96 protein-coding genes (1 of these 96 only partly in view) are annotated in these 115,343 nt (G+C 64.7%); 58 read left to right on the top strand and 38 right to left on the bottom strand.

Going from position 1 to position 115,343, the window contains the following annotated elements; genetic code table 11:
* Both HG800_RS16190 and HG800_RS16185 read left to right on the top strand, forming a co-directional pair.
* Position 1, top strand: partial view of a hypothetical protein gene (locus HG800_RS16190; RefSeq protein WP_169977666.1) — a 1-nt sliver only. It extends 365 nt beyond the left edge of the window; a 1-nt sliver of its 366-nt coding sequence is all that appears in the window; its start codon lies off the left edge, out of view; only part of the stop codon is in view: it crosses the left edge, with 1 base visible at position 1.
* A 36-nt stretch (positions 2 to 37) separates the two neighbouring features.
* A complete protein-coding gene (locus HG800_RS16185; RefSeq protein WP_206352303.1) occupies positions 38 to 655 on the top strand; it encodes a macro domain-containing protein in 618 nt (205 codons plus the stop codon).
* A gap of 130 nt (positions 656 to 785) precedes the next feature.
* Here the strand turns inward: HG800_RS16185 and HG800_RS16180 are convergent, their stop codons facing one another.
* Positions 786 to 2,900 carry a hypothetical protein gene (locus HG800_RS16180; protein WP_169977665.1) on the bottom strand — a complete coding sequence of 705 codons (2,115 nt, stop codon included), beginning with the start codon at positions 2,898 to 2,900 and terminating at the stop codon, positions 786 to 788.
* Between the two features lie 491 nt (positions 2,901 to 3,391).
* Here HG800_RS16180 and HG800_RS16175 point away from each other — a divergent pair, with 491 nt between their 5' ends.
* From HG800_RS16175 to HG800_RS16150, 6 genes are all read left to right on the top strand, one after another.
* Positions 3,392 to 3,673: a hypothetical protein gene (locus HG800_RS16175; RefSeq protein ID WP_169977664.1), complete on the top strand. Its 282-nt coding sequence runs from the start codon at positions 3,392 to 3,394 to the stop codon at positions 3,671 to 3,673.
* Positions 3,674 to 3,907: 234 nt separating this feature from the next.
* Entirely contained in the window at positions 3,908 to 4,249 is a 342-nt protein-coding gene (locus HG800_RS16170) for a helix-turn-helix domain-containing protein (RefSeq protein ID WP_169977663.1), read from the top strand.
* A gap of 200 nt (positions 4,250 to 4,449) precedes the next feature.
* On the top strand, positions 4,450 to 5,571 hold the full coding sequence (gene dnaN, locus HG800_RS16165) for a DNA polymerase III subunit beta (protein WP_169977662.1): 1,122 nt from the start codon (positions 4,450 to 4,452) through the stop codon (positions 5,569 to 5,571).
* Between the two features lie 80 nt (positions 5,572 to 5,651).
* Positions 5,652 to 5,993 carry a DUF721 domain-containing protein gene (locus tag HG800_RS16160; protein ID WP_169977661.1) on the top strand — a complete coding sequence of 114 codons (342 nt, stop codon included), beginning with the start codon at positions 5,652 to 5,654 and terminating at the stop codon, positions 5,991 to 5,993.
* Between the two features lie 114 nt (positions 5,994 to 6,107).
* Positions 6,108 to 8,732 (top strand): DNA topoisomerase (ATP-hydrolyzing) subunit B, encoded by a 2,625-nt coding sequence (gene gyrB / locus HG800_RS16155; RefSeq protein ID WP_169977660.1) that lies wholly within the window; start codon positions 6,108 to 6,110, stop codon positions 8,730 to 8,732.
* A gap of 95 nt (positions 8,733 to 8,827) precedes the next feature.
* The gene (locus tag HG800_RS16150; RefSeq protein ID WP_169977659.1) at positions 8,828 to 9,064 is read left to right on the top strand and encodes a hypothetical protein; all 237 of its coding nucleotides are present in this window, start codon (positions 8,828 to 8,830) and stop codon (positions 9,062 to 9,064) included.
* 31 nt (positions 9,065 to 9,095) lie between these two features.
* On the opposite strand, the gene HG800_RS16145 is transcribed toward HG800_RS16150, so the two are convergent.
* The 5 genes from HG800_RS16145 to HG800_RS16125 form a co-directional block, all read right to left on the bottom strand.
* Positions 9,096 to 10,046 carry an ADP-ribosylglycohydrolase family protein gene (locus HG800_RS16145; RefSeq protein WP_169977658.1) on the bottom strand — a complete coding sequence of 317 codons (951 nt, stop codon included), beginning with the start codon at positions 10,044 to 10,046 and terminating at the stop codon, positions 9,096 to 9,098.
* A 231-nt stretch (positions 10,047 to 10,277) separates the two neighbouring features.
* Positions 10,278 to 11,090 (bottom strand): XDD4 family exosortase-dependent surface protein, encoded by an 813-nt coding sequence (locus HG800_RS16140; protein WP_169977657.1) that lies wholly within the window; start codon positions 11,088 to 11,090, stop codon positions 10,278 to 10,280.
* Between the two features lie 497 nt (positions 11,091 to 11,587).
* The gene (locus HG800_RS16135; RefSeq protein WP_169977771.1) at positions 11,588 to 12,445 is read right to left on the bottom strand and encodes a Cys-Gln thioester bond-forming surface protein; all 858 of its coding nucleotides are present in this window, start codon (positions 12,443 to 12,445) and stop codon (positions 11,588 to 11,590) included.
* A gap of 145 nt (positions 12,446 to 12,590) precedes the next feature.
* Positions 12,591 to 12,842, bottom strand: a complete 252-nt coding sequence (locus HG800_RS16130) for a hypothetical protein (protein WP_169977656.1) — start codon at positions 12,840 to 12,842, stop codon at positions 12,591 to 12,593.
* A 48-nt stretch (positions 12,843 to 12,890) separates the two neighbouring features.
* Positions 12,891 to 13,358 carry a nucleoside deaminase gene (locus HG800_RS16125; protein ID WP_169977655.1) on the bottom strand — a complete coding sequence of 156 codons (468 nt, stop codon included), beginning with the start codon at positions 13,356 to 13,358 and terminating at the stop codon, positions 12,891 to 12,893.
* 799 nt (positions 13,359 to 14,157) lie between these two features.
* Between HG800_RS16125 and HG800_RS16120 the strand changes: the two genes are divergently transcribed.
* Positions 14,158 to 14,343, top strand: a complete 186-nt coding sequence (locus tag HG800_RS16120; protein ID WP_169977654.1) for a DUF1328 domain-containing protein — start codon at positions 14,158 to 14,160, stop codon at positions 14,341 to 14,343.
* A gap of 244 nt (positions 14,344 to 14,587) precedes the next feature.
* Here the strand turns inward: HG800_RS16120 and HG800_RS16115 are convergent, their stop codons facing one another.
* Positions 14,588 to 14,938, bottom strand: coding sequence for a DUF427 domain-containing protein (locus HG800_RS16115; protein WP_169977653.1), 351 nt, complete (start codon positions 14,936 to 14,938; stop codon positions 14,588 to 14,590).
* Between the two features lie 260 nt (positions 14,939 to 15,198).
* On the opposite strand from HG800_RS16115, the gene HG800_RS16110 reads away from it, so the two are divergent.
* Entirely contained in the window at positions 15,199 to 16,608 is a 1,410-nt protein-coding gene (locus HG800_RS16110) for a di-heme oxidoredictase family protein (protein WP_169977652.1), read from the top strand.
* A 69-nt stretch (positions 16,609 to 16,677) separates the two neighbouring features.
* Here HG800_RS16110 and HG800_RS16105 read toward each other — a convergent pair whose 3' ends face one another.
* Positions 16,678 to 16,908, bottom strand: coding sequence for a DUF5808 domain-containing protein (locus HG800_RS16105; protein ID WP_206352302.1), 231 nt, complete (start codon positions 16,906 to 16,908; stop codon positions 16,678 to 16,680).
* Between the two features lie 223 nt (positions 16,909 to 17,131).
* On the opposite strand from HG800_RS16105, the gene asnB reads away from it, so the two are divergent.
* Positions 17,132 to 18,619 carry an asparagine synthase (glutamine-hydrolyzing) gene (gene asnB, locus HG800_RS16100; protein ID WP_169977650.1) on the top strand — a complete coding sequence of 496 codons (1,488 nt, stop codon included), beginning with the start codon at positions 17,132 to 17,134 and terminating at the stop codon, positions 18,617 to 18,619.
* A 295-nt stretch (positions 18,620 to 18,914) separates the two neighbouring features.
* On the opposite strand, the gene aqpZ is transcribed toward asnB, so the two are convergent.
* The 3 genes from aqpZ to HG800_RS16085 all read right to left on the bottom strand — a co-directional run bounded on the left by aqpZ (position 18,915) and on the right by HG800_RS16085 (position 21,531).
* Positions 18,915 to 19,604: an aquaporin Z gene (aqpZ, locus tag HG800_RS16095; RefSeq protein WP_169977649.1), complete on the bottom strand. Its 690-nt coding sequence runs from the start codon at positions 19,602 to 19,604 to the stop codon at positions 18,915 to 18,917.
* A gap of 414 nt (positions 19,605 to 20,018) precedes the next feature.
* Entirely contained in the window at positions 20,019 to 20,537 is a 519-nt protein-coding gene (locus tag HG800_RS16090; protein ID WP_169977648.1) for a hypothetical protein, read from the bottom strand.
* 193 nt (positions 20,538 to 20,730) lie between these two features.
* The gene (locus tag HG800_RS16085; protein ID WP_169977647.1) at positions 20,731 to 21,531 is read right to left on the bottom strand and encodes a carbonic anhydrase family protein; all 801 of its coding nucleotides are present in this window, start codon (positions 21,529 to 21,531) and stop codon (positions 20,731 to 20,733) included.
* Between the two features lie 403 nt (positions 21,532 to 21,934).
* Here HG800_RS16085 and HG800_RS28450 point away from each other — a divergent pair, with 403 nt between their 5' ends.
* Entirely contained in the window at positions 21,935 to 22,051 is a 117-nt protein-coding gene (locus tag HG800_RS28450; protein WP_390622637.1) for a hypothetical protein, read from the top strand.
* The gene (locus tag HG800_RS16075; protein WP_206352299.1) at positions 22,014 to 22,301 is read left to right on the top strand and encodes a hypothetical protein; all 288 of its coding nucleotides are present in this window, start codon (positions 22,014 to 22,016) and stop codon (positions 22,299 to 22,301) included. Before HG800_RS28450 ends, HG800_RS16075 begins: the two co-directional genes overlap by 38 nt.
* 166 nt (positions 22,302 to 22,467) lie before the next feature.
* Here HG800_RS16075 and HG800_RS16070 read toward each other — a convergent pair whose 3' ends face one another.
* From HG800_RS16070 to HG800_RS16060, 3 genes are all read right to left on the bottom strand, one after another.
* Positions 22,468 to 23,562 carry a ParA family protein gene (locus HG800_RS16070; RefSeq protein WP_169977646.1) on the bottom strand — a complete coding sequence of 365 codons (1,095 nt, stop codon included), beginning with the start codon at positions 23,560 to 23,562 and terminating at the stop codon, positions 22,468 to 22,470.
* Between the two features lie 454 nt (positions 23,563 to 24,016).
* The gene (locus tag HG800_RS16065) at positions 24,017 to 25,342 is read right to left on the bottom strand and encodes a DUF1552 domain-containing protein (protein ID WP_169977645.1); all 1,326 of its coding nucleotides are present in this window, start codon (positions 25,340 to 25,342) and stop codon (positions 24,017 to 24,019) included.
* 238 nt (positions 25,343 to 25,580) lie between these two features.
* A complete protein-coding gene (locus HG800_RS16060; RefSeq protein WP_169977644.1) occupies positions 25,581 to 27,956 on the bottom strand; it encodes a DUF1592 domain-containing protein in 2,376 nt (791 codons plus the stop codon).
* 507 nt (positions 27,957 to 28,463) lie between these two features.
* Here HG800_RS16060 and HG800_RS16055 point away from each other — a divergent pair.
* A complete protein-coding gene (locus HG800_RS16055) occupies positions 28,464 to 30,014 on the top strand; it encodes a BCCT family transporter (protein ID WP_169977643.1) in 1,551 nt (516 codons plus the stop codon).
* Positions 30,011 to 31,918: a glycine betaine ABC transporter substrate-binding protein gene (locus HG800_RS16050; RefSeq protein WP_169977642.1), complete on the top strand. Its 1,908-nt coding sequence runs from the start codon at positions 30,011 to 30,013 to the stop codon at positions 31,916 to 31,918. The genes HG800_RS16055 and HG800_RS16050 overlap by 4 nt, the downstream gene beginning before the upstream one ends.
* 222 nt (positions 31,919 to 32,140) lie before the next feature.
* Here the strand turns inward: HG800_RS16050 and HG800_RS16045 are convergent, their stop codons facing one another.
* Positions 32,141 to 33,091: a transporter gene (locus tag HG800_RS16045; protein WP_169977641.1), complete on the bottom strand. Its 951-nt coding sequence runs from the start codon at positions 33,089 to 33,091 to the stop codon at positions 32,141 to 32,143.
* Positions 33,092 to 33,659: 568 nt separating this feature from the next.
* Here HG800_RS16045 and HG800_RS16040 point away from each other — a divergent pair.
* Positions 33,660 to 35,234 (top strand): arylsulfatase, encoded by a 1,575-nt coding sequence (locus HG800_RS16040; RefSeq protein ID WP_390622638.1) that lies wholly within the window; start codon positions 33,660 to 33,662, stop codon positions 35,232 to 35,234.
* Positions 35,235 to 35,576: 342 nt separating this feature from the next.
* Here HG800_RS16040 and HG800_RS16035 read toward each other — a convergent pair whose 3' ends face one another.
* Positions 35,577 to 36,116, bottom strand: a complete 540-nt coding sequence (locus tag HG800_RS16035; RefSeq protein WP_169977639.1) for a CHAP domain-containing protein — start codon at positions 36,114 to 36,116, stop codon at positions 35,577 to 35,579.
* A gap of 99 nt (positions 36,117 to 36,215) precedes the next feature.
* Positions 36,216 to 37,793, bottom strand: coding sequence for a mechanosensitive ion channel family protein (locus HG800_RS16030; protein WP_169977638.1), 1,578 nt, complete (start codon positions 37,791 to 37,793; stop codon positions 36,216 to 36,218).
* Between the two features lie 216 nt (positions 37,794 to 38,009).
* Here HG800_RS16030 and HG800_RS16025 point away from each other — a divergent pair, with 216 nt between their 5' ends.
* From HG800_RS16025 to HG800_RS16005, 5 genes are all read left to right on the top strand, one after another.
* A complete protein-coding gene (locus tag HG800_RS16025; RefSeq protein WP_169977637.1) occupies positions 38,010 to 40,220 on the top strand; it encodes a BatA domain-containing protein in 2,211 nt (736 codons plus the stop codon).
* Positions 40,221 to 40,386: 166 nt separating this feature from the next.
* Positions 40,387 to 41,196 (top strand): ThuA domain-containing protein, encoded by an 810-nt coding sequence (locus tag HG800_RS16020; protein ID WP_169977636.1) that lies wholly within the window; start codon positions 40,387 to 40,389, stop codon positions 41,194 to 41,196.
* 138 nt (positions 41,197 to 41,334) lie between these two features.
* Positions 41,335 to 42,447: a hypothetical protein gene (locus HG800_RS16015; RefSeq protein ID WP_169977635.1), complete on the top strand. Its 1,113-nt coding sequence runs from the start codon at positions 41,335 to 41,337 to the stop codon at positions 42,445 to 42,447.
* Between the two features lie 367 nt (positions 42,448 to 42,814).
* Entirely contained in the window at positions 42,815 to 44,059 is a 1,245-nt protein-coding gene (locus HG800_RS16010) for a Gfo/Idh/MocA family protein (RefSeq protein ID WP_206352298.1), read from the top strand.
* Positions 44,060 to 44,184: 125 nt separating this feature from the next.
* The gene (locus HG800_RS16005) at positions 44,185 to 45,303 is read left to right on the top strand and encodes a redoxin domain-containing protein (protein WP_169977633.1); all 1,119 of its coding nucleotides are present in this window, start codon (positions 44,185 to 44,187) and stop codon (positions 45,301 to 45,303) included.
* Here HG800_RS16005 and HG800_RS16000 read toward each other — a convergent pair.
* From HG800_RS16000 to HG800_RS15975, 6 genes are all read right to left on the bottom strand, one after another.
* Positions 45,297 to 46,028, bottom strand: a complete 732-nt coding sequence (locus tag HG800_RS16000; RefSeq protein ID WP_169977632.1) for a DUF4058 family protein — start codon at positions 46,026 to 46,028, stop codon at positions 45,297 to 45,299. The genes HG800_RS16005 and HG800_RS16000 overlap by 7 nt on opposite strands.
* Positions 46,029 to 46,087: 59 nt before the next feature.
* Positions 46,088 to 46,228, bottom strand: a complete 141-nt coding sequence (locus HG800_RS15995; RefSeq protein WP_169977631.1) for a hypothetical protein — start codon at positions 46,226 to 46,228, stop codon at positions 46,088 to 46,090.
* Positions 46,229 to 46,235: 7 nt separating this feature from the next.
* Entirely contained in the window at positions 46,236 to 47,660 is a 1,425-nt protein-coding gene (locus HG800_RS15990) for a DUF1501 domain-containing protein (RefSeq protein WP_169977630.1), read from the bottom strand.
* Between the two features lie 146 nt (positions 47,661 to 47,806).
* Positions 47,807 to 48,271 (bottom strand): YkvA family protein, encoded by a 465-nt coding sequence (locus HG800_RS15985; RefSeq protein WP_169977629.1) that lies wholly within the window; start codon positions 48,269 to 48,271, stop codon positions 47,807 to 47,809.
* Between the two features lie 100 nt (positions 48,272 to 48,371).
* Positions 48,372 to 48,824: an SdpI family protein gene (locus HG800_RS15980; RefSeq protein WP_169977628.1), complete on the bottom strand. Its 453-nt coding sequence runs from the start codon at positions 48,822 to 48,824 to the stop codon at positions 48,372 to 48,374.
* A gap of 108 nt (positions 48,825 to 48,932) precedes the next feature.
* Complete coding sequence (locus tag HG800_RS15975; protein WP_235963723.1) at positions 48,933 to 49,847, bottom strand: aldo/keto reductase; 915 nt, start codon at positions 49,845 to 49,847, stop codon at positions 48,933 to 48,935.
* 347 nt (positions 49,848 to 50,194) lie between these two features.
* Here HG800_RS15975 and HG800_RS15970 point away from each other — a divergent pair, with 347 nt between their 5' ends.
* The 5 genes from HG800_RS15970 (at position 50,195) to HG800_RS15950 (ending at position 56,793) form a co-directional block, all read left to right on the top strand.
* Positions 50,195 to 50,791: a riboflavin synthase gene (locus HG800_RS15970; protein WP_169977627.1), complete on the top strand. Its 597-nt coding sequence runs from the start codon at positions 50,195 to 50,197 to the stop codon at positions 50,789 to 50,791.
* Entirely contained in the window at positions 50,788 to 51,456 is a 669-nt protein-coding gene (locus HG800_RS28445) for a GxxExxY protein (protein WP_390622636.1), read from the top strand. Before HG800_RS15970 ends, HG800_RS28445 begins: the two co-directional genes overlap by 4 nt.
* The gene (gene rsmA, locus HG800_RS15960; protein WP_182830377.1) at positions 51,363 to 52,400 is read left to right on the top strand and encodes a 16S rRNA (adenine(1518)-N(6)/adenine(1519)-N(6))-dimethyltransferase RsmA; all 1,038 of its coding nucleotides are present in this window, start codon (positions 51,363 to 51,365) and stop codon (positions 52,398 to 52,400) included. Before HG800_RS28445 ends, rsmA begins: the two co-directional genes overlap by 94 nt.
* A 117-nt stretch (positions 52,401 to 52,517) precedes the next feature.
* On the top strand, positions 52,518 to 55,013 hold the full coding sequence (locus tag HG800_RS15955; RefSeq protein WP_169977625.1) for a VWA domain-containing protein: 2,496 nt from the start codon (positions 52,518 to 52,520) through the stop codon (positions 55,011 to 55,013).
* Between the two features lie 424 nt (positions 55,014 to 55,437).
* The gene (locus HG800_RS15950; protein WP_169977624.1) at positions 55,438 to 56,793 is read left to right on the top strand and encodes a hypothetical protein; all 1,356 of its coding nucleotides are present in this window, start codon (positions 55,438 to 55,440) and stop codon (positions 56,791 to 56,793) included.
* Positions 56,794 to 58,057: 1,264 nt separating this feature from the next.
* On the opposite strand, the gene HG800_RS15945 is transcribed toward HG800_RS15950, so the two are convergent.
* Positions 58,058 to 58,969: a ThuA domain-containing protein gene (locus HG800_RS15945; RefSeq protein WP_169977623.1), complete on the bottom strand. Its 912-nt coding sequence runs from the start codon at positions 58,967 to 58,969 to the stop codon at positions 58,058 to 58,060.
* 204 nt (positions 58,970 to 59,173) lie between these two features.
* On the opposite strand from HG800_RS15945, the gene HG800_RS15940 reads away from it, so the two are divergent.
* The 3 genes from HG800_RS15940 to HG800_RS15930 all read left to right on the top strand — a co-directional run bounded on the left by HG800_RS15940 (position 59,174) and on the right by HG800_RS15930 (position 62,178).
* On the top strand, positions 59,174 to 60,130 hold the full coding sequence (locus HG800_RS15940) for a methyltransferase domain-containing protein (RefSeq protein WP_169977622.1): 957 nt from the start codon (positions 59,174 to 59,176) through the stop codon (positions 60,128 to 60,130).
* Between the two features lie 321 nt (positions 60,131 to 60,451).
* Positions 60,452 to 61,468: a DUF1559 domain-containing protein gene (locus HG800_RS15935; protein WP_169977621.1), complete on the top strand. Its 1,017-nt coding sequence runs from the start codon at positions 60,452 to 60,454 to the stop codon at positions 61,466 to 61,468.
* Positions 61,469 to 61,575: 107 nt separating this feature from the next.
* On the top strand, positions 61,576 to 62,178 hold the full coding sequence (locus tag HG800_RS15930; RefSeq protein ID WP_206352297.1) for an inorganic diphosphatase: 603 nt from the start codon (positions 61,576 to 61,578) through the stop codon (positions 62,176 to 62,178).
* A 27-nt stretch (positions 62,179 to 62,205) separates the two neighbouring features.
* On the opposite strand, the gene HG800_RS15925 is transcribed toward HG800_RS15930, so the two are convergent.
* Together HG800_RS15925 and HG800_RS15920 are read right to left on the bottom strand one after the other, a co-directional pair.
* Complete coding sequence (locus HG800_RS15925) at positions 62,206 to 63,126, bottom strand: SMP-30/gluconolactonase/LRE family protein (RefSeq protein WP_169977619.1); 921 nt, start codon at positions 63,124 to 63,126, stop codon at positions 62,206 to 62,208.
* 259 nt (positions 63,127 to 63,385) lie between these two features.
* The gene (locus HG800_RS15920) at positions 63,386 to 64,849 is read right to left on the bottom strand and encodes a sulfatase family protein (RefSeq protein WP_169977618.1); all 1,464 of its coding nucleotides are present in this window, start codon (positions 64,847 to 64,849) and stop codon (positions 63,386 to 63,388) included.
* Between the two features lie 539 nt (positions 64,850 to 65,388).
* On the opposite strand from HG800_RS15920, the gene HG800_RS15915 reads away from it, so the two are divergent.
* From HG800_RS15915 to HG800_RS15905, 3 genes are all read left to right on the top strand, one after another.
* Entirely contained in the window at positions 65,389 to 66,726 is a 1,338-nt protein-coding gene (locus HG800_RS15915; RefSeq protein ID WP_169977617.1) for a D-Ala-D-Ala carboxypeptidase family metallohydrolase, read from the top strand.
* 25 nt (positions 66,727 to 66,751) lie between these two features.
* Positions 66,752 to 67,303, top strand: a complete 552-nt coding sequence (locus tag HG800_RS15910) for a PEP-CTERM sorting domain-containing protein (protein WP_169977616.1) — start codon at positions 66,752 to 66,754, stop codon at positions 67,301 to 67,303.
* 161 nt (positions 67,304 to 67,464) lie between these two features.
* Positions 67,465 to 67,680 carry a hypothetical protein gene (locus HG800_RS15905; protein ID WP_169977615.1) on the top strand — a complete coding sequence of 72 codons (216 nt, stop codon included), beginning with the start codon at positions 67,465 to 67,467 and terminating at the stop codon, positions 67,678 to 67,680.
* A gap of 94 nt (positions 67,681 to 67,774) precedes the next feature.
* Here HG800_RS15905 and HG800_RS15900 read toward each other — a convergent pair whose 3' ends face one another.
* Positions 67,775 to 68,299, bottom strand: a complete 525-nt coding sequence (locus HG800_RS15900; protein WP_169977614.1) for a hypothetical protein — start codon at positions 68,297 to 68,299, stop codon at positions 67,775 to 67,777.
* Between the two features lie 298 nt (positions 68,300 to 68,597).
* Between HG800_RS15900 and HG800_RS15895 the strand changes: the two genes are divergently transcribed.
* Positions 68,598 to 69,869: a YegS/Rv2252/BmrU family lipid kinase gene (locus HG800_RS15895; protein ID WP_169977613.1), complete on the top strand. Its 1,272-nt coding sequence runs from the start codon at positions 68,598 to 68,600 to the stop codon at positions 69,867 to 69,869.
* A gap of 129 nt (positions 69,870 to 69,998) precedes the next feature.
* On the top strand, positions 69,999 to 70,592 hold the full coding sequence (locus HG800_RS15890; protein WP_169977612.1) for a hypothetical protein: 594 nt from the start codon (positions 69,999 to 70,001) through the stop codon (positions 70,590 to 70,592).
* A gap of 56 nt (positions 70,593 to 70,648) precedes the next feature.
* Here the strand turns inward: HG800_RS15890 and ppk2 are convergent, their stop codons facing one another.
* The 3 genes from ppk2 to HG800_RS15875 all read right to left on the bottom strand — a co-directional run bounded on the left by ppk2 (position 70,649) and on the right by HG800_RS15875 (position 73,913).
* Complete coding sequence (ppk2, locus tag HG800_RS15885; protein ID WP_206352296.1) at positions 70,649 to 71,479, bottom strand: polyphosphate kinase 2; 831 nt, start codon at positions 71,477 to 71,479, stop codon at positions 70,649 to 70,651.
* Positions 71,480 to 71,693: 214 nt separating this feature from the next.
* Positions 71,694 to 73,439 carry a CARDB domain-containing protein gene (locus HG800_RS15880; RefSeq protein ID WP_169977610.1) on the bottom strand — a complete coding sequence of 582 codons (1,746 nt, stop codon included), beginning with the start codon at positions 73,437 to 73,439 and terminating at the stop codon, positions 71,694 to 71,696.
* 201 nt (positions 73,440 to 73,640) lie between these two features.
* A complete protein-coding gene (locus HG800_RS15875; protein ID WP_169977609.1) occupies positions 73,641 to 73,913 on the bottom strand; it encodes a hypothetical protein in 273 nt (90 codons plus the stop codon).
* A gap of 354 nt (positions 73,914 to 74,267) precedes the next feature.
* On the opposite strand from HG800_RS15875, the gene thiD reads away from it, so the two are divergent.
* The 6 genes from thiD to HG800_RS15845 all read left to right on the top strand — a co-directional run bounded on the left by thiD (position 74,268) and on the right by HG800_RS15845 (position 80,314).
* Positions 74,268 to 75,284: a bifunctional hydroxymethylpyrimidine kinase/phosphomethylpyrimidine kinase gene (gene thiD, locus HG800_RS15870; RefSeq protein WP_206352295.1), complete on the top strand. Its 1,017-nt coding sequence runs from the start codon at positions 74,268 to 74,270 to the stop codon at positions 75,282 to 75,284.
* 145 nt (positions 75,285 to 75,429) lie between these two features.
* A complete protein-coding gene (locus HG800_RS15865; RefSeq protein WP_169977608.1) occupies positions 75,430 to 76,362 on the top strand; it encodes a hypothetical protein in 933 nt (310 codons plus the stop codon).
* A gap of 400 nt (positions 76,363 to 76,762) precedes the next feature.
* On the top strand, positions 76,763 to 77,665 hold the full coding sequence (locus HG800_RS15860; protein WP_169977607.1) for a DUF1559 domain-containing protein: 903 nt from the start codon (positions 76,763 to 76,765) through the stop codon (positions 77,663 to 77,665).
* A gap of 141 nt (positions 77,666 to 77,806) precedes the next feature.
* The gene (locus tag HG800_RS15855; RefSeq protein ID WP_169977606.1) at positions 77,807 to 78,532 is read left to right on the top strand and encodes an SGNH/GDSL hydrolase family protein; all 726 of its coding nucleotides are present in this window, start codon (positions 77,807 to 77,809) and stop codon (positions 78,530 to 78,532) included.
* Between the two features lie 102 nt (positions 78,533 to 78,634).
* A complete protein-coding gene (locus tag HG800_RS15850; protein ID WP_169977605.1) occupies positions 78,635 to 79,348 on the top strand; it encodes an O-methyltransferase in 714 nt (237 codons plus the stop codon).
* A gap of 264 nt (positions 79,349 to 79,612) precedes the next feature.
* Positions 79,613 to 80,314 (top strand): DUF6655 family protein, encoded by a 702-nt coding sequence (locus HG800_RS15845; RefSeq protein ID WP_169977604.1) that lies wholly within the window; start codon positions 79,613 to 79,615, stop codon positions 80,312 to 80,314.
* A gap of 65 nt (positions 80,315 to 80,379) precedes the next feature.
* Here the strand turns inward: HG800_RS15845 and HG800_RS15840 are convergent, their stop codons facing one another.
* On the bottom strand, positions 80,380 to 81,711 hold the full coding sequence (locus tag HG800_RS15840; RefSeq protein ID WP_206352294.1) for a hypothetical protein: 1,332 nt from the start codon (positions 81,709 to 81,711) through the stop codon (positions 80,380 to 80,382).
* Between the two features lie 283 nt (positions 81,712 to 81,994).
* On the opposite strand from HG800_RS15840, the gene HG800_RS15835 reads away from it, so the two are divergent.
* Positions 81,995 to 82,789, top strand: coding sequence for a serine aminopeptidase domain-containing protein (locus HG800_RS15835; protein ID WP_169977603.1), 795 nt, complete (start codon positions 81,995 to 81,997; stop codon positions 82,787 to 82,789).
* Between the two features lie 16 nt (positions 82,790 to 82,805).
* On the opposite strand, the gene HG800_RS15830 is transcribed toward HG800_RS15835, so the two are convergent.
* Together HG800_RS15830 and HG800_RS15825 are read right to left on the bottom strand one after the other, a co-directional pair.
* Positions 82,806 to 83,387 (bottom strand): hypothetical protein, encoded by a 582-nt coding sequence (locus HG800_RS15830; protein ID WP_169977602.1) that lies wholly within the window; start codon positions 83,385 to 83,387, stop codon positions 82,806 to 82,808.
* 368 nt (positions 83,388 to 83,755) lie between these two features.
* A complete protein-coding gene (locus tag HG800_RS15825; RefSeq protein WP_169977601.1) occupies positions 83,756 to 85,033 on the bottom strand; it encodes a hypothetical protein in 1,278 nt (425 codons plus the stop codon).
* A 538-nt stretch (positions 85,034 to 85,571) separates the two neighbouring features.
* Between HG800_RS15825 and HG800_RS15820 the strand changes: the two genes are divergently transcribed.
* The 10 genes from HG800_RS15820 to HG800_RS15775 all read left to right on the top strand — a co-directional run bounded on the left by HG800_RS15820 (position 85,572) and on the right by HG800_RS15775 (position 96,127).
* Positions 85,572 to 86,609: a hypothetical protein gene (locus HG800_RS15820; RefSeq protein ID WP_169977600.1), complete on the top strand. Its 1,038-nt coding sequence runs from the start codon at positions 85,572 to 85,574 to the stop codon at positions 86,607 to 86,609.
* 327 nt (positions 86,610 to 86,936) lie between these two features.
* Complete coding sequence (locus HG800_RS15815; protein WP_169977599.1) at positions 86,937 to 87,512, top strand: hypothetical protein; 576 nt, start codon at positions 86,937 to 86,939, stop codon at positions 87,510 to 87,512.
* A 286-nt stretch (positions 87,513 to 87,798) separates the two neighbouring features.
* Positions 87,799 to 88,302 carry a hypothetical protein gene (locus tag HG800_RS15810; RefSeq protein WP_169977598.1) on the top strand — a complete coding sequence of 168 codons (504 nt, stop codon included), beginning with the start codon at positions 87,799 to 87,801 and terminating at the stop codon, positions 88,300 to 88,302.
* Between the two features lie 351 nt (positions 88,303 to 88,653).
* Entirely contained in the window at positions 88,654 to 89,250 is a 597-nt protein-coding gene (locus tag HG800_RS15805; protein ID WP_169977597.1) for a hypothetical protein, read from the top strand.
* Between the two features lie 334 nt (positions 89,251 to 89,584).
* A complete protein-coding gene (locus tag HG800_RS15800; protein ID WP_169977596.1) occupies positions 89,585 to 90,382 on the top strand; it encodes a PEP-CTERM sorting domain-containing protein in 798 nt (265 codons plus the stop codon).
* A gap of 246 nt (positions 90,383 to 90,628) precedes the next feature.
* Positions 90,629 to 91,300 (top strand): hypothetical protein, encoded by a 672-nt coding sequence (locus HG800_RS15795; protein ID WP_169977595.1) that lies wholly within the window; start codon positions 90,629 to 90,631, stop codon positions 91,298 to 91,300.
* Between the two features lie 826 nt (positions 91,301 to 92,126).
* A complete protein-coding gene (locus HG800_RS15790; RefSeq protein WP_169977594.1) occupies positions 92,127 to 93,353 on the top strand; it encodes a DUF1565 domain-containing protein in 1,227 nt (408 codons plus the stop codon).
* Between the two features lie 614 nt (positions 93,354 to 93,967).
* Entirely contained in the window at positions 93,968 to 94,312 is a 345-nt protein-coding gene (locus HG800_RS15785; RefSeq protein ID WP_169977593.1) for a hypothetical protein, read from the top strand.
* A gap of 501 nt (positions 94,313 to 94,813) precedes the next feature.
* A complete protein-coding gene (locus HG800_RS15780; protein WP_169977592.1) occupies positions 94,814 to 95,293 on the top strand; it encodes a hypothetical protein in 480 nt (159 codons plus the stop codon).
* 240 nt (positions 95,294 to 95,533) lie between these two features.
* Entirely contained in the window at positions 95,534 to 96,127 is a 594-nt protein-coding gene (locus tag HG800_RS15775; RefSeq protein WP_169977591.1) for a hypothetical protein, read from the top strand.
* 301 nt (positions 96,128 to 96,428) lie between these two features.
* Here the strand turns inward: HG800_RS15775 and HG800_RS15770 are convergent, their stop codons facing one another.
* Complete coding sequence (locus HG800_RS15770) at positions 96,429 to 97,445, bottom strand: hypothetical protein (RefSeq protein ID WP_169977590.1); 1,017 nt, start codon at positions 97,443 to 97,445, stop codon at positions 96,429 to 96,431.
* A gap of 600 nt (positions 97,446 to 98,045) precedes the next feature.
* Between HG800_RS15770 and HG800_RS15765 the strand changes: the two genes are divergently transcribed.
* The 6 genes from HG800_RS15765 to HG800_RS15740 all read left to right on the top strand — a co-directional run bounded on the left by HG800_RS15765 (position 98,046) and on the right by HG800_RS15740 (position 106,215).
* Positions 98,046 to 98,396: a DUF2200 domain-containing protein gene (locus tag HG800_RS15765; RefSeq protein WP_169977589.1), complete on the top strand. Its 351-nt coding sequence runs from the start codon at positions 98,046 to 98,048 to the stop codon at positions 98,394 to 98,396.
* 101 nt (positions 98,397 to 98,497) lie between these two features.
* Complete coding sequence (locus HG800_RS15760; RefSeq protein ID WP_169977588.1) at positions 98,498 to 99,409, top strand: metallophosphoesterase family protein; 912 nt, start codon at positions 98,498 to 98,500, stop codon at positions 99,407 to 99,409.
* Positions 99,410 to 100,258: 849 nt separating this feature from the next.
* Positions 100,259 to 101,554 (top strand): phosphopyruvate hydratase, encoded by a 1,296-nt coding sequence (gene eno / locus HG800_RS15755; RefSeq protein ID WP_169977767.1) that lies wholly within the window; start codon positions 100,259 to 100,261, stop codon positions 101,552 to 101,554.
* Between the two features lie 121 nt (positions 101,555 to 101,675).
* Positions 101,676 to 102,290 (top strand): Uma2 family endonuclease, encoded by a 615-nt coding sequence (locus HG800_RS15750; protein ID WP_169977587.1) that lies wholly within the window; start codon positions 101,676 to 101,678, stop codon positions 102,288 to 102,290.
* A 270-nt stretch (positions 102,291 to 102,560) separates the two neighbouring features.
* Positions 102,561 to 104,273, top strand: a complete 1,713-nt coding sequence (locus HG800_RS15745; RefSeq protein ID WP_169977586.1) for a glycosyltransferase family 2 protein — start codon at positions 102,561 to 102,563, stop codon at positions 104,271 to 104,273.
* Between the two features lie 232 nt (positions 104,274 to 104,505).
* On the top strand, positions 104,506 to 106,215 hold the full coding sequence (locus tag HG800_RS15740; RefSeq protein WP_169977585.1) for a protein kinase domain-containing protein: 1,710 nt from the start codon (positions 104,506 to 104,508) through the stop codon (positions 106,213 to 106,215).
* Between the two features lie 17 nt (positions 106,216 to 106,232).
* Here the strand turns inward: HG800_RS15740 and HG800_RS15735 are convergent, their stop codons facing one another.
* The 3 genes from HG800_RS15735 to HG800_RS15725 are packed head-to-tail and all read right to left on the bottom strand — an operon-like array spanning position 106,233 to position 108,276.
* The gene (locus tag HG800_RS15735; protein WP_169977584.1) at positions 106,233 to 107,309 is read right to left on the bottom strand and encodes a prenyltransferase/squalene oxidase repeat-containing protein; all 1,077 of its coding nucleotides are present in this window, start codon (positions 107,307 to 107,309) and stop codon (positions 106,233 to 106,235) included.
* A complete protein-coding gene (locus HG800_RS15730) occupies positions 107,306 to 107,710 on the bottom strand; it encodes a DUF6768 family protein (protein ID WP_169977583.1) in 405 nt (134 codons plus the stop codon). Before HG800_RS15730 ends, HG800_RS15735 begins: the two co-directional genes overlap by 4 nt.
* Positions 107,707 to 108,276 (bottom strand): RNA polymerase sigma factor, encoded by a 570-nt coding sequence (locus HG800_RS15725; RefSeq protein ID WP_169977582.1) that lies wholly within the window; start codon positions 108,274 to 108,276, stop codon positions 107,707 to 107,709. Before HG800_RS15725 ends, HG800_RS15730 begins: the two co-directional genes overlap by 4 nt.
* 430 nt (positions 108,277 to 108,706) lie before the next feature.
* Here HG800_RS15725 and HG800_RS15720 point away from each other — a divergent pair, with 430 nt between their 5' ends.
* A complete protein-coding gene (locus HG800_RS15720) occupies positions 108,707 to 112,444 on the top strand; it encodes a protein kinase domain-containing protein (protein WP_182830376.1) in 3,738 nt (1,245 codons plus the stop codon).
* An 18-nt stretch (positions 112,445 to 112,462) separates the two neighbouring features.
* On the opposite strand, the gene HG800_RS15715 is transcribed toward HG800_RS15720, so the two are convergent.
* Positions 112,463 to 115,234, bottom strand: coding sequence for a DUF4175 family protein (locus tag HG800_RS15715; protein WP_169977580.1), 2,772 nt, complete (start codon positions 115,232 to 115,234; stop codon positions 112,463 to 112,465).
* Positions 115,235 to 115,343 lie beyond the last annotated feature (109 nt).

The following is a 115,343-nucleotide window of genomic DNA, read 5'->3' as shown; positions in this document are numbered from 1 at the left end:
AGGCGCCGCGCCGGTCGATCACAAAGGAGGTCCCCCTGTGTCGCTTCGAGAACTCTGGCTGGTCCATCCGGACGAGGCGATGTGCGAGGCGTTTCGAGCGCGCTTCGAGGGGTTGCCCGGCGTGCGGATCATTGCGGGACGGTTCGAAGATCTGGGGCCGCACGATGCTTTTGTGACGGCGGGCAACGCCTTCGGGATCATGACCGCGGGGATCGACGCGGCGGTCGTCCGACGGCTCGGCGAAGGGCTGATGCTCCGGGTCCAGCAACGGATTTTGGACGAATACCACGGCGAGCAGCCGGTCGGCACCGCATTCGTCGAGCCGACCGGATCGCCCGAGATCCCGTTCCTCGTACACGCCCCGACCATGCGGGTGCCGGGCAGCATCGAGGGGACCGACAAGGTCTACTGCGCCTCCTGGGCGGCCTTGCTGGCGATCCAGGCCCACAACCGATCGGGCGGTCCACCGATCGAGGTCGCCGCCTTCCCCGCCCTGGGGACTGGCTTCGGCGGCGTCTCGTTCTCCGAGGCGGCCCGGCAGATGGCCGCCGCCTATCGGCATCTTCTCGATCCGCCGCACCGGCTCGACTGGGAATTCGTGGCCGATCGGCAGCGCTCGATCTGTTACGACGGCCGACGCCAGGTGGCCCGCTAGAGCGGTTTCCGCTTGAGCGTACATGCTCGCCGGGACATGGGAGACAGGCACCTCGAAGACTCGGAGCCAGTCCCCATGTTCCTGACCCTCCACTGGCAACTGGAAACCGCTCTGATCCTGCCGGATCGCGTTAGAACCGAAGCGTCAGGACCGCGTCCGGCCCCGGCTGGCCGTCTCGGTTGCCGTCCAGGGGGTTGCCGGCCAGGTCGGTCAGGGCGTTGGGACCGAGGCCGGGAATCACCAGCCGCCAGCCGGGAGCCGGCATGATCCCCGATCGGAGCTGCAAGCGAAGCCGCAACCGGCTCACGTCGAAGGTGGCCGAGGTGAACGGAGAGGCGACCGGAACGAAGTCGGCCCCCTGGGGGCGGAGCAAGACGTATCGCGAGACGTCTCGCGCGCCGACCAGATCAATCCCCTCATCGAAGTCGACCGAGAGGATCAGGTTGCCGATCCCGGTCGAGGCGATCCGGGCGTCGAGGACCTGCGGCGGCCTTGAGTCGGGAGGCAAGGGGGGGAGGACGACCCGGTAGCCGTAGGCATCGACCAGAAGTTGCAGGTTCAAGGCCGTCGGGTACGCTCGGGTGCCGACGAAGGCATCGGCCGTGAGCAAGTCGTAGGCGTGCTCAATCGGGTCGAGGTGGTCCACCGCGGTGTTGAAGACGGCCCGGACGCCGGTCGGCCCTTGATAGAGCATCCTTCCGCCAGGCATCGGGGACAGTCCGGCCGCCAGTCGGTTGCTGAAGTCGATGCCAAAGCCCAGCGCATGGCCGATCTCGTGCACGACCGTCGAGAGCAGGTCGAATTGATCGGAAGGGCCGCCGACCAGGAACGTCGACGTGGCGGCCCTCGCGAATTCAAGGTCGTCGGCCGGGGTCGGATCGACGTACCAGCCCCGGCCGCCGCCGTCGGCGTCGAGCTGGATCGTCGCCTCGAACGGCCCGCTCGCGTCGAATCGGACGGTGGCCAGGCCGAGGGTGTCTCCCATGTCGAGCGTTGAGAAGGCCCCGCCCTGGAAGGTGATCCGCATCGTGTTGTCGGGCCGTTGGATGTCGAGGATCAAGGCTTCCCAGATCGCGATGGCGCGGTCGATCACCTGACGCTCGGCGGCCGAGAATCGATCGGTCGCCGTTCCCCGGTTCACCCAGTCGATCTGGAACGGCGGTCGGCCGGGGCCGGGGCCGGGGGGAGGGCTGATCGGCTTCAGGGGCATCGCCGGAGGGGGGATCGGGATGCTCTGTGCCGTGCCCAGCACGACTCCAAACGCCCCCGAGCCACTCGACGGCAAGACCGCGAACCGGCTAAACCCCTCGACCGGGCTGAACCCATAGACGGCGATGTCGGTGATGCCGTCCCCCTCCGCATCCAGTGGCACCGGCTGATCGTCGAACCCGCCGAAGGGGACGGATCGGCCCGAGGTCCCCTCTGACGGCAGGATCGCGAACCGCCGGAATCCCTCGACCGGGCTGAACCCGGCCACCGCCAGATCGGCCCGACCGTCGCCCGAGTAGTCGCCGATGGCCGGCAGGTCGTCGAGCCCGCCGAACGGTCGCACGATCAATCCCGTCGGATGCTCGGCGCTCGGGCCGCCGGACAGCACGATCTGAAACCGGCTGTAGCCGTCGTTGCCGCTCGGGCCGTACACGCCGAGGTCGTCACGGCCGTCGCCGTCGAAGTCACCGACGACCGGGACGTCGCCCGCCGATCCGATCGGCCGCATGATCACGCCGTTCGGGTGTCGGTCGCTCGGCCCACCGGAGAGCAGGACGGCGAAGCGGTAGTTTCCGTCGTTGGGGCTGAAGCCGAAGACGGCGAAGTCGGTGATGCCGTCGCCGTCGAAATCCCCCGCAACCGGCCGATCCGCCGCCCCTCCAAACCCCTGGAGAAACGCCGATCCGCCGCCCGAGGGCAAGATCGCGAACCGGCTGAACCCATCAACCGGGCTGAATCCGAACACCCCCAGATCGGCCCGGCCATCGCCGTTGTAGTCTCCTACCACTGGTCGATCCGCCGCCCCACCGAACGGCTGCTGCAGCCACGGTCCGCTGGATTGCTCGACCGTGAACGTCCCGTATCCCTGGCTCGGGCTGAACGTGTAGACGGCAAAGTCCGATCGCCCGTCGCCGTCCACATCCGCCGGCACCATTGCCGACAACAGCACCCGGTCGTCCAGCCCCTCAACGCCCAACCGGGCTTCCCCCGTCCGTTTCCGGAGCTTCCGAGTCCGTCGTGCAGGGGGAAACATCATCAAGCACCCATCTCCGGAGAAGCTCCCTCAAGTTTCAACCATTCTTCCCCTCCGTCAACCTCCCCCGCAACCCCTGTTGCCGAATCGCCTCCTTCAATCCACACAACCGTCCCGACCCTCGGCTGTCCAGGGTACACCATCGGATTCTGGCACCGGAGACGGGGGGAGGGGACCTCGCGCAGAGTCGCAGAGCAAAGAGTGAGCAGGGCGTTGGACAAAGACCTCATTTCTCCTCTGCGACTCTGCGCGAGGGTTCTTCTCCAGGTTTCCAGAAACCCCTGGCGCGCCCAATCTCCCAGCCCGCCTTGAGGCCGGTTGAGTTTTTTGATATTCTTCCATTACTTGAGAACCGCACCCTTGATCGAGAAGGATCGCCGCGGCATCGCGGGTCGGATCAACAGGTCGCGGGATGACGGATCCTCAAGAGAAGGGAAGCCAGGCTGCGCGGAAGCGGCCGGGCAAGGACCCGAAGTCCAGGGCGGGGCTTCTCCATGAAATTAATTATTTCTTCCTTTAATTATAAAGGAAAGACAGGCTTTCGTCGTGAAAACGACGCTGCCTCGAACATTATTGTTACCGGGCAGCCTGATTCTTCAACCGACCTGCCCGAATTCAGTTTCCCAATTAGCCAAAACCAGACGCTCGAAGTTGCTCAAGTATTCGGGATAGCATACATTAATGCGACCCAGGAGGCTGGAGCGTCAGACATGACGTTCGATCACTTCGCGAACTTCTTGGAAGCCGCAATCAAACGGCAACCTCGGGTCGGCTAATCCGATCACCAATAGCCCGCATTCGGGGGTGGCTGGGGTCGTGTCGACCCCAGTCACTGGAAGGATCGCCATCCGGGCCGACTGGGGTCGACACGACCCCAGCTACCCCTTCTGATTTGCCTGCGACAGACCTCAAGGAATCTTCATCGATCTCCCTCGGCGAGTGCATTGAGGTGCTGCACGGCTTCAACCTAATCAAACATCGCTACGCCGAGACAACCTCGCTGTCCCGCCATGAGCACGAAGCATCATCCCCGTGAGATCGCCTTCGAGGAAGGCTCCGGCAACGTCTTTGCCGACCTCGGCTTCGACAACGCCGAGGAACGGTTCGCCCACGCGAGGCTCGGGGCCTGTGTCACGCAAATCCTGACCGAATCGGGACGGTCGCCGTCCGAGATCGGCTCGCTTCTTCAGCTTGCCCCGAGCGAGGTCGAGCACCTGCTCGACGGCCATTTCAGCCGGTTCTCGACCGACGCCTTGCTCGCCTTCCTCAAACGGCTCGACCGCAAGGTCACGATCCGGATCACGCCGCACCACCCCGGAGAGCCGTACCACGACATCGCCCTTGGCCCTTGACCGGCCGTCAGCCCGCCTTGAGGCCGGTTAAGTTGTTTGGTATCATCGAGTTCTTCGGAATACTGCCTCCTGGGCCAAGCGAACGCGTCGCGGCGGCGAGGGTCGCATCGACGGGTCGGGGGGTGATAGATTCCAGAAGGGAAGCCGGGTCGCGCGGAAGCGGCCGGGCAAGGACCCGAAGTCCAGGGCGGGGCGTCTCCATGAAATTGCTGTGCGACCGCGAGCAGTTGCTCGCCGCGTTCGGGGCCGTCGGCGGCGTGGTGCCGGCCCGGAGTCCCAAGCCGATCCTTCAGAACCTCAAGCTCGACGCCTCGCCGAACCAGGGGTCAACCCTGATGGCGACCGACCTGGAAGTCGGCATCCGCTTGAAGGTTCTGGGCGTGAAGGTCGATCAGCCCGGCTCGGTGATCCTTCCCCTGCAGAAGATGGGGCAGATTCTCCGCGCCAGTACCGGAGACGACGAGCTGGCCCTTGAGGTCGAGGGGGAAACCCTGGTCGTCCGCGGCCACCGCTCCGAGTTCAAGCTCCCGGCCGAGGACCCGAGCCTCTTTCCCGACCCGCCCGACTTCCACGCCGAGACCGGCTACCGGATCTCCCCGGCCGATCTCCGACGCGCCATCCGACGCACCAGCTTCGCCACCGACCCCGACAGCACCCGATACGCCCTGGCCGGCGTCTTGATGGAGCCGGGGCCGGAGTCGATCACGATGGTCGGCACCGACGGCCGCCGGATGGCCCGCCAGATCATCCCCTGCGAGCCGGAAGGCAACGCCGAACCCCCGAACCAGGCCCCGGTCGTCCCGGTCAAGGCCCTTCGCCTCATTGAGCGCAACCTCGACGACGACGAGCCCGCCCGGATCGCCGTGCAGGACGGCACGGCCGTGCTCGTCCGGACCGGCCGCGCCGTCATCTACAGCCGACTCGTCGAGGGCCGCTTCCCGAACTACAAGGCCGTCATGCCCAGCAGCTACGAGTGCCGGATTCCGTTCACCGAGGTCGACCCCTTGCTCTCGGCCGTCGAGCAGGCGGCGATCGTCACCAGCAAGGAAAGCCGCGGCGTCGACTTCCAGTTCGGCGACGGCCTGCTCAAACTCGCCAGCCAGACGGCCGACATCGGCGAGTCGCATGTCGAGCTGCCGATTACCTACGACGGCAAGGACGTGGCCATCACCTTCGACGCCACCTACCTGATCGAAGCCCTCAAGACCCTCGACCCCTCGCAGCCGATCGCCGCCGAGCTGATCGACCACAAAAGCGCTGCCGTGTTCAAGACCGAAGACCAGTATACTTATGTTGTCATGCCCTTGAACCGCGACCGCTAACGATCGGTGCTGCGGGGCCAAGGACGAGGCGGGCGGAGCGTGCCCCATCCGCTTGCCAAATGCGGGTTTGAGACGTTACAATGAAAAAGCGTACACATCGAGGCAGCCCCGAGGGAGGTGGAGGTCCGACCCCCCTTTCCGAGACGCTCGGCTCGCTGTTCGCGGCCCGAGGATACGCCCGGACCCGGGCCCTGAGCGAGCTGGAGGCCGCCTGGGAATCGGCAGTCGGACCGGACCTCGTCGCCCGGACCCGCCTCGGCAGCGTCCGCCACGGGGTCCTGAGCGTCACGGTCGCCCACCCGACGCTCCTGGAGGAACTCGCCGCGTTCCGCAAACCGTCCATCCTCGCCACCTTGCGGCGCGAGGCTCCCGGGACCCCGGTCCTCGACATCCGCTTCCGGGTCGGTCCCGTCGAATCGTGACCGCGCTCGTTCGCCCGGCGATCGACGACGCGTTCGAACCGGACCGAACCGCACCGACCTGAACCCCGCCTTGCCTGTTGCTTGCTTGCTTTTCCGCCTTTTTGAGGTTTGGTGATGGCCCTCAACTCCGACGGCTCGATCGAGACTCCCGAGGCCCCGACCACTCCCCCGGGGCCGGACGGCGACGGCTCCCAGGCGCTCGGCTACACCGAGGAGAATATCCGGGTCCTCGAAGGGATCGAGGCCATCCGCAAGCGCCCCGGCATGTACATTGGTGACACCACCACCCGGGGGCTCCACCACCTGATCTACGAGGTCGTCGATAACTCGATCGACGAGGCGATGGCCGGCCACTGTCGCGCCATCGACGTGACGATCCACGCCGACGGCTCGGCCTCGATCGCCGACGATGGCCGAGGCATCCCGGTCAAGGACCACCCGAACTACCCCGGCGTCAGCACCCTCGAAATCGTCCTGACGAAGCCCCACGCCGGCGGCAAGTTCGACCACGCCACCTACAAGGTCTCCGGCGGTTTGCACGGCGTCGGCATCACCGTCGTCAACGCCTTGAGCGAACACCTTGAAGCCGAGGTCCACCGCGACGGCAAGGTCTGGCGGCACGAGTACAATCGGGGCGAGGCCCAGGGGCCGATTCGGGCGACCGGCGCCACCAAGCGCACCGGGACCCGCATCCAGTTCCTGCCCGATGCCGAGATCTTCCCCGACATCGAGTTCGACTACGACACCCTCGAAAAACGCTTCCGAGAACTCTCGTTCCTCAACCCCGGCGTCCGCATTCGCCTGACCGACGAACGGGGCGACGAGCCGAAGCAGGACGAGTTCTACAGCGAGGGCGGCCTGGCCGAGTTCGTCTCGCACCTCAACCGCGCTCAGAACCCCTTGCACGAGCCGGCCGTTTTGACCGGCCGCGACGACGAGCGCGCCGTCGAGGTCGAGGTCGCCCTGCAGTACAACGACAGCTTCTCCGAAACCGTCGTCACCTACTGCAACAACATCCACACGATCGAGGGCGGCACCCACCTGACCGGCTTCCGCGCCGCCTTGACCCGGACGATGAACGCGTACCTGAAGGCCAACGCCCCCGCCAGCCAGAAAGGGCGCAAGGACCTGACCATCTCCGGCGACGACTTCCGCGAAGGCCTGACTGCCGTCGTCTCGGTCCGCGTGCCCGACCCCCAGTTCGAGGGGCAGACGAAGACGAAGCTCGGCAACGGCGAGGTCGAGGGGATCGTCGCCAAGGCCGTCAACGACTCCCTGGCCGCCTACCTCGAACAGAACCCGAGCGCCGCCAAGAAGCTCGTCGCCAAGGCCGTCCTTGCCGCCGAGGCCCGCGAGGCCACTCGCAAGGCCCGAGAACTGGTCCGCAACCGCAAAGGGGTGCTCACCGGCGGCGGTCTGCCCGGCAAGCTGATGGACTGCACCAGCCACGACCGGGATCACTCCGAGCTGTTCCTCGTCGAGGGCGACAGTGCCGGCGGCACGGCTGAAGGGGGCCGCGACCGCCAGTTTCAGGCCATCCTGCCGCTTCGGGGCAAGATCCTCAACGTCGAGCGTGCGAGGCTCGACAAGGTCCTCGGCAACGAGGAGGTCCGCAACATCATCACCGCCGTCGGCGGCGGCATCGGCGAGGAAGAGGCCACCGACAAGCGCCGCTACGGCAAGATCGTGATGATGTCCGACGCCGACGTGGACGGCTCGCACATCCGCACCCTCCTGATGACCTTCTTCTACCGCCAGATGCCCCGCCTGGTGGCCGAGGGGCACCTGTACGTCGCACAACCGCCCTTGTATTTGATCACCTCTCGAAAAGAACGGCGCTACGTGCAGACCGAGGCCGAGATGCACGCCATTCTCATGGGCAACGGCCTGCACGACGCCACCCTCCGCCGCGTCGGTCCCGGCTCAGACACTGCCCCCCTGACCGCCGACGGCGACAAGCTCCGCGCCCTGGTCGAGATTGCCGCCGGTCTGGATAACGCCCTGCGCGCCTTCGGCCGCCGCAACCTCCCCATCGGCGAGTTCCTGGGCCGCGCCCACCCCGAAACCGGCCTGCTCCCCTTGTTCCTCGTCCGGCAGCTCGAAGCCGATGACATCTACCTCTCCTCGGCCGAGGAGCTGGAACGCTTCACCCGAGAGCACGCCCCCGAGTCGCTCGACACCGCCCCTGTCGTCGACACCGATCTTCCCTCCGCCGTTGCGGACGACGACGCGGCCGAAGCTCCCGAAGCGTCGCCCGAGGCTGAGGCCGACGCCGGCAGCACCCCGTCCTCCGTCGATCAGGTCCCGTTCCGGATCATCGAGCTGAGCGAGGTCCGCTCGCTCAATAAGTGGCTCGCCCGGCTCCGCGACGAGTTCGCGCTGGGGACCGACGTCCTCCTTCCCGTCGAGGTCACCGGCGACGAGCCCCCCCCGCGCTTCATCCTCGACCGCGAAGGGGACGAGCACCCCTTGCTCGACCTCCGGGAACTTGTTCCCACCGTTCGAAAGCTCGGCGAGCGCGGCCTGAAGATCACCCGCTTCAAGGGGCTCGGCGAGATGGACGCCGAACAGCTCTGGGAGACGACCATGGACCCGAGCCGCCGCACCTTGCTTCAGGTCCGCCTCGACGACGCCGCCGCCGCCAACGACCTGTTCACCACCCTCATGGGAGACGACGTCGAGCCCCGCCGCGAGTTCATTGAGAAGCACGCGCTTGAGGTCAAGAACCTCGACGTTTGACGCGGACCCGTTTGCACCGGCCCGTCCGGTTCGATGACGCACCGGGCCGCACCTGCGCGGCTCTGGTGCCTCGGCTCCTCGGAGGTTGCACCACTGTGACGCGGCGTCTGCTGGCCGTCGGACTGCTCGTTGCCGTGGCGGGCTTTGCCTACGATCTCATCTTCGCGGGAATTCCGTACCCGGATCCGACCCCGGAGATGGCGGCCCGATACCGCTTTCATTCCCGGATTGCCTCGGCACTCGAACTGTCCGGTGCGGCGGTCTTCCTGGTCGGTGTGCTGTTTCTCTCGGTCATTGCGTTGCGAGTAGCCTGGCGGAGGACATTCTCCTGAACGCTTCCCTTGGGCAATCTGAGACGCTCACTCACCCTTCCCAGCGCTTCCTTAACCGCTCCAGGAGCGGCTCGTACAGCTCCTTCCCCCGCAGCGCCTGCCGCCAACGATCGGGAATCGCCCCGATCCCGTCCCTCAAGCCCGCCAGCCCTCCGGCCACGCAGGCCGTCGTATCGGTATCATGGCCAAGCGCGATGGCGGATTTGACCACGCCTTCATACGAAGGTTCGTCCATCGCCAGACGGCTCGACCGCAGGCAATCGACCACGTAGCCGGTCCCCTTGCCCGAGGGGGGCTCGTCGGGCCGGATGGCCCCTTCGAGTTCGAGCATCAGGAGCGACTCGTAATCGCAGAGGGTCCGCATGGTCCGCACCGCCTCGCGCCAGGGGTCGGCCGCGCCGTCGAGGATCCGCCGCGCCCAGAGGCAATACAGCGCACAGCATGCCTGTGATTTCATGTGACCATGCGTCACTTTCGACTGCTCGCACGCCAGGTCGATCAGCTCCACATCCGTCCCTTGATGCCAGAGCGCCAGCGGCAAGACGCGCATCAACGAGCCGTTGCCGTTGTCCCGCTCGCCATGCGGCCCGGCCATCGCCGCCGGAATCCCCTCGCGAAGGTTCTGCAGGGCCCGGCTCGTGGTGATGCCGATGTCGAACACCATGCCACCCACGGCCATGAAGCCATGCTCATACCAATCGAGCAGCTTGCGCCCCAGATCCTCCAGATCCAGGTGCCCGCAGTCGAGCAACGACGCCAGGAGACAGAGCGCCTGCGCCCCGTCGTCCGACCACGTCCCCGGCGGCACCCCCGCATGAGCCCTCCGAAAGCCTTCGGGCGGCTCCATCTCGATCGCCTCGATCGGTGGCAACTCCCCCGGCGCGTGGAACTCGTACGGCACCCCGAGCGCATCGCCCACCAGAAGGCCGATCAGCCCCCCTTCCAACCGATCACGCAGGCCCGGCGGCGTTCTGGTTTCCATGGCAACCCTACTTCGATCAAGCCGTGGTTTCTCGCGACACCCTCGCGAGCTCGTCGAACCACCCTATCACTTTAGGTCGGTCGTTTGCGTTCTTCGCTTGTGTTCCGATCATCGCCAAACAACGCAGACCCGCTCGCGAGGAAAACGACAATGCCCCACCACCAGCAAGCCGGCAGTGAGGCATCGAGGAGTGTCGGTCGCGTTCGGAAGCGAGCGGTCAGGGTTGGCCCATCAGACGGTGGTGGCCGTCGATCGGCGGCGCCGGATCACCTGAGCCGCACCGATCGTCGCCACGCAGCCGAGAGCCATTGCCAGGGTCGAGGGCTCGGGAACCGCGTTCACGCCTTCGGACCCCTCCTCGTCGTCGTCGTCAGGCGGCTGAAGGATTCCAAAAAAGCTCGGATCAGAAAGAGAGGTCCCGTACTGGAATTTCACGCTCTGAATGTGGGAGAGACTGAACCCACTCCCCACCGTGATCGTGAACGTCAGGGTATCCCTGACCAGCGGAGTTTCATTGACGGCCTTGTTGCCGTTGCCTGAGTTGTACCCGGCGTTGATCACGCCGAAGTTGAAGCCTCCCTTGCCTTCTCCGGTATTGACGATATCGCCGTTGAAGATTCCGAACCCGGCGGTTCCGAGGCCGTCGGACGGCTTGAGCTGCCAGCCCCCGAGCGTCCCGGTGAAGTCCTTCTTTGAGCCGTCGACCGCGAGGTTCGGGTTGGCCGGCCCGGAATAGTTCACCAGTTCCGAGGCATACGCCGTCAGCAGGTTAAAGGGATTCGGCGTCGGGTTGATGTCGACCATCAGCGCCGTCAGCACACTGCTCGGCACCGTCTGAGAGGTGCCGTAGGTCTGAGACGACGTGTTTTTCAGAACAATTGAGAGCGTCGAGCCGCTCAGTGTGAACTCGGCCGAGGCGGCGAGTTCATGATTCGCCGAGACATTCGTGCCCGAGCCCACATACAGGCCCGCCTGACACCGCTCGGAGGCTATTGTGAGCATCACCAGGGCACCCCACAGGGCACCTCGTCCGCGCAAAACCATCGAAGAGACTCCCCAAACGGAGACGTCACCGTGCGTCATTGCAATCGTCGCCGTCGTGGCGATCTTGCGCTCGTTCCTATTCACTCGAAGCGTCTGAGAAGCGCCGGACAACGCAAGCCCTCGCGTCAGTCCGACAACTCCGATCAAAAGGTCACCCTACTCAGGCTCAGCCACCCTCGAACCCGGAGAGTTCTTGCAAGGGTGCATTGGCTGTGCCCATCATTTTCGAGTTCGGCCCCGACCGATTCAAGAGCACCCGCTCCAAACGTTCGCGAGATGTTGCCAGGACACACCATTCCCGTCTCGTCTTCGCAACATCACATCCGTCGCACAGAACAGAACCAGCCCGGCCCGATCGCTTTCGTGGAGATCTCGGACCAGGCTTGCTGGATTTGCGAAGTGAACCACGTCCAGGAATGAAAGCCGCGTTCACTTCGGAACACTGATTGAGCGATGGGGGGGATCGCCTTCCGGAACCGTGGTCGGCCTTCGGAGACTTACGCCGTTGCCTTGCGCGCCCTCAGGCGCTTCCGTCCCATCATCCCCAGGCCAATCAGCCCGCCAAAGGCGGCCATCGCCAGGGTCGAGGGCTCGGGAACGACCCCGAATCCGCCTTCGGGAGGCAGGAAGATCATATCCTGGTTCGCTTGAGTTTGTGCACCACCCACGATGGGGGGATAATTGATGAAACCGGCGGCCGTCGTCTGGCCATTGCGCTTCGCGACAATCGCGTTGGCAAGCGCGATCGCCCGATTTGCTCCAGCGTTGGTTCCCCCGGTGAAGGTCAGGTTGGATTCACCATACGCGGCCAGCCAGATCGCAACCTGGATGGCGGCTTGAGCCTGAGCAGCATTCAGGTTGCTGATCCCGGTGATGCTGGAAAACTCCGTCTTCAACTCGGCCACTGTTTTGTCACCGTACGTCGAGAGCACCCAGCCGGCTGCTCCGATGTTTCGGGCTGCACCTTCGGCATCGACGGTCGAGGGCCCACCCGTCGTGCTGGTGACCGAGACCTCCGCCACTTCCTTCAGATTGCCGACGTTGTTGGTCGCCAGGTCAATGCAATAGGTGTCGAAGGTCGAGGTGGCCACGTTCGGGTTGCTCGGGTCCTGGAAAAAGCTTGTGGTGAACAAGCCCGCCCGGACGTTTCCCGTGCCAAAGGAAATGCTGCCGTTATTATACGTTCCATTCACCGTAACGCTATTCCCGCCATAGGTCGATTGGGCGAGAACCATTTGCCCCGCCTGCGCCGACTGCGCCGCGAGCGACGCCGCGACCAGGGCTGCCAGGCCAAGGAGGCCAAGGCCTCGGGATGGCCCCCGGGCTTTGGGCGCGGGGATGAAGGTGCGGATCATGACAATTCAGGTCTCCGTAAATCGCCTCGCGTCAGAGAGAGTCAAACAGGGAGGCCACCCAGAAACAATCCGCTCGGGCTCGCCCCCGATTGCCCTCGCAGACGGAGATCAGAACATCACCGGCCACCGCAAGGTGACCGGCAGATCAGGCACCGGCCTCGATGATGAAGAGGTGAGCCACGCAATCGCTCACGAGCCCTGCACCCACTCCTCCTTCGGAGCCGCACACCACGGCCACCACGGCCGAGCTTCTGGATTCTGGGCATGTTTTCTCGATCAAATCAAGACTCCATTCACCATCGAATGAAGCGAGCACCGCACGCACGCATATCCAGGCCGAAATCGCCTCGAAACTGGCTAGAATGAGCCGAACTTCTTCGCCGATACGTTTCGACAAATCATCGTGACCGGCTCGATCTGAAGTGCGCGAGCAACACACGTCGGCTCAGTATGCCCGACCGTGGGCGGCCTTCCAGGTGTCGAACAGGGCGCGGCACTCGTCGCGAAGGGGGCCGGGCTCGACAAGAAGGGGGCTGCCTCCCTGGCGGGCGAGCGAGGCGGCCGGCACGCCCAGCTCGGAAAATCCGGCGGCATCGGCATCGGCGATCGAGGCGCCAAAGATCACCCGATCGACGCGGGCCCAGTGCGAGGCGGCCAGGCACATCGGGCACGGCTCGCAGGTCGTGTACAGGGTCGTCCCCCCCAGGTCGATCCGAGCGAGGCTTCGGCAGGCGAGACGGATGGCGTTGACCTCGGCATGGGCCGTCGGGTCGGTGTCTTGCCAGACCGTATTGTGTGCCTCGGCCACGATCCGACCGTCCTGCACGATCACCGAGCCGAAGGGAGATTGCCCGCTCGCAATCCCCTTGCGGCAGATCTCCACCGCCCGGCGCATGAACGCCTCGTGATCCATCGTCCTCATTCCCTTCTGGCGTCCGCCAGACGCCCCAGGTTCGCTCCTCGCGGGCCAACCCCGCTTGATGCCCGGACCTCGATCGAGGATCACCATACCGGATGCCGCCCTCATCGGTCCAGGAGACCGACACGGTGTTCATCTCTCCGGGATGGCCAAGAGGCAGTCATTCGGATCTCCGTCCTGCCGCCCATCTCGCCGGCCTCTTGCTCCTTCGTCGACTTTACGCGTCACGCCAATATCTTTCGCTACCCTCCGTCTCTTTTCGTTCTGAGAACGTAAAGAAGAGATCCAAGATCTTCTTCTTCTCCGGAGAGTCGGGTTCTCCATGTTCACCGCCACGGTCTCATGACGAGAACCTCTTGGCTCAGAAGAGGTTGCGGCTTCGGTTATAGCGTCCTTGCCAGGGGAAAACCCGTCAACGAACCTGTCGCGCTTTCCGGCATGAGCCGGGGTTTCCGCGTGTTGCCCCAGGCTGCCCCAATTCCCTGTGTTCACCCCTTGAGCGCAATCTTCAGGGGCGCGACGCGCCATCAACGGGTTTTCCCCTGCCCGGTGTTGACGGCCGGACGGCACATGCGATCACTATGCCTCAGAAGGCCCCGGGCCAATCGCTCGGGAGCTTGGCATTCGCTTTGCTCGACATTCCGGGAGATTCGTCCGCCCGGTCGCGGCCGTGTTCCGTCACGCTCAGTGAGGCTCGCTCGCGTGATCCCAACAACACTTCGAGCCGACCCAAGGTGGCTCAACCGGGCTATTCCACCGTTCCGTTCCGTCTCGTCAACATGAGGAACGCATCATGAGTTTGCTCTGGTGGGCCTTGATTGCGGCCGTTGTTGCAATCATTTCCGGCGCCCTTGGATTTACGGGAGTCGCATCCGGCGCGGCGACCATTGCCCGGGTCCTGTTCGGGATCTTCCTGGTGCTGGCGCTGGTCTTGCTGATGATGGCCTTGCTGGCCGGAGCCGCGGTTGCCGCGGTTTAAGAGCCGTTCGCCACGCCCCGAAGCCATTGCCTTCTCGGAAGCAAACGCAGGCCCCTCGAAGACTTGGGGGCACGGCCGTTGCATCTCGGGCTGCAACGCAACTTGCGAGGATCGCGTGACGCGATTCTCGATGGCAATTTCTGGAGTGTCGGTGCATTACGTGTGCGTCACTCAGCCTGCGGCCACCCTCGCCCCCCATGCGGGGACGAGGGACCGAAGGGCGATCTGTCACGGAATGGGCGGCTTACTGCACGACGATCGCGTCGACCTTGCCCGGATAAAAGGCGAGGTGGTCCTTGATGGCGGCGACCTCGACCTTGGGGTCCTCGTAGCTCCAGGCGACATCGTCGACCACCTGGTCGCCGATCGTCAAGCGGAAATAGCTTGCATCACCCTTGAAGGGGCAGTGGGTCAATCGCTCGGTGCGCTGCATGGCGTCCATCACGATGTCGTCGCGTGGAATGTAGATGATCGGCGCCATGCTGCCTTCCTTCAGGGCGAGCGCCCGGCGCGATTCGGCGATCGTTTTTTCTCCGAGGGTCACCAGGACTCGGCCGGCGATCGGCTCAATCGTGATATGGTGCGGGCTGCTCATCGGGTGCCATGTCCTTTCGGGAAACGCACGTGATCTTGGGGCGGATTGGACCTTTGGTGAGGACTCTCTTGCAGGTTTTAGGCCACCGGCAAGGTGACATGGCGGGGCCATCGGAGAGGAATTGACCGAATCGTTTTGACGTGCGCGGCGTCTCTGGAGTTTAATGAAGCACCCATCGATGCGCGGGTTCTCCGCGTCCCGTGTTGTTCCATCGAGCGTCCGATCCGAATCGGATCCCATCGCCACGGAGGAGACATCGCATGATCCAGACGCGCGCAACGAGCGTTCCGAGTCTCATCGGACCACTGCTAGTCCTGCTCGTGATCCCGGCTCCTCTCCAGGCGAGAGGAGACGATGCGACGCTTGCTCCCGAGGTGCTCGAACTTGGCCGAGATCTGTTCTCGCACCGCTGGATGCCGAACGACCCGAGAAGCCGAGGGGGAGACGGCCTCGGGCCGGTCTTCAATGCGCAGTCGTGTCTCGACTGCCACGACCGCGGCGGAATCGGCGGCGCGGGGCACTCGGCTCGGAATATCGACATCGCGTCGGTCTCGGGGCAGGAAGGCGTATCGGGAACGGGATTCTTTTACGCGTTCCGCATGAACATGGGGCCGAACCATTTCGAGTATCGGATTGGGACACCCCCCACCGCCGCAGCCAACGCAAACCGACGAGGGGCCGCCGCCGCCACTCCGCCGGCGAACCTGGCTGTGCTGGAGGCCATTCATCCCGGTTTCCGGGAGTCGCCGAGCGTGGTCTTGCACCGCTTTGGGACCGATCCTGATTATGGCAACTGGCGTGCTGAGGTCCCCGGTCGGCACGGCCTCGTCTCGGTCCGAATCACCCAGCGCAACCCGACGGCCCTGTTCGGCGTTGCCTTGATCGACGACCTGCCCGATGAGGTGCTCGAAGACGCTGCCCGCCGCTCCCGACGGGCCAAAGCGACCCGAGGCCGCCTGGCCCGCACCGCCGACGGCCGGATCGGCCGGTTCGGCTGGAAGGGGCAAACCGCGACGCTGGAGGAGTTCGTCCGGTCGGCCGCCGCCGGTGAGCTGGGCCTCGAAGTCCCCGGGCACTTCCAGGCGGCCGACCCGCGATTGCCCGGCATCGGCGCTCCGGGCCTCGACCTGGACCAAGGGGATCTCGACGCCCTGCTCACCTTCGTCCGATCCCTGCCGAGGCCGACCACGACCGTTGACGACGACCTGGCCACCCGGATCGAGGCCGGTGCAACCACCTTCCGATCGATCGGCTGCACGTCCTGCCACGTCCCGAACCTCGGCCCGATCGAAGGAATTTACAGCGACCTGCTCCTGCACGACATGGGCCCCCGGCTCGTCGATACCGGTTCGTACATCGCCTTCGGCGCCCGGCCGGCCGTTGCTCCCAATGCCGATGCCGACGCCTCCTCCCCCGCGAGCGATCACGAGTGGCGCACGCCGCCGCTCTGGGGGCTCGCGGACTCCGGCCCCTACCTCCACGACGGCCGAGCCCTGACGATCACGGACGCCATTCTCCAGCACGACGGTCAGGGGGCCGCCGCCGCCCGCCGCTTCTCGCAGCTTTCGAGTTCGCAGAAGGAGCAGCTTGGCGCCTTCCTTCTGTCCCTCACCGCGCCGGAGGAGATCGACGCCCCCCCTCGACGCATTCAGATCGGAGCTGCCGAATAATCGTTCGCTGATCCGATCCGATCGGGTGGCCGGACTTGAGATGTCCGAGCTACCCGATCGCCGACCCGATCAGTTGGAGGCGATCAGGGCGACGATCGTCACCCCAAGCGCGACGGCAAGCAGGAGCAACACGGTCAAGGGGCCCGAGGCATGGGCGAAATTGACCGTCACTCCCATCCAGGGGCTGCGCTTGGGAACCCAGGCTCGCGAGTCTCTCGGGCTTCGGTAGATTTCGAACCACTTGCCATGCCAGTTCCGGGGATCATGCCACTCGGCGTCGTTGATCTCGGCTTGGTTCATGACGGACATCTCCAACCCATCGTGCGGGGATGATCGGGACAGGCGCTCTCCTTCAGGAGAGCGTTCGCTCCCGGATGCCCTTCATTAGGAAATTTCTCCCCCGATTTCCGGCGGGAAACGAGGCCAACACCCTTTGGGGTTGACCTTCGCGGCGGCCAGGGAACAATCACGAGGAAGGGACCACCAGACAACAATCATCATTGATTTAAACGAAAGAAATTTTATGTGTGGATTTGTGTGCCTCTGGAAGATTGATGACAAGGTGCTGGCCCGGCAAATGATTGAGCGGATCGAGCATCGGGGGCCGGATGAGACGGCGGTGCTTTCGCCCGCGAACATTCCGGCGGTGATGGCCCACTGCCGGTTGTCGATCATCGGCACGGCGGATGGCTCGCAGCCGATCTACTGCTCGGACAATGTGCTGGTGGCCAACGGCGAGATCTACAACTACTCCGACATCCGGGCGATTCTGGGGGAGAGTGCGTTTGAGACGTCGAGCGACAGCGAGACCATCTTGCAATTGTTCCGGTCGGGACAGATGCGCTGGGTGTCGAAGCTCGACGGCATGTTCGCGTTTGTGCTGGCCACCCCCGAGCGGATCATTGCCGCCCGAGACCCGCTGGGGATCAAGCCCTTGTACGTGGCCCAACTGCGGGGGGGGCTCGCGTTCGCCTCGGAGTTGAAGGCGTTTGACGGCCTTGGGCTGGAGAAGCTGGAGGCGATCGAGCCGGGAGCGATGTTCGACAGCCGGGACGGTATCCGACGCTGGTACCGCTTGCCCCACGGGGCCGCCGAGCTGGAGCCGGGTCAGTCGGCCGAGTCGATCTGGAGGGAGCTGCGATTGGTGCTGGAGGAGGCTGTCCGCAAGTGGATGGTGGCCGATGTGGAGGTCGGCTCGTTCCTCTCCGGAGGGCTCGATTCCTCGATCATCGCCGCTCTGGCCGCCCGGTTCAGCCCGAGAAGGTTGAAGACCTTCGCTGTCGGCCTGCAAGGCAGCGCCGACGTGATGGCCGCCCGCCGCGTGGCCGAGCATATTGGCTCGGATCATCATGAGCTGCTTTTTTCGAAAGATGATCTGATCGAGGTGCTGCCGAAGGTCGTTTACCACCTGGAGAGTGCCGATACGGACCTCGTGCGCAGTGCCATTCCGACCCACTTCGCCACGACCCTGGCCCGGCGGCACGTGAAGGCGGTTTTGACCGGCGAGGGGGCCGACGAGCTGTTCGCCGGGTATGCCTACCACCAGCGCTATGCCGATCGCCCCCGAGACCTGGCCGACGAGCTGACGCGATCACTGGCAGCGATGCACAACATCAACCTTCAGCGCGTCGATCGGATCACCATGGCCCAGGGCCTGGAAGCGAGGACCCCATTCCTCGACCGCGAGCTGATCGACTTCGCCCAGTCGATCCCCGTCACGTTGAAGCTCAAGGAGACCGACGACGGCGAGCTGGTCGAGAAGTGGATCCTCCGCAAGGCCTGCGAGGACCTCTTGCCCGACGACCTGCTCTGGCGAAAGAAGTCTCAGTTCGACGAAGGCTCCGGCACGACCCAGGCCCTTGCCTCGGCGCTGGCGGCGATCCTCGGTCTCGACGGCCCCGTCGACCGCCAGACGGAGGCGAAGCTTTACGAACGGATGCTCCGCGAACAGTACCAGGACCCGGACTTGATCCTCAACTGCGCCGGCACCTGGGCCGCCAACCGGGTCTGAGACCCCGTGCAAGGGTCCTTCAGCAAGTCCAAACGGTGGAATCCTTCGTCGAGATGTCGGAAGGTGATGGTCTTCGAAGCCAGATCGCCGCTGGCCCCCTTCGAGCGCGTGATCGCCGTCACCCACCGAACCCGGCCGGGCCTGGAGACGACAAACCAAAAATAAGGGGACCAGCCAGGCCATCGGATCGGCCATAGGTAAGGGACACGGATGAACACCAGTGTCACCCACGCTGCTGGATGATGAGAGAAAGGGGTCTCCCAGCGCGACCTGTCCGATTGCTCGGCAAATCAGATCAGTCTTCAGACTTGCCAAGGAATCGATAGAGACCTGCTCCGAGCGCAGCACCGACGATCGGAGCGACCCAGAACAGCCACAACTGAGTCAAGGCCCAGCCCCCCACGAAGACGGCCACGCCGGTGCTTCGTGCGGGATTGACCGAGGTGTTGGTCACGGGAATGCTGATCAGGTGAATCAAGGTCAGGCCCAGACCGATCGCGATCGGAGCGAATCCGGCGGGGGCTCGCGCATCCGTAGCACCGAGAATGATGACGAGGAACATCATGGTCATCACAACTTCCGTCACCAACCCCGCGAGCATGGAATAGCCACCGGGCGAATGCTCGCCGTAACCATTCGACGCGAATCCGTCGGCCACGTCGAAGCCCGCTTTGCCCGTCGCGATGATATAAAGAACGCCTCCGGCCGCAATCGCTCCCAGAACCTGCGCGACGATGTAAGGCAAGAGCAGCTTGGCCGGGAACCGCCCCCCCGCCCAGAGCCCGACGGAAACGGCCGGGTTCAAATGACAACCGGAGATGTGCCCAATTGCAAAGGCCATCGTCAGCACTGTCAATCCAAAGGCAAACGAAACACCCAGCAGACCAATCCCCACATCAGGAAACGCAGCCGCCAGCACCGCGCTCCCGCACCCGCCAAGAACCAGCCAGAATGTCCCTACAAATTCTGCCGCATATTTGTTCATGTGTGTTGACCTTTTGTTGGAGAAATCGACGCCTCACCTGAAGGAGGCGGAGAAACATCCCCGGCGAGACATGTCCAGGGCGTTCGCATCATCGCAGGAACGAGGTCATTTTGCCACGGAGTCATGTCTTTTTTCCATCGCCAGCGAAATCCTTGCGATCAACGCACTCCGGCCTTCGAGTGTCGTGCGAATCGCAATGGCCGGCGCCCGCTTTGCGCCGCGAACCCCGCCTTGCGCATGCGGATGAATGACGCACCAGCCGCAGGCCGGATCGCCGCTGGCTCCTCTTCGATCGCGTGATCGCTGTCACCCACCGAACCCGGCCGGGCCGGACCTGGAGACGACGAAACACAGAAGGGGGCTAGCCAGGCCATCGGTCCACCCGCGTCGCAGGCAGAAAAAGTCAATCAACGTTTATGGAACGATGTGGTGGCCCTTTTCCGAGCGACCGCGCCGCTCGCTGCGGGGCAGGGCGGGGTGTGCCGATCGCGACCGTGATTCGACCTTCGTCGCGCGCCAGACCGAGAGGAAGTTGCGGCCCAGCGAATGGCTTAACCCCTCCATCGCTCCGTCGCGGAGCGCACCCGAATGGTTGTAGGCGCCCGAAGCGTCCTCGGTGACGAAGGCGAAGAAGACCACGTCCCAATCGGCATTGATGCGACCCTCCTCGAAGTCCGTCCCGTAGAAGGTTCCCGAGAAGGTGTTGCCGTCAACGGCCTTGACCTCGAACTCCTTGTAATTTGGCTCGGCATCGGGCGTGGGGCGCAGGTCGACCTTCCAGGTGCCCAGCAAGGCCCTGGGGTCGGAAGAATCTGCGTCTTGTGGCGGATGGGCTCCCCCGACCGTGTCCGACAGGAGCACCAGGGCGACCGCGCCGCCCAACATCGAGCACAGAACCCACCGAGACAGCTGCTTCGAACGAATGCTTCGCACGACGTCTCCTCTGATGTTCGGTGACAACCACCGCATCAGAGCGGCGTGGTGGCCAGGATAGCCTCAGACCCGTTTCCCAGCGCCTCAAAACGCGACGCTCTGATGCGGAATCGGAACGCGCAGCGGGTACCTTGTCATTACCCTGCTGGGGTCCGAGGATAACCCGAGCCACCCCGCCGGGGCCATCCACGACTTATCCGATTTGGCCAGTGCCGCGTCCGCTGCCAGGGCTGTAGAGCACGAACCGACGTTCCAGTGGCTGCGGTTCGTTCGCCTTGTGCTTGAGCAGCTTCCACTGTTCAAGGGTCTCGTCGCTGACCTGGAGCGTGGGTTCGATGACGATCCAGCTTACGTAGCCTTCGTTTGGTTCCCCGATCTTTGATGTCAGCGAACCTTCATACCGCCAGAGCGGAACGTGGGTGACGGGCGAGGTCGGGTCGAAGGGGACGAGGTCGTTCGGGTTGAGGGGGGCTGTCAGTTTGGCGGCCCGCGATTTCTCGTCGGTCTCCGCCGTGCTGTAGGTACGCAGCTTCCCGACCAGCTCGCTCAGGGTCTGATCGGACTTCGCGCCGCGCTGGCCGCCCCCTTCGACCATCACCCCAACGACGGCGTAGATCGTACGGTTCTTCCCTGGGCGTGTCGGGTCCGGCTCGGTGGCCGTGTGGACGATATGCAGCTCGAACGGCCATTGCCGACCGTTGAGGCGATGCTCACTTTCGTAGTGGAAATGCAGTTGAGCCAGGGTGAAGCGGGTGGCTGCGCGCGTGCCCGGCACAAGGACATTGATCGTGGCGGTGCTTTCCTCGAACACGATGATCGGGCCGTGATCACCCTCGCAGATCTCGCCATTGACTGCGGATTCCCAATGAATCGCGATCTCCGCTGACGACAACTGATGTGTCATCGGCCGGGCTTCGCCAAGGTCGATGGGAGACTGAAGCGGCAGATGTTCGTGATGCATCACACTCTGGGGGGCTAAGGGGAACAATGACATCAAACAGCCACGTGATTGTCTCCCTTGTCACTTGCGCTCGCAAGTTGATTCTTGAATTCTTGAGGATTTTCACACCCTCGCCGTTGGCTCCGGTCCGCGAGCGAGCGATGCAGGGCGACCTGCCGGTCATCGGGATGTGGGAGGGCGACGGTGCCGGGAAGGTGATTGACTGGAGAAGACAGCATGTGTTCTATGTGGTTCTGAGGGGCTTCGGTTGACCGATGGATGTTGAATGGGACCCCGAATCGGCTGGGCGCGAATGAGGAGACGCACGGCGTCCCATTCCCCAAGGCGGCCACGGTCTTCGGCGATCCCCTGGCCATCACGGATGCCGATCCCGATCACTCCGAGGACGAGGACCGATTCCTGACCTTTTGGGCATTCGATCGGAGGGAGGCTGCTGGTGGTGTCGCACGCCGATCGCGGTGAGCGCACGAGAATCATCAGTGCCCGGTTGGCCACGCGTCGGGAGAGGAGGCTTGATGAGGAAGGATCAGGACACGGCACCGCCCGAGGATGAACTGCGCCCGGAATACGGCCCCAAAGATCTCAAGCAGGGCGTTCGGGGGAAGTATCTCAAACGCTATCAGGCCGGTACGAACCTCGCCCTGTTGTCTGCTGAGGTCCGCACGGCATTATCGACCGACGAGGCAGTGAATCAGGCCTTGCGCTCGCTGTGGAAGAACGGCCCTCATGGCGAATCGCCTGTGACCGACCTCGTGAGATTGATCGTAATCGTCGTCAGAACAAAGCCGGGTCGATCCGGTTGACCTGGCAATTGGCCCGCTGACGCGTCGGGTCTGGAAACGACGAACGGGGGAAGGCAGGCCATCGGTTCGGCCAAGCAGAAGGGACACTGGTGAAGTCTCCAGTGCCACCCAAATTTTCATGTGAGTATGCGATTGTGTCTACCAGTGCCACCCGCCGCCCGCTTGATTAAGTGCATATTCTCGTGATGCAATCGGCTGCGTCTGCAAATTTTTCTCTGAAAAGTTCGATTTTTTCTAGCTGGTTGTGTGACCAACCAGTTCTATTTTGCAAAGCTGTTAGCTGGTTAACTCTGTTCAATTGACCTAAGGGAATATTTTGCCATAAACTATTTTGAATTAGGACATTTGCATCTTCTATATCACCAATCATATATGGGTGAATTAAATTGGGGGCAATTGCATCGTAGTGGCGTATCTCCCTCCTGAGGCGCGATACTAGATCAGTATCGATAGCTCGGGTGAGTCTTTCGTGAAAAGTTTCGTCCGCGCGAGCCATTCGACGATTTCTTTGGGGGACTTCGGCTTGGATTTCGGCTTGGCTTCGCCGTTCCCGTGCGGTGTCAAACCCATTGAAAATCCAGCCAGCAAATGCTGGTCGGCCTAATTCGTCAAAATCGGTATAATGAGGATTGTTCGATTTAAATCTTGACAAGCCTGTTTGCCAATCTTGAACAAAATTTGGAATCATATGGCCAATCAAGCCAACACAGTAGACGCTAAAGTTATCTGATGTACAAGGAACTATAAAATAATCGGAGGAATAGAAAGTTGCTCGGACCAGTGCGCCGAAAGAAGGAGGAAGGTCAATTATAGCATAGTCAAATTCGTGACCAGCTTTTTCTTCGGCTTCTCTGACAATGTTGCGTAATACAACATATTTGGCTAGGCCAGTTCCAGAAAGTAGATCGGCACCAACGTTAAGCGAATCTGCATAAACATTAAGCCAAAAATCACCAGCTAAGAGTTGTACGTTGCGATGGGTGCCGGGACCTCGATGCAAAAAAAGTTCTTCACCCCCGGTATTTTGAAGAAACCGTTGAAGATAAGCCCGAAGAGTTGTTCCATATGGGGCATTTTGAGTTGGTAGGCGAGAAACGAAGTCTCCTTCTCCTAATACAGCGATAGACAAATTACATTGTGGATCAAAATCAATGAGTAAAACACGTCTCCCATTTCTTGCAAGAGTGTCAGCTATATTCCAGGTTAAAACAGTTTTGCCCACTCCGCCCTTGTTGTTAAACACTGCTATCAGGCGAGCCATAGATCCCCCTGTAGGCGGCTTGTGATTATTGTGGCAGTAATCAGTGCATTTTAGTCGATGCTAAGCTTACATTGCAAGTCTTATTGGTGGACAAAACGTCCTTAGTTTTCCCGGAGGGGTGCCTACACCAATTACCCGGGAAACTGGATGGCGGGTAGCCTGGACCACACCCGCGTGGTCCAGGCTACCCGCACCATGTCTGATCGTCCTTATAACTCATTGAGCCCCGTAGGATCCGCTGTGCGGACCCTACGGAACTGGGAGACATTCCGCTTTCAAATACTTTCGTCCGTTCAAAATCATTGAGTGAATTTATAATAGTAACATTACTACCATATTGACAAGCGAAATTCTGAAGAAACAACACCCACTAACGCAAACCGGCCGCCGGGTTCCGGGGGGAACGAGGCGGCCGGTGGAAGCAAGCTTGGCGGGTAGGCGAATCAGCTCAGGCTCAGGTCAAGTCCGGCAGGATGCCTTCGCCGCAGTAGTCGGGGTTGCCGAAGCGGTCGATGTGGTGGCCGAAGGCGTGGGCGAAGGACATGAGAAGGCGGTTGTGGTTGACGCGGTCGTAATGGACGGCGCGGCCCATGCGGTAGTTGAGGCCGCCGCCGACAAGGACGAAGGGGATGTCGTTGCGGGTGTGGGAGTTGCCGGCGCCAAGCTCGTTGGTCCAGACGATGGTGGTGTTGTCGAGCATGGTCCCCTCGCCGCCGGGCTCGGGGGTCTCGTCGAGGCGCTTGGCGAGGTAGGCGATCTGCTCGGCGAACCAGTGGTTGATCTTGGTGAGCTTGTCCTGGGCCTCGTCGTTGCTGTTCGGCTCGTGGGAGAGCTCGTGGTGACCCTCCTCGACGCCGACCCAGCGCATCTTGGCCTGGCCGACCGAGTTGGTGTACTGCAAGGTGGCCACGCGGTTGAAGTCGGCGGCGAAGCTGTTGACCAAAAGGTCGATCTGGGCCTTCGAGATCTCGGGCATCTGGTCGTTCTCGGCCTCGTCGAGGCCGGGGTCGAGCTCGGGGACGGCGTGGCCGACGTCCTCGATGGGCTTGCTGCTGGAGAGCTGAAGCTCCATGGCGCGGACGAACTCGGCGTGCTCGTCGAGCAGGCGGCGGTCTTCCGCGCTGACGTGCGAGCGGACCTTCTTCAGGTCGTCTTGCAGGTCGTCGAGGATGCTCTTGAGGCTCTCCTGGTCCTTCAGGCGACCGTAGAGCTTGTTGAACATCTGGTAGGGGTCGTCGATCGGGGTGAGGGGCTTGTTCGGCCCGGCGTAGGACATGCGGGTCCAGGTGTCGGCCCGCTCGGGGACCATCACGCCGAACTCAAGCGAGCCGAAGCGGGTGCGGGTGGCCTCGTTCGCCTGGAGGAAGTTGGCGATCTCCTGGTCGATCGACACGCCGCTGGCCCAGCCGGCGGGGGTGTCGGAACCGCCCTGGATGTTGCCCGGGAACAGCTCGGCGCCGGTCAAGAGACAGCCGATGCCGCGCATGTGGCCGTCGCCGTCTCCCTTGATCTTGTTGCAAACCCCCTTGAGCAGCAGGGTTCGATCGCGGAACGGCTCCAGCGGTTCGAGGCTCGGCTTGAAGGAGGTCAGCGGCCCCGCCTCGTCGGCCCAGAAGTTCTTCTGGACGACGCCGTTGGGGCTGAAGACGACGACCAGGCGCTGCTTCCGCCCCCCCTGGTTCGCGAAGCCGAGGCTCGGCAGGTTCAGGATGAACGGCAAGGCGGCGCCGCCGATGCCAAGCTTGCGGACAAAGTCGCGTCGGGTCGTGGTCCGGGCCATACTGGCACGCTCCCTCTCTTCAGATTCGCCGGGCGGGGCGGCAGGAGACTCGCAAAGCCGGTCGCCGGGCTCGGTGATCGTGGTTCGGGAAGACGGTTTCAGGGCTCGTTGGTCGCCCCGAAACACTCGGTCAATCGTCGCCCCGGCCGAACCCTTCTATTGGAACGGACCGGGGCACGCGGGTCAAGGGGATGGTTAAACAAGACTCCAATCGACCGGCCCGGCGTCGAGGCCGGAATTATTCCCCCGTCGAGGCCAGATCGGCGCTCTGGCGGGGGGTCAGGGCCGACTTGGCGACGATGTCGACGAGCAGGGTCTGGATGTTGTAGTCGTGCGTCACGAACGCGTCTCGAAGCTCCGCGATCGTCCCGGGGCCGAAGGCGCGGATCGGTTGCTTGATCTGGTGCTGGAAGAGGCGTTCGACGAAGGCGTCGGCCACCTCGTCACTTCGGGCGAGGAACTCGGCCAGCTCGCGGACCCCTTCAAAGGTGGCGGTCTCGCCGGTTCGGGTCTGGTAAAGGCCGGAGGCGTCAATCGGCTTGCCGTTGTCTTCCTCACGGAATCGGCCGACGGCGTCGTAGTGCTCCAGGGCGAACCCGAGCGGGTTGATCAGCCCGTGACACGACATGCACGATTCGGGGCTGGTTTGCAAAACGGTTCGCTCGCGGGTCGAGAGATCCGGGTGCAGGTCGGGCGCGAGGGGGGAAAAGGCCTCCTGCGGCGGCCGGAGACGAGTCCCCAGCACGTTCCGGGCGAGGAAGACCCCACGGAAGATCGGCGACGACTCGCTCGTGTACGCAAAGTTCGCCATCAGATAGGGATGCGACAGCAAGCCGGCCCGCTCGCCGATGCCGTCGACGACCGGGGCAAAGGGGGCGTCCTCGGGCATGTCGGCGCCGTAGAAGGCGGCCAGGCGACCGTTGAGCATCACCGGCTCGTCGAGCAAGAGGCGGCGGAAGTCGGCCGCGTCGCTGTTCCAGATCACATCTTCGAGGAACAGTTCGAGCGAGGTGCGCAGGTCGGAAATGACCTCGGGGGTGAAGTCCTCGAAATGACTCGGGTCCTTGGCCAGGTCGGGCACGTCGTCGATCTTCATCCACTTGCGGAAGAAGTCGAGCACCTTGGCGCGGGCCCTCGGGTCGTCGAGCATCCGCCGCGCCTGCTCGGCGACCTGGTCTCGGGTTTCGAGGCGGCCCTCGGCGGCGGCCTTCATCAACGCGTCGTCGGGAAGGCTGTCCCAGAGGGCGTACGAGATCCGGGAGGCGACGGCGTACGGGTCCAGCTCCGGGTCGATCTCGTGGTAGAGGAACCGGGGGGACTTCAAGGCCAGCAGCACGACCCGTTTGATGGCCGTTTCGGCGTTCGGCGCGGTGTCGAACTGGCGATCGACGTACAGGTCGCGCTGTTCGGCGTCGAGCGGACGACGGAAGGCGCGCTCGACGAACTTCGCGGCAAAGTCCCGCAGCTTGATTTCGCGCTCGGGGTCGTCGTCCTTGACCTTCGCCAGCTCATTCAGATGCTCGACGACATAGGCGGCCGTCTCGATCGCCGCGTCGGTCGAGGCCTGCGCCCAGGAGGCCGAGATCGTTGTGCCTCGCTCGTAGCCGATGCTCCGGTCGTCGGGAGGGAAGGGGGTGGTGACGACGAAGACCTCGGGGGCCCACTCGGGCGAGAGGTGCCGGGTCGGGATCACTTCCTCAGCCCGTCGAGGAGGGACCCACGACAGGCGGATCGAGGCCGGGATCTCCGGCTCGTCGTCGTCCTTGCGGACCCCTTGATACGCCTTCGAGAACTCCAGGCGAATCCGGTACGGGCGCCCGGCGAGCAGGGGGATCGACGCCCGGCGCTCCCGGTCGTCGCCCGACTGCACCCAGCCGTCGATCAAGGGTGTTTCCTCGTCGTTGACAAAGAGCCGGACGGCATGTTCGGTCCAGACGACGAACTCGTAGGTGCCCGACTCCGGGGGCATCACCGAGCCTTCCCATTGGGCGGAGAACTGGTTGCGCTTGTCAAACTTCTCGGTGTCGCCGTCGGGCACGCCGATGCCGAAGTCGAAGTTCAGCTCGGGGTCAATCCGCTCGATCTTCTTCCGATCGCGGCGGAATCCTCGGTCGGTGTAATACTCGCCCTTCAACCCGCGCTCGTCGGTCCAATCACCTCGGCCCCGGAAGCTGGCGATCAGGTCGGAGACGCTGTTGCGGTACTGGTCGACGGTCAGGCGGGCCAGCTCGATCCGAGCCGGGGCGTTGCGGGCCTGGGCGATCTCGGAGTAGAAGGCGTCGTAGACGTAGCGGGCGACCGCCTCGGCATCCTCTCCCGTCACCTCGTCCTCGAAGCCGGGGGGCATCTCCTTGTCGATGTAGGCCGTCAGCCCTTCGAGCGACTTGGCGCCCTGCAAGGGGTGAGGATAGTCGAGCTGAGAGCCTTCGCCGTTGTCTCCGTGGCACTCGGCGCACTGCTGCTGGTAGACCTGAAGGCCGAGGGCCTGAACCGGGTCGTCCTCGGCGGCTCTGGCGGCCGAACCGATCGACACACCCACCATGCCGACCGCCACCAGCACCCCAAGAACCAGGGCTCGGCCAGCGTCAGGTCGGATCTCGAACAACGTCTTCATCGAAACACACCCTCCAAGGTCGGAGGCTTCGGTGTCGATCGCGGGGCGACACACACCAAGCGGGAGGCGGGAACGGACTCGGCCGAGAACCCCATCCGAATCGGACGACTCGGCAGGGGCACCAACCCATCGAGGACCAAACGGAAGGATACGGAGGAAGGAAGGAAATTGCTGCTCGCAAATCACGAAGGATTTCGACACCTTCTCTTGTAATCGATTGGGGAATGCTGATCAAGGGTGCAAATCTCAAGCCGATCGCAGAGAACAGGTGCCCCAGGGCCGGATTCTCACGATCATGGGCGACCTTGCCGCCTGTTCCGCTCGACGGTTGTCGCGCAGCGTTTCCCGAGCCCGAGCAACCGAAGGCGCCGGGCTCGGGGGTTGATCGACGGATTGATCATGTTAGGGTCGGCGGTGGGTTCCGAGCCTTTCGGGAGTGGGCGGAGTCGATCGTAAACGCTGATTCGATCGTCGCTTGCACCGATCATTTTTGTTGAGTGAATGTTGATGATTGATCGCTTCACGAAGTCAATGGAGCCTCTGGGGCTGTTTCATGTGGCCTTGCCGCTCTGTATTGCGGTGTCGTTGATCGGCATCGTCTGGCCCGAGACGTTTGCCGGCACGGTCTCCGACGTGACGCAGACCTTTTTTGAGAGTGTCGACTGGTTTTTCATGGGGTCGGTCACGGGCTTCCTGATCCTGGCCGCCTGGCTGGCCCTGGGCCGGTACGGCTCGATCAAGCTGGGAGGCCCGGACGACACGCCGGAGTTCTCCACCGGGTCGTGGCTGGCCATGCTCTTTGCGGCGGGGATGGGGGTGGGGCTGTTGTTCTGGGGGGTGGCCGAACCGATGACGCACTTCGCCTCGCCGCCGATCGGTGAGGCGTACTCTCCCGAGTCGGCGCGGCAGGCGATGATCCTGACAATGCTCCACTGGGGCTTCCACGCCTGGGCCGTCTACAGCGTCGGGGCGTTGGTCCTGGCCTATTTCCACTACCGAGTCGGGACGAACTTTCTGGCCGGGGCGCCCATCCGCGCGGCCTTTCAAGGCCGATGGGTCGAGCCGGTCGCCACGATGGCCGATCTGTTCGCCGTTCTGGCCGTCGCGCTCGGGGTGGCCGGATCGCTGGCGATGGGGGTCTTTCAGCTTCAAACAGGGCTGAATCTTGTGCTTGGCACCCCGGCCGAGGCGCTCTGGTTCGCCATGCTCCTGCTTGGCTTGCTGTTCGCGGCCTTCATGACCTCGGCGGCGACCTCGCTCGACAAGGGGATCAAGATCCTCAGTAACACGAACATGGTGTTGGCCATTCTCCTGATGATCTTCGTCCTGCTGGCCGGGCCGACACCGTTTCTCTTGCGAATGATGTTCACAGGACTGGGTGATTACCTGTCGGCCTTGCCCGCGATCTCGTTCCGCCTGTATCCGCATCAGAACCTCGGTGCCTGGGTCGGCTCGTGGACGTTGACGTACTTCATCTGGTGGATCGCCTGGGCCCCCTTCGTCGGGATCTTCATCGCCAGGATCAGCAAGGGGCGGACGATTCAGCAGTTCGTCGCCGGAGTCCTGCTCGCGCCGACGGCCTTTTCGCTCATCTGGTTCTCGGTCTTCGGCGGCATGGGGATGTTCGAGGAGCTGCAAGGAGCCGGCGGCATCGGCTCGATCGTCAAGGAAGACGTGACGACCGCCCTGTTCGCCTTGCTCGACCGCTTGCCCGTTTCAGGAGTCCTCACGGCGGTCGCCTTGCTCCTGCTCTTTATCTTCATTGTGACCAGTGTCGACAGCGCCACCTATGTGCTGGGGATGCTCAGTAGCCAGGGGGCGATGGACCCGCCTCGGTTCCGCAAATTTGCCTGGGGAATCACCTTGGCGGCGCTCGGTGCGGCCCTGGTGATGACCCGGAACATCGAGGTCGTCCGGGCCGGGGCCATCAGCTTTGCCCTTCCCTTGACCCTGATCCTGCTGCTTCAGGCTGCCGCTTTGGTGCGGACGCTCCGATCGAACCATCTGCCGCCCGCGACTCCTGTCCCCTTGCCCTCGACGAAGGAGGCGAACGGATGAGTCGTCCTCAAACGACCCTCAGAGGCCTCCTGATCCTTTCGTTCGCGATGGGCGTCGGCCCTGGTTCCGGCTGTGCCCGGAATGACGACTCGGTGACGATCCTCTGCAAGGATTTCGCCGAGCAGGCGATTCTGGCCGAGATGGCCGCCGAGCTGCTCCGAGAGGCCGACGTGCCCGTCTCCCGCGTGCAGGCCGTTCCCGACAGTTACCAGGCGCAGGCCTTTCTCCGAGAGGGGACGGTCGAGCTGATGGTTGATTACTCCGGCACGGCCCTGAACTTCCTGGGAGAGCTGGATGTCTCAGGAGACTCGTCGATCGTCCAGGCACGGAAACGCTACGCGCCGATCGGTCTCGACTGGCTCGATCCGCTTGGGTTTGACAACGGCTATGCCGTGCTTGTTCCTTCGGTCCGGGCCGCGGCGATGGGATTGCGGAGCATCGACGATCTGGCCGACCGCTCCCGGTTCCCCGAAGGCGTGCGCGTGACTTGCCCTCCCGAATACCTCCGCCGGCCCGGCGACGGCCTCGGGGCGCTGGGCGAAGCCTACGGGTTTTCCCTGGCGGCTCCTCCGCTGGTGTTCGATGACGTGCTCGATCGGATGCGGGCGCTGGAGACCCGGCAGGTGGATGTGGCGATCGGCTTCACGACCGATGGCGTGATTCGGTCGCTCGGCCTCCGCATGCTCGACGATTCGAAAGGGTTCTTTCCCTCGTACGAGGCCGCCTTCGTGGCGCGTCACAAGACGATCGAGCGGTGGCCCGCGCTGCGCGAAGCCCTCGGCCGTCTCTCCGGTCGGCTCGACGAGGCGACCATGAGACGCCTGAATGCCGAGGTCGAGATCAAAGGGAGACGCCCGGCCAGTGTCGCCCGAGAGTTCCTGCTCGAACAGCAACTCATCGCCGATACCGTGCGCATCGGTCAGCTTCCGACCCGCCCTCGATTGGACCTCGCCTTGGCCGAGAACGATGACTTCTACGAGCTGCAGGCCCGCGCGATGGTCGCCATCCGAGAAACCTTTCCCGACCGCTCGGTGACGGAGGATCGGGTCGAGAATCCGGCCGATGCCGTCGCCCGAGGGCAGGCCCGGCTGGCCTTGCTGGGGGCCGAGCGCTTCTTCACGACCCGGAGCAACAGCGACGATCCGCCCGACCGCGAGACGCGCATCGAGGCCGCCGCCGTCGTCGGCACGCGCCTGATTCACGTCGTCCGGCGACGATCGGACCAGGAGGGCGCCACGGCCGATCCCCTCTCGGGCCGTGTCGGTGTGCCTCCGATCGGCAGCGGAGCCGCCCTGGTGGCGCAAAGCCTGCTCGACGACGGCCGCGAGCCCGATGCCTCGGGCGATCCGTCCACCTTGCTCGACGCGGTTCGGAACGATCAGCTCGACGTGGCGATCCTCGTGCTCCCGGTCGGCGACCTGGAGTTTCCCGAGGGATCGAGCGAAGGGCTCGAACTGCGATCGCTCGCCGGCTGGCTCTCGCCGTCGAGGGCCTTGCGGGCCCCCTTTCTCCGCCCAGCCCGGATCGCGGCCGGCAGTTATGTGGGACAGCCCGACCCGATCGAAACCCTTGGCGTTCAGGTCCTGCTGGCCGGTCCCAGCCGCCGGGCGGTGAGCTTGACCGCCAACAGCGGCCCGGCCGCCGCGCTGACCCTCGCCGGCCTGCCGCTCGAACCCGACGAGGTGCAAGCCCTGGCCGCCGCGACCGGAGTGCCCGAGGCCCCCGACCCGACACTCCCGTCCTCCTGGAGCCGCCAGCCGACCGCTCCCGACCCGTCCCTCTCGGTCGCCTCGGCGATTTTGAGCACCGTGCTCAACATTCTGGCGATCGCCTTCTTGATCTGGGTCATCCGGATCGCCACCCAGGTGACGCCTCCCCCGGCTCCGGTGCCTCAGAAATCGTGATTGACCTCGTCTTTGTTCGGCGACCGGCGTGTTCGTCGTTCGCTGAGCCAAGGCGATGCCCGACCCCAGCACCCTGGGCGTTCCGAAGGGCGCCGGGGCCATCCTGTTTAGAGCGTTTTTCGTTTGCCTGTGAAGGGTCAGGGAAATGGGGACTGGCTCCGAGTCTTCGAGGTGCCTCTCCCCCAGTTCCCGGCGAGCCGCTCCGCTCAATCGAAAACCGCTCTAGAAGCGGAAGCCGAGACCGACATTGACGAAGTAGCCCGGATTTTCCTGCAACTGCATGCCGATGATGGTGCCGATCTCCAGGTCCGGCGTGATCAGATAATGGAGTCCCGTGTCGAGGAAGTTGCTGGAGATGTTCTGCTCCTTGTTGGCCGAGTAGAGGCCGAAGAATTCGAGGTGAGTGAAGAAGCGATTCTCGGCGAAGGGGAACTTGATCACGGCCGACGGGATCCACAACTCGTAGCCGTCCCCCTCCTCGCCGTCGGGGGCAAAGCGAACCGCCCAGTCAAAGGTCCAGTCGTTGGGAAGCTCCCAACCGGAGATCAGGCCGGCGCGGATCTGGGTCGCGGTCGTCGGTCCCCCGGTCGGGGTGTGACCCTGGAGCAAGAGGGCGCTCCTCGGCCGCAGGCCCTCCTGCGCCGTCAATTGGATCTTGGTCCCGTAATAAATCTGGGTCTCGGCGTTCACACCGAACCGCGCGGCGATATTCCCCTCCTCGAACTCCTCGGGGTTGCCGGTTTCGTAGTTCCATCCGACGCGCAGCTCGATCCGACGGCTAATCCCGAAGCGGAAGAGCGACTCGGGAAAGCTATGCTTGACCCCCTCACTCGGGAAATTCAAATAGGAGTACGCCACCTCCATGATGCCGACGCCCCGGCCGGTGACCAGCGGAGCCCCCGTCAGGGAGTTGCGGTCGGTTTCGATGAAATCGAGGTTTTCCTCTTCAATCGACTCGGCCTCGCCCCCCTCGCCGGGCTCCGGGCCGAGGTCGAAGAAGCCGAACAGCGACTCGGGCCAGGAGGGTTCGATTCTGGGCGCGAACTCCTGCGCCGGCGACGGCCTCACGAGGATCACGATCAGGGTGGCGGCGCTCAATAAACGGACCGCCGCAATGATCGGGATGCCCGGCAGCCGACGGGCGATCCTGCTCCACCGGGAGGCGGGTGCCATCGCTGGGCTCCTCCAGATCGGGGAAAGGGGGGGATCCCTGGGGAACGCCCGGCATCACGTCTCGATGTCTCCTCAACGATGGGGATGAACGTGCGGCCGGTCCCAACGATTACGACGGTCGTATCGGCCGTGCTCCAGGTCGGCTTGAGCGAATCTCATCATTCGGAGTCGATCGTCCGGTCCTCGGACCTTGGGCAACCGTCCGGTCCGAGTGAGGAGGTCTGCGCCGTCGGTCTACGCCTTTGGTGAGGTCGATGGGCACATTCGAGGAACTTCGAAAGATTGCAGTTTTCCGACTTTCGCCGGTCGATCGAGCGCCTTAGACTCGGTGGGGCAACGTGTCTTGCTCGGGAGCAATCCACCAACATTCGTGACGTTGGCTCCCGAGGGTCAACTCAGCAAAATCTCCGACCTGAGCACGAACGGCCTCGGCCGATTCGTGGCCCGTGGCTTGCGATCACCTCAACACCAACGCCACGAGATCAGGCGGACTCGGCCATCACCGCGAGCTACCCCTGGAGAATTGGAATCGATGAGACGAATCACAATCGCCTCGATCGTGGTCATCATGCTCGGCACCGTTCTGGGTGCTGGTGCACGCTCAACCCTCGCCCAGGAATCGAAGAAGCCCAACATCGTCATCATCTGGGGCGACGATATCGGCCGCTCCAACATCAGTGCCTACACCCAGGGCTTGATGGGCTATCGCACCCCGAACATTGACCGGATCGCCCGTGAGGGGATGCTCTTCACCGACTACTACGGCGAGCAGAGCTGCACGGCCGGCCGCGCCTCGTTCCTTACCGGACAGCACGGCATGCGCACCGGCCTGACCAAGGTCGGCCTGCCCGGCGCCGAGTTGGGCTTGCAGGCCGAAGACCCGACGATCGCCGAGCTGCTCAAGGCTCAGGGCTACGTCACCGGCCAGTTCGGCAAGAACCACCTTGGCGACCGCAACGTCTACCTGCCCACGGTCCACGGCTTCGATGAGTTCTACGGGAACCTCTACCACCTCAACGCCGAGGAGGAGCCCGAGCATCCCGACTACCCGAAGGACCCCGCCTTCCGCGCGAAGTATGGCCCTCGGGGCGTGCTCGACACCAAGGCGACCGATGTCGACGACCCGACCGTCGATCCTCGCTTCGGCCGCGTCGGCAAGCAGGTCATCGAAGACACCGGCCCGTTGACCAAGAAGCGGATGGAGACGATCGACGACGACATCGCCGCCCGAGCCATTGACTTCATCGAGCGCAAGGCCGAGGGGGACGAGCCGTTCTTCGTCTGGGTCAACTTCACGCACATGCACTTCCGAACCCACCCGAAGCCCGAGAGCATGGGCCAGGCCGGACGCTGGATGAGCGAGTACGCCGACGTGATGATCGACCACGACAAGAACGTTGGCCAGGTGCTCGACGCCCTCGACCGCCTGGGCCTCGCCGAAGACACCTTCGTCATGTACAGCACCGACAACGGCCCGCACATGAACACCTGGCCCGATGCGGCCATGACTCCCTTCCGCAACGAGAAGAACTCCAACTGGGAAGGGGCCTACCGCGTGCCCGCCATGGTCCGCTGGCCCGGGAAGATCGAGGCCGGAACCGTCTCCAACGAGATCGTCTCCCACCTCGACTGGCTCCCCACGATCCTGGCCATGGCCGGCGATCCGGACGTTAAGGAGAAGCTCCTTGAGGGCTACACCGTCGACGACATGACGTACAAGGTCCACCTCGACGGCTTCAACCTGGTCCCTTACCTCACCGGGGCCGAGGAGAAGGGACCCCGCGAGTCCTTCATCTATTGCAACGACGACCAGCAGGTCACCGCGCTGCGGTTCGATAACTGGAAGATGATCTTCCTGGAGCAGCGCGCACCGGGCACCCTCCAGGTCTGGGCAGAGCCCTTCGTCAGCCTCCGGGTTCCCAAGATCTTCAACCTGCGGACCGACCCCTACGAGCGGGCCGACATCACCTCGAACACCTATTACGACTGGCTGATCGACCGCGTCTTCCTGCTCGTGCCGGCGCAGGACTACGTGGGCAACTTCTTGAAGACCTTCATCGAGTACCCGCCCCGCCAGAAGGCCGCCAGCTTCAATCTCGACGAGGTGATGCAGAAGCTTCAGGAGGGGGGACAGAGCAACTAACGCCCGCTTCGCTTGAATGGCGCGTGTCAGGAAATGGGGACTGGCTCCGAGTCCCCGAGGTGCCTGTCCCCATTTCCGGCAGAGGCGATCCGAGTAAACGAAGTCCGCTCTCAGGCCTTGCTCAGAAACGGTTAAGCGTCCCGCAGCGTGATCGAGGAGGACGGCCTGGCGTTCCCATCGACCCGGAACCGCCACAACACCCTCCTCAATGCGACGGGAGGAAACGTCAGACCGCCACGCAATCCACGCTCGTCCTCGCGTTCTCGAGGGCCGGAAAGGCCCGAGGGAACTCCCGCCCCACGGTCTGAACAGCCGGCGTCCCTGACGCTCGACCCCCGTTCCTCATCTCTGGAAGGGTCGCGTGTCAGGGGCCTCCTCAACGCCCATGGGCCGATAGGCCGAAATGGTCCCCTCGGTCAATTCCTTCGGATCGAGCACCCAGCGCTGAACGACCTGGCGGCGCTCGTCGCTCGCAAGCGTTCGGCCCGCATTCTGGTGCAACAGTGCGATCCGCAGGGTTCCCTCTCGCCGCTGCACGGCCGAGACGATCGCCACGTGACGTTCCATCTTGGCCGTCGTCGTGCGGACGGCCCCGCTTCGCTTGCGTTCTTTATGCACAAACACCGCATCCCGGAAGACCAGGACGTCTCCCGGCTGGAGACGTTCCGACGGCTGCACGGTTCGCCCCCAGGGCTGCTCCCAATCGCTTGCCCCCAGCGTCGCCCCGGCCTCCCGCAGCACCTCGGCCACCAGGTCGGAACAGGTTCCATCCCCCACGCGCTCCCCCAGCCTGGCCTCGGCCTCGCTCACAATCCGGGTGGCCAGGTCCGGCGGCTCCGGTTCCGAAACAGCCAGCACGATCAGAAAGAGACAGCCAACCATCGGGAACCTCGTGAGGTTGGAAGATCCGAAGATCGCCATTCGCGAGTGCGTTCGCGTCAATCGTTTCGTGAGCGTCGTGGCCAGGGGTCGCAACGGGAATCAGGACGCTCGGTCGTCTTGTGGTGGGGTGTTCGGGGGTGTGGCCTCGTCGGCGGCCTTTCGGGAACGGCGGTCGGGGGAGAGGATGTTGTCCTGCTCATCACCGACGACATCCTGAGCGACGTGCAGCGCCTGGTCGATCGGGTCGGGCTGGGCATCCTCTGAGGCGCTTGACGATTCGGCCACCGCGGAGTCAAGTTCCAGGTTCGACCGGGCGCGGTCGGGGGGAACGGTGGCGGCCCGAGGATGAGGCAGGCTGTCTCCGTTGGGCAGCACGCCGTCGCCTTCGGACGAGGCCAGGGCGACGTTGATCCGATCAGAGAGGCTGAGGCTGACCGAGGTCGGCGTCGGGGTGATCCCGGCCCGTTGCAGGGCCACCTTGGCCTTCAGGCGAGCATCGCTCAGGATCTTTGCCCCGTCGATTCCTCGGGTCGGCAACCAGAAGAACGAGCGCAGGCGAACGCCATCGCGCTCCAGGGCCTCAACCAGGGTCCGGGGGCGCGGGTCGTCGAGAATCCCATCGTGCTCGCTCAAGCTCGCGGCGATCGCCCGCTGCGCCTCGACGGCCGAGGCGTCGTAACCGATCACCACGTCGAAGCTCTGAAGGACCGCGTCGGACGCAGTCCGGTTAATGATTACATTCTTGAACACCGTTGCGTTTGGAATCCGGACCTGATGCCCTTCCAGCGTCACCAGAATTGTGGCCCGAGTCGTCAACGCCCGGACGACTCCCGAGTGCCCGGCCACTTCCACGAAGTCTCCCACGCGGAACGGTTGCCGAACCCCGAGCAAGAGTGACGCGATGAAGTTCTCGGCGAAATCGCGGAAGGCGAAGCTCAACGCCAGCGCCACGGCCCCCGCCAGCCCGACGACCGAGAGCACCGCCCGCGCCACCCCCATCACCTCCAGCGCCGCGTAGACCCCGATCATCACAATCCCGACCGCGGCCACCGAGGCCACAACCGATCGCAGCAACAAACTCTCAAACAACGGTGCCAGCAACCGTTCCGATGATTCCGAGAACAGCTTCGCCACCAGAATCGACCCGATCAGCACCGCCACGGCCGTCAGAAACGCCAGCCAGGTTTGAGATACGAGGTTCCAGAACCTCCCCAGCCGCTTCACCAGCAGCTGACCGGCCGTCAGCACCTGGGAATCGGTTCGGGTCTGGTTCAGAACAAGTGTGACCCCCTCGACCCGCCGAACGAAATCGCGGACGCGGTCCTGTACGTCGCTGTCTTCCACGTGGCCGGTCAGCGTGACCACCCCTTGATCAACGCTGACCTCAACGCTGCGAACCCCCGGATAGCGCGGCAAGAGGCTGCGCAGCTTTTCCTCGATCTGCTCGTCCGTCACCACCTGCTCGATGGCGATCGGCCCCTCCGCCTCGGCCACGGTGCCTTCGTCGGCGTCGGGGGCGGTCGGGGGCGCCTCGGCCTCTTGCCCCACGAGCGGCGCGAGTAGCTCCTCTTGGGCCGGGGCACTGCCGATCGGTACGACGAGCGCGAGCAACACCCACGGGGCAATCCCCCTCGGGAGACCTGTCAAGGCGCTGCGGAGGGGTGAGGAGGTGGCCACGATCAAGCCTTCCTTCAGACCGTTGTCGGCCGGGCCGGGGCGTTGGGATCGCCGTTGCTTGCGAGGTGGGGAGTGCTCCCCGTAGGATATTGAGGACAATCGTAGCAGATTCAAACGATCTCGACAGCCGATCCGAACCCCTCGCCCCATGCCCGCCACGGTCTCCGCACGATTCCCCGCCGGCTCGCCCGATGATCCCCTCACGAGGGCCTCCGCGTGAGCTTTGCCAACGCCGCGATGCTCCTGGGAATGCTCGGAGTGGCGATCCCGATCCTCATTCACTTGTGGAACCGTCGCCGCGTGCCGACTATCGCCTGGGGAGCGATGCAGTTCCTCGACCTCAGCCCCCGATCCCGGACCCGAATGCGCCTGGCCGAGTGGCTCTTGCTCGCCACCCGCATGCTCATTCTCGCCCTCGTCGCCCTGGCCGCGGCTCGGCCGATCTGGTCACGAGGCATCAGCCCCATCCTCGGCGGCGAAGCGCCGAAGGACGTGGTGATCGTCTTCGATGCGTCGAGCGGCATGGCCCGCCAGGGGGGCGGCTCGTCTCCCCTGGCCAGGGCAAACACGCGGCTCGATGCACTCGTCGAGCAACTCGGGCCGAGCGACGCCGTGGCCGTCGTCCGGGCCGGCGATCGGGCCAGGGTCCTGCTCGACCCGCCGAGCGTCGATCGCGCGCGCATCCGGGCCGCGCTCGAGACCTTGCCGCCTCCTGGAGGTTCGGCCGATCTGCCCGCGGCGCTCGGAGAAGCCTTCCGCATCCTCGAACAAACCGGCCGCCACCCGATCGCCGAGATCCTCGTCTTGACCGACGGCGACCGCAACCCCTGGCGACTCGACGAGCCGGGACGCTGGCGGTTGCTCCGCGCCCTCCACGACCGCTTGCCGAATCCTCCTGTAATTATTGCCGAATCCTTTGATGTTCCGGTCGATCCCATGGCCGCCGATGGCGAGGTGATCGACGTTCGCGCCTCCCGTCGTCTGATTGCGCCGGGAGGGACGATCCGGATCCGTGCCACGGTACGGAACCTGGGACCGGGACCGCTGGAACGATCGGCCGAGTTGGTGATCGATGGGGCTTCGGTCCCGGGATCGACGCGGGTCGTCGGCCCCTTGGCGGCGGGAGGGTCGATCGTGGTCGAATTTCGAGCCGTCCTCGACACGATCGGCTCGCATGCGATCGGCGTTCGCCTCGTTTCGGGAGGAACCGACGATCCGTTGCCGATCAACGACGCCTCGGCCCTCGTTGTGGAGGTGGCCGAGGCCCTGCCCGTGCGGCTCGTGGACGGCGATCCAGGGGATCGGCCGATGACCGGCGCGACCGATTTTCTCCGGGTCGCCCTCATGCCCCTCGGAGACGAGGCACCACAGTTCCAGGCCTCGGTCCTCCGGCCCGAAGATCTCAACGCCGAGGCCCTTGAAGGTCAGCGATTGCTTGTGCTTGCGAATGTTGAAACCCTTGACCCCGAGGTCTCCGCTGCCGTGGCGTCGTGGGTCGAGCAGGGGGAGGGCGTCCTGGTCGTTCCCGGCGATCGGACCGACGCGGAGATCTGGAATCAGACAGCCTTCCGCGAAGGGGCCGGCTGGCTCCCCGCTCGGATCGGGCCGCTTCAAGGTCGCTTCGCCGATCGCTCGCCGATCGCTCGACCGTTGCCGACGAGCTTCGCCTCCCCCGTCTTCGCCGCAATCGCCCGGGACGGCGCGCCGTCTGCCCTGGGATCGGCCGCGCTCTTCGCCGTGTTCGAGCTGGAACCGTCGGATCGGGAACCGGCTGCCGAAGTCCTGGCCCGGCTCGATTCGGGAGCCCCGTGGATCATCGAGCGCCCCATCGGATCGGGCCGCGCCGCCATCCTCGCCGGTTCGCTCGACGCCAAGGGTGGCACCTTGCCGGCCAACCCCGATTTTGTTCCGTTGATTCATGAGCTGATGTTTCGACTGGCCGATCCTGAGTCTGATGCCTCTGCCTCCCCCCCCGGCGCTCCGTTGATCGTCCCCATCGACCCGCCCCCACCCGACGACCGCACCGCGATCGCCGTGCGGACCCCCTCCGCCCGCGATGTTGAGGCCCAGATCGAGCGCACCGACGAGGGGGTGATCGCCCGCCTTGCCGACACCGACGAACCCGGCCTCTATCGCTTCGACCTGCCCGACCACAGCCTTTACCGCCTTGTCGCCGCCGAGCAGGCCGAGCCGACCCGATCGCCCCTCTCGTCCACCGACCGAGCGACCCTCACCGAGGGCTGGACCCTCACCTTTGCCGACGACGATCGGACCGAACCCTCCCCCGCGAACAGCCGGAATCGAGCCCCAAGGCCCCTCTGGCGAGGGCTGGTTCTTGCCGCCTTGGCCGGCCTTTGCCTCGAAGTCTGGCTGACCCGGCGCCTGGCTCGCCGTCGAGGTCCGCTGGTGGTCTCCGGGTCGGAGTGATCGGCGACGGAGCGCCGATCGCCTCGAAGCGCATTGCGTCGGCCCCCGAGACGGGTGACAATCCGGATCGAGGGAAGGTGCCCGGTCCGGCTTGCCCCGAGGAAAGCCGAGCCTTGGCCCTTCAAACGCTCCCCCACCCCGATCGACCGCCACGGAGAGACGACCCATGCCCCGACGCTTCTGGATGATCGCCCTGACTCTGGGCGCCGCCATTGCCTCAACGGCCGTTGCGCAAGACGAGACGACGAACATCCTCCTGATCGGCAAGGACCGCGATCACCCACCGAAAACCCATGAATACATGGCCGAGTGTGCCTTGCTCGCCAAGTGCCTGGAGCAGACCCCCGGCGTGAAGGCCACCGTCTCCGATGGCTGGCCGACTGATGCCGACGCGTTCAAGGACGTTGACGCGATTGCCTTTTACACCGCCAACGCCGGCGACATCTTCCTCAACCCCGCCCACCGCGAGCAGGCCGAGCAACTGCTGAGCGACGGCGTCGGCCTGGTTGCCCTGCACTGGTCGACCGCCGCCAACATGGAAAACGGCCCAAGGTGGATGGAGATCATGGGCGGTTGGTTCAACCCGTCCTTCTCGGAGATCCCGGTCGTCGAGTCTTCCATTCGCCCCGTCGCCCCCGACCACCCCATCGCCCGCGGCTGGGACGAAACGCCCATGACCGATGAGTACTACATCAAGCTCAAGTACCTCGATGCCGCCAAGCCCGTCGTCATGACCGAGGTCAACGGCACCGACTACCCCGTCGGCTGGGTCTACGAACGTCCCGACGGCGGCCGATCGTTCGGCTATGTCTGCGGACACTTCCACGATTGCTTCCGCATCCCCGCCTTCCGCCGATCGGTCGTCAACGGCATTCTTTGGACTGCCGGGGTCGAGGTCCCCGAAGGTGGTGCTCCGGTCGACGTGACCGACCAGGACCTCGTTCTGCCGCCCGACCCTCGGGTCTCTGAGCAGTGATCGTCACGGCAAAACGCCCTCGGTTCGGCACGGGTTCGATGGCGGATCCGTGCCGCTGGGCTTTTCCCACACCTTCGAGATGGTTGATCGAAGCCAACCGACAAACCGGGTGGCTCGGGCACTGGCGAGGAAGGGACGATGACCGATTTCGAGACCGTCTCACGAGAGATTCACGGCATCATCGACCGCCGGCGAGAACTCTATACGTTCCTCGGCTCGGTCTTCGCCGCGCTCGGCATCTTCCTGCAAAACGCGCTTCAGGGCGGACTGCCCGAGAGCCTCGGCCGGGTCCAGGACCATTTGTTCGCCTTCTATGCGGTCCTGGTGCTGGTGCCGTCCCTGGTCCTTTCACTCCGAATGGGACGCCTGCACGGCGGCTTGACCCTCAACGGAATGCTCTACGCCCGGTTGATGCAGGGCCGGGGCTTTGCCGGCCCGACCGACCCGGAAGCAGCGGGCCGTCGCAATTTCTTCGGCGTCTCATATCTGCAGTTCTTGCTGGCCGACGTGATTGCCGGATTCTCGGCGGCGGTGCTCGCCTTGGCGCTGCATGCCCCGCCTGTCGTGGCGGCGGTTGTGGGGCTGACCACGCTGGGCGCCTGGCTCCTGATTGACGGCCGATTCCACCGCCAGGCCGTCTCCTATGCCCGCGCCCGGATCGCCGAAGACTCCTTCGAGGAAATCAACCGCGAGCAGTGGGAGGCTCACGTCCACGCAACCCTGAAAGGGTGCAACCAGGACCTGATCGGCACCGTCTCATTCGTCGGCCTCATGATGTTCTCAACCTTCGAGGTCCTCTCCTCCTTCGGCCAGATCGCCGAGGACGCCGCCGTGGACATCCCGCCCGAACTGGCCGGGGCCTTCGGACCTGCCCTCTTCACGGCGCTCTTGCTGCTGACCTGCCTCATCGGTCTGCTCGTCTACGTGCGGGTCCGGCTCGCGATCGGCCACAACTCCTTGCACCTCTACCCGAACGACGATCCGTTCCGCCCGTTCAAGCTGACCGATTCGCTGCTCGGTTACATCCTGCTCGCCTTCCTCTTCGCCGTGGCGCTGCACCTATTCCTGACCGTCTCACTCGACGGTCGGTCAGGGTCCGAGGTCTGGGTGCTTCTCGCGGATCTCATTGCCTTCACCCTCGCGATCATCGCCGCCCAGGTGGCTCTCGTCGTCGCGGGACGGCGCGTCAAGCAGGCCCGGACAACGGCCCTCATCGCAGGAACCCCGGGCGAAGGCGGGGACATCGCCTGACGTCTTCGTGACGACCCTCTCAGACGATTTTCGAGGGAGAGTCGTTGCGATTCCGACCCCTCCGGGGCCAAGATGAGGGAGAGGTCGGCCGGCGGCACGAGCCCAAAGCATTCGAACACCGCCGGTCCATCCCGGGACATCGGTCGCGTTCAGGGCCGAACCGGAGCGGTCACGAGGCGCCGGGCTTGTGTGCGATCATGGCTCTCTCAAGGGTTGGCTCACCTCCCCGGAAGCGATTCCGGAACCGTTGAGCCGTCCCGACCTTTTGCATTGCGGAGCATCAACTCTCATGGGACCTCGATCAGGAAATTCGACTCGTCGTGATTGGATCAAAACGTCCGTGGCCGTTGCTGGAAGCGCAGTGGCGATGCCCTGGATCGTGCCGGCCTCGGCCCTCGGCCGACAGGAGGGCAGGAAGGCCGCCTCTGAGCGGATCACCTGTGGTGTGATCGGCTTCGGCCCGCGCTGCACGTACGTGATGAAAGCCATGCTGCCGATGGCCGATCCGCACTTCGTCGCCATCTGCGACGTCCAGAAATCCCGGCGCGAGGCCGGGAAGGCCCTCGTGGATGACCAGTACGGTAATACCGATTGTCAAATTACACGAGAACATAATGATCTGTTCGAACGCGATGACATCGACGCTCTGGTCATCGCCACCGGCGACCGCTGGCACGGCCCGGCCTCGATCCTGGCCGCGAAGGCGGGTAAGGACGTTTACTGCGAAAAACCCTGTGCCCTGACCATCGAGATCGCGCAAAAGCTCGACGACACCTTCCGCGAAACCGGACGCGTCTTCCAGGCCGGCACCCAGCGCCGGAGCGTCGCCAACTTCCAGGCCGCCGTTGCCCTGGCCCAGAGCGGCAAGCTCGGCAAGCTCAAGGAACTGCATGCGTCGGTCTACACCCCGACGCTCGACAACACCTGGCTCCCTGGCGAGCCCACCCCGCCCATCGACGTGGTCGACTGGGACCGCTGGCTCGGCCCCGCTCCCTGGCGCCCTTACAACGAAAAATATGTGCAAGGACGCTGGCGAGGCCAGTGGGATTTCGACTCCGGCGCCCGCTTGCTCGACTGGGCCGCCCACACGCTCGACCTCTGCCAGCAGGCCAAGGGGGCGGATGACACGATGCCCGTCTCGTACGAGCCGGGTGAGAAATCCATCATCGCCCGCTACGCCGACGGTGTCCCCATCATCCTCGACTTCCTCGAAACCCCCTTCGGCGAGCGCGAGGGTTGGATCACTGAGCTGGGCACCTGTCCCGTACGATTCGTCGGCGAGGACGGCTGGGTCGAAACCGGAGACAACGGCGGCATTGTCGTCGAGCCCGAATCCCTCCGCGCCGAGCTACCCGACGTCTCCGCCGCCCCCCAGGTCGGGCTCGATGTCGGCGCCCACGCGCAAGACTTCTTTGACGCCGTCCGATCCCGCTGCACCACCAATGCCAACTCCCGGATTATGCGTCATTCGCACATCGCCTGCCACGCCGCCGCCCTCTCGTGGGTCCTTGGCCGCACCCTCACGCTCGATCCGAAGCGCGAGGAATTCCTCAACGACGCCGAGGCCAATAGCCTCCGCTCCCGTCCCGAACGGCAGCCGTATGTGATCTGATGCCGAGGTGTTCGTATCATCGGCCCCGGAGCGATCCACTCGCTCCGGGGTCCTCGCTCCATCAACCCCGTCTTCAACACGTGCCGCGTTGTCTCATGGCCGATCCGCTCAGGGAGTCCTTTCTCATGTCCTTGCGAATGGTGCTGGCCGCGTTCTCGACGGCCCTGATCCTCTCGATCGCTCCCACAACAGCCCCGGCCCAGCCCGCGGCACCCCTGGCACTCGGCGAGGCCGCTCCCGAGTTCCGCCTCCCCAGCGTGGACGGGAAAACCTACACCCTCGACGACTTCGATGATGCCGACATCCTGGTCGTCTACTTCACCTGCAACCACTGCCCCACCGCCCAGGCGTACGAAGACCGCGTCGCACGATTCGTCGAGACCTACAAGGACAAAGGGGTGGCCCTCGTCGCCATCTCGCCGAACGACCCGAAGGCCGTTCGACTCGATGAGCTGGGCTATACCGATCTGGGCGACTCGTTTGAGGACATGAAAATCCGGGCCAAAGATCACAATTTCAATTATCCTTACCTCTACGACGGCGACACGCAGGAAGTCTCCCGCGCCTTCGGCGTGCTGGCCACTCCCCATGTCTATATCTTCGACCGCGACCGCAGGCTCCGCTATCAAGGCCGCTTCGACGACGCCGAGGTGAAGGAAGTGACCTCGCACGACACGATCAACGCCGTCGAGGCGCTGCTCGCCGGCGAGGAAGTGCCCGTCCCCATGACCCGCGTCTTCGGCTGCTCGACCAAGTGGGCCGACAAGCGCGAGGACGCCCGCAAGTCGCTCGAACGCTGGAACGCCGAGCCGGTTTCCCTCGAAACCATCGACCTCGACGGTGTGGCCGCACTGGCGAAGAACGACTCCGATGACCTGTTGCTCGTCAACCTCTGGGCCACCTGGTGCGGCCCTTGCGTGGCTGAGCTACCGGCGTTCGTCGAGATGAATCGCATGTACCGGGGCCGCGACTTCAAGCTCATCACCATCAGCCTCGACGACCTCGATGCCCAATCCAAAGCGCTCGAAGTCTTGACCCAGCAACACGTCTCCGCCACCAACTATTTGCTCGACGCCGACAACCGCGACGCCTTCGCCGAGGCCCTCGACCCCCAGTGGCCCGGCCCCGTACCCTACACCCTGCTCATCGCCCCCGGCGGCAAGGTGCTTTACCGCCACACGGGCGAGATTGACCCGCTGGAGGTCAAGCGGGCCATCGTCAATGTCCTGGGCCGCACCTACTGATTGCGTCGGTTGCCGGTCACGGCCTCACGCAGTGGGGCGGGGCAGTGGTCCCAGGTGGCTTGATACGTCGCTTCGAGCGGAGCAGGGATGTAGGTGCCGGGGGTGAGGAACAGGGGCATCTCCGGCAACAGGTCGCCCACGCCGACCGGCTCGACGTAGGCGACCTTCGTGTCTCCCGATGCGTAGGAGACGACCGTCAGGGTCTTCCCCGGCGGCGGTTCGAATGGCTCCTCAAGGAAGGCGTCCCAGATCGCCGGGTGGATGCCGAGCGGGTCGCGGTCGCTCGGCGGGAACAGGTCGACGACGAGCAGGTGGATCCCCCCCCGCACCAGCTCTACCGCCTTTTCTGTGAACGACCGTAGGGCCGCCCGGCTTCCCTTGTTGCCCGGTGAGACGATCTCGATGACGGCCACGACCTCACCCAGCGGGTGGTGGATCGCGATCCGGTTGGCCTTTGCTGCATAGACGTCTTCTTCCGCCTGACGGATCGCCCACGCCCTCGGCGGCCGCTCCGCCACGGCCAGGCCCCCAGGGGCCTGGCGAGAACCGCCGTGCTGGAGCGTGAGCACGTCCGGCACCAGCCCAATCGCCCGCTGCTCCGCCAGGGCGGAGTAACCCCCAGGCAACAGCCCGGCGTTCAAAGCGTTAGCAAGCGAGGCAATCCACTGGTGATGGAAGTGGTGGAACAGCCCGGCATTGACTCGCGTCCAGTCGTGAATCGGCATGATCGAGACCCTCGTCGGCACAGGCTTCCCTTCGCTCCGGGAGCCCACGCCAATCCATGTTACGGCGCGTCGGCCGTGGCGTCGTCACCCTCGGGATCGGGCGAGCCTGAGGCGAAAGGGTCGTCGGGCAGATGAAAAGCGTCGGTCAGATCGGCACTCGCGGTGTCATGACATGCAAAATCCAGAGCACTTGCAGTCACGCAACGATCATCCAATCAGAGCGCGGATCGGCCTTCCGTCGGTCAAGAGGTGAGGCCGGCCGAGCGGGTCGTGCAGGATCGTCTCGTGGGGGATGCCCATCAATTCATAAATCGTGGCGGTGATGTCCTGCGGCGTGACGGGATCGAGGGCGGGATAGGCGGCGAACTGGTCGCTCGCGCCGAAAATGGCCCCGGCGGGCAGGCCACCGCCGGCGAACAGGGCGGTGTAGCAGTGCGGCCAGTGGTCGCGGCCGTTGGCGTCGGCCCCGGCATCGGAGGTGATCTGCCCCACGCGAGGGGTCCGGCCGAACTCTCCCATGGCGACAACCAGCGTCTCGTCGAGCAATCGCCGATCGTGCAAGTCTTCAATCAAGGCCGAGAAGGCCCGATCGAACATCGGCAAGATCGACCGCTTCAAGAGCGGGAAGTGTTGCCGGTGCGTGTCCCACGTCTGATCGTACCGCGCCCCGGTGCAGAGGGTCACGGTCCGCACCCCCGACTCGATCAATCGCCGGGCGAGCAGGGCACACTGGCCCAGGTGTGGCAGGCCGCCGAACTGCCTCGCCTCCTTTTCGCGAGGATTGTCGGGGTCGAGGCCGTAGCGCTCACGCACCGATTCCGGTTCCTCCGACAGATCAAACGCTCGGCGCGCCGCTCGGCTCGAAACAAGCTCATACGCCTTGCGGTAATGCGTGTCCATGCCTTCAACCACCGGCCAGGCATGGTCGATCGAGCGATCGACCGCATCGAGCAACGACCGCCGGGCATCCAACCGGTCGAGCGGCACCTCGACCGGCAAGGTCAAGCCCGGCACCTGATAGCCCGGCAGGCTCGGGTCTCCCGAGACAAACGGCTGGCACTCCGCCCCCAGAAACCCCGCATCCTGACCAGGGAGGAACTGGCCGAGGTTGCTCATCCAGTCGGGCACATGCACGAAGTCGGGCAGGGGGCGCCCCGTGGGTCGAAGCTTCGCTAGAACCGCGCCAAAGGGAGGGAAATTCTCGGGCCGAGGCCCGACGATCAAGCTCCCTCCCGCGATCGGCGGCTTCCCCGTCAAGGCAAAATAGGCCCCGGCGTTGTGGTCGACGATCGAGTGATGGACCGACCGGACAAGGGTCAAATGATGAGCAACCCTGCTCGTCATCGGCAGGTGCTCGCAGACCTGCAACCCCGGCAACGTGGTGTCGATCGGCTGGAACTCACCTCTTACGTTCTCCGGCGCCTCGGGCTTCATATCCCAGAGGTCCTGATGCGCCGGACCGCCTTCGAGGAAAAAAACGATCAGCGATTTCGCCTTCGCCTTGCTCGGATCGGCCGCTCGGATCAACTCCGGCAACGTCAGGCCCACGAGCGACCCCGCCCCGATGCGAAGCAGATCACGTCGGGTCGGTCCCTGGCACAGGCGGCGGGCTCGTGAGGTGAGCCGAAGCATCGTCCCCCTCCGTTCGATCGAGGTTCGGGGCGAAGGGTCGGGCACGCGAGAAGTGGTGTCGGGTTCAAGGCCTTCTGATGTTACGGCGGATTCATCGCCATCGCAAGACGCGGCGATGCCAGGAGCCCTCGGCACCGAGAGATCGCTCAGGCGCGCGGCGGCGTCACCTTTGCCTCGGAGGGCGCCGCGATGTGCTCGCTCGACATCCAGCGGCGGGCCTTGTCGCGGTGCTCCGTTGTGATGAAGGCGGAGATGGCCGTCAAGGCCCCGGTCAGCACCGTCACGTCGTCCATCAGGCCGACAACGGGAATGGCGTCGACAATCGCATCAATCGGCAGCACGAAGTACGCCAACGCCGCGGCGGCCACCCCCTTCACCCACTTTGGCGTGCCCGGGTCGAGCATGCAGAAGTAGGCCGCGGCAACATCCTCGGCCATCGGCAGTTTCGAGAGGAACGAGCGGGCCTTGGCCGCGAAGCCTTCGCGGACGTACTGCTCGTTCTTCTCCTGGTCGCTGCCTACGTAGACCTCCGGCACGATCGGCTCGGCCGGAGGAGCCACCCCCGTCTCGGCCTCGGCCTTCCGGAACCATCGGGAAATGCGTTCATTCATGGAAATCGGCTTCGAGGAGGAGCAATGGGTTTGAGAGTCAACAGAGACGTGGATGGTTTTCCCTCGTTCCTGAATCGCACGGCGAATCGATCGGACCGTGTCAGCCGACCGATTGAACATCAGGTTCAGAACATGAACGCTGGTCAGGGCGGGGTAAGGGGGAACGGTCCCCGAGGCCGCTTCCCCCCAGGTCGCCGAGCGACGATCGACGCCTGGCCATCCGACGGGCGATCGAGGGCAACACCAGACACATCCCTACCACGCTCGTCAGGAGCCAGCCGAGGCAGATCATCACGTACCACTCGGCCGAGAGGCCGGAGACGCGGGGCAAGGCCAGGGCCAGACCGAGCAGGATGACCCCCGCCCCCACCTGAATGAGTCCCGACACGGCATTCGCCTGATACCAGACCACCTCGTCTCCGAGGGTTTCCGGGCTCCGCAGCCCGTACAGGTGGTTCGGCCGCACCCGTCGCCGCCAGAGCGGCAGTCCCAGTGCCACCATCAGCGCGCCGACGACCCCGAAGAGCACCTGGCCGACAAGAACGGGGGACATCTGGTGGTTCCAACACGCGAGGAACACGCCTTCCCGCCCCGATCACGTCCGGGATGATTCCGCCTTGGCAGGGCGGGAAGCGCAAGAGAGTTCCGAGGCAAGACCCGATCAGGCCCGCTCACTCCGGACGAAGTTCAGGGCGCTCTGCGCCCGGCTGAGCAGGTCGTCCACCTGCTCGGTCGATTCCAGCCCGACGACGATCGCATCCACAATCCCCAGCCCGAAGACGAACCGCAGCGAGGCATCGCGCCGCTCCGGTTCCTTGAACTGGCCGTTGCCGCAAATCTTCATGCCGATCACGCCCTTCCCGGCGTTGTGCATGATGCGAAGCTGGTCGGTCACTTCGCTCGGGTCGGCGCTGTCCATCGCCACCGCTTCCGGATTGACGCGGGCCAGATCGACCTCAACCCAGGGGGTCTGCGCGGCCACCCGCAGCGGGTCCATGCCGTGGCAGCTCACGCCGTGGGCACGTACCAGGCCGGCTTCCTTGGCCTCGCTGATGTATTCCATCGCGCCGGCCTTCTTGTCGGTCCAGTCGGCCGTCTGCATGCAGTGAAGCAGCAGCGTATCGACATAATCGACACCCAGCTCCATGCGGAAGCGTTCCAGGTGGCTCTTGGCCTCTCGGAAGTCGTTCGCGTGGGTCTTGGTCTGAATGACGTACTGGTCTCGGGGGATCCCCTTGAGCGCCTCGCGCAAATAATGGTGGCTGCCGTACTGGTCGGCCACGTCGAAGAACCGGATGCCCGAGTCAAAGGCGTGCCGAATCAACCGCGCGCACTCCTTCACCCCCAGCTTCGTCTGGTTGCTCGACTGGTTCACGCCGTTGCTGCCGGTCCCCATGCCGATCAGGGAGACCTCGATGCCGGTGTTGCCCAGTGTAACGGTGTCGGTCGGACCGTCGGGCAGGCGGTTCAGCGGTCGGGCCGCACCCGAAGCGTGGCTCGTGTTCGCCAGCGCGACGGCGGCCCCGGCTGCGGCGGTCCCGGCGAGGAACCCTCGGCGGTGGATCGGCGACATCATGGCCCTGGCCTCCGGAAACAACGAACAAGACACTCCGAACATCAGGGAAGGGACTCATCCGATCCCCCCCCTCGGTCGGCAAGGCACGACTCCCCACCCGACCGGAGGAACACCCCCGACGGCACGATCCAACCGTGCTTGGGTGGATCATTCCCGTCGGCCGAGGTTCCCAGGGTGTATTCTATCGACCCGTTCCGCCGGTTCGCCAGAGCCGACACGCCGTCCGTTGTCTGCCGAAACCGTGGCCGATGGGCCTGCGCTCCGGATACAGTGGACAGCACGCCCCGGCCCGATCGCCGCGTTACCCCTCAATTCGCTCCCGATGCCGCGTGTTTGAGAGTCACGAGATGTTTACAGGATTGGTCGAAGTGCTCGGTCGCATGGATCGCGTGGTTGAGGAAGACAACGGCCGCCGCTTCGTCATTCGATGGCCCGGCCTGAGCCCCGAAGCGCCGATGACCCTCGGCGAGAGTGTTGCCGTCAACGGCTGCTGCCTGACGGTCGTCCAGCACGACGGTGAGGTCTTCGAGGTCCAGGCCGGGCCCGAAACCCTTGTGAGGACCAACCTCGGCAGCCGCCGCAACGGCGACCCGGTGAACCTTGAGCGCTCGCTCCGCGTCGGCGACCGCCTCGGCGGCCACTTCGTCCAGGGGCACATTGATACGACCGCCGAACTCGTCGAACGCCGTCCCGAAGGCGAGTGGGACTTCCTCCGCTTCCGGCTCAGCCCGAAATGGACCCCCCTGATGGTCGAAAAAGGGTCGATCGCCGTCGACGGCGTCAGCCTGACCCTCGTCACCGTCGGCGACGATGACTTCTCCGTCATGCTCATCCCGCACACCCTCGCCGTAACGACACTGGGAACCCTCTCCCCCGGCGATCGGGTGAACATCGAGACGGATATGCTGGCAAAGCATGTAAAGAAGCTTTTGGGGAAGGAATGAAGGGGAGAAGAACGATCGCGCGCAGAGACGCGGAGACGCAGAGGAGAGGAGAAGAGAGAAGAACGAGAAGCGGAGAGATCGGAGAGCGGTCAGAGGGCAGGGGAGAGAGCGAAGGGGAGCAGGGAATGAGAGCGAATGAGAGTTCGGGCATGATCGTGGATGTGGCATCCGCGATTGATCCAGGGCTGGGGCCGGGGTTGCTGGAGTCCGTGTCTGAGGCGACGATGGTGGATGAACTGAAACGCAGAGGGCTGGCCGTCGAAACACAGCAAGGGATTCCGGTGATCGATGACGACGAGAAATTCGATCTTGACTTCCGCGCCGATCTGATCGTCGACCGCCTGGTCCTTATTGAATTGAAGTCCATCGAGGAGGTTGCCCCCGTCCATCGCATGCAACTGCTTACCGACCTCCGCCTCACCGGCCTCCGTCTCGGACTCCTTCTCAATTTCAATGTCGCCTTGAACAAAGACGGCATCACCCGCGTCGTGAACGGCCTCCACGAACCTCTCTCTTCTCCCTCTTTCCTCCTCTTATCGCGTCTCTGCGTCTCTGCGCGAGGTCCCTCCCCATGTCCACCCCCCGCCAAACCCTCACCTACCTCCGCCACCTTTTCGGCCACCGCGGCATCGCCCCCAACCGTCGGTACGGCCAAAATTTCCTGATCGACCTGAACACCCACGACCTGATCGCCCGCTCTGCCGACCTCGCTCCCGAGGATGTCATCCTTGAGGTCGGTCCCGGTGCCGGTGCCCTGACCACCCTGATGGCCCCCAAGGTCTCCGCCGTCGTCACGGTCGAGATCGACCCCGCCATGGCCCAGCTCACCCGCGAGGCCGTCTCGGGCCTGCCCAATGTCCGCGTCTTGCAAATGGATGCTCTCTCGAAAAAATCGGTGATCAATCCCGAAGTCCTCGACAACGTCCAGGCCGGTCTCGCCGTTGCTCCCGATCGCCGCCTGAAGCTCGTGGCCAACCTGCCGTACAACGTGGCGACCCCCATCATCAGCAACCTCCTTGTTCATCCCGAGCTCTGCCCGGCCCTGATGGTCGTCACCATTCAGCGCGAGCTGGCCGATCGCATGCTCGCCGAACCGAATACCGAGATGTACGGCTCCCTCTCCGTCATGGTCCAGGCTCTGGCCCATGTCGAGATCGTCCGCATCCTCTCCCCCAAGGTCTTCTGGCCCCAGCCGAAGGTCGAGTCGGCCATCATCAAGATCGTCCCCGATGCCGAGAAACGCGCCGCCATCCCCGACCTCCCCTGGTTCCACGAGGTCGTCCGCCGCGTCTTCACCCTGCGACGCAAAAACCTCCGAGGCGTCCTCTACAGCCTCTGGAAACCCCACTGGTCCGGCAAACCCGAGGTCGACACCCTGCTCGAATCCATCGACCTGACCGGCGACGTCCGTGCCGAAGCTATGAACGTCACCGAATTCATCGATCTTGCCGAGGCCCTCCGCGCCCGGATCGGCCGCAATGCCTCCGAACTGCCCGACCCCTCCGACACCGATTCCCCCTCCTACGACTTCCACCACCGCCCCGACGATGACGACGGCGATGGCGATGGTGACGGCGGCGGCGACGACGGTGGTGGGGGCGACGGGTGATCGTCGATCGGAAACCACCATCCCCAACCTTCCCTACAGTCATTCAACGTTCGGCGATCAGATGGAAACCAACCGCTTACCCCGACCACCAGTGTGCGGATCGAGGAGGAACTGGGCGTGACGCTCGACCTCGGCAATGGTCGGCGGCTGTTCCTGGCCGTGGGCGATGACGCGTGGATCTGGATCACCGCCGGGGCCGTCACGCTCGGCTTGCTCCTGGCCCTCTCGCGGTACGAGCGCCGCCTCGTCCCCCGCCACACCGGATGGATCCTGCTTGCCCTGAGAATCGCCGCCGCCCTGGCCCTGGTGGTTGCCCTGCTCGAACCCATCGCCGCGCGCTCATGGACCGAACGCATCGAGGGCCGCCTGATCGTCGGTGTGGACGTGTCGGCAAGTATGGACACCACCGATGCTCGCCGCCCTCCCGACCAGGCCGACCTCCTCCGCAACGCCCCCGGCCTTGCTCCCCCGGCCGACGACGCCACGCTCCCCCCCACGCGCCTCGCCACCGCGTCTCGCATCCTCCGGGGCGACGCCCTCGCCGAACTCGATCGCTCGTTCGCCGTCGAGGCCTACCGATTCGCCCGCTCGACCACTCCCGCCGAACGCGACGCCCTGGCCCGATCGATCGACTCGGGCGAACCCCTCACCGACGCCCCCGACGACCGCCTCGCCACCGATTGGTCCACCGTCCTCGAACGCGCTCTTGCCAACGACACCTCCACACCCGTCCTCGGTGTCGTCCTCCTGACCGACGGCCTCCGCAACGCCCCTCCCCGGGAGGTGCGTCCTCGATCCGACGCCCTCGCCGATCGCCTCGCCCGCGCCGGCGTCCCCGTCTTCCCCGTCCTCATCGGCTCGACCATCCCCCCCCGAGACGCCGCGATCACTGCCATCCAGGCCCCCGAATCCACCTTCTCCGGCGATTCGCTTTCCATCAACGTCGAAGTGAAAGCCGATGGGTTCGGCCCCGGGGCCGACATTCCCGTTCTCCTCGACGTACCCGGCCTCGGCACCCTCCGCCAGGTCGTCCCTGCCAGTCCCGACGGTTCCCGACCCGTCGCCTCCTTTCGCGTGACGCTCGAAGACCCAGGAGCCGTTGAACTCGTCGCCACCGTCGAGCCCCCCGAACCCCCAGACGAACGCCCCGAGAACAACCGGCGCTCCGCCACCGTTGTCGTCACCGACGAACCCGCCCGCGTCCTCCTCGTCGATGCCGAGGCCCGCTGGGAGTTCCGCTACCTCCGCGCTGCCCTCGACCGCGACCGCCGCGTCGAGGTCGTTCCCATTCTCCTTGCCCCGCCTCCCCCCTCGGGAGCCTCCGAACCAACCTTCGCCAGCGCCTTGCCGCCCGCCCCCCCCGAAGATTCCGGCGATCCCGACCCCCTCACCGATTTTGAGGTGATCCTCCTCGGCGATCTCCCCCCCTCATTGACGTCCGATGTTTTCTGGAAGCGCTTGCATGCCTATGTCTCCGACCACGGCGGCACGCTCATCCTGACCTCCGGCCCTCGCTCCTGGCCCTCGGCCTGGCAAACCAACGACCTGGCCCGCGCGCTCCTTCCGGTGCTCAACCCCCGCCTCCTGCCCATCGACCCGCTCGCCCTCGACCCCGACCGCGCCACCTTGCCCCCCGGCATCCCCGTCGTCCCCGCCGACGAGGCCGCCGCCTCCCCCACCGACTGGCCGATGCTCCAGTTCGCCGCCGATCCTGCCGCCAGCCGAGCCGCCTGGCAGGGGCTTGCCCCCCTCACCTGGGTCCTCGCCGGTCAGGCCAAGCCCGGAGCCGTTCCCTTACTCGTGCCCGATCGTCCCGACGATACGTCATCGACCGATGCCGTGATGGCTGCGCATCCGTACGGCCTGGGCAAGGTCCTCTGGATCGGCACCGACGGCACCTGGCGCTGGCGGCTCCGCGTCGGAGACGCCTACCACCACCGCTTCTGGGGCCAGGTGATTCGCTGGGCCGCCGCGGCCAACCCCCCCACCGGCAACCGCCTCGTCCGCTTCGGCCCCGACCGACCCACCGTCCCCTCCGACACCCCGTTCCCCCTCTTCGCCCGCTTCTCCAGCGATGTCCCCAACCTCGGCCCCGACCTCATCGCCGCCGCTCGCATCTTCCACGCCCCTCCTGCCAACCCCGACGCCCCTCCTGCCAACCCCAACCCCAACTCCTCCCCCCCGTCCGACCCGATCGCCCTCGTCCCCCTTCACCCCTCTCCCGACCGCCCCGGCACCTTCGAGGCCCTCTCCCCCGCCTTACCCCCCGGCCGCTACCGCGCCCTGCTCGACGCCCCCTCCCTCTCCCCGTTCTTCACCTCATCCGGCCTTCCTACCCCCGAGACTACCTTTACCGTCTCCCCCGAACCCACCACCGAACTGCTCGACCTCGCCTCCGATCCCACCCTCCTCTCCTCCCTCTCCTCCACCACCGGCGGCCAGCTCCTCCCCGACTTCTCCGCCGGCCAGCTCCCCTCTCTCCTCCGCTCCCAGACCCTCTCCCGCACCCTCACCGCCGAAACCCCCCTCTGGGACACCCCCCTCGGCCTCATCGCCTTCTTCTCGCTCCTCACCGCCGAATGGCTCCTCCGCAAGCGAGCAGGATTGCCCTGACGGTCGCGGTGCCGCAGGTCGAGCGAGGCGAACCCCCACTTCTTGCCCTTCGTCTTGAGCACTCGCTCCCCGCACCCGTTAACCTCCACGACAATTCCGAGGACCTGGGACGGTACGACAAATCTCGATCGATCGGCTCGACCTTCAGACAATAGTTACAAACTAACATAAACCAATTGTTCGTTTCAGTGATGCGTTTACGCGAAACAGCACGCGGAATCCCACGGTTCAGTCGTGCGTTGACAGGCATTCATGGACTGCGATACGATGCATCACTCCTGGCCCCTCGGTTGCGTTCGGGAGTGCGATCATGTCTCACTCGTAATGTTTCTGCAATTGAGTCGATGCCGATTTGCCTGTCGGTTTCGCCTGTGGGGCGATGGGCCTGCCTCGTTCTCCTCTTCGATACGGAGGATTCTCGACGATGAGACATGCGTGTCTGGTGGTGTGTTCCTGGCTTGGTGCGTTGTCCCTGTCGGTGACGGCACAGGACAGCCCCTCCCGTGAACTTTATCGCGCTCCCGTCTTCAACGGTGGCGATCCGATCGTCCGAGAAATCTCCGAGGATGGGCTCTACGTGGCTCACACGGCCAGGCAGGTCATCCGCAATAATCAGGGCGATGTCCAGCTCTCCGGCCAAACACTCGACGAGAAAATTCCCGGCACCACCTGGAGCGCAGCGACCATCCAGGCGGTTCAGCGAACCCGCGACGGCTCCTTCGCGGTGGTTGTGAGCCAGTTACTGAACGATCGAAAGAATGAAAGCCCCTTCAACAAGGAGCTGCCGGCGTTCGAATCCCTTCTCTACGATGCTCCCCCCGAGGTCGTGGTCCGTTTTCCGGCCGAGGTGCGCGGGACCATTCCCGCGATCACCACCTCGTTCTTCGGAGCGCCTCACACCTTGCGACTGATGGCCGGGAACCGTTCCAAGCATCGGCTCGGCGACATCGATCTGCAAGCCCCCAAGGCCCCCGAGCAATCCCTTCCAATCCGAAATACCCTGGATCACTGGACCGATCCATTCAACCGCATCGTTCTCGGCAACGGCACGTCATACCTCGATGGGAGTCTCCGCCTGGTGAACCTCACCGGACGAGGACCGGAATCGGTCCCGCTCGACTTCATCAACAAGGTCCCGAGCCGCTTCTCCAAAGGACCGGGGAGAATTTCTCCGGGCCTGGACGACCAGTCCTTGCTGGTCCATTATCAGGAAGGCCTGATCCTTTGGAGCCTGGCAGGGCAACAACGCGCGACCTTTCCCTACGATCCCGCGGTGATCCCGCCCAACCGAACCTACTCCGTGGCCCTGCTCTCGGGCGATCGCGCGCTCCTGATGGAACGAGACGGCGACCTGTTCCTCATCGACCTCAACGCCGGAGCCCTCCTCGCCCGCCATCACGTCGATGCCATCCTGACCGAGCCCGGCATCCAGTACGTGGCCGGTTCCGGTACGTACGTCTGCATGAGGACCGCGAACAAGCAGGAATACCGCGCCATGTGCCTCAAGATCGATGGCGACACGATCCAGGGACCCTGGTGGGTTCCCGATCCCGAAACCGGCCGGCCGCTCACCCCGGTCACGAACCTCAACGCTGCCCGCCGCGCCCCCACGCTCGCCGTCGAGACGGCCGGTCAATTGACCAGCAGGATGACCCCCGAGGAACGCCAACGCTCGCTCCCCCGTATCCTCCTCGTCGACCTCGATCACCTCACCCGCGCTGCCCCCGCCGAAGCCGAGGACCCAGCCGTTCCCTTCCCGCGTGGCCGATCGTCCCAGTAAGGCGCATCGCATTCGCGAGAACCTATCAAGAACGGGAGAACACATAAAGAAGACCGAGCCGACACCGACGGTGGCTTCGCCTCTTTCATGGGTTCTCCCGCCGCAATTCCGGCCCCCCGCCCCGCTTCCTCAAAGATGAGAGTCCTCACCCTCATCAACCGGCCAGTGAGGATGCCTGGCCGATTTGCCCCGTCGGCCGGTTTGTGTGACTGCCGGGCCGAGTTTTCTCGATGATAAAAGGGCAGGGGAGTCCCCCGATCGGGCCTCCCCACGCGCCGAGGGAATCCGTGCCTCCACTCGCTGGGGCACCCCTCAACTCGGCCGGGCATCTTTGGCAATCGGGTCGGAACAAGACCATCGGGAGAGTTCGGGGCACCCCCTGCGCCATCGCGCGAAACGAACCCACGCTCGGGTTTCGGGCCGCGCATCGAGGCGACCGGTCGGCGATTCGAGACGCCCGGAATCCTCCTGTTGATCTCGAACAGAGGAATTCCCGAAACGATCGGGGCGTCTGTGACGGAACTCCTTGCGAGCATTCGCATTGCTGCCTCATCTCCCCGGCGCACCGGAGCGCACCGAGCCTGCACACCGAGGCGCACTCCTACCGCGTCCAGTCTTCATCGGTGGGTTCACGGTGTTTCGGCGGGTGCCCCGGGTTCCGCGCAGCGGACCCCGGGCGGAGCCGCATGGGCCTACCGCCCCCCGGCCCGGGGTCCGCTGCGCGGAACCCGGCGTGCCTCTCCCCCTGGGAGGGGGGCCTCGACGAAACGAAGCCGAAATCGCGCGGTCGAAATTCCCGAAACGAAACGCTCGGCGATGAGCGTAACACCTTTTGCCGTCGGCACTATCACATGATTCGCTGCGGCGCACCGCAGCGCACCAGGCCCGCGCACCCAGGCGCGCCGGGCCAGTGCCTCGCGGCGTCCGGGGTGTCGCTCGGGACCGGGTGTGTCGAGAGGGGTCGGGTGCTGTCGAGTCCGCGAAGACGCACCTCCCCCGGTGCCAGTGCGTCTTCGCGGACTCGACGGCACCCGACGTTCGGACTGGCAAACGATCCCGAGCAGGGCTTGGCATTCACGCGGGGAACGCCTTGCGAATCGAAGCCAAACCGGCAGGGTCATTTCCCGAAACGAACGGGTGGCGATCGACGGAACCCCTTGTCGCAAAAACGATATCGTGCAATTCGCGCCAGCGCACTGGGGCGCACCCGCCCGGCGCACCGAGGCGCACCGGGCCGGGGCGAGGACCGGGGGGAAAGGGAGGATCAGGAGGCCGGCTTGGGCTCGTCCTGGTTCGCTTCGAGCTGAGCCTGGGAGGGAGTGGAACTGGGGACGCCCCCCTCGGGGACCTCGCCGCCGGCGGTCCAGACGAGGGCGTTGAGGACGATCGTGCGGAAGTTGTCGTCCCCCCAGTTCCAGTGGACGTGGCCGCCGGTAAAGCCGAAGCCTCGGCCGCCGTCGGGACGCTCGAAGGCCCAGGCGACATGCTGGGGCGCTCCGGCGGCCACCGCGCGGCGGACCTCGGGGTTGCCACTGCGGTCGCCGTCGGGGCGGGAGAGGGAGGACTCCGGCGGCACGGCGGTGAGGATCGGCGTCACCCCATCCATCCCCGGGCGGAACCGCATGTGGTAATACCACTCGTCGTTGATGCCGAAGGGCGCGACGCCTCGGGTGATCGGGTGGTCGGGAAGCTCGGCGAAGGTCGGGGTCCAGTGCGGGTTGACCGACCAGTGCAGCTCGAAGTAGCCGCCAATCCAGTCCAGGAAGTCGTCCCCTCCGGGCGACCCGGCCGGTACCTCAACCGCAAAATGCAGGCAGGCCAGGCCAACCCCCTTCTTCATGAGGTCGTCGAGGAAGTCGCGATGGGGCAGGGCCGGATGACCCTCCGCGCCGTCGGAGTAAATCACGATGGCGTCGGCCCCCTCGAAGACGGCGTTGTCCTCGGGCCAGCCGTTGGTGACGACCTTCGTTTCGTAGCCGGGCATCCCGGCTTCGAGGGCCTCGGCCAGCAAGAGACACCCCGCGCGGTGTTCATGGGCCCCGTAACCGTGGCTCTGCTTGCCGGCGACGAAGACAACCGTCTTCGTCTGCTCGTCGTCGGCGAGGGTGTTCGGAACGACCGGTGACGCCAGCAGGGCGGTAAGCGTGGCGATCAGGCAACTGAGGGAGCGTGTCATGATCGGGAGAGCCTCGCAACCAATCCAAAAGGAACGGACGACCCTCGGCCTCCCCGGTTGCCGATCGGAACTCGGTTCAAGGGGGGCCTCCTTTGGGCTTACGATACCGCGGTCGGCCGAGGCATGCCACGGACTCACCCGAACCCGCCAAAAGGAGCCACGGGAGACGCGGCAATCAGCCCGTCATCACGTATACTGAGTGACATGAGCCCCGAACTAATCGCCCTCATCCGCTGCCGATCGTGTCGAGCCGCCCTGGAGCCGATTCCGGACCCGGAGCGAGCGGCAACCTTGCGCTGCGTCGGTTGTGACGCCTCGTATCCGATCGTCTCCGGCGTGCCCAGGCTCGCCGAACACCCCTACGTCGCCAGCTTCGGCCGCCAGTGGAACCGCTACGACGTGGTCCGCGACGAGGAAGACGAGGCCGTTTTCCAGGTCAAGACCGGGGTCGATCCGAAAAGTCTCGCCGGCAAGCTCGTGCTCGACGCCGGGTGCGGCGGCGGCCGATACGCCCGCCTGCTCGCCCGGATGGGGGCGACCGTGCTCGGCGTCGACCTGAGCGACGCCGTCGACCAGGCCGCAAAGGCCACCGCCGAGTTCCCCAACGCGGCAATCGTTCAGGCCGACCTGCTCGACCTGCCGCTGGCCGAGTCGGCCTTCGACCTCGTCTTCTCGATCGGCGTCCTGCACCACAGCCCCGACCCGCGTCGGGCCTTTGCCGAGATCGCCCGCCGCGTCAAGCCCGGCGGCCGCCTGGCCGTCTGGCTCTACCGCAAGAACACCCCACCGCAGGAGTGGATCAACAGCGGCCTGCGCATTTTCACCTCCCGGATGCCCGCCGGTGCCCTTGAGCCGATCAGTGCGGGACTCGGCGTGCTCGGCAGCATTCCCGTTTTGAAACAAACACTCAACAAGGTCTTCAACTTCTCCAACCACTCCGACTGGACCCTCCGCGTCTGCGACAACTTCGACTGGTACGCCCCCACCTACCAGTCGCACCACACTGTGGCCGAGCTTCGCTCCTGGTTTGCGGCCGAAGGCTTCGGCGACCTCACCGAGCTGCGCCCCTTGAAGGCAGGGCGCGTGTACGATTGGGCGTATGACCACAACCTCATCATCGGCAGCGGCGTGAACGTGGCTGGCACCCGTCTGGGCGGCTGAGCTTCGGTTGCCTGGCTGCCGGAAGTCGGGACCGATCGAAAACTTTCATCAAACCTTTACGAGAGCCTCGCAGATCAATCGCAGAATCGCCGTACGATGATGTGCGGTACCCAATGGATTTCGATGCCGATTCATGGGACGGGAGCCGTCGAGGATTCGCCGACGCATTCAGACGATCGGAACACGTCCGCCGCTCATCACCTCGGTCGATGACGTTTGCATGCGTTTGGTTGTCTTGGTTCGGGCGATGGTCGCTCGAAGACGTACGATTCCTACAGCAACTCAGCACTGTGCTCGCTCTGGCATCAGGATATGACCCCCATGGTTCTCCGTTCGCGACGCCGATCTTCGTCTGCCTTTACCCTGATCGAGCTGCTGGTGGTCATCGCGATCATCGGCGTCCTGATTGCCCTCCTGCTGCCCGCGGTCCAGTCGGCGCGGGAGGCCGCCCGCCGGATGCAGTGCACCAACAACCTGAAGCAGATCGGCCTCGGATTGCACAATTATGAAAGCACGGTCGGCAGCTTCCCGATCGGCAACGCCCTGACGGTGCTTCCCAGCCAGGGGACGACCCTCGACGACAATGGCTGGAGCGTGCCGGCCCGCCTCTTTCCCTTCATGGAGCAGGCCGCCGCGTACAACGTGGCGAACTTCACCATCAAGTACAGCAACCGGCAAAACAGCACGGTCATTGCCATGAAGGTCAATTTCCTGCTCTGCCCGAGCGAGGTCAACACCGAGCCGGAAGACCCGCGCTACCACCTCGGCAGCTACGGCTTCAGCCAGGGGAGCTGGTACATCTGGAACCCGCAGGGCCCTAAGCCCACGGGCATGTTCGGCATCAACTTCGCGCGGAAGCTGGCCGACATCAAGGATGGCACCTCGAACACGGTCGTGGCCTCGGAAGGGAAGACCTTTCAGCCGAACCTGAGGAGCTGCTCGGGAATTACCGGTACGCCGAACATTGCACCTTCGCCTCAGGAAATGCGTCAGATCATCGCCAACGGGTTCAATCAGTGCCGCTCCGACCGCGGTCCGGGCAAGACGCGCTGGTCGAACTTCAACAGCTACTACAGCGGCCTGACTTTCGCCTTGCCGCCGAACCCGAAGTCTACCGCCGGCCCGAACAACGTCGACTTTGACCTGATCTCCGTCGACGAGAACGACGCCTGGCCGACCTTCGCCGCCGTCTCGGCCCGGAGCTGGCACCCGGGAGGGGTCAACGCCCTCTTCGCCGACGGCTCGGTCCGGTTCATCAAGGAGACGATCGACCCCTTCGCCTGGCGGGCCCTCGGAACCGTCAACGGCGGCGAGGTCATCTCGGCAGATCAGTATTGATCAGCGCGATTCCGATCGACCGCTCTCTCGTACCGCGACGGAATCGATCCGTCGCGGTACTCAAAAACACAGAGAAATAAAAACAATTTCCAATGATCAATCCATTTGTGTTTTCGTGCCTGCTTCTTCTCGGTCCCGTCGGCGACGGACCGATCCATCCGTTTGACTACCCGCAGCCGAGCGACTTTCCCGGCGAGCTGTTCGCCGTGATCGAGATTCCGGCCGGGTCGATGATCAAGTATGAGATCGACCCCGAGTACGGCTTGCCCGTGGTCGACCGCTTCCAGTCGATGCCCGTGGCCTATCCGGCCAATTACGGCTGCTTCAGCCAGACCCTCGCGGGAGACGACGACCCGCTCGACGTGCTCGTCTTCACCCGCAGTCCGGTCGTGCCGGGAGCCTTGATCCGGGTCCGACCGATCGGCGTTCTCCGCAGCGTCGACGGCGGCGAGCAGGACGACAAGATCGTCGCCGTGCCGACTTCGAAGATCGACCCGACCTACGACGAGATCGAGACGATCGACGACCTCCCGGCCCTCGAACGCCAGCGGCTCGAAGCCTTCTTCCGCGTCTACAAGGAGCTGCCTGCCGGACGCAAGATCGTCGAGTTGAACGGCTTTGGCAACCTGGACGAGGCACTCGGCATCATTCGAGAGGCCGGCGAGCGCTACCGGTCGAAGGCCCCGAGCACCGTCGGAGCCTTGCGGTAAGCCGGCCGTGACGGGTGCGGGTCGAGGTCAGTCGCCGGGGTGGTAGCCGGTCAGGGTGGTCTCGATCCGATAAAGGCTTACGCCTGCGGTGATGTAAAGAGTTGAGCGGTCGGGGCCGCCGAACTCGACGTTGGTGGGGTTGGCCGGAGTCGGGATGAAATCGATCGGCGTACCATCAGGCTTGTAGATGTAAACACCTCCAAGTCTTCCAGCCCCGGCGGTGGCGACGATCAGGCCGTCGGTGGTGATGGTCATGCCGTCGATGCCGCGCCCCTCGCCGAAGTCCTTGATCTTGCGGGGGTTCGAGACGTTTCCGGTTTCGGGGTCCAGGTCCAGGCGGATCAAGGCCCGGCGCTCGGGGCCGTTGTCGGAGACGTAGAGATAGCGGTCATCGGGGCTGACAACGACGCCGTTGGGCTTGCTGGCGGTTGTCTCCAGGCGGGTGACGGTGCCATCGGGATCGATCCGGTAGACCGATTCGAGGTCCAGCTCGCGCGGCTCATCGCCGACGTATCGGGGGTCGGACACATAGACACGCCCCTTGATGTCGACGGCCACGTCATTGGGGCTGTTGAACCGCTTCCCGTCGTAGCTGTCGGCCAGGGTGCGGATGGTGCCGTCGGCCTCGGTGATCGAGACGCGGCGGTTGCCCCCCGTGTTCGCCCCCTCGGCGGCGACGAGGCGGCCGTCGGGCGTGAAGATCAGGCCGTTCGACCGGCCGCTCGGGTCGCGATAGGCGGTCGTTTCGCCCGTTTCGGGGTCGAACCGCATCATCCGGTTGCCGATGTCCGAGAACAGGATCGACCCGTCTGCGGCCATCGCCCCCCCCTCGGTGAACTCCCCCTCCGACCAGAGGGTTTCCAGGGTCGCCCCCGGCTTCACCACTCCCGAGGGAACAGCCACCGTGGCGGTCGGCATCATGAGAACGGCAAGTGTCGCGGCAAACATGTCAGGTGCTCCTCGGAGCGTGAAGGGAGAAATATCGAAGAGAAGGCAATTTCAGCCACGGATGGAACACGGATGAAACACAGATCAGAGAATGCGTGAGTTTTGGGAGAGTCGGCGGCATCCTTCTTCACGATCCGAGCAGGAACATCAGGGCAATGGCCGGAACACGCCGTTGCGAGCCTTCAAGCCCACTCTCCCTCCCCTCGCCTTTTCATCTGTGTTCCATCTGTGTTTCATCCGTGGCTCAAACCCTCCCGAGTCACTGGCCCGTGTCATCGTCGCCGCGCAGGCTCCGGACGACCGAGGCTTGCCAGTCGGCCAGAGCCTCGCTCATCGTGGCAACGCGGTCGGGGTGGTCGTCGGCAAGATCCTGGGATTCGGTCGGGTCGGCCTCAAGGTCGTAGAGGAAGACGCTGATCGCGCCGTCTTGCCTGGGAATCCGGTGCAGCTTCCATCGGCCGTCGATCCAGGCGGCGTGGCCGGGAAGTTCCTGGTCTGATTCGAAGGTGGCGATCAGTTGATCGGCCGGTTCGGTCGGCACCGGGGGCAGTTCCTCGGGCAAGGGCTCGCCCGCCTGCTGGGCGGCGAGGTGGGCAGCCATGATCTCGGCGCTCGGGGTGCGTCGGCCTGGGCTGGGAGGGTCCCAGAAGCCCATCGGCCGGGGTCGCGATTCCATCTCCCCGGCGATCAACGGGGCCAGGCTCACCCCGTCGATCGGCCGATCGCGCTCAGGGTAGGAGACGCCGGCCAGCTCGATCACGGTGGGCAGGATGTCGACCGTCCCACTTGGCAAATCGCTGATGCGTCCCTCGGGGATCGCCTCGGGCCATTCCAGGATCGTCGGCACGCGGAGGCCCCCTTCCCAGAGCTGGCCCTTGCGGCCTCGCAGTCCGCCGGTCGAGCCGGGCCCGTTGTTTTGGGGGCCGTTGTCGCTGGTGTACCAGACGAGGGTTTGATCGGCGATCCCGCGCTCGCGGAGGCTCGCCCGCAGGCGGGCCATCGCGGCGTCGATGCCGGTGATCTCGCCGTAGTAGTTCTTGAGCCGTTCGGTCAGTTCGAGGTCGTCGTACGGCCCCCTCGTCTCGGGGGTCGCCTCATGGGGGGTGTGCGGCGAGCCGAACCAGACGACCGCCAGGAAGGGGCGATCGGCGGCGGTCGCCTCGTCGATGAAGTCGAGCGCGGCCTCGACCGTCACCATCGAGCTCTCCCCTTCGAGCGGGACCGCCGTCCCTCCTCGGCTGAGGATCGGGTCATTCTCGAAGAAGTTCGGGGCCGACAGCCACGTCTCGAACCCGCTCGATCCGGGGTTGTTGGCCCCCTCGGGCCGGACCGAGCCGAGGTGCCACTTGCCGAAGTGCCCGGTGGCGTAGCCGGCGTCTTGTAGCAGCTCGGCCACGGTGATCTCCTCGGGCCTCAGCTCGAATCCCCAGGAAAAGCAGCCGAATCGGACCGGATGCCGGCCCGTCAAGACGCTCCCTCTCGTCGGCGAGCAGACCGGCGCGGCCGTGTTGAACCGATCGAGCCGCAGGCCGACGGCGGCCATCGCATCGAGGTTTGGCGTGTGCGGGATCGGGTCGCCGTTGTAACCGACATCGCCGAACCCCTGATCATCCGCCATGCACAGGATGATATTCGGCCGTTTGGGCAGCTCGGCCGCCGGGGCCAGCGTCGCGACACCCAGGAGCAGGAGCAAGAGCAGGGGGGGGACTCGCAATCGGATCATCGGTGCCTCTCCTCGGCCGTCCGGTCGTCTCGTTCGATGGATTCGTGCCCCACTTTCCCGGACCTCGCCCCCGAAGGCAAGCCTCCCGCCGTCTGGGCTGTCCTGGTGACAGGTGTGATTTCGGAGCATGGAGGACGCAGTTGTTCCCGGCAGGCAGGAGGATTGCAACGGCTTATCGATGGGCTTTTTTAGAGGAGACCTCCCATCCTAATATGATGCGTCGCTCCTGGTCCTGCTTACCTTGACCCTCGCGCCGCGCCGACCCTTGAGGCCCTTCACCCCCAACCAGGATCCCGTCCGCCTCGATCCCGAAATGCGGGGACTTGACGAGCCTTCGGGACGATGGACATAACAGACGGCGAGAGACATCCGAGGTTGACTTCGATGTGTCTTTTGAGTCCTCATTTGCAAATCTCACCGGGAAGACGGCGATGCGATCCAATGGCTCCTCCCTGCGCGGTCTTGCCCGGATGGGTGGGGGTGGGCGGCCGATACGCCGCTGTCGGCCTGACGTGGCGCCATTGGAGAAACGGTCGCTGATGGCTTCCCTGACGACCATCGATTTCGAGGGCCTGGCCTACAATACGGCCGATGCGGTGGTCGACGATCAATTCCGGGCGCTCGGCGCGGACTTCAACCGCACCGCGGAGGTCTTGAGGCTGCCCGAGACCCTGAGTCCGCTCTATCCTCCTCGCTCCGGCTCCCAGGTCATCCAGGGGGGAGCCGCTGCGATCCAGATCGATGCCGTGGGGTTGACCTGGTCGCGGGTCGGTGGCTACGTAACGGGCAATGAAAACGTCACGATGACTGCATATAACTCCGATGGGGCCGTCCTGGGGCGCTCCACAACCGGCGGGGCCAATTACGTCGGCGTGGGCACGCCGAATCACCAGCTCGAAGTCGCGGCGCCGGGGATTGCCTGGGTGCAGATCATGCCGAGCGGTGCGTTCGTCCTCGACGACTTCTATTTCGAGACAGAGCCGTTCGAGATCAGCTATCTGAGCACCAACACGTTCATCGCGACGGACGAGATCATCCTCCATGCCAAGGTGGAAGGGGCCCGGGCCGGCACGCAGGTGCTGTGGAGTGTCCAGGGCATGGACGCCGCCGCCAACGTCGGGGGGTTCCCGACGAACGTGGTGACCACGGCCGATGCGGACGGAGTCGCCAGGTTTGGGTTCACGCCGGCGACGAACCAGAGCTTGGTGAACGACCGCCGCACGAATTGGACCAGGGGGAGCCGCAGGGCCAACCCCCCCATGAGCTTCGAAGTGACCGCTAAGCTCACCATCGACGGCTCGGATTTCGCCGAAACCAGCCTCTCGGACGCCAATCTCGGTGCGCTGACGCAGGACGAGACCGACCGACTCCGTCAGGAGTATTTCGATTACAACATCCCCGTCCCGAGACGAAGTGAGGTGGTGGCTTCGCTCGGACCTGGGTTCAATCGCGGGAATTACGGCGTTCAGCTCTCCGTGGGCCTGGACACGCGCTATCGCGCGATCCTCGCGGCTTACCGGGGCCGCCCGGTCACGGTCAACATCAACGGCCAATCCTACAGGACGGCGATCCCGGCGAGCGCCCCCGTCACGATCAGCAGCGGCTACCGCAACCCTCAGCGGAACAGGGCGATCGGGAGCCGATACCCGGATAGCAAGCACACGCGAGGCCGGGCGCTCGACCTCGTCCCCAGCCTGGTCCAGGTCGTCGTCCTGGTCAACGGCTCCCCGATGAGGGTGACGCTGCCCCTGCACCAGGTCCTGTACCCCGCCCTGTATGCAGCGGCCTCCTCGCAGGGGACGGCGATCGCCGAGCAGGGGGCGAGGCCGGTCCCTGTTGGGGACCCGCGTGAGAACCATATCCACGTCCAGTGGTAACAGCGTTCGTCCGGGAGGTCCTCTTTTGGCCACACGATTGGTGATTCTGGCGGCATCGCTCCTCGTCTTCGTCGTCCCGACTGCGCGCGCTGACTTCATGGCGCGTCTCGAGGTCGTCCAGTCCGGCTCGATCTACACGTATACGCTCTCCAACGACGAGCCCTCGACGAGCCCGAACTTCATCAGCCTGTTCCACCTGAGCGTCGACGCCCCCATCTCCATCCTTGAGACGCCCGATGGGTGGGACTTCATCACGGATTATGCAACCTATGTCGACTGGTTCAACTCAGATGCCGAGTCGCCCTACCCGGATGACATCGGGCCGGGAGAATCCCTGACCTTCGTGCTCATGAGCGTGGCGACGACGGCGGAGGAGCTCCCCTTTACGGCGAGCTCCTGGGATCATGTCGCCGATTCAGGAGGACCAAGTCACAGCGGGCTAATTCTTGCGCCATCCGCCCGGGTCGTTCCTGAACCGGGCAGTCTCCTGCTGGCCGGCATCGGGTTGATGGGGCTGGGTGTCCTCGCCGCTGAGCGGTGTCGGCGGGGTGGCCGGGGTCGTGTCGACCACGGGTGAGGGAGGCGACGGCCACTTCGTGTGAGCCCCCTTTCTGCCAAAGTGCCGCAGCAGGCCGAGCGAGCTGTCGAAGCGGCTGGCTGCAGCGACGGGGAACCTTCGGTAGAATGGAGGTGAGGGAGTGTACTCCGACCCGATTGTTGTCGAACCGAACCAGGCCAATGACGATCTTGACCCCGGAACTCCTTCGAGCCATTCGCGAGGCGGGCGAGGAGCCGGCGCGGCTGGAAGACCCCGATTCACACGAGCGGTATGTGCTGATTTCGGCCGATCAGTACGACCAACTGTGTTCCCTGGCCGAGGCCGGCGAGCGTTCCGCCTGGCTCGACCGATCGGAGGAGGCGGCCAGGGCCTGGATGCGCGAGAATCCGGATTGAGGATCGCGGTCGGCAATCGTCCTTGCGAACCCGATCGGCCCGGCTCATCGGCCCAAACGAGGGGAGCGATGAGCCGGGCGAAAAAGTGGGGGAATCAGTCCTTCACCCGGGAGAGGACAAAGGAGTGGGTGCCGGAGGGCTTGCCGTCCATGTAGCCGGTCCACTCGCCGGTGATGGAGTCGGCGTCGTGCAGGAGGATGCGGCCGTCGTGCATGTGCATGTCGGTGGCGGGGTCGAAGTTGGTGCCGCCGTCGAAGGCGAAGACGAGGGCCTCGGGGGAGGAGGCCTTTTGGTCGAGCACGAGCCGGGGCTGGTTGCCGGCGGCGCAGTAGTGGGTGGCGCGGAGCTGGTCGCCGTCGAGGTGGTAGACCGTGAGCATCTCGAAGCTGGTGCCGGGTCCGTAGGTCTCGACGATGGCGCTGCCGTTGGCGGTCAGGCGGTAGGTGATGACGTAGACGTTCTCGCCCTCGCGCTGCTCCCAGGTGCCGACGAGCGACTTGAGCCGCTCGAACGCGGCCGGGGCATCCAATTTGCTGGGCTCATCGGCCACGGCGAAGCCAGAGGCGGAGGCGAGCACGAGGATCGCAGAGGCAATCGGCAAGAATCGTCGGACAACCATGGGCAATCGCTCCCAAAAGGGGCCAAAGGCGGGAGGGGAAGAACGAGCGTCCCGTAACCATCCTGGGGGCCGATCGGTTCCACCTCGGCCGAGGACGCTGCGTACATTTGTATCCTATCGGACGAGCGGGGGGAACAGAATGATCCAAAACGACCTCAACTCGTCAATCGGGATCGGGGCAAGCGGTCCGTCGAAGGGGGGTCGGGAATGCCTCGAAGGGCAGATCGCTCGGACGTAGACTTGATTTCAGCGGGACGGTCAACCACGGCCCCCGAGTGCAACGGAAGGATACCAACGGATGAGCTGGCTCGCGATTCACTGGAACGATGATCAGCAGGAGGCGGCAACGACCGTGCTGCAACGCGCCGAGGGCTTGCTCGCGAAGTTCCCGGTGAAGGCGGCCGCAGACGTGGCCGATGAGCTGGAGCGGATCGGGTTCGAAACGGTCGAACGCGTGGAGGAATTACGAGCCCTGATCGAAGGCCCCGACTCCGATCCGCCTGTGGCGCTCCTGCTGTTCGAGGACCGGGCGATCGGCGGAGGGGGAGAGGTTGATGCCTTGATTCGGGACTGCCTGGCCCGGAACATCGCCCTGGCCCTGAACCCGGCCACGGCCGAGGCCGTGTTCGAGGCGCTGCGGGCCAAACGGCGGGCCGTGATGATCTTCAACCCGATCTCCGGTTCCGGCAACGCCGAGAAAGAGCACGCGAGGATTCTCGAGCTGCTCGAACCGTCGATGATGCTCGACGTGAAGGAGACGACGCCCGAGGTCGATGCCGGCTCGCTGGCCCGAGAGGCGCTGAAGGCGGGGGTCGATCTGGTGATCGCCGCCGGGGGAGACGGAACCGTCTCCGAGGTGGCCGAGGTGCTGACCGGAACCGATATTCCCCTGGCGATCATTCCGCGAGGGACCGCCAATGCCCTGGCGGTTGCCTTGTTCGGGCCGCAACTGTATCTGGACCCGATCGGCAGGAGCTGCGAGGCGATCCTTGACGGCGTGACGCGGACGATCGACACCGTGAAATGCGGCGATCATCAAATGCTCCTGCTCGCGGGAATCGGGGTCGAGTCGGGGATGGTCGAGCGGGCCGAGCGCGACCTGAAGGCACGCTTTGGAGTGCTGGCGTATCTGGTCGGCGGTTGGGAGCAAATCAAGGCACAAGAAGAATTTGACGTGGAGCTGGAGTGCGACGGCAAGCGGCATCGGTTCCGGAGCGGGAGCGTGGTGGTGGCCAACGCGGCCCCTCCCAGCTCGGTCTTCGCCCAGGGGAGCGGCACGCCGATCTATGACGACGGAATGCTCGACGTCACCACGCTTGTGGATGTGAAAACCCCCTGGGAAGCCGTGCAAACGATCATGCAACTGTTCCAGGCGGGCTTGACCCAACAGGCTCCCGAGGAGCGGGTCATCACCATGCGGGCCGCCAAGGTGCGGGTCGAAACGAATCCGCCGCAGACGGTCGCCATTGACGGTGAACTGGTGGGGCAGACCCCCGTCGAGTTCGAGGTGGTGCCGGCCTCGCTCAAGGTCATCGTCCCGAAGCATGACGATCGGCGGCAGCCGGAGTGAGGTGAGCAAGCGAACCGCCGAGGTCCGCTGGTCGGTTGCCGGGTCGGCGGGGCATTGCGATGATCGGAAGGCAAGGCGGATCGTTCCGAGCGCGACGACGAATTTCTAGATCAACGGGTGAGGATAACGATGATCACACGAATCACGATCGGAACCGCAATGGCTACCCTGGTGCTGGGAGGGCTCGCCGGCCTGGCGGCGCTCGGCGGCGGACAGATCGGCCTCGCGCAGGAGGCACCAAACCTCCGACTCTCGCAGGAACGCTCACCACGGGGCGAGGCCGCCCGTCAAATCGCCGAACTATTGCGCAGCGGCGTCGATGTGGATCCGCAAACGATCATCGACACGATGCCTTCGCTGGAAGAACTGGCCAATCGTCGATCCGAGATCGCCGAGGAGTTGATGGAATTCTCGTTGGTGAAATTCCTGGAGCCACCCTCCCCCACGGCTCAGCGAGGTACCTTTCACGCGGCGATTGAAGATTACATGATGTGGTCCGGTCATCGACTCGACGCGACGCTCGATCTGGCCGATTCGGACGATGACCGCCGCACGGCGATCGCCCGGGAAGTGGCGAAAATTCGACGCGTCGAGGAGATTTATCGCGAATTGACCGAGACGCAAGGGGTCGGAGTCACGCCTCAAAATTTACTCGCGCTCGAATTCAACCGCCTGCAACTGGAAACACGGCTCGCTCACGAGCTCCTTGCCTCGGGACACTGAGCGGCACCACGAGCGGCCTTCCGTCCGGGCCGAGGGCTCCCTCGGCCTGCGACGGCTCAGAAGGCGGAAGGAACGACACGGCGGCCCTCAACCTCGGTGTCGGGAATCCCTTCCGGTCGAGCGTCGCGCTCGCCGAGCTGGGGAGCATCAAAGGGAATCGTCTCGTAAGGAATCTGGGAAAGCAGATGTGAAATACAGTTGATCCGTGCGGCCTTCTTATCGTCGGAGGGAACGATCCACCAGGGGGCGGCGGGGTGATCGGTCCGGCGGAGCATCTCCTCGTACGCCTCGGTGTAGCGCCACCAGCGCTGATACGATGCGATGTCCATCGGACTGAGCTTCCACTGGCGGACCGGGTCGCCGATGCGCCGCTTGAAGCGTTTGCGTTGCTCGTCCTGGCTGACGGTGAGGAAGTATTTCAGCAGGATGATGCCGTCTCTCACGAGGTATTGCTCGAACATCGGTACCTCGTGCAGAAATCGCTCGATTTGTTCGTCGGTGGCGAAGCCCATCACCCGCTCGACCCCGGCACGGTTGTACCAGCTTCGGTCGAAGATCACGACCTCGCCTCCCGAGGGAAGATGCTGCATGTAGCGCTGAGCGAAAACCTGCGTTTTCTCGCGATCCGACGGCGCCGGCAAGGCCACCACGCGGAAGACCCGAGGACTGACACGCTCGACGATCCTGCGAATCGTTCCCCCTTTGCCGGCGGCGTCTCGGCCTTCAAATACGAGGATGATTCGGGCTCCCGTCGATTTGACCCAGCGTTGCAGATGGGAAAGTTCGACCTGAAGCCGCTCCAGCTCCCGTTCATAGCGGGCGTTGCGATCGGCCTTCGACTCGGCGGCCGAAGCCGTGCCGTCCTTCTTCGGTTTCCCCTTGGACACACTTGGCTCCCGGATCAGGTCTCGTGATGGCGTAACGCGTTTCCGAACGATCCGCGTCGAACCATCCATTGATTTCCGACCGCGCCGCGAATGCAAGATCGCAGTCTTCGAAATTTCAGTGTGTTCCTCCAGAAAAAAAATAACGGCCAACGCCTCGCAGGGAGGCGTTGACCGTTTGGATGACGATGAACCAGCAATGGAATTTTCACATGGCTTAGTTCTTGTTGTTCTTGCTGTTCTTCGACGAGTTGCCCGACTGGGTGTTGTCCGGGGCCGACTCTCGGGGGCTGGTGCCGGAGCCGAGGATGGTGGTCGGCTCAACCGAAATGGCGGTGGTCGACAGGAACGAGCTGTCCAGATCGACCCGGGTGCTGATCTGGCCGGACGTGTTGGCCTTGGCCGTCACGACCCAGCGCAGTTCCTCGCCCGGAGCGATGGTCTCAACCGCGCCAAAGCGGACCTTCTGACCGTCGGTGTTGGCGTCGGTCGGGCCCTGAGCATCGACATATTCCAGGCCTTCGGGCAGGGTGACGGTGATCTCAACGTCGTCATCATGGCCGGTCCCCTGGTTGACGACCGTCACGACGTACTCGACATTCTCCCCCTGCGGGACCTGGTCATTGCGATCGACCAGAGCAAGCAGCAGGGCCGGCAGCGTCAGGATCTCGGCCTGAGCGACGGTCTGGGCCGCGGCTCGCTGGCGAACCTCTTCCGGCTGATTATCGGCTGCGCAAAGCGACGAGGCGACGGCAACGTGGCGGAGGGTCATGGCCTCGGCGTCACCACTCTGGTCATCACCACTCCGATCGCGATCGCCATAGCCCTGCGGGACTTGCGATAGGTTCACGCTGAAGCTCACAGCGGTTTCCTCACCCGGTTCGAGCCGGCCGATTTCCCATCGAAGCATGTTGTCGTCCTGGTCGGGCGCAACGCTGTTCAGGCTGGTCCGGCTGGTGCGGACAAGCCGGGTGCGCTCGTCGAGGGTGACCTCAAGGCTCGTGTCGATGGCCGGGCCGTCTCCTTCGTTGCGGACGGTGACGCGATAGGTGCTCGGCTGGTTCGTGTACTGAACCTCCGGACCTTCGATGCGCGCGGTCAGGTCGGCAGCGACGATCCGGGTGGACGAGCGCTGCGACTGGGCTTCCAGGTCGTTGTCTGTCCTGGCGACGGCCCGGCTACTGAACTGGCCGAGCTGCTTGGCCCGAATGTCGGCATTGAATTCCCTGGTTTCACCGGCTCTCAGGTCGCCGACCTCATGACGCAGGGTCCGCTCACCGTTGGCCAGAACCAGGCCTTCGGGCAGCTCGTCGGTCACGACCACGCCGCGCACATCAGCCGAACCGGGGTTGCTGACCGTGTACCGGAAGCGCAACGGTTGGCAAATATCCGCAACCTCGGGAACCGCCTTGGTCACTTCGAGGTCCGGTTTGACAAACCGGGTCACCAGGCAGACCGTCGGCGTGTAGGAGACGCGGAAGCAAACCCCGGCCGTCCCTTCCGCCTCGGCGACGGCCTTGACCCGGATCGTCTGCGTTTCTCCCGGCTTCAGCTCACCGATGCTGACGGTGCTGTCGTCATTGCCTTGCGTCTGGTCCTGCTGGCCTTTCTGGTTCTGCTGGTCCTGCTGGCCCTGCTGCTGTTTCTGGGTGCCTTCGATGGAGACGTCGCCCGTCTTCTCGTGCGAGATGCGAACATCTTCAAGCGTCAGACTGTCGGTCAGGTTCCGGACGGTCAGCTCATATTCGAAGGGCTGCCCCACGCGGACTTCGCCGGGGGCGTTTGCCCTGATCATCAATAGGCTGCTCGACTGCGCTCCGGTTGGATAATACAGGTCGACATTGCTCGATGTCTGTCCATCCTGAGAGCGCTCTTGTGCCTGAGCGTGCGTGGTTGGGCCAAATGCGGTCGCCGCAAGCAGGGCGGCCAGCCAGGGTGTCAGATGTCGAGTTCGAAATTTCATCAAAGGTTTCTCCTTCAAGTAGGAACGTGAAGCGGATGCAGGATGGGCCTGATCCAGGTACGGAAGCCCCGGCCTTGGCCGGCTCGGGGCGCGGGAGCCCCAAGACCGCTCGATCGCGACGGCTGAGCGGGTCGGGGGAATTCCAATTGGCTCAAACCCCGGGACGGTCATGAGCGCCCCGGCGTTTGAGGTTGCCTCAGGTCAGGAGCCGATGCCCGGAGCCTCGGGTTCGGCGATGACCGGAACGTCGGTTTCAGGCTCGCGACCGAGGTTGGTCGCGTCCTGATCGGTCTCGGTCTCAGTCTCGGGGATCGACGTCTGCCCCGGTTCTGCCGGATTGATTGTCGGTCCGCCACCTGGGGGAACCGATTCGTCCGCGGCTTGGTCGCCACAGCCGGCGAGGACGCCACTCAAGCTCAGGCACAGGGCCAGGCTCAGGGGTGAGAGGCCCCCGGCTCGAATGGGACGAGGCATGGTTTCAGGTACTCCTTCCCAAAGGGTGTTCCCGGTTCGCTGGCAATGCCTTGGCTTCGTCTGAAGGACCACAGCACGCACCCGATTGCCGGGGTGATCGTTCATTCGTTGCTGCGAACGCGATGCCGATGACAGCCATCCTTTCGTATTCCCCGCGATTTTTTTCGGATTGACGGCCTGAGCCACCCTTTGACAGAGGAAAGGAACCCTTGCTGGTCATCCTCCGACCACCCTGGGCGGAAACGAGACACCAGGAGATGCCTGATTCAAAAACACTCGAATTGATGTTCAATGAACATGAATCCATCATCGTTTGACACTGGGTGATCAGAATTTCAGAAACAATCAGAAGATGTGCCCATTACGAGTGATGGCTCGGGCGGCACGGTCCGCTCACTGGTCGCAACCCGATCCAGCGGCTACGATCGGCGTCGAGGCTCGGGTGCTCCTCGAAGTGCGGTGATCCGGGTCGCCAGGCGAGGGATTGCGAAGGGAAAGGGTGTTATGGTCATGCACGATCAGATCGTCTGCCTGAGCATTGCCGGGAGCGACCCGAGCGGCGGAGCAGGCATTCAGGCCGATTTGAAGACCTTCGCCGCGCTGGGCGTTTATGGCGCCGCGGCCATTACCGCCCTGACGGCTCAGAACACGACCGGCGTGCAGGGGGTCGACTTGATTGATCCGGCCTTCGTGGCCCAGCAGGCCGAGTCGGTCTTCGATGATCTGCCGGTGGCGGCCGTAAAGACGGGGATGCTCGGAACGGTGGCCATCATCGACGCCGTGGCCGATGTGATCGAGATGGCCCGCGACCGCTTCCCCACGCTTCTCGTGGTGGTCGATCCCGTCATGGTCGCGCGCGGGGGCGATCCCTTGCTCGACCCCCAGGCGGTTATGCGACTGCGCGATCGGCTCCTTCCGCTGGCGAACCTGGTGACGCCGAACCGCCACGAGGCAAGTCTCCTGACCGGCTCCGGCCCGATCGAAACGGCCGAGGACCTCAGGCGGGTGGCCACTTCTCTGTTCGAGCTGGTCGATCGCCGGCCGGTGCTGGTCAAGGGGGGCCAGGTCCTCCGCGGGGCGCTCGACCTCCTGATCGACGCCAATGGATCGGAGTTCCCTTTGACCATCGCCGGGGCACCGATCACCACCCGATCCACGCACGGCTCCGGCTGCACCCTGGCGGCGGCGATCACGGCCTTGTTGGCCCGGGGGCACTCGCTCCGAGACGCCTGCTCGGCGGCCAAGCAGTTCGTCTTCGGCGCGATCGAGCACGCGCCGCGGCTGGGCCGGGGGCACGGCCCGCTCAACCACCTCTGGCTCAGTCGGATCGAGGAGCAGGCCGGCGGTCGGACGTCGTACGAGGGGGGATGATCTGCGGGCACGGGATCGGACTCTCAAAAGAAAGGGAAGGCAACTCCCACTGGTCTGGCAGGGAGTGCGGCGTTAAACTCGGCACGATGCCGCAATGCTTTCGCGGAGCCAATCGGAATCCCTGTCCAGACAGAAGGAGTCAGACGTGCGCCGTTCTTTGACGGTCCTGTTGTCGATGGGCCTGCTGCTGCTCGGCCCGGTCGCGGTCCGGTCGGTCATGGCCCAGGATGAGGAGCCGGCCTCTCCCCCTGCCGCGTCGGAGGCCCCGGAAGCCCAGGAGACTGCCGCCGAGACGCCGGCTGAGGCCCCAGCCGCCCCCGTGGCGACCAGTCCCGGCGAATTGCCCCCCGAGGTCGCCGCGAAGCGCGATGCCGCTCTGAAGGCAGTCGCCGAGCTGATCGTCGCTGCCGAGCAGGCCGGACTGGTTCAGACGAACCTCGACCCGCCGCCGATTCTCGACATCCTGGTGCTCGGTAAGGCGACCGACAAGACCGACCTCGAAGCCGCCCAGGGGAAGCCTGAGACTCAGGTCGGTCTGGTCAACCCCGAGGCCTTCGCCGCCTACTTCACCGGCTTCGCCGAGCCCCCCGAAGGCCTGACGGCCCAGGCGAACATCCGCATTCGCCAGCCGAGCGAAGGGCTCAAGGAATTCTTCGATCAGCGTGCCGAGGCCCTTCGCCCGTACCTCGATGCCGCTCGCAGCGCCGCCTCGGCCCCGGCCGAGACCCCGGCTGAGCCCACCGAGGAACCCGCGCCGGTCGAACCTGCCCCCGCCGAGCCGGCCCCGGCCGAACCTACCCCGGCCGAGGAACCGAAGCCCGAGGAGCCGGCTCCTGCCGAGGAACCGAAGCCCGAACCGGCTCCTGCCGAGGAACCGAAGCCCGACGAACCTGCCCCGGCCGACCCCGCCCCGGCCGACGAGCCCAAGCCCGAGGAACCTGCCCCGGCCGACCCCGCCCCGGCGGAGGAACCGAAGGTTGAGGAACCCGCTCCGGCGGAGGAACCGAAGGTTGAGGAACCCGCCCCGGCCGACGAGCCCGCTCCGGCCGAGGAGCCGAAGGCCGACGAGCCGAACTGATCGCATCGGATCGTGGCTCATCGCCTCGAAACACGCCTGGCTGGGGCACGGCACGCCACTCCAGCCGGCGTGGTTTCGCGTCCAACTCCCAAAGCCCCCGAGCCGAAAGGGGGTCAACAGAGGGATTCTGGAGTACCATCGCCGCGTTCCGAGCGTGTGCGATCCAAGACGAGACCGAGGGCTCGACGGCGAGTCCGGTCGCCTGGTTCTTGCGGCCTGCCCACGGATCTGGGGTTCGAGCCGAGGGGAGCATGGCGTATGGTTGCTGATGGGCCGCGATGGCTGCGAGGATGGCCGCCCGTTGGTGATTGCATTGATTGCACGCACCCGGTCGCCTAAAATTTCTGAGAGACGTCCGGATTGGACACCCCCTCTTCTTTTCTCTCTGAGAGTCCTTCTCATGCGAACGCTCGTGCACCCGTCTCGATGGCGTCGCGGCTTTACCCTGATTGAGCTGCTGGTGGTCATTGCGATCATCGGCGTGCTGGTGGCGTTGATCATGCCGGCCGTGCAGTCGGCGCGAGAGGCGGCCAACCGGACCCAGTGCAAGAACAACCTGAAACAGATCGGCCTGGCGGCCCAGGGCTATCACGACGCGTTCGGCAGTTTCCCCTCGGGCTGGTTCTGCAACGAGGCGAACGACCCGAACTGCGTGCCGAGAGGGGCCAGTCCGTACATGTGGAACGGCCTGATCGGCCTGTTCCCGTTCCTTGAGGCCCGCAACCTGTACGACGACATCAACTTCGACGTCTCCCCCTACGCCTTCGACAACCGGACGGCGATCCGCAACTCGCTGTCGGTCTTCGTCTGCCCGTCGCACCGTCAGGCCTTGCCGATCGACGTGACCCAGATCGACCCCGACGGTCAGACCGCGACCTTGCAGATCGGCCCGTCCGACTATCGCGGCAACATGGCTGCCGGCATGACCGACTGCAACGACGTGACGAACCCGGATTGCTTCCATTACGACAATGGCGTGACCTTCCGCAACTCTCGGATCAACATCTCCGGAATCAGCGATGGGACCTCGCAGACCCTGCTCATCGGCGAGAGCCTCATCGGCACCTGGCCCGACGCGACGAACTGCTGCGTCCGGACCACCGCCGACCGCCGCTTCAACGCGCCGAACAGCATCTCCGGCCGCCGCATCCCCTACTGGGAAAGCCAGCATCCCGGCATGGTGAACTTCTGCAAGGCCGACGGCAGCGTCAGCTCGCTTCGCGAAACGGTTCGGCCGGACGTGCTCATCGCCCTGATGACCCGAGCCGGCGGCGAAACCCTCTCGGCCGAAGATTACGAATAATCTCGAGGCCGCCGGGCGGCCTCGCCCGGCTTGCCCGCCTTGCCACGAAGGGCTGGACGACGGAGTGCTCGACGGCGACGATAAGCCGATCGCCCCTGGTCTTCGGGGGCGTCGTCTTCGCGTCTTCCGGGAGCCCTCGCCATGAGATTCCTGCCTGCCGTCGCCGTCTCCTTGATCCTGCTCGCCTCGACTCCCCTCGCGGGGCTTACTCAGGCCCAGACCCAGACCCAGACCCGGAACCAGAACCCGGCGTATGTCCAGATTGAGGACGAGCCGGGATTGCCTCGGGTCTTGCTCCTCGGCGACTCGATCTCGATCGGCTACACGCTCGACGTCCGCGAGGCCCTGACCGGCGTGGCCAACGTCCACCGCCCCGGCGAGAACTGCGGCCCGACGATCCGAGGACTCGAACGGCTCGACGCCTGGCTCGGCGAGAAGCCCTGGGACGTGATCCACGTCAACTTCGGCCTGCATGACTTGAAGTTCGTCGATGAGGACGGCAAGAACACCTCGCCCGATCTCGGCCGCCATCAGGTTGCGATCGACGACTACCGGAACAACCTCGACACCATCTTCACCCGCCTGAAGGAGACCGGCGCGACGGTCATCTTCGCCACGACCACCCCGGTGCCTCCCGGCGAGCCTCAGCGCGAGGCCGGCGACGAGCTGCAATACAACGAGGTCGCCCGAGAGGTCGCCGAGCGGCACGGCATCGCCGTCAACGATCTGCACGCCTTCATCGACCCGAAGTTCGAGGACGTCGCCATCCGGCCCGGCAATGTCCACTTCACCGACGAGGGTTCCGACCTGCTCGGCAACCGCGTGGCCGACGTGATCGAGGAGGCCTTGAAGGCCCGCCAGCCCTGAGCCGGGCCAGTCAGCGCTCATCCCTCGACGGGCGAGGCGCTTGTGGACCACCTCGCCTTCGAGCCTGCCCTGGGTGATCGCAACCGATTGGGAGAACCCCGCATGCCGACACAACGAACCGTGACGATCATTGCGATCTTGGGACTGCTTGCCTTCATTCTGGGGCAGGCCGCTACGTTGCACGTCCACCCCTTCGAACGCCGAGCCGAGGCCCGCACCGTGACTGTTCAGGACCTTCCCACCGCCGAAACCCTGCCGAAGGATGACGGCGAGGCCCGCATCCTCGACGCGATTGCCCAGGCCCGCGAAGGCCAGCGCTTTGCCAACGTCTCGGACGACGACGGCCGATTGCTCCGGCAGCTCACCGAGGCCATCAACGCCCAGCATGTCGTCGAGCTCGGGACCTCGACCGGCGAGTCGGGCCTCTGGTTCTCGCTCGCCCTGCGCAAGACGGGCGGCCGGCTGCACACCTTCGACATCGACCCCGACCGCCTCGCCGTGGCCCGCGAGAACTTTCGCAAGGCAGGCGTGGCGGATCTGATCACCATTCACGAGGGAGATGCTCACGTCGAGGCCCCAAAGCTGACCGAACCGATCGACCTGCTGTTCCTCGACGCCGAGAAGGAAGGCTATGACGCCTACCTCCGCGAGTTGCTCCCTCGGGTTCGTCCCGGCGGCCTGATTCTCGCCCACAACATGCGACGCCCGACCCCCAACCCCCGCTACCTGGAGGCGATCACCTCCGACCCGAACCTCGACACCTCGTTTCTCCTGATGGACGGTGCCGGGATGGGTCTGACCCTGAAGAAGCGGTAAGCCGCCGTCGCTCGCCACGCCAGGGGCTCCCGCCTCTTGGAGTCAGCCTCCTGCAAATTCACCCTAGAGCGCCCCGGTTGTCAGGTCACCCGGAAACCCCCGAAGTATTTCTGAGGTGGTGCCATGAGGCTCGGGAACCGGCGAAGGAGGCAATGGACTGGCGAGGAGGGTCGGGTTGTTCCGAAGAAGAGGGAGAGGTGGCCCGGAAGGGTTGAGTCGGTTCGTGGTGGATCGGAGCGACGCGGGAGAAGGAGCGGCCAAGGGATGGGGAGGTCCGACCGGATCGAGATCGGACGGACGGCCAGGATGGCAGTCGGGGCCGTGGCGTTGCTGGTCGGCGCGGGGTCGGGCTGCGGGTCGATCCGGGTGACCGATACGCCGAGGTCGGCGACCGAGCAGCTCTTGCTCACGGAGGCCTGGGACCAGGCGATCGGGGCGATTGACTTCTCGCAGTTCGCAGCCACGCCGGTCAAGCTGGATGACGCCCTGCTCGGCGGTCCGGATAAGAACTGGATGGTCTACCGGCTCCGCGAAGCGATGGCCCGGCAGGGGGTGATCTTGGTCGATGACCCGGAGAAGGCCGAGGTGGTCGTCGAGGCGGCGGCGGGGGTCTACGGGACGAATTCGAACTCGATGATCCTGGGCATCCCTGCGAACAATGTGATGGGAGCCTTGCCGTTCGTGCCGCCGATGGCGATGGGAGAGGCGGCCCTGGCGACCCGGACCGATCAGTTCGGGGTGACCCGCCTGGCCCTCTTCGCCCGAGACACCGCCACCGGGCATTTCGTCTGGGAGTCAGGCACGATCGAGGCCGATTCGTACCTCCGCAATGCCACGGTGGGGGGGCTCGTCTTCCGGTCCGGTTCGATCGAGTTGCCCTCCGATCGCCGGAGGAAGCACATGATCCACCGGCTGATGGGCAAAGGTGGGCCGACGGCCAGAGCGGGCGGCCACGTTCACGAGTGATCGCCCGCAGGCCAGGTATTAGAGTGAAAAGGTAATCACGCTCTGATTCGCCATTTTGTCTTGGCTCAGGGCTGGTTCGGGGAATGGCGCTCGACGAGGTCGAGGGCGGCCTCCATCAGGATCTCGCCGGTCATCTCGCCGAGGGAGACGCGGGAGACGTAGTTGTAGCGCGGGAAGCTGTTGAAATCGACCCGGGCAAGGATGTAGCCGAAGGCGTCGTTGGTCAGGCCGAACACCAGGTTATGATCGCCTCGCATCTTGCGTTTCAGATAAAAGCCGACGTTGGGCATGGCCTCGCCGGGGATGGTGAGGATCTGGGCGTTGCCGAGGTTCACCAGGTTGACCTGGGTGGTGACGGAGCGGTCGGCCTCGTTTCGGGGGTAGTTCAGAGGGGAGTACAGGACGACGTTCCAGAGGTCGTCGGACTCGACCGGGAAGGTGACGTCCTCGGCGAGGCATTCGAGGATCGGGTCGGCCTGCTCGGGGGCGTCGGCGAGGATGCGGAGGGCCTCGTCGGCCATCAGGTGGCCGATCCGGATGCACTCGTCCCAGGTCTGGATGCCGGGCCATCGGGCCGCGAGGGGGTCGCCCTTGGCGTCCATGTCGCGGTTGTCGGCCGTGACCATCCCCCCCTGGGCGCCGTTCATGAACAGGGCCAGGCCGCCGACGGTCGCCTCGACCCGATCGCAGAAGGGGCCGATCAGGTCGGGGCTGAGGATACCCAGGCCATTGCCGAGGACCTCGGGGTGGACGGCGTAATTCACCAGGGTCCCGATCGCGGCTCCGTTGGAATCTACGGCCTGGAGAACGCTCATGCGTCGGTCGTAGAGGGCGGGGGCGTAATAATTGAAGGCGATGCGTTCGGCGGCCTCGCCGGTGGCGACGCGGAGCCGGGCGGGCTGGAGCTGGTCGATCGCGTCGTTGACGGCCTCGGCGGCCTGGTTGCAGACGAAGTCGAGGTAATCGAGGTTGGCGGTGTGCCCCCCCTGGCCGTCGGGAAAGGCGTAGCAATCCGGGGCGCTATGGGTGTGGGTGACGCCGATCAGGATGTTCTCGGGCGGGATGCGATCGACCTTCGCCCGGACCCGGTCGCAGAGGACCGAGGGGAAGCCGAGCAGGTCGAGCGAGACGATTGCCAGCGAGGTCTCCCCCTTGCGGAAGACGAGGGCTCGGGCGGTGATCTCGCCGCGCTTCTCGGTGGCCGGCTCGGGGAGGCCCATGCCTCCGGAGACGGGGAGCAAGGGGTCGGGGGTGATGACCCGCATGGCGGCGCCGGCCTGAAGCTCGTCGGCTCGGGCGTTGGGGTTGGTGGCCAGGAGCATGGCCAGACCGAGCCAGGCCGAGGCGATCGAAATGCCCAGGGGATGCATCGGGGTTCGGGGTCGCAGCCGAATCATGGTCGAGAGGCTCCGAAAGGTGGAGGGGTTGATCCGCTCAGGAGAGAGGGGCCGCGGGGCTTCCTCAAGGGGGTCTTCGGGATCGCATCGAGACTGACCGAGGTCCTTGGGGAGGCGGAATGGCCCCCGACCCGGTTGCAATCGGGATTGGTGATGGGGCCGATGGTACCGGGGAGCGATCATGCAGCCAAGGGTTCCGTGACGAGTCAAAGGGAGGGGCCAAGGGGGATCGGGAAGGACGGGCCGGTGGAGGGCTTGCCGATTGGGGGCTGATCCTCGCACAATGGCCCGCATGAACAGAAGCGATCTGCCCTTTAGCTCCGGCCCTTCTTCGGACCTGAACGACGCTCAGACGGACCTCGTGACCGATCCTCGGGGCCTGGTGCTGGTGGCCGACGGCATCGGCGGCCTCGACCTGTGCGCGGGGAGCCTGGGGAGACTGGTTCCTCGGTGCGGGCTGCCGCTGGAGGTCCGCACGGTGCGGTGGGGGCACGGGGTCGGGCGATGGCTGGCGGACCTGACCCGATCGGCCAACGTGGCCCATCACGCGAACCGGATGGCCGAGCAGGTCCGGGTGTTCCTCGCTCGGCACCCCGAAGACCCGGTCTTCCTGGTGGGCAAGTCGGGGGGGGCTGGGGTGGTCCTTCAGGCGCTCGAGGGGCTGCCGGAGGGGAGCGTCGAGCGGGTGGTTCTGCTGGCCCCGGCCGTCTCGCCGGGCTACGACCTGACGGGGGCCTTGCGGGGCGTGCGTCGTGAGATGATCGTGTTCATTTCCCCACTCGATTTCGCTCTGCTCGGAGCGGGAACCTGGGCATTTGGGACGATTGACCGGGTCCGAGGCGTGGGAGCGGGGCTGGTCGGGTTCCAGAGGCCGGGCTCGGAAGCTCAGGCTGATCGGATCAGCTTATACGCCAAGGTTCATCAGATCCGATGGCGGCCGTCGATGGCGAAGGTGGGCTATCTGGGGGGGCACCTTGCGGTGGACATGCCGCCGTTTTTGAAGCGATACGTGGTGCCGATGCTGCAGGCCGGCCCGGTCGATCTGGAGGCGATCGTCGCGGGCCGGGGCGCGTCTTGAGGGATTGCTGCCCGGCTCACCAGCCGCCGAAGCGCCAGCTGCCGGGGGCGACCGAGTTCATGATCGAGAGTCCGGTGGGGGCGAGGGCGTTGAAGGTTTGCGGGGGCATCCACATGGGGCCGGTGTAGAGCGGTCCGGCGGGGATGCCGCTGACGGTGTAGGGATAGCCGTAGCCATACGGATACCCGCCGTAGAACCCTGGCCAACCGTAGGCCCCGACCGGCCCGGCCAGGCCGAGGCCCGGCACGACGCCGACGTTGCCGAAGCTGCTGACGGCCCCCAGGCCGCCGACGTTCCCGACGCCGCCGAATCCCCCGAAGCCGCCGCCGATGCCACCGCCGGACACGCCTCCGGCGGTGAAGGTGAAGGGCTGGACCCCTCGGAGCGACTGGAACGAGGCGTTGATGCCGCCGAGCCGGACGTAGCGGCGATCGGCCGAGACGACCGGCGTGGCGTTGAGGAAGACCCCGTCGGCAAACGGCGTGATGACCGGCTGGAAGCCGATCGCCCCCTGGCCCTTCGCCTCGGGAGCGGGGGCGAGCAGCAGGAAGGCCGTGAGCAGTCCGGTCGCGCCGAGCGTGGCAATGATGCGTCTCATGGTGTTCCGCCTCCTGAGAATGAGGGGCTTCGCCTCCTCGGGGAATCGCTCCGCGGGCCGACCCGCTTTTTGGTTCGACCCGGCCGAGGGTGGCGGCTCGGGGTTCGACCTTGAGAGAGTCGCAATGAGCAGGGTGCTGGTTCTATCTTATGGCGCAATGATGCAGGTTGGATACCGACTGATTCGACGGCGATGTTGAGAAATTGACGCAAATCGCACCTCCCGGCGCGATTGGCCGGAAGACGGCGCAAGTTGGGAAAAGATCGTGGCTTGGGGCGAGATGACGGATTGGAAAAGAGCAGGAACGGGCGGACACTGGGCGAACCTCGCGAAGGCGGGCGGCCAGGGAGCGCGAGGGTGAGGGGAACTCAGGAGCGTTGGGGGTCGTGATCACCCGGGAGCGGGGCGGGATCGAGGGGCGAATCGGGAGAGTGACGGTTGGCTGAGCCGGTCGAAGGAGTGGACCGGTGCGGCTCGGTGCGCCTGGGATCGGGAGAGGCGTCGTTGGGGTGGTTGGGTTGTAAGTCGTTTCGTTTCAGGGGATTGAGGCGGTCGGTCGAAGGTTCGGCGGTCGTCGGGGGCGGTTCGTTTCGGGAATCGATCGTGGGGGAGGGCTGAGGGCGTTGCGGGTCGTCGGCGCGGGAGGAGCAGGGGGGCGGCGTGTTTGGAGTGGGGGCCCGGTTCGGGAAGCCGGAGCCGGTGGAGGGGGTGCCGGGGAATCGTTTGCGAGAGACGTGGGGGTGGGCCTGGTGCCACTGGCGGTCCTGGTCCTTGCTCCGTTCGACGCGGAGGCGCATGACCTGATTGATGCCCCGAATCATCTCGGAGAAAGCCTCGCGGCGGTAGCGCTGGCGGAGCTGGCCGTCCTTGCTGGTGTCGATGAGGGCGAGCTGGGCGACGGCGTCGGCTTCCTGGCGGTCGAGGTCGTGCCAGCGGTCGTCGCGGAGGGTTTCGAGGCGGTCGAGTTCCCGGGCGATCCGGGCGCGGAGGTCGAGGCGCGCGGGGACGGGGTCGGTCGGCTGACCGGGCAGGGGGGCACCGGGGGCTCCGGAGCAGACGCGGACGAGGTGCCAGACGGCGCGGAGGTCGGGGTCGGCGTCGGGGCCGGGCGTCTGCGGATGGTTGCCGAGCAGGAGCAAGGCGCGGCTCATGTCGTCGCGGTCCCAGGCGATCCCCTGTTCCAGCTTCGCGTCGAGCCGGACCCAGTGGCGGATGAGCCAATCGCAGCCGAAGGAGGTTTCCTCCAGGTCGATCACGGTGTTCCTCGGGTCTTTGGAGAGGTTCTGCGCCAGGCGTCGGACGGTGTGTTGCTGTTTCTTTTCCCATCGGGAGAGGGCGTCGCGCGAGGCGGTGCGCAGGGCGGCCTCCTCGACCTTCCGGCAGCGTTCGAGGCGGGCGTAGGCGAGGGCCGAGGATCGGATGAGGGCCTCCTCGGCCTCGGTGTCGGCGCCGAGCTGCTTCGTCCAGCGATCGGCGAAGTCTTGCATGAGCGCGGCCTCGGCGGCGCTGTCGGGCAGTGCGGCGGTCAGGCCGTGGCGTCGGGCGTTGTGGCGGCTGCGGCGCTTGCCCTGCTCGGTTTGAGGGCCGGGGGAGCGGTGGGGGTGGGCCGGATCGTGGTCGGGGAAGGCGGGGTTTCGGTGGCTCATGGTGGTCGGGCCTTGATGGTGCGGAGCGGATCGGTGCGCCTGGCGTTCGTCCTCATCGGCGCGGAGGCTGGGTGCTCCCTCGTCTCGGCCCTGTGCGGCTCCGTCGCCGCGCGTTCGTGTGAGTTTGGAGGGCCTCGTCCTCATTACCATCGAGAAAACGGGGGGCTTCAGTCACATAATCTGGTAGATCGGTCGGATTGCCGCGCATTCAAGGGCCGGGATCTCCGATTCCAGGGCCGATGTGAGGGGCATGGGAGCTGCCCGTCCGGATTGCCTCCCGGACCCGATCGAGCGGCGTCGCCACCGGCGCGGATTGTTTGCGTTCGGCCTTCGTCCGTGATTGTCCGTCGAAGCCCAAGAATTTTCTTGCAAGCTCTCACGATTGCCAACATATTGGGATTCGACGTTCGGGATGAGACGTGCGTTCATTTGTTTTGGATCACGAATTTTCGATCGCCGGGTTGTCTCAAGGGCGACGAATCGTGCGTCGAAACGAAGGTTCGGCGGCGGCGCGTGGCACCAAGAGGAGGTTTTTCTCATGACCTTGATCCGCGGCGTGATGATGGCGGGCAAGTTCCGCACCTTCCGTGACCTGAATGGGATGTCGGACGAGAGCCAGCGGAACACGCTCATCGTGGAGATGGCCGGCCGCACCAATCAGCCGGTGGAACACTACCAGGCGATGGACGACGCAACGCTCGCGGGTGTGGGCGCCGTCTTGGTGTTCGTCCGCGAGGCCGGGATCCGTAACGACTCGGCAATCCGAGTGATGAGTGACGACGACCTTCGCAATACCCTGATCGTCGAGCTCGCCGCCGCCACCGGTCTTCCTGGCCCTATGCTCCAGAGTATGAACAACCTCGACCTCGTTTGTGTCGGGTTGGGTCGTAACTCGTGGACAACCGAGGGGGGCGCAGCGGAACACACGATCCTGCCGGCGCGATACCTGATGACGGTGACGCGCGGAGAGGTGCGCCTGACGAACATCGATAGCGGGGAGTCTCATTCGACCAAAGTGCCGGCCGACACGATCACTCCGGAACAACAGAAGAAACTGATCGATGAGATTGCGGCGAAACTGAAGGAGTATTTCGTCAAGAACGAGGCCGACATCCGTGCTGGCAAGATCAAGGCGGAGGAGATTTGCGGGGCGACCTTCGCACTTGTCGGTACCGCCGTCGGATCCCTCGTCTTTCCTCCCCTTGCCCCGGTTCTCGGCGCAATCGCGTCCCAACAGGGCCGTTTCTATGGGGCCATGATCGACGACCTGGTCACAACGATCAAAGGGGGGAGTCAAGAATCCCTGACTCAGTTCGTTGGAGTCTTCTCGACCATCGCCTTCGTGCAGTATGCCGGCGCGCTCAGTGTGGTTTCGATAGCCGGGGCTGACGGGTGGTCAATCCTGAAGGGTATTGGAAACACGCTTGGTGATACCCTCGCAGATTCGGTGAATGCTTCGGTTCGAGCAATCGGATCCACCGTTGATGATGTCTCGGCAGTGGGGGAGGATGTGGTCAACTGGTTCGTCAACGTCTTGAAGGCCAACAGGCTGCAACTCCAACCGGTTCCAGGGTAAGGTGCTGCCTCCCATCGCATTCGAACGGCGGGTGGCTGGAGTCCGAAGGCGGACCTCGGGTTGTTGCGAGCCAAGGGTGGCTGGGGTCCGTCTTCGGACCCCGGCCACCCGCCGCCGGTTCTCGTGACGAATGGTGATCTCACTGTTGCCATAATGGAACGAATTTCTGAACGACCTGTAACCTTTCTCGCTGTTTTGCAGGATTGATCAGTGGGGAGTCGGCCCGATCATTGGGCGACCACCTGCCAAGCTGGACTTCGGACGGGCGAATCGAGGGAGGACTCGCCTGATCGGAGGATGATCAGTCCTCAACGAGGAGGTTTGTGAATGGATGGTGCCAAGCTGCGGCGAGTGTTGATGCTGCTCGCGACGATTCTGGTTCCCCTGGGATTCACTGCGCCGGTTGATGCTCAGAGTGAGATTCCCTTCGTTGTGACCGGGGTGGGGACGATCTACGATCCGCTGCCCCCTTCCCCGCAGGACCCGTTCCTTGAATTCGACGCCATTGGCACGGCGACCGGATTGGGGGTCTACCAGACGACGAGGAGTACGCTGGAGGTGCTCTTCGACGAGGCTGTTCCGGGGGAGGATGCGATCCCGTTCGAGAACGCCGACGATCCGCCGATCATCCTGTTTCAATCCGACAAGGGAACACAGGCGTTCCACTACGATGCGACGTCACCGGGGCTCGGTGTGACGCTCTTCCAAGTCGGGGAGGACAGGTATCTTGCCTTCTTCCTGGCGGAGTTTACGCCGGTCCCGGAGGCGTCCACGAAGCGCTTCAAGCGAATTCGAGGCGGCTCATTCCTCATGTATGCCTGGACGGAGGAATTCTCTCCGGGTGACACTGAGGTGCAGTACATCTGGACGGGGGAGGGTCCCCTTGTGGTCGGCGGCAACTGAGCTGGGGTGGTGGAGTGGCATGCCCACGTCTTCATGGGAAGGTTCATGCGTTGGGTAATTCACGGGTGGCCCCGGTTGCTCGCAAACCGGGGCGGCGCAGCCGCGAGAGATTGCGGGACGCCGCCTCATCACCTCTCGTCGCTCCGCGACCCCGGTTGGCGAGCAACCGGGGCCACCCGCGCGCGATGCAGCCGAAAACGATAAACTACGTTCGAGACTATCAGCAAATATTGAGAATGCAATTATGATCAGACAGCTTTCATCCATAGCGGTGATGTCGGTTCTGATGTGCTCCGGTGCTTCGGGGGCCGAGTACGACGCGGTCGGCGTGGTGAGGTTCTCGAATTTGCAAGGGTTCCTCTCCGACCTCGAAGACGTGCCATTGATCGCCAAGCAGTTCAGCGAATTCAATGGAGTCGCATTGCAAACCGGTTCGATCCGTCCGACTTCGGTCCCCGAGACCGTCTTCGAAGACAATGAAATTGAGATTATCCAATTCGAAGGGGTACAGGGCCCCAATCCTTACTTCGGCAATCGGGAGCTCCAGATCATCATTGGCCGCGGCGGCCAGATTCATTGCACGTGGGTTGCAGAGTTTACGATCGTCATCGACAAGGCTACGGCCCTGGCTGTCTTCTCCGGAGATGGCCAGTTCACGGTTGTAGGCGGCACTGGCCGATACGAGAACGCAACCGGTAGCCTGCAGACGTGCTTCGAATCCGAACCCACCCCCCTGACGGCGGATTCGGCCATCGCAACTTACACGCAAGTTGGAACGATCAATCCATAATCGCCATTTTTACGGCGATGTGCGGTGGCGGGTGAGACGGGCGAGAGGCCGTGGCAGAGTACCGCTGGCGGCTTGTCCGCCAGTACTCTGGTCCGGTCGGGTGCCACTGGCGGGCAAGCCGACAGTGGCACCCGACGTGTCCATGCGTTGGGTAATCCGCCTCGCCTCGCGCTGCAGCGGCCCCGGCGGGGTGGCTGGTTATCCTGACCCCAGCCACCCCGCCGCCCATCTGCAGGGTTGGTGACGTGACGTACCTCGTGTTCCCCGAGAGCACGATGCAGTTGAACATCTTCGCCTAGCCTTACTCGAGGAGTTATGTGCATGACTCGCAGAATAGGATCGAACTCTTTTATGATTTTAGCTGCAAGCTTCATTGCGACCACGCTCGTCGCTCCGGCATGGGCTCAACCGCCGAAGCCGATCCATTACAGCGGGACGGGGGTCTTCAGCCCCACAAACATTGGGACACCGAAGGGAGGCAACGCCGGCATCATCATCGGCGATGGTTCCGGGATCAGTGAGTACACGGCATCGGGGGATGATTTTGCGATTGGCGGTGAACTCGTCGGGTCTGGGCGGAACGATCATGTGGGGGCGAACACCAGCATTACGACCGGCATCCTGAACCCGCGCACCTCGGTGATCCGCTGGCCGACGAAGGGGATCTTCCACGTCCTCAGCTCGGATGACGGAGATCTCCATTTGGAGTACGTTGGCGCATACACCTTTGACGTAAGCAAATTTATGGCGGGTGAACCTAGCTTCGGCGCGACCGCCCTGTGGAAGATTGTCGGCGGAACGGATCGATTTGTCGGGGCCAAGGGAGTTCTCTGGATGGAAGTCGAAGTTCCCGTTGTTCTGGAAGCACTCCCTCCTCCCGGGGTCTCTCCCGATATCCCATTTACGTACGAATTTGATGGATTCATTCATATTCAAGGTGAGTGGTAAGTCGTAGAGGATGCCGTCCGTTTCGTCGTCCGAACACGCGGAGGCGATGGGCGGCAGGCTGGCCCGTGAAGCTTATGGCGGCGGGGTGACTGGGGACGTGTCGACGCCAGTGCTTCCAGGCGGTGCAGATGCAGACAGGAGTCAGGATGACCTCATCCACCCCACTGGGTGGTGTCGATCCCAGGGGGCTCGATTCGTCCCGACGAAGCCAGGGAGCAGGGTGATCCTTGACATCCCATGCGGCGCCGCGGAGTTTTATTCGCCGATATTTCCGATGCTTCGCCGGCGATGCGGGACTCGGGGGCATGCTGCTTGATTCTGAAAGGAAATCGATATGTTTCGGATTGTTTCGCTGGTTCTACTGGCGTCGATCAGCGCTGCGCCTCGTGCGTCCGCAGAGCTGATCGAGTTCACCGTACGCGTCTCGGCGGACTTCGAGTTTCAGGTCGTTGAGGGCGGGCCGCTGGCTCAGGCGTTGATTGATGCGGGCATCACTCCGCCGTCTGGCTTTGTCCCGTTCCGCGCTCTCGGAGACATCACGTTTACTCTCGACGATACGGGCGCGCCGACGGGTGGAGCGATCCCGTTCACGAGCGTCCGCGGGACGTTCGAGGGGGTGTCTCCGAGCCCGGCGTTGTTCCTCCCTTTCACCCTCAGTCCCGAGGTCGAGTTCTATGGAAGTCCGCTGAGCGAGCTGACGAATATCGTCCGTCAGGACGGGCAGATCGTGTCTGGCGACGTGGAGAACCTGACCATGGATTTTACTCTGGTCCCCCAGGCTCCCAATCCTCTTGCCGGGGTGAATTTCTTCACGGATGGAGGCCTCAGCTTCAGCGCGAAAGGGGTGTCTGTCCCGTTTGGTCCGGGGACCTTCCTGTCGCTCACGGGGGATGATCGGTTCAATGTATATATGGGTCCCGACCCCGATCCGGACACAATCGACCCGAGTCAACTGGCGGTGATCGGCCGGAACCGGACACTCACGGTCGTGCCCGAGCCGGCCTCGCTCGCCTTGATGGCTGGCGGCCTTGGCATGGTTGGTTTCGCGGTTGCGGTGGGTCGGCGGACCCGCGGCCGGCTGAAGTCGCTGCGCCCTGTTCCACTCGACTCCGACCATGACGCCTTTCCCTGAACTGTCGGGGCGAGGTTCTGATTTTCCCTCATCGGCGACGCAGGTGAGGCTCTTGAAGGTGCTGAGGTCGAGGCCGATAATGGAGACCACGGTTGGGGGACTCCTTGGCGCGTGGCATGGGGATCTGTGAACCACTTCACGGTTACCCCCGGGCGGCCGAACGGCTGACATGCATTACTTGATGCCGCGGGATATCTGGCGTTTAGACGGGAATCTGAGACTTCCGAACGACTGAGGTGCGCAATCATGCGCTCGCGCATCCCGGCCCTATCCCGCAGGCGAACGGTGCTGGATGTCTCCGTCGATAACGAGTCGACGGGGATCGGGCTCTACTCGCGATCCTTGCCGGATGAGCATCCGCGACTGGGGCGCGGCGGCGCGGTCGAGCAAGAGCTTGCGATGTGGTTGGAGCTGGACCAGGACGGTCCGTACCGCATCCGTTTCCGACTTGGGGCCCCGACGGCACAGGAGGATGAAGAGTGGGTCGGTCGAGCGTCCAGGCCGCTGGACCTGACGTCTGGTGTGCTGGGCTGCGACGCGTTGGCCATCTCGGTGCCGCCGGGCCGTTATCTCGCCGAAGTGCGGTGCTATCTGCCGTCCAGCATGGCGTGTTTCTTGCTGCGGAAATCAACGCCCAAGAAGGAGGGGCTGCCCGGTTACTGGCGGCGGACGCGGCCCGATGAGGACTTCCCGGATTGGCTGCAGGCGGGCGTCCCGCCGCATCTCGACGGGATCGCGGAGGAGCACGGCTGCATCGATTTCCTGGTCAGCCTCACGCCAGTGAGGGGAGGCTCCGAGGGGACTCGGGTACGAGCCGACGGCACAAGCCCTTGGGAATATCGTCGCCCGGCGCGATGCCCGATGGGAATCCCTGCAGGGGACGTGTGGGACCCCGGTTCGACGCTCGACCCGAGCTGAGTCGAGGAAGTCCCACCGGTCTTGGATCGGGTTACAAACCGTGCTTGGGCTGGGCATGAGGGGTGTGCGGCGGGGTCAGCTGCTGAGTCTGGGTGGAAGGTGGGGAGGGAACTCGGATGCTGTTTGCCCACTCTGGCAGAATTGATGCAGCGGGAGCCACGACCTTTGGCCTGCTCATGCTGGCCGTGGCCGCAATCATCTCGACCGCAATCGTCGGAATTCGATTCCGATGTGGGGACCGGCCGTACTGGGTCGGGGTTGTTGCGGGATCACCCTTCGCCATTCTGGCGGTGTGGTGCTTCGGGTTCGCGGCGGCTTGCCAGTGGGGGGCGGAGCCGGGGTCAGCGTGGTGGGGCGTGATGATTGGTGTGCCACTTAGCATGTGGGCGTTTGGGGCGGTCTTGCGGAGGGGGGGCATCGGTGGATCGCATTCCGGATCTCGGGAGCCGGGGGGATCGGGCCGTGTTCACCCCAGGGGACGCGATTCGTTCGGAGGGAGACAGGGAGCACGATTACGCTCGCCATCCCGTCACACCGCCGCAGACCGTGCGCAGCCTGAGTTTTGATTGGCGCGGAGGGCAGGGCTGCGTAGGATGAGGTGAGAGGCCGCGCGCTTATGGGTAGGCGATCGCGGCAAGGCTAAGGTGGCCCCTCGATGCGGAATCTGCGCATCGGTGGGGCTTTTTTTGTTGGGAGCGTCCGGGGGTTGATCGTTCCGGTCTACAAGGAGAGGGATTCCCGGGCGAATCGGCTCAAGGAGGTGGGGTCGACCGGATGCGGCGCAGTTGACGCCCATCCGGGCCTCTGGATTCGAAGGAGGTGTACCATGCGTTGGACCCATACTCACATCGCTCGGCGATCCTGGATCATTGGCGTTCTCGGTCTCGCCAGCGGCCTGGGGGTGTTCCTGATGGGGACACGGCCAGTGGAGGCAGGGCCGAGGAAGATCATTGTGGATGCCGTGAGGGGCAACGACGTGTTCGGGAGGGGAACGCGAGGACGACCGTACAAGACGATCACCGTGGGGCTCAATGCGGCTCGGCCCGGCGATACCGTGTTCGTGCAGCTTGGTTTGTACGACGCGAGCAACGGTGAGAAGTTCCCGATCCGGATGAAGCCAGGCGTGGCGCTCAAAGGGCAGAAGTGGCCTCCTGGCCGGGGGAGGTTCCCCTTCCGGGAGGGGATCGTTGGACCCGATGGCGGCCTGCACACGGAGCCGATGATCCAGGGAGGTGATTATGTGGACGTGCCCTTTGGTGACGGACTGACGACCGAGCGGTTCGTCACTATCATGGGGGCGGATGAGGCAACAATTGCAAACTTCGTGATTTTTGTGGGAGGAGTGGAGGTTCCGGCACACACCGGGACCGGAATCCTTTGCGACGCGACCTCGCCGAAGATCCTCTCGAACACGTTCCGGGCGTTCCGGCCGGTGATGGAGCACGAGGGGATCATGATCCTCGGCAGCGGGGCTCCTGAGATCCGGCAAAACCTGTTCAAGGGGAACATGGACTGGGGGATCACCACCCACGGGGAGAGCGCGCCGCAGATTACTGACAACCGATTCGCGACGAATGACGGCGGAATCGACACGACACGACACTCGACCGCGTTGATCCGCGACAACGTGTTCACATGCCGAGGCACGGGAATCAGCGCGAGAGAGCAGTCGACGCCGGCGATCGAATCGAACACGATTCGCGGCCACGAGAGTTACGGGATTTTTTGCGGTCAGGAGGCTGCGCCGGTCATCCGGAACAACGTCATTGAGCGCAATGGGACCGGCATTGATCCGATTGCCGGGCCGCTCGGCGGGGTGGTGATTTTTCTCGACGCACAGCCTGACCTTGGCGGCGGCGACGGCGTGCCGGGAGGGAACGTTCTGCGCGAGAATAATGCCAGGGATGTCGTGAATTTCTCTCCCAACACGATCTGGGCGTTGGGGAACACCTGGACCCACTCGGCAGCGACGCCCCACCTCATCGACGACCTTGATGTGTTCGACGATGATGAGAATCCGACGTCCGGGCCGGTGATCTTTGCGATTGATTGAGGGGGGTAGGCCTTTTGAGCAACCCATCAACGGGCGTTGTGGGTGGGTCGGTGGAATGTTCTCCCGAGTCAACCCACACGCCCAGCTTTGGGGAGTGAGGGGGGGCGGAACGGCCTCGGGAACCTGGTGGAGACGATTTGCACGACCCGCGAATCAACGGGCTGCGCGAACGGTGAACGAGACGCCCGCGATCCCATTCTTCGAGGACCCCACCGGGTCCGACTCGGATTTGGTACATCGCGGAGCGGTGCGATGGCGTCGAGGAACGCTTTGGGGTTTGCGGGGATGTCCTTGTGCAGGAGTGTTTTCCTGTTAGAGTCGAGGGTGCAGAGGATGATCGTCCTTGCATGCAGGTCGACGCGGCAGTAGGTTCGATGGTCGTCCTGGGCGGCTCTCATCATGGTGCTCCTTGGGGATGCGACCGATTCCGTTGGCACGCGATGCGGTGCTCGGAATCGGTCGCTGACAGCGAGAAGGCCGGAATGAGTCTCCCGCGGTTGCAGCGGACACCGGCCGCCGCGATCGGTTTCCGGCGACATCCAGGCCATCGGTCGGCGGCCGGGTGCGCCGACCCTTCATGTGAGGCGACGGGGCGGCCGTCCGGAGCACGAAGTGTGCATCAGCGCGAACTTATCGAATGGTTGGCCAACGTGCTCAAGAATCTCGTCGTCGCGATCATCCAAGGTGATCGAAGTGCGGTGGGGTTCGTGCTGATCAGCGTCCCGGTCATCTTGATCGGTCTCTGGGCGTGCTCCCGACACAGACATTGGTTCGCCGGTATGAGGCGAGGAGTCTCTTTGCAAGTCGAGGAGGCTCCCCAGGAGCAGTGGTCTCCCCCATCTCCTGAGGAAGTGGCCCGCATCGTGGGTGGCAAGCCGCTCGTCACGTCGCGAGGGGAAGTCCCTCGCGCCTCACCTCACGTGGAAGCGAACCCGGCCCGCCGCGACGGTTTCGAGTAACATGGGGCTTACCCTCGGTGGTGGGGCCGCGGAGCTTGGGCGTGAGGCGGTAGGGGGTGCAATCACTGGCCTCGGGTGGCGAAAATCTTGTTGCGTACCGGTCTGTTCGGCGAGCACGCTTGCGTGGTCCGTCGAGCGGGGAGGGGATCATGAGAGGCTTTGCACGCGCCTGGCGAGTGCGCTGCACGAGATGCGGTCGGACCCGGGATTCGGCCGAGGTCGGCATCATCCGCATCGGTGCGCGGTCGCGGGGTAAGACGACCGTCGGGTGGTGCTCCGCCTGCCGCCGATTCCGATTCATCGCGATCGAGCACGAGCCCCCCCAAGCCGGCAAGCCCGCGGCTCAGTCCGGAGATGACCTCTATGACGGCGAGCTCGACACCTTACCTCGCGCGGCCGCGGACCCAGCTGCCGCGTGGGCTTTTCTGCGATCATCAAGCCTTCGCTCGGCGGTCCGGTCTACTGAGCCTGGGTGTGAGGCGGCTTGTGGGGGCCACATCCGTGAGTATGGACGCTAGCCTCGGGGTCGTTGTCCCGACCTCCCATCTCAACAACGCGCTTGACGCGATTCGCTCGCTGGCATCCGAGATGCCTCGCGAGGATGGAGACATCGCTCTCTTCTGGATCCGGATCCCAAAGGATGAGGAGCGATCGAGGTATTTCTCTCATCGATCGCGGTACTGGCAGGCCGAGATCGTCGTTGAGCAAGGCGCCGAGTTCTCCGAGATTACGTTCTCTTGCCCCACGAATGACGATGGCATGGAACTCGTCGTGGACGACTCGCCGATCTTGGCGAAAATCTCTCAGGCGCTCTCTTCACATCGCTTGGTAGGAGGCTATCTTTGCTCGGATGGCGAACGACTGTTGCTCACCAAACGGTTGAAGCCCAGCAAGGCCCGTGTTGATTGGGATTCGATCCCCTACGGTGCGGAGGGAGTCGAGCAACTCGCGGCCTTGTGTACGAAGGGGAAGCATCAATGAAAGAGGCGGGATGTTGGGCCGGGCGGACAAGACGCACTGGTGGCCTTCCCCCCGATGTCACCAGTCGATCGAAGGCACTTGCGAGCGAGCCGCCGGTGGCATCCGATTGAACCGGCCGCCTTACCTCGCACTACAGCGGAACCGGCCCACCGTGACGCTTTCGAGTAACATGGGGTGTGTGCTCGGCGGGGTGGTCTGCGGAGCATGGGCGTGAGGCGGCAAGGGAGTCTCGGTTCAGCGATGAGCATCGACGTAAGTCGTGTCTATATCTTCCCGATTGAGCGGCTTGCCGATGCATTTGCTGCGGCCGCCGAGATCGCACCTCGACCGCGAGAGCCCCGGGATTTCACGATCGCCCTGCCCAACGGGACCTCGATCCGCTTCCCATTCGCCCCGAGAGGCAATCCGCCCTATGCGTTGGAGTTGGACGATTTCAACTCCTTCGAGTACCGATTCCGAGCCTCGGGAGACGACATCGAGGAGTATGTTCGCGAGAATCCCGAGCCACCGTTCGTCCTCAAGCGGCTCAAGGGAGGCGGCCTCCGGGGGATCTTCGAACTGATCTTGCTCGTGTCGGTGGAGCCGCCTTACGCCTCGTTTTCGTTCAACACGCGATGCACGTCCGACTGCGATGTCCTTGGTCTCCGCTCGGTCTGCGAGGTCCTCGACTTCATAGGCCGCTGCGCCGAGGGGCTCGTGACGTACGAGATGGTGATGGGCGATCGCAAGATCGTTGAGCCCTTTGACGAAGATTTGCCGCCGGAAGTTGGTGTCGGAGACGAATCGGAGCTGGCCAGCATCGTCGCCTATGTGCGTCGTCTGGAAGGCGCATAACCGCGCTCAAGGCCTTTGTTGTCATGAGCGCACTTTAGGACGGGCCTTGGCAGAGGGAAGGGGTCCTGACCGGGGTCGGGGTAGGGCGCGGCGCGACGGATCGGACCGGGAGGTAGTCGGCGCGGGGAGGGTCGGGTGGATGAGTCGCGATGCATAGGGGCATCGGCTCGCAAACCGCGCTCGGGGGTCGGCACGCGGGCGGCGATCGGCGTCGTTGGCTCGTGGTGGGGGCTCGGGGGGAGATGGTCCCGACGAGCCCGGCCTGGTCCATCCCCCGGCCTCCGTATTGCCGAGGACCGTGCTAACCCTGCCAGGGCGATCCCAGCGCCAATTCATCACCGAAGAGGAACTGGGAGATCGCTCGCAAGATCTTCGACTCGTTGCTTGGCCGCCTGGGTCGGGCTTCGAATTGCACCTCCCTCAGTCCTTCCAGGTATTGTTGCGGGGATGGGTCTGGCATCCCGGTGCGGTCGGGGATGAAGTAAAGTTCGTGCCAGGAGAACTTCGGCTTGTACCCGAAGAAGAATAAGCCCAAGAGTTCTCGAGTGAACACGCGTGGTCCCCACGGCTCGAAGAACATCAACCTGTGCTCGTTGAAGAATTGTTTCCAGACGTCGTCGCACATTTGCGATCGTCCATGTCGATTGATGACCTGCTGTTGGGCTTTGCTTGAATATTTTGAGAACAGTTTCTTCCAGTCCACTTGTTCCTCGGAGGTCAAGCCGAGCCTGAAGATCTGACCTGAGGTGATCCCCCCGAGGATCAATGCGTCATTGAGGATGGGTGTCCAGTTTTTTTCGCTCAGGATACTCCCCCCCAGGGTGACCGGGGAGGCGAGCCGCGCGGCGGTCTTCTGCTTCAGTTCATCCCGCTCCTGTTGCAGTTCCGGGGTGTTCGCCGAGCGTTCGAGAAACCTCGGATTCAAGACCCCAGCACCATCCTTCGGGAACCTGGCCCGTACGGCCCGCGTCTGCTGCTCGTTCTGAACGATTTTCTCCGTCACCCGGTCCTGGATCCCGTTCGCCCCGGTCACCCCGAAGTTCTTGATGAGTGCGATGTTCATGCGGATTCCTGTTCCGCCCAGGATCGTCATCTTCAGCTTGTTGGTGGCGGTGGCGGCGTAGAGGTTCCACGCGGCCTCGATGTACTCCTCCATCTTCTCGTCATCGTTCCAGCTCCCCGGATTCCAATTGCCGACCCAGGCGTTGTCGTCTCGATACTGCTGCTTGAGATCGTCCAACTGAGCCTTGAAGTTCTCCTCGGAAAGCATGTGCTCGCTCCGGTTGTTGGGCGTCTCATCCGAGGTTCGCCGATGCACTGCGGATCCATCGCGGTTGCAAGCCGAGGGGTGAGAGGAGGCCTCGACTCGGAGACGGGGTCGTCCGCAGTTGGGTTCGCGGATTGGCTCAAACGGGTGGCGACCGGGCCTGGGCAGGCGGTTCGTTGGGGTTGGCCATCCTGGCCGAGACGCCGATCGGTGGTCACCGTCTGGTGAACGACACTCACGTCCCGTGAAGGCGGCTGAACGCCATCCTGTTCGGTATGCTAACCCCGTCTCCGAGTCGAATCCAGACCCGGCTCGCCGGGACCAGCCTGTCAGGACGGGACCAGGAGACGCGGACGGCTGAATTTTTCCTGCAAGGGAGTCCGCCGAGTGGCCAGGATAGCGCGTGGAGCAAGTTGGATCACGCGTTCACATGCGAGTATGAATCGTCTTCAGGAGAGGGGGGCGTCGGTCATGAGGAATCGACCTCGAAGGAAGTTCAAGCCCAAATGTCATCCTCTCATGCCTTACGCGGTGGAAACTTCTCGATGGAGCATTGATTGGCAGGAACGGATCAGGGACCATTCCCAATTCGAGGGAGAAGGGCCCGGAACGCTGATGTTCGTCATGGAATGAATGCAAAGGAGATTACAGATGTCAGCACATCGAATCTTTGCGATGCCGTTTGCGGGGGTGTATCCCCGGTATGTTGAGAAGGCCATGCGCAAGGGACGCACGAAGGAGGAGGTCGACCAGATCATCTGCTGGCTGACCGGCTATGACGAGGCGGGGCTCCTCCAACAGCTTGAACAGAAGACGGATTTCGAAACGTTCTTTGCTCAGGCGCCGGCGATGAATCCCAATCGTGCGCTCATCAAAGGGGTGATCTGCGGCGTCCGCGTTGAAGAGGTGGAGGATCCGTTGATGCAGGCGATTCGCCAACTGGATAAGCTCGTGGATGAGCTGGCCAAGGGAAAGGCGATGGAGAAGATCCTTCGCGCGTGAGGATTGCGGTGAGCGGAGCGAGGAGGGCGCGGCGCGTTGCGAAAGGGGGGGAGGCTCCGAATGAGTGAACCGACAGGTGACGATTCGAGGAGGAGCAAACGATGCCGATTCATGTGCAAGCGTTGTCCCGCAGAGGGTTTCTGGCGGGCAGCGCGGCGGCGGTGGCCGGATTGGCGGTGGGGAGAGGGGCCATTGGGGCGGAGTGGGACGCGAATCGGTTTGCGTTGCTGTCGGATACGCACATCCCGAGTCGGCCGGAGATCGAGGCCCGAGGGGTGAACATGACCCGTAACCTGCAGCGGGTGGTGGGCCAGTTGCTCGCGCTGGAGCGGAAACCGGCGGGGGTGATCCTCAACGGCGATTGCGCTTACCTGAAGGGGTTGCCCGAGGATTACGCGAATCTGGCCCGGTGCGTCGAGCCGATGGCCGGAGGTGGGCTGGACCTGCACATGACGATGGGGAACCACGATGATCGAGGCCCCCTGTACGATGCCCTGGTCATGCAGCGCCCGGACACGGTGGTGGTCGAGTCGAAGCATGTGAGCATCATCGAATCGCAGCACGCCAATCTGTTCTTGCTCGACACGCTGACCGAGGTGGACGTGGTGACGGGGGAGCTGGGGCAGGAGCAGCTGGCGTGGTTGGCCGAGGAACTGGATCGGCGGAGCGAGAAACCGGCGATCCTCTTTGCGCACCATAACCCGCAGTTTACGCCGCCGGAGGAAGGAACACGGTGGTCGGGCATTCAGGATACGGCGGCCTTTTTTGAGCTGATCGCGGCGAGGCCGCAGGTCAAGGCGTATGTGTACGGGCATACGCATCGGTGGTCGATCGGGCGGAGGGACGGGCTGTACCTCATCAACCTGCCGCCGGTGGCGTATCTGTTCGAGGACGGGTTGCCGAACGGTTGGGTTGATGCGCACCTGAGGGCCGGAGGGATGACGCTGGAGTTGCGGGCGATCGACCCGAACCACCCGCAGCACGGTCAGCGGGTGGCCCTGGAGTGGGCGTGAGGGGCGAGGGAGCGGGATCGCGTTGTTGAATTTTCGAGAGGGTCAAGACGGCGGGGTGCCGCGCCGATAACTCTAGAGCCCGGCGGCGATGGTTGACGTCGCGACGAGGCGGCATAAAAGCCCGCCCGCCGGGAAAGTCTTGGGGAAGGTGGTCGCGATTGTCTGGTCAATCCGGAGCAGTCGTGACACAATATGCAGCCCGCAGGCGACCGCATGCGGGCCGTGATCTGCATTCGGGTCTCGGCCCGTGTGCGTTCGCAATCGGTTGCGAACGCCCCCAAGAACTGACACCTGGGATGCTCCACCGCGCGGCGGCCCCCGACTCTCGGTCTGGGGACCACTCCCATTGGCCCGCCCAACGAACATCATGCGGGGGGAGGGGGTCGCTTCGCGCATTGAGTTGCTGGAACACCGTCGGGATCGCGGGGGGATGCTGAGCGCCGAGACTTGATCTCGCCCATCAGTTTCGATGGCTCCCCCCCCGCGGGTCCCCGGTGGATTGTTCATGGCAACCCTGTGCCGAGGCTTTCTTCGTCGCGACCGATGCGGAAGGAGCAATCGTTTGGCATCGCGGAGCGGCCGGGGTGGCAGGGGATGACGTGATCTTCCGACCGTTGCAAACCCCAGTCGAATATGGTCTTCGGAACCCGAGGACCGGACGCCCGGTTCCGAATCGAAACGGTGTTTTCCAACGACGGTCCGTCGCTCCGAGAAGGTCCGTCGTCTGTTTCTCTCAAGACTTTTTTTCTCCAGATTTCTTCAACGAGCAAGCACCCGATGAGTACCCATACCCACAACGCGATTCCCGGCATCCGAGGGCAGAACGCGCCGAGCGGCACCGAGCCGGCCATGATCGTGGCGATCAAGGGGCGAGAGATTCTCGACTCGCGAGGCAACCCGACCGTCGAGGTGGACGTGATATTGGCCGACGGCACGCTGGGCCGCGCGGCCGTGCCCTCGGGGGCGAGCACGGGCGAGTTCGAGGCGGTCGAACTGCGAGACGGCGACAAGGGGCGCTATGTGGGCAAGGGGGTCCGCAAGGCGGTCGAGAACGTCAATACGCAGCTTTCGAAGGTGGTGGTCGGGCGGGACGCGGCCGATCAGGTCGGGCTCGACCGGGCGATGATTGCGGCCGACGGGACCGAGAACAAGGGGACCTTCGGCGCGAATGCGATTCTGGGCGTCTCGCTGGCCGCGGCGAAGGCGGCGGCGGCGAGCAAGGGGTTGCCGCTCTATCGCTACATCGGCGGCGCGAATGCTCGGGTCTTGCCGGTGCCGATGGCCAACGTGATCAACGGCGGCAAGCACGCGGACAACAAGATTGATTTTCAGGAATTCATGATCATGCCCGTCGGCGCGAAGAGCTACGCCGAGGGTCTTCGGATGATCGCCGAGGTCTTCCACAGCCTGAAGTCGGTCCTGAAGAAGGCCGGTCACAACACGGCGGTGGGGGATGAGGGCGGATTTGCGCCGGATATCAGCAACGAGGAGGCGATTCCGTTCATCCTCGACGCTGTGAGCAAGGCCGGTTACACCCCCGGCCGCGACAAGGACATCGCCATCGCGCTCGACCCGGCCTGCTCGGAACTGTTCGAGGAAGGGGGGCGCAAGGGATACAAGTTCTGGAAGTCGGCCCCGGACAAGCTGTTCTCAGCCGAGCAGATGATCGAGCTGTTCACCGGCTGGTGCGACAAATACCCGATCGTCTCGATCGAGGACGCACTCGACCAGAACGACTGGGACGGCTACGCCAAGCTGACGGCGGCGCTTGGCAATCGGATTCAGATTGTGGGTGATGATTTCTTCGTCACGAACACGAAGCGGCTGAGCGAGGGGATCGCCAAGCACTGCTGCAACAGCATTTTGATCAAGGTGAACCAGATCGGCACCCTGACCGAGACGCTCGAAGCGGTGGACATGGCGACCCGGGCCGGTTACACGGCGGTGATGTCGCACCGATCGGGCGAGACGGAAGACGCGACGATTGCCGACATTGCCGTGGCAACGAACTGCGGCCAGATCAAGACCGGCTCGGCCAGCCGATCGGACCGGATCGCCAAGTACAACCAGTTGCTCCGGATCGAGGAACAACTGGGAGAGTCGGCCGTCTTCGACCCGACCCCCTTGACCCGACGAGGGGCCTGACCGCCCGCTCGATGAGCCTGATCGGTTAGAATGCGACGGAGGCGACGGCCCGAGGCGAAGGGGTCGTTCGCCTCCGTCAGTCGTTTGCGGTCCCGGTCGGAACCACCAAGGAGCCTGGGTGATGGCGACGCTCGTGCTCGATTCTTACGTTGAAGACCAGATCCTGGAGCAGCGGCGGGCTTCGGGGGGGGATCGGTTCGATGAGGTCTGGGATGGGGTCTATGTGATGTCGCCGCTTGCGAACAACGAACACCAACTGATCGCCACACGGCTTTCAGCGATTCTTCAGGTGAGTTTGAATTTTGGAGCACAGGGATTGGTGTTCGCCGGGGTGAACGTGAGCGATCGGCAGGAGGACTGGACGCAGAATTATCGCTGCCCCGATGTGGCCGTCTTCCTGAACGGGACATCGGCGATCAACCGGGAGACGCACTGGCTTGGGGGGCCGGATTTGGCGGTGGAGGTGGCGAGCCAGGGGGACCGGGCGCGGGAGAAGCTGGCGTTTTATGCGAAGGTGAACACGCGGGAAGTGTTGATTGTGGACCGCGATCCGTGGGTGCTGGAACTGTATCGGTGGGTCGAGGGGACGCTGGGGAAGGTGGGGATGAGCCGTCCGGGGGATCCCGAGCCGATTCGGAGCGAGGTGGTGCCCTTGGCGTTCCGCCTGATCGTTGCCGAGCCGAGGCCGATGATCGAGGTCACCAGGCGAGAGGGGGGAGAATCGTGGCGGGTCTGAGATCCTGAACGCTGGGCAGAATTGGTTTCCAATGGGATGAGATGGCGATCGAATGCCTATTCAGGAGCGACGTTGAGGAACCGAGTCGGAGGATCGGTCTCCATCGACAGACCGATGCCCCGAGAGAAAATGAAGAGGCCTGGCGATTTTGTTTGAAAAAGAGCGATGTTGAACGCGTAGAATCAATCGTGTGAGATTTTGTCGTGTAGGTTCCTTCTGTGAATTGTCGCCGGGCCGAGGTGCTGCCTGGCCTGGAGCGTGGATGCATCAATGGCGAAGCGTGCGAATCCGCGAGTGTCCGATGGTGACGCGACGCTCGATGTGACCCGTGCCGACAACGCAGCCTCGGCGTTTGCGTATGGCGACACGATGCAAGAGGTCGAGTATGGCGAGGCGACGCGGGACGTCGAGTATGGCGAGGCGATGGTGGGCGGAACGTCGTTGCGGGCAGCGCAGCGGGTTGGTACGGAGCAGGAAGGGCAGGAGGCTGCGGGGGCCCGTTGGTATGCGAGGCCAACCTTGCCGCACCGGGTGGGGGTGGTGATCCCGACCCGGAACCGGCCGAACTGGCTGCCGCACATGCTCGGTTCGCTGATGATGCAGACGCATCGGCCGGAACGTATCCTGGTGGTGGACAATGGGGAGGACTCGGCCGAGGAGGTGGTGAGCCGGTATCCGGGGGTGGAGTACCTTCGGGCAGAGGTCGGGTCGGGCTTGAGCGGAAACCCGGCGCGGAATGTCGGGATGCAGGCGATGGCCGATCTACCGTACCTGTGCTTCCTCGACGACGACGATATGATTCCGCCGGATTACCTGGAGGTTTTGCTGGCGACGATCGCGACCGACTGCCGGGCGGCGGCAGCCTATCCTCGGCTGCGGTTTTGCGGGACGCAGCAAGGGACGTGGAGCGTGCCGTACCATCCGGACCTGCTCGGCCGATCGAACCTGGCGGGGGTGCCGGCCCTGATCCGGACCGATGCGCTGTTGCAGGTCGGCGGCTGGCCGGTCTTCGCTGCTGACCCGGACGGCACGATTCCTCACGATGACTGGGCGCTTTGGCGGCGGTTCCGCGACCACGGTTGGCGGATGATTCCCGCGCCGGTGGATTATTTCTACTATCGCCACGACGACGGGGTATGCCACTCGAAGGCCCGCGCCAACCACCAAAGCGAGTGGCGACGGACGATCGACCCGACCAATCTGGTGACGCTGGCGATTCCCTGGTCGGGCCGGGAGCATTTGATCGACGCCATGCTCGACGCCGTGGCGCGGCAGTCGTATCCCGCATCACAGTTGCATTTGCTTTTTTATGATAATTCGGGATCAGAGGCGGTGGGGAAGCGGTTGCGTCGGTGGTTGCTGGAGCAGGACGGGTATGCCGGGCACTCGTATCACCGCGACCCGAGGCCGGCGGTGGCGGGTCTGTCGGCCTCGGAGCTGGCCGATGCTCCGCTGGACGAGGGGGAGCAGGGGCGTCGGCGGCATGGCCGGGCCGTGAATCACCGGGTGGGAGCGATCTGGAACCGGATCGGGCAACTGGCCCGGACGGATCTGGTGTGGTGTCTGGAAGATGATGTGATTCCGCCGCCCGATGCGCTCGATCGGTTGCTCGACCGGATGGGTCCGATGGTTGATGGCGTGACGGCGAACTACCGCTCTCGGGTGGTTCCGGGGTGCAGCGTGGCCTGGCGATACACGAACCTGGAGACGGGGGATCTGGTCCACCTGGAGGGGGGGACGGGCCTGGAGTCGATCGGCGGGACGGGGCTGGGCTGTGCGTTGGTACGTCGCGAGGTGTTTCGTGCCGGTCCCGCACGGTCGGGGGGCGAGGCGGTCGGTTATGATTGCAACCTGTGGCTGGATGTGGCGCGACGGGGCGGAACGGTGTTGATCGACTGGGATTTGCGTTGTGAACATCGGATCGGTCATTGGAAAGGTGAGGAACGAGTCGCAGCCCTCGAACTGCCGAGGGGGGTGGTCTGAGGGATCGGGTCTGCGGTCTTGCCGTGGGGGTTGATGTGACCTCCGGGTATCGGTTGGCGATGATGGGAGTGATGGTCTCATGTCGAGCAACACCCCGAACCCGCACGTTGAGCCAACAGAAGGCGATTCGTCTGCCGCTGGCCGCCGCAAAGGTCCGCCTCCTGCTCCTCCGCGATTTCCCAACCCGGCCCAGTCGACGGCGCCCGGGACCGACGTCGGCGAGACGATGCCGATGTCAACGATTGATGTGAGGAATGCCGTCCGAGGCGACGAGACGATCCGGCTTCAGCCCGACTCGACCCCCGATCCGACTGTTCCGGTGGAGATCGACCGGGTGATCGCGGGCCGGTACTGCCTGGAACGGGAGCTGGGCAGGGGGGGCTTTGGGGTTGTGATGCTGGCGTATGATCGGGAATTGCAGCGTCAGGTGGCGATCAAGATCGCGCGGCGGACCTCGGACCTGAGCATCGACTCGTTGATGGAAGAGGGGCGTAAGGTCGCGCAGCTTGACCACCCGAACATTGTTCCAGTATACGACTGTGGATATTTGGATCAAAAGACCGTTTTTATTGTTTCGAAGTACGTGGACGGGGGGAGTCTTTCGAGCCAGCTTGCCCTGCGACGGCTGCCGATGGAGGAGGTGGTGGCGATTTGCGGGCAGGTGGCCGAGGCGCTGGCCCATGCGCATGAGAAGGGGTTCATCCACCGCGATCTGAAGCCATCGAACATTTTGCTCGACGTGAGAAACAACGCCTATGTGGCCGACTTTGGCCTGGCGCTGCGCACGACCGACCGAAGCGACCAGGACTGCGTGGAAGGGTCGTTGCAGTACATGAGTCCGGAGCAGGTCAGTGGCAAGTCTCGGCTGGTGGATCGGCGGACGGACGTGTTTTCGTTCGGGGTGATTTTATATGAGATGCTGACAGGTCGTCGGCCGTTTCCGGGGCGATCGAGCGCCGAGTACCGTGAGCAGTTGATTCATGATGAACCGCCGCCGCCAGGTCGGCTAGTGCCGGGCCTCTCGCCGTGCCTGGAACGGATCTGCATGAAGGCGATGGCCAAGCATCCAGCCGATCGGTTCGCATCGGCCTGGGAGCTGGCCGAGGAGCTTCGACCGTGTCGATCGGGTCCGAGGCGGCGTAATCGCCGAGCCGGGCGGAACCGATGGGTGGTCCCGGCGGTGCTCATGCTGATTGCGGCGGTGCTGGTGCTGGCCCTGGGGTTGTGGGTGTGGTCGTGGCGGGGGGCGGGGGCTGGGCCGGCGCCGCCGGAGCAGCTTGCGCGAGTGGCCTTGCCGCTCGATCGGGAGGTGGCCGAGTGGGTGCTGTCGCGGGGAGGGGCGGTCGATTTCAACACGCACCCGGCGACGATCACCCGGCTCGACCAGTTGCCGGATCCGTCGGCCACGGCCCCGCTTCGGACCGTGGAACTGATTGGGATCAAGCCGATCAGCGGATCGGAGATGGCGACCCTCTGCGCCTTGCCGAGCCTGACCTATCTGCACCTGGGCGAGGCGGACCTGAGCGATGAAGATCTGATGCTCATCTCCCGGTGTTCCAACTTGCAGATGCTCTGGGTTTGCTGGAGCGATTTGACGGATCGAGGGATCATGCAACTGGGCCGCCTGAAGGAGCTGAGATACCTGGACCTGCGACGGACCCAGCTGACCAACGCCGGGGTGCCGGCGTTGGCCAAACTGCCGAACCTGGAGCACCTGATCCTCTCGGGGACTCAGATCACCGACGGCGGTTTGTCGCCCTTGCAAGGACTGCCGAAGCTTCGGCGGCTCATCCTCAACCAGACGATGCTGACCGACGCCTCGATCGACGACCTGCTGAACTTTCAGGGGCTGACGCGGATCGAACTGAAAGACACGGGCCTGACGGCCGAGGGGGTTGATCGGCTCCGGGCGGGTTTGCCAGGATGCGAGATTGTGCGCTGAGACGGACGAAGGGCCGATCAGCGCTGATAAATCGGCAAATAGCGATATTCGACGGCCAGGGCGAGCACTCCCATCGCCGTGCAGTAGTTGCGGCCCCCGGTGCGGTCGTTGCCGGAGGAGGCGAACCAGGAGCCGTCGGGGTCCTGGCGGTCGAGGAGGATCGGGACGAGCTGGCGGTAGTAGGGGAGGAAGTAGTCGTCGCCGAGTTGAAAGAGGGCCTGGGAGCAGTAGTAGGCTTCGTAGAAGAAGTAGTCGGAGCCCCAACTGGGGGGGTGGCTCATGAGGTAATTGCCACCGGCGAGGGCCTCGGGCGAGGCGTGCTCGCCGCAGAGTTCGAGTGAGAGGATGCCGGTGCCGGTGCGTGGGTTGTTCGGGCCGCCGCGACCGGCCTGGTAGCTGAAGCCTCCGGAGCGGGGCTCGACACAGCGCCGGACGTAGTCGAGGGCGTCGTCGATGGCCTCGGACGGGACGGTGCAGCCGGCGTCTCGGGAGGCTCGGAGCGCGACGACCTGCCAGCCGGAGACGGACAGGTCGCTGTCGTAGCTGCCGGGCTGGTAGCGCCAGCCGCCGGCGTGGTCGGGCGACTTGGGCACGCGTTGGGCGCGGACGATCAGCTCGACGGCCTTCGCCAGGGCGTTGCGGGCGCGGTTGGCGAGATCGGGGTCGGTGGTCATGCCGACGACCTCGGCGAGCATCAAGGTGCTGATGCCGTGGCAGTAGAGCGGGCCGTGGCTGGTGTTCGAGACGAGCATGCCGTCGGGCCGCTGATGGTCGAGGACGTAGGCGATGCCGCGCTCGATGGCGTCGCGGTAGGGGCCGTCGTTTCCTGGCACGTGCCCGCAGGCGAGGAAGGCCATGACGGCCAGCGACGTGACCGAGGTTGCCTTGCCGAAGCCTCCGGATTCCCAGGAGCCGTCGGCCTGCTGGGCACCGGCCAGGTAATCGAGCGCGCGTCGGGCGGCGCGGTCGGTCTCGGCGTTTGAGAAGGAGGTGCGAGGGGCCTCGGGCAGATCCTGGGGGAAGGTGTTTACCGAGGGAGCGATGAGGAGCAGGATCAGCCCGAGAGGAGCGACCGCGGCAGGGAATCGGGTCATGACGGGGGGCCCTGGTGGGAATTCATTTCACTGGCAAGATGGGCGACGGCAAGCTCGATGCGCTTGATCTCCCGGGAGAGGGAATGCCGTTGCATGTCGAGCCAGAACCAGACCTTCAAGGCCAGCGAGACCGCCAGGCCGAGGCCGAAGCCGAGGCCCCAGCGGAGGATCTCGACGACTTCGTCGGTCTGGAAGATCTTGACCGCCGAGACGACGGCCAGGCCGAAGAAGGCGAAGGTCACGACCGAGACGTAGACGTTCAGCCAGCGGCGACGCCCCCGGAAGCTCTCGGTCATCAGTTCCGGGAGCGACGGTTCGCCGAGGCGATCGAACACGGCGCGTTCCTCGGCGGAGAGGGCTTTTCGGATCAGTGTATCGAGTTCGTGGTCCTGAGTCTTCATGGCGATTGCTCCATAAGCCGTTTGAGATGTTGGCGGGCGTGGAAGAGTCGAGACTTGACCGTGCCTTCGGGAATGCGGAGCAACTCCGCGATGTCTCGGACGGAACGGCCATCGGTGTAGGAGAGGGCCAGCAAGAGCCGCTGGTCGCTGGGCAGGTCGTTCAGGGCGTGCCGAAGCTGATCGACGGCGTCGGGCGGCTCTTCGGCCTCGGGAGTTCGGGTCTGGGGATTAGGGTCGATGACCTCGGGATGGGCCTGGAGCCGGTCGTCGAGCGATCGCTGACGTCGGCGACGGCGGAGCCAGTCGACGGCCTTGTGATCGACGATCCGGTAGGCCCAACCTGGGAATCGGGACGGATCGTTCAGTCTCGGCAAGCCTCGGATGATCGCCAGCCAGGCCTCCTGGGCGGCCTCGGCGGCCCCTTCGAGGTGGGCCGTGCGTCGGTAGGCATGGGCGATCAGGCGACGATGCCAGCGGCGGGCCAGGGCCTCGAAGGCATCGACCTCGCCACCTTGAGCGGCCAGCACGAGCCAGTCGTCAAGAACCTCGTCGGGTGATCGGCCCACCGGTCTGTTCCCCTCTAAAAGAGATGAACTCGTCTGTCACGAAGGAGAGTCGGCCGAACGAGGAATCGGTTCACGAAAAACCCAAGGAAATCGAAGGCTCGATTGCAAATCGGCTGCGTGATCGAGGGGTCTGGGGCGATGGATGCACGTCCAATCGCATCTGGGGGGCTTGGATCGTTCGGGCTCTTGGTCTACCATGGGGACGATCCGTGAAGGAAGGCGTTTCGGAGTGGCCAGGGTTTGCGAGGCTCCTCATGGTGGGAGCAACACGTTTCGGTCGCTTGAATTCTGGTGAGGATGAATCCAGGCAGCCTGACTCGCTCGCTTTGCCACGGCCGGACGAGACCGATTTGTGTGGATGAACGGCCCTCGGCCCAACGGCCTGGGGGCAATGGGTATCGGCAGAACGCACAAAGGCCTGGAGGGGTCGATGAGCGAGCCAATCGCAGATCGCGACCCGGTCGAGTTGCTGGCCGACGAGATCATGATGCGCTTCCGGAACGGGGAACGACCCGAACCTGAGGAGCTGATCCAGGCCTATCCCGAGCTGGCTGACGATTTGCCTGCGATCCTTCAGACCCTGATCGACCTGGAGCAGATGTTTCCTCGGGACGAGAGGAACGGCGATGCCCCTTCATCGCAGTCCTCTGAGGCGGCCGCCCGATCTTCGGTCGAGCCCCGGTTCTGGCAGGTGGGGGATTACCACCTCTTGCGGGAGATTGGCCGGGGAGGGATGGGGGTCGTCTACGAGGCCGAGCAGATCTCGCTCGGCCGACGGGTGGCGTTGAAGATCTTGCCGAGCCACATTGTGTTCGATGCCGGCATGCTCGAACGGTTCCGGCGCGAGGCGAGGGCGGCGGCCCGCTTGCACCACACGAACATCGTGCCGGTGTTCGAGGTCGGCCAGGAAGACGAGATGGCCTACTACGCCATGCAGTTCATCCAGGGACGGGGGCTGGACCGGGTCATTGAGGAACTACGCAAGCATCGTGAGCAGCAGACGGCCAAAACCTTGTCTCCCGCCGAGGCTCGGGCCCTGAAGGCCCAGGCCCTGACCTCGGACCAGGACGAGAGTAGCCTGAGCCTGGCGGCGCAGTCGCTCTGGACCGGGCAGTTCGCGCTTCAGGCGTTCGACGCCGGCACGAGCCTGATCGCCATTCCGAGCACCGACGCCACGTTGATCGAGCCGGCTGACGACGGGGGAGGATACCGGAGGATCGGCGACCCGTCGGATCCGGGGGCGAGGACCGATCGAATCGAATCGGCGGTCCCGTCGCGGTCGAACCGGCGATTGCCGTATTTTCGGAGTGTCGCGCGGCTCGGCCGGCAGGTCTCGCAGGCGCTGGCGTATGCGCACGGTCGGGGGATCATCCACCGCGACATCAAGCCGAGCAACCTGTTGCTCGATGACGACGGGGTGATCTGGGTCACCGACTTCGGGCTGGCGCAGGTGGAGCAGGATCGCCCGTTGACCCGCACGGGAGACCTGCTGGGGACGCTCCGCTACCTGGCTCCCGAGTGTTTTCGGAACCGAGCCGACGCGCGGGCCGATCTGTATGCGCTGGGCCTGACGTTGTACGAGATGCTGGCGCTGCGCCCGGCCTTCGTCGCGTCGGATCGGCTTCTTCTGATCGAGCAGATTCGGACGAAGGAGCCGACGCCCCTCCGGCAGATCGATCCGAGCATTCCGCGCGACCTGGAAACGATCATCAACAAGGCGACGGACAAGGACCCCGAGGCGAGGTATCAGACGGCCTCGGCCCTGGCCGAGGATCTGGGCCGGTTTTTGGAAGACCGGCCGATCGCAGCGCGGCCGATCGGCCTGCCCGAGCGTCTGGTGCGCTGGTGCCGCCGCAAGCCGGACGTGGCGATGATGACCGGGGCGATCTTCGGGCTCTTGCTGACGATTGCGGTGGGGGCTTCGATCCTGGCTGTTCGTCTGGAGCGCTCGGCCCGCGATGCCATTGCCCTGGCCGAGGCGGCCAATGACGCGGCGGCGAGGGCCCTGCGCGCCCGTGTTGAAGCCGATCGGGCCAACCGAGAACTGTTTGCCACCCAGGACTCGCTGCGACGGAACCTGTACGCGTCTCGGGTCAACGGGGCGCTGTCGGCCTGGAACGCCAATGACATGGGGCAATTCCACGTCTTGCTCGACCAGGCCGAGCCGAGCGAAGAGGATCAGGATCTGATTGGCTGGGAATGGGATTACCTGCGTCGGCTGTCCGGTCCCGATCGACTGGTATTCAATGATCACACCCGAGAAGTTCAGTCGGTTCACTTCAGCCCCGACGGTCGGACGCTCGCCTCGATTCAGTGGGGCGGCAGGGTCGTGTTGCGAGACGTTCGGACCGGAAAGGTTCGGCGGGAGCTTCCGGGTTCGACCAATCCGACCATCCTGGGACCGAATGAGGCTGGGGTGTTCGGCGTGGCGTTCAGTCCCGACAGCCGGATCGTCGTTGCGCAGAACCCGGAGACCTTGCAACCGGCGGCGTTCGAGGTGCAGACCGGTCGCTTGCGGACCTCGTACGAGGGGGTGGATGGTTCGGTCAAGAACCTGGCGATCAGCCCCGACGGCCGATGGCTGGCCGGGGCGATCTCGACGCATCGCCTGATGCTCTGGGAACTGGAGACGGGGCGGCTCGTGTCGACGATCGACGGCGCGCATCGGAGTTCGCTGCAGAGTCTGGTGTTCAGTCCCGACAGTCGGACGCTGGTGACGAGTGGTGTGGAGGGCGTGGTTCAGCTCTGGGACGTCGAGCCGTTGCGGTCTCGGGCGCGGCTGGTTGGGCACGCCCGGGCGGTTCACGGCGTGGCGATCAGCCCCGATGGCCGGACTGTCGCCTCCGCAGGATGGGACGGATCGATTCGGCTGTGGGACATGGACGAGCAGTGCGAACGCGGCCTGATCCAGCGATCCGGCCCGATGCAAATTGCCGTGGCGATCAGCCCCGACGGTCGGATGCTCGCTTCGGCCGGGATGGATAAGTCGGTGACGATCTGGGAGCTCGACACGGGTCGGCAGGTACAGGTCTTCCAGGGCCACACCGATCTCGTGGCCACTCTCGACTTCAGCCCCGACGGCCGGTTGCTGGCCTCGTCCGGGTTCGACCGGACGGTTCGGCTCTGGAACCTGGACGACGCGACCCAGCCCCGGATCCTGCGGAACGTCGAGGTGCTGAGGGGTATCGACCGGCCCATTGACCTGACCTTCACGCCCGACGGCCGGCGGCTGGCAGCCTCGTACGCCAATGGGTTCCTGAAGGGATGGCAGGTCGATCGGGGCGACCTGGTGGTGTTTTTCTCGATGCTCGATCGTGCTGATTCGCGCTACGAGCGAAGGATCGACGCCCTTGCCTTCAGTCCCGATGGTCAGCGGCTTGCCATGGGCAGCCCCGAAGCTCAGATTCTTTTCTACGATGCGGACCCGAGCTTCATCACGGGGGTGATTCCCTCGGCTCATGAGGACACAATCAAGGATCTGGTCTTTACACCGGATGGGCGGCAGATTGTCTCGGTTTCCGACGACGGCCGATTGCGGCTCTGGAACGTGGAGTCACGCGATCTGGTGTTCTCGTATGACGGCTTGATGGAAGGAATCCAAGGGGTTGCAATCAGTCCCAACGGCCGCCTGATTGCCGCGGCGGGGGTGGACGGCGCGGTCAAGGTGCTGGATGTCACGACCGGAGCGGAGCTGCACTCCTTCCTCGCCCATTCCGATGCGGTTTACAGCGTGGCGTTTCATCCCGATGGCCGACGCCTGGCCTCGGGCGGGGTTGATGCGAAAATCTGTTTCTGGGACGTGGAACACGGTCGGCGTCTCGACACGATGATTGGGCATTCGGGATCGGTTCACGGCCTCGCCTTCAGCCCTGACGGGCGCCGGTTGGCGTCGGCCGGGGCGGATCGGACGATCCGCCTGTGGGACATGTCGAGCGGTCTGGAAGTGCTGACCCTCAAGGACCACGCCGACCGGGTCCGCCGGGTTGCCTTCAGCCCCAACGGGTTGCACCTCGCGTCGCTGAGCGACGACGGGACGATCATGATCCGGGACGCGATGCCGAGTGACCCGGGCGCGATCAACACCGCGCCCGTCCGCGGCTCGGAATCGTGGGCGGTACGAGCCGACGGGGAGCCGTCGGAGGGGGGGCGTCTGCGTCCCCAACCCTGACGCGACCGTCGGCCCGGCTCACGGAGCTGGAGAGGGGGGCGGGAGCGGCTCGGGTGTGGGGGCCGCGGCCGAGGAGGCGCGGGCGATCTCCTGGAAGTAGAGGCGGATCAAGGCGGCGTAGTCGGGGTGGTAGCGGTCGGTCGAGGAGCGGAGCATCTCGGTGCGGAGGTGGCCGGGCAAGGCTCCCCAGAGGCGGTCGGAGCGGAGGTTGAGATCGGCGTCGGGATTGGAGACGCCGGCGGCGGTCGATCCGGAGGGAGGGGCGGAAGGTTCCTGATCGGTCGGAGCCGAGGGAGGGGCGGAGCCGGAAGATTGGGCGAGCATCCGGGCGAGCTGTTCGGCCTGGGCGTTCGGGTCGGCGGGTCCGGAGGCCTGGCGAAGCTGTTCGGCGGCGCGTCGCATGGCCTGAGTGGCCGATTGGGCCGCGTCGGAGGCCTGGGAGGGGTCGCCGCCGGCCTGTTCCAGATCGCGATGCGCGGCGTCGGCCTCGGCGCGGGCCGACTGGGCGGCCTGGTCGAGTTCCGGAGTGCGTTCGATCAGATCGGCCAGGGCTTGTGTCAGTTGTTCCTGGGCTTGCCGGAGCTGTTCGAGGGCCTCGGGGGAGATTGAGGGTTCGGCGGCAGGGCCTTCGGGGGGGGTGGAGAGGGCCTCGGCCTGGTTGGCCAGGTCGGATTCCTGGCGGGCGAGGTCAGCCAGCTTCGGGCGGACGGCGGCGGCCTGGGCAAGGTCGTCGAGCCGATCGGAGAGGTCGTCGAGTCGGTCGGAGGTGTCGGCCAGCTCCTGCTCGGCCCGGCGGAGGTCGTCGGGGCGATCGGAGGTGTCGGCAGTCTGGGCGTCGTTGAGGGCGGTTCGGGCGGCGTCGGCGTCGGCCTCGGCGGCCTGTCGGATGGCGTCGCCGATGGGGCCGAGCATGGAGTCGTCGCGGAGCGATTCGGCGAGGGCCTGGAGCCGATCGACCAGCTCCCGGGAAGATTCGGCGAGGCGGTCGAGGTCGGCTTGCTGGCGATCGGACCAGCGTCTCGGGTCGCGCTGGGCGAGTTCGGCGGCAGCGCGGAGGGGGCCGGAGCGGAGGCGATCCTTGGCCGCCTGGCGGGCGAGGTCGTCGAGGGCCTCTCGGAGGGGTCGGAGCGCTTCCTCCCGCCGTTCGGCGTCGACACGTTCGATGTCGGCGACGATGGCCACCGGCCGAGGGTTCGACCAGGCCTCGTTCGGCCCGCGAGGGGGGGGCAGGGAATCGAGGACGCGGACCCGGATCGAGACGAGGTCGCCATCCTTTAAGGCCAGGGGGGCCAGATCCAGGTCGGCAAGCCCGCGCGCCGCGGGAGAGCCGAGGCCATTGAGCGAAAGCGGGATGATGCGTTGCTCGGGCGCGTCGGTTGGGGAGTCGGGGCGAGCGATTGTGACATGCAGCTCCGCGGCGGCGACGGCCAGGTCGTCCTGGCTGGCCACGGGGACAACCAGGCGATCGCCGGGTCCGAGGGCCTCGTCCCCGTCTCCCAGGGCGACGACGGGAGGGGCATCGGCCTGGACCTCCAGGCGTCCGGAGGGGACGGAGCGATCGGTCAGCCCTTGAGAATCCCCGGCGGTGATCGCGAAGCGGCCCGATCCGGTGGCAAGGACTTCGGCGGTCCAGAGGGTGCGGCTGCCTTCGTCGTCGGGGGCGGGAGTCAACGCGACCGGGGAGAGGGAGCCGTCCTCAAGGGGCCAGTCGAGGGCGACGCGATGGCTCGGGAGGTCGGTGGTCACGGTGATTGCAACGCGGCTGTCCTGCCAGGCGACGACGAGGGACGAGGAGGGGTCGTCGATCGTGGAGGAGGGCAAAGCGGTGTAGGTCGGGGGGGTGATCGTCCAGCGTTGCGAAACGATCCGAGGGGGATCGACGACCGAGACGCGGAAGGCCCGGCTGCGCGCTGGTCCGGTGCTGATGCGGTAGGTGATCGCATCCTCCACCGAAGGAAGGGTGAGGGTAAAGGTGTGATCGTCGGCCGGGTCGGTGTCGGAAGGGGAGCCGGGGCCCATTGTGAGGGAATGCGAGCTTCCCGAGGCGTCGGTCCATTCGAGCTGAGCGGCATCGGGGACCGATCGGCCGAATCGGGGGTGAACGACGGCGGAGATGGTCAGGGAATCGCCCCGGGCGAGGGTCGTGTCTCCCGGCTCGACAACGATGGCGAGCCGTCCGGCCGTGCCGAAATCGGTCCAGGGCATCAGGACGCGACGGGCAAGCAGGGCGAAGGGATCGGGGGCCAGGACGGTCGGCAACGCGACCAGGGCGACGGCCGCCAGGCCCAGGGCGAAGCGTTGCCAGGGGCGACGCAGGGGGACGGCGAGGCGGGGGGCGATGGCTCGGGCGTCGTCCGCAGCCCGATCGACGAGCGCGGCGATCAAGGTTGGAGAGCCGTGGGCACGCTCGCCGTCCTCGATCAGGGCGACGGCCGCCGAGAGTCGTTCACCGGCCTCGGGGCGCGATCGCTCGGCCACGGCGGCCAGGGCGTGGCGGGTAGGGTGTCGAAGGACGCCTCGCAGCACAATCAGGGCGAGCCAGATCGAGGCCAGACCCACTCCCGCGATCCAGACGGCCCAGCGGGTGGGATCGGCGATCGGCCAGAGCCCATCGACGAGGATGGCTCCGGCGACGATCACCGCCAAGGTGCCGAGGAGCCCGCCAAGGCCCGTCAAGATCCCCGCCCATCGTAACCGGCGATCGACGCCGCGCATCGCCTTGCGAATCGGCAAGGGCAGGCGAGACGATCGGGGGCGCTTCGATGGGGCGGCGGGGGGGGCGATGGTCATCGGTCACGATTCCCCTTCGGACCTCGGGCCTCGACACATCGGGACCGCTCGGGCAGCGGTTTTCCGAAGTCTTCCCAGTGTATCGAGGCCGGCGAGGACCGGCCACGCG

This window comes from Tautonia rosea (genome assembly GCF_012958305.1).
In the GTDB taxonomy this organism is placed as follows: Bacteria; Planctomycetota; Planctomycetia; order Isosphaerales; family Isosphaeraceae; genus Tautonia; species Tautonia rosea.
Note: the sequence above shows the minus strand (reverse complement) of the source record. Positions and strands in the feature narration are given on the sequence as shown.

Coding starts and splice junctions, on each gene's coding strand:
- HG800_RS16180 (WP_169977665.1), bottom strand. CDS start 2,900: ATGATGTTTCCCCCTGCACGACGGACTCGGAAGCTCCGGAAACGGACG.
- HG800_RS16175 (WP_169977664.1), top strand. CDS start 3,392: ATGAAATTAATTATTTCTTCCTTTAATTATAAAGGAAAGACAGGCTTT.
- HG800_RS16170 (WP_169977663.1), top strand. CDS start 3,908: ATGAGCACGAAGCATCATCCCCGTGAGATCGCCTTCGAGGAAGGCTCC.
- dnaN (WP_169977662.1), top strand. CDS start 4,450: ATGAAATTGCTGTGCGACCGCGAGCAGTTGCTCGCCGCGTTCGGGGCC.
- HG800_RS16160 (WP_169977661.1), top strand. CDS start 5,652: ATGAAAAAGCGTACACATCGAGGCAGCCCCGAGGGAGGTGGAGGTCCG.
- gyrB (WP_169977660.1), top strand. CDS start 6,108: ATGGCCCTCAACTCCGACGGCTCGATCGAGACTCCCGAGGCCCCGACC.
- HG800_RS16145 (WP_169977658.1), bottom strand. CDS start 10,046: ATGGAAACCAGAACGCCGCCGGGCCTGCGTGATCGGTTGGAAGGGGGG.
- HG800_RS16140 (WP_169977657.1), bottom strand. CDS start 11,090: ATGGTTTTGCGCGGACGAGGTGCCCTGTGGGGTGCCCTGGTGATGCTC.
- HG800_RS16135 (WP_169977771.1), bottom strand. CDS start 12,445: ATGATCCGCACCTTCATCCCCGCGCCCAAAGCCCGGGGGCCATCCCGA.
- HG800_RS16125 (WP_169977655.1), bottom strand. CDS start 13,358: ATGGATCACGAGGCGTTCATGCGCCGGGCGGTGGAGATCTGCCGCAAG.
- HG800_RS16120 (WP_169977654.1), top strand. CDS start 14,158: ATGAGTTTGCTCTGGTGGGCCTTGATTGCGGCCGTTGTTGCAATCATT.
- HG800_RS16115 (WP_169977653.1), bottom strand. CDS start 14,938: ATGAGCAGCCCGCACCATATCACGATTGAGCCGATCGCCGGCCGAGTC.
- HG800_RS16110 (WP_169977652.1), top strand. CDS start 15,199: ATGATCCAGACGCGCGCAACGAGCGTTCCGAGTCTCATCGGACCACTG.
- HG800_RS16105 (WP_206352302.1), bottom strand. CDS start 16,908: ATGAACCAAGCCGAGATCAACGACGCCGAGTGGCATGATCCCCGGAAC.
- asnB (WP_169977650.1), top strand. CDS start 17,132: ATGTGTGGATTTGTGTGCCTCTGGAAGATTGATGACAAGGTGCTGGCC.
- aqpZ (WP_169977649.1), bottom strand. CDS start 19,604: ATGAACAAATATGCGGCAGAATTTGTAGGGACATTCTGGCTGGTTCTT.
- HG800_RS16085 (WP_169977647.1), bottom strand. CDS start 21,531: ATGTCATTGTTCCCCTTAGCCCCCCAGAGTGTGATGCATCACGAACAT.
- HG800_RS16075 (WP_206352299.1), top strand. CDS start 22,014: ATGAGGAAGGATCAGGACACGGCACCGCCCGAGGATGAACTGCGCCCG.
- HG800_RS16070 (WP_169977646.1), bottom strand. CDS start 23,562: ATGGCTCGCCTGATAGCAGTGTTTAACAACAAGGGCGGAGTGGGCAAA.
- HG800_RS16065 (WP_169977645.1), bottom strand. CDS start 25,342: ATGGCCCGGACCACGACCCGACGCGACTTTGTCCGCAAGCTTGGCATC.
- HG800_RS16060 (WP_169977644.1), bottom strand. CDS start 27,956: ATGAAGACGTTGTTCGAGATCCGACCTGACGCTGGCCGAGCCCTGGTT.
- HG800_RS16055 (WP_169977643.1), top strand. CDS start 28,464: ATGATTGATCGCTTCACGAAGTCAATGGAGCCTCTGGGGCTGTTTCAT.
- HG800_RS16050 (WP_169977642.1), top strand. CDS start 30,011: ATGAGTCGTCCTCAAACGACCCTCAGAGGCCTCCTGATCCTTTCGTTC.
- HG800_RS16045 (WP_169977641.1), bottom strand. CDS start 33,091: ATGGCACCCGCCTCCCGGTGGAGCAGGATCGCCCGTCGGCTGCCGGGC.
- HG800_RS16040 (WP_390622638.1), top strand. CDS start 33,660: ATGCTCGGCACCGTTCTGGGTGCTGGTGCACGCTCAACCCTCGCCCAG.
- HG800_RS16035 (WP_169977639.1), bottom strand. CDS start 36,116: ATGGTTGGCTGTCTCTTTCTGATCGTGCTGGCTGTTTCGGAACCGGAG.
- HG800_RS16020 (WP_169977636.1), top strand. CDS start 40,387: ATGCCCCGACGCTTCTGGATGATCGCCCTGACTCTGGGCGCCGCCATT.
- HG800_RS16015 (WP_169977635.1), top strand. CDS start 41,335: ATGACCGATTTCGAGACCGTCTCACGAGAGATTCACGGCATCATCGAC.
- HG800_RS16010 (WP_206352298.1), top strand. CDS start 42,815: ATGCCCTGGATCGTGCCGGCCTCGGCCCTCGGCCGACAGGAGGGCAGG.
- HG800_RS16005 (WP_169977633.1), top strand. CDS start 44,185: ATGTCCTTGCGAATGGTGCTGGCCGCGTTCTCGACGGCCCTGATCCTC.
- HG800_RS16000 (WP_169977632.1), bottom strand. CDS start 46,028: ATGCCGATTCACGACTGGACGCGAGTCAATGCCGGGCTGTTCCACCAC.
- HG800_RS15990 (WP_169977630.1), bottom strand. CDS start 47,660: ATGCTTCGGCTCACCTCACGAGCCCGCCGCCTGTGCCAGGGACCGACC.
- HG800_RS15985 (WP_169977629.1), bottom strand. CDS start 48,271: ATGAATGAACGCATTTCCCGATGGTTCCGGAAGGCCGAGGCCGAGACG.
- HG800_RS15980 (WP_169977628.1), bottom strand. CDS start 48,824: ATGTCCCCCGTTCTTGTCGGCCAGGTGCTCTTCGGGGTCGTCGGCGCG.
- HG800_RS15975 (WP_235963723.1), bottom strand. CDS start 49,847: ATGATGTCGCCGATCCACCGCCGAGGGTTCCTCGCCGGGACCGCCGCA.
- HG800_RS15970 (WP_169977627.1), top strand. CDS start 50,195: ATGTTTACAGGATTGGTCGAAGTGCTCGGTCGCATGGATCGCGTGGTT.
- HG800_RS28445 (WP_390622636.1), top strand. CDS start 50,788: ATGAAGGGGAGAAGAACGATCGCGCGCAGAGACGCGGAGACGCAGAGG.
- rsmA (WP_182830377.1), top strand. CDS start 51,363: ATGTCCACCCCCCGCCAAACCCTCACCTACCTCCGCCACCTTTTCGGC.
- HG800_RS15950 (WP_169977624.1), top strand. CDS start 55,438: ATGAGACATGCGTGTCTGGTGGTGTGTTCCTGGCTTGGTGCGTTGTCC.
- HG800_RS15945 (WP_169977623.1), bottom strand. CDS start 58,969: ATGACACGCTCCCTCAGTTGCCTGATCGCCACGCTTACCGCCCTGCTG.
- HG800_RS15940 (WP_169977622.1), top strand. CDS start 59,174: ATGAGCCCCGAACTAATCGCCCTCATCCGCTGCCGATCGTGTCGAGCC.
- HG800_RS15935 (WP_169977621.1), top strand. CDS start 60,452: ATGGTTCTCCGTTCGCGACGCCGATCTTCGTCTGCCTTTACCCTGATC.
- HG800_RS15925 (WP_169977619.1), bottom strand. CDS start 63,126: ATGTTTGCCGCGACACTTGCCGTTCTCATGATGCCGACCGCCACGGTG.
- HG800_RS15920 (WP_169977618.1), bottom strand. CDS start 64,849: ATGATCCGATTGCGAGTCCCCCCCCTGCTCTTGCTCCTGCTCCTGGGT.
- HG800_RS15915 (WP_169977617.1), top strand. CDS start 65,389: ATGGCTTCCCTGACGACCATCGATTTCGAGGGCCTGGCCTACAATACG.
- HG800_RS15905 (WP_169977615.1), top strand. CDS start 67,465: ATGACGATCTTGACCCCGGAACTCCTTCGAGCCATTCGCGAGGCGGGC.
- HG800_RS15900 (WP_169977614.1), bottom strand. CDS start 68,299: ATGGTTGTCCGACGATTCTTGCCGATTGCCTCTGCGATCCTCGTGCTC.
- HG800_RS15895 (WP_169977613.1), top strand. CDS start 68,598: ATGAGCTGGCTCGCGATTCACTGGAACGATGATCAGCAGGAGGCGGCA.
- HG800_RS15890 (WP_169977612.1), top strand. CDS start 69,999: ATGATCACACGAATCACGATCGGAACCGCAATGGCTACCCTGGTGCTG.
- HG800_RS15880 (WP_169977610.1), bottom strand. CDS start 73,439: ATGAAATTTCGAACTCGACATCTGACACCCTGGCTGGCCGCCCTGCTT.
- HG800_RS15875 (WP_169977609.1), bottom strand. CDS start 73,913: ATGCCTCGTCCCATTCGAGCCGGGGGCCTCTCACCCCTGAGCCTGGCC.
- HG800_RS15860 (WP_169977607.1), top strand. CDS start 76,763: ATGCGAACGCTCGTGCACCCGTCTCGATGGCGTCGCGGCTTTACCCTG.
- HG800_RS15855 (WP_169977606.1), top strand. CDS start 77,807: ATGAGATTCCTGCCTGCCGTCGCCGTCTCCTTGATCCTGCTCGCCTCG.
- HG800_RS15850 (WP_169977605.1), top strand. CDS start 78,635: ATGCCGACACAACGAACCGTGACGATCATTGCGATCTTGGGACTGCTT.
- HG800_RS15845 (WP_169977604.1), top strand. CDS start 79,613: ATGGGGAGGTCCGACCGGATCGAGATCGGACGGACGGCCAGGATGGCA.
- HG800_RS15840 (WP_206352294.1), bottom strand. CDS start 81,711: ATGATTCGGCTGCGACCCCGAACCCCGATGCATCCCCTGGGCATTTCG.
- HG800_RS15835 (WP_169977603.1), top strand. CDS start 81,995: ATGGCCCGCATGAACAGAAGCGATCTGCCCTTTAGCTCCGGCCCTTCT.
- HG800_RS15830 (WP_169977602.1), bottom strand. CDS start 83,387: ATGAGACGCATCATTGCCACGCTCGGCGCGACCGGACTGCTCACGGCC.
- HG800_RS15825 (WP_169977601.1), bottom strand. CDS start 85,033: ATGAGCCACCGAAACCCCGCCTTCCCCGACCACGATCCGGCCCACCCC.
- HG800_RS15820 (WP_169977600.1), top strand. CDS start 85,572: ATGACCTTGATCCGCGGCGTGATGATGGCGGGCAAGTTCCGCACCTTC.
- HG800_RS15815 (WP_169977599.1), top strand. CDS start 86,937: ATGGATGGTGCCAAGCTGCGGCGAGTGTTGATGCTGCTCGCGACGATT.
- HG800_RS15810 (WP_169977598.1), top strand. CDS start 87,799: ATGTGCTCCGGTGCTTCGGGGGCCGAGTACGACGCGGTCGGCGTGGTG.
- HG800_RS15805 (WP_169977597.1), top strand. CDS start 88,654: ATGATTTTAGCTGCAAGCTTCATTGCGACCACGCTCGTCGCTCCGGCA.
- HG800_RS15800 (WP_169977596.1), top strand. CDS start 89,585: ATGTTTCGGATTGTTTCGCTGGTTCTACTGGCGTCGATCAGCGCTGCG.
- HG800_RS15795 (WP_169977595.1), top strand. CDS start 90,629: ATGCGCTCGCGCATCCCGGCCCTATCCCGCAGGCGAACGGTGCTGGAT.
- HG800_RS15790 (WP_169977594.1), top strand. CDS start 92,127: ATGCGTTGGACCCATACTCACATCGCTCGGCGATCCTGGATCATTGGC.
- HG800_RS15775 (WP_169977591.1), top strand. CDS start 95,534: ATGAGCATCGACGTAAGTCGTGTCTATATCTTCCCGATTGAGCGGCTT.
- HG800_RS15765 (WP_169977589.1), top strand. CDS start 98,046: ATGTCAGCACATCGAATCTTTGCGATGCCGTTTGCGGGGGTGTATCCC.
- HG800_RS15760 (WP_169977588.1), top strand. CDS start 98,498: ATGCCGATTCATGTGCAAGCGTTGTCCCGCAGAGGGTTTCTGGCGGGC.
- eno (WP_169977767.1), top strand. CDS start 100,259: ATGATCGTGGCGATCAAGGGGCGAGAGATTCTCGACTCGCGAGGCAAC.
- HG800_RS15750 (WP_169977587.1), top strand. CDS start 101,676: ATGGCGACGCTCGTGCTCGATTCTTACGTTGAAGACCAGATCCTGGAG.
- HG800_RS15745 (WP_169977586.1), top strand. CDS start 102,561: ATGGCGAAGCGTGCGAATCCGCGAGTGTCCGATGGTGACGCGACGCTC.
- HG800_RS15740 (WP_169977585.1), top strand. CDS start 104,506: ATGTCAACGATTGATGTGAGGAATGCCGTCCGAGGCGACGAGACGATC.
- HG800_RS15735 (WP_169977584.1), bottom strand. CDS start 107,309: ATGACCCGATTCCCTGCCGCGGTCGCTCCTCTCGGGCTGATCCTGCTC.
- HG800_RS15730 (WP_169977583.1), bottom strand. CDS start 107,710: ATGAAGACTCAGGACCACGAACTCGATACACTGATCCGAAAAGCCCTC.
- HG800_RS15720 (WP_182830376.1), top strand. CDS start 108,707: ATGAGCGAGCCAATCGCAGATCGCGACCCGGTCGAGTTGCTGGCCGAC.
- HG800_RS15715 (WP_169977580.1), bottom strand. CDS start 115,234: ATGACCATCGCCCCCCCCGCCGCCCCATCGAAGCGCCCCCGATCGTCT.